This is a genomic window from Sphingopyxis sp. SCN 67-31 (assembly GCF_001725095.1).
This window is the reverse complement of the sequence record NZ_MEFH01000050.1, coordinates 1-108,316: the sequence shown is the minus strand read 5'-3', so window position 1 is coordinate 108,316 and position 108,316 is coordinate 1. Positions and strand designations below refer to the sequence as shown.

The 108,316-nt window shown below is 65.0% G+C and carries 104 protein-coding genes, 1 tRNA gene and 2 pseudogenes; 73 read left to right on the top strand and 34 right to left on the bottom strand.

Annotation, left to right across the window (positions count from 1 at the left end; genetic code table 11):
- Positions 1–136: 136 nt before the first annotated feature.
- The 8 genes from mnhG to ABS88_RS06665 all read right to left on the bottom strand — a co-directional run bounded on the left by mnhG (position 137) and on the right by ABS88_RS06665 (position 8,163).
- A complete protein-coding gene (gene mnhG / locus ABS88_RS06700) occupies positions 137–499 on the bottom strand; it encodes a monovalent cation/H(+) antiporter subunit G (protein ID WP_174521637.1) in 363 nt (120 codons plus the stop codon).
- The gene (locus ABS88_RS06695; protein WP_067106205.1) at positions 496–777 is read right to left on the bottom strand and encodes a K+/H+ antiporter subunit F; all 282 of its coding nucleotides are present in this window, start codon (positions 775–777) and stop codon (positions 496–498) included. Before ABS88_RS06695 ends, mnhG begins: the two co-directional genes overlap by 4 nt.
- Positions 774–1,256 carry a Na+/H+ antiporter subunit E gene (locus tag ABS88_RS06690; protein WP_067106207.1) on the bottom strand — a complete coding sequence of 161 codons (483 nt, stop codon included), beginning with the start codon at positions 1,254–1,256 and terminating at the stop codon, positions 774–776. The genes ABS88_RS06695 and ABS88_RS06690 overlap by 4 nt, the downstream gene beginning before the upstream one ends.
- Complete coding sequence (locus tag ABS88_RS06685; protein WP_076074707.1) at positions 1,253–2,872, bottom strand: monovalent cation/H+ antiporter subunit D; 1,620 nt, start codon at positions 2,870–2,872, stop codon at positions 1,253–1,255. The genes ABS88_RS06690 and ABS88_RS06685 overlap by 4 nt, the downstream gene beginning before the upstream one ends.
- On the bottom strand, positions 2,869–3,216 hold the full coding sequence (locus ABS88_RS06680; protein WP_067182485.1) for a Na+/H+ antiporter subunit C: 348 nt from the start codon (positions 3,214–3,216) through the stop codon (positions 2,869–2,871). The genes ABS88_RS06685 and ABS88_RS06680 overlap by 4 nt, the downstream gene beginning before the upstream one ends.
- The gene (locus tag ABS88_RS06675) at positions 3,216–6,146 is read right to left on the bottom strand and encodes a monovalent cation/H+ antiporter subunit A (protein ID WP_076074709.1); all 2,931 of its coding nucleotides are present in this window, start codon (positions 6,144–6,146) and stop codon (positions 3,216–3,218) included. Before ABS88_RS06675 ends, ABS88_RS06680 begins: the two co-directional genes overlap by 1 nt.
- A 138-nt stretch (positions 6,147–6,284) precedes the next feature.
- Positions 6,285–7,160, bottom strand: coding sequence for a universal stress protein (locus ABS88_RS06670; protein ID WP_067106216.1), 876 nt, complete (start codon positions 7,158–7,160; stop codon positions 6,285–6,287).
- A gap of 379 nt (positions 7,161–7,539) precedes the next feature.
- Positions 7,540–8,163 carry a helix-turn-helix domain-containing protein gene (locus ABS88_RS06665; RefSeq protein WP_067106306.1) on the bottom strand — a complete coding sequence of 208 codons (624 nt, stop codon included), beginning with the start codon at positions 8,161–8,163 and terminating at the stop codon, positions 7,540–7,542.
- A gap of 142 nt (positions 8,164–8,305) precedes the next feature.
- On the opposite strand from ABS88_RS06665, the gene ABS88_RS06660 reads away from it, so the two are divergent.
- The 8 genes from ABS88_RS06660 (at position 8,306) to ABS88_RS06625 (ending at position 19,644) form a co-directional block, all read left to right on the top strand.
- A complete protein-coding gene (locus ABS88_RS06660; RefSeq protein ID WP_076074712.1) occupies positions 8,306–10,282 on the top strand; it encodes a serine hydrolase domain-containing protein in 1,977 nt (658 codons plus the stop codon).
- Positions 10,282–11,289: a dipeptide epimerase gene (locus ABS88_RS06655; protein ID WP_286749457.1), complete on the top strand. Its 1,008-nt coding sequence runs from the start codon at positions 10,282–10,284 to the stop codon at positions 11,287–11,289. Before ABS88_RS06660 ends, ABS88_RS06655 begins: the two co-directional genes overlap by 1 nt.
- Before the next feature lie 82 nt (positions 11,290–11,371).
- A complete protein-coding gene (locus ABS88_RS06650) occupies positions 11,372–12,514 on the top strand; it encodes a dipeptidase (protein WP_104959468.1) in 1,143 nt (380 codons plus the stop codon).
- A 4-nt stretch (positions 12,515–12,518) separates the two neighbouring features.
- Positions 12,519–14,705, top strand: a complete 2,187-nt coding sequence (locus ABS88_RS06645) for a TonB-dependent receptor (RefSeq protein ID WP_083675052.1) — start codon at positions 12,519–12,521, stop codon at positions 14,703–14,705.
- A gap of 19 nt (positions 14,706–14,724) precedes the next feature.
- A complete protein-coding gene (locus ABS88_RS06640) occupies positions 14,725–15,765 on the top strand; it encodes an N-acetyltransferase DgcN family protein (protein WP_076074716.1) in 1,041 nt (346 codons plus the stop codon).
- Positions 15,762–16,895, top strand: a complete 1,134-nt coding sequence (locus tag ABS88_RS06635; protein WP_076074717.1) for a YkvI family membrane protein — start codon at positions 15,762–15,764, stop codon at positions 16,893–16,895. The genes ABS88_RS06640 and ABS88_RS06635 overlap by 4 nt, the downstream gene beginning before the upstream one ends.
- The gene (locus ABS88_RS06630) at positions 16,892–18,469 is read left to right on the top strand and encodes a serine hydrolase (RefSeq protein ID WP_076074719.1); all 1,578 of its coding nucleotides are present in this window, start codon (positions 16,892–16,894) and stop codon (positions 18,467–18,469) included. Before ABS88_RS06635 ends, ABS88_RS06630 begins: the two co-directional genes overlap by 4 nt.
- The gene (locus tag ABS88_RS06625) at positions 18,466–19,644 is read left to right on the top strand and encodes a dipeptidase (protein ID WP_076074720.1); all 1,179 of its coding nucleotides are present in this window, start codon (positions 18,466–18,468) and stop codon (positions 19,642–19,644) included. Before ABS88_RS06630 ends, ABS88_RS06625 begins: the two co-directional genes overlap by 4 nt.
- 10 nt (positions 19,645–19,654) lie before the next feature.
- Here ABS88_RS06625 and ABS88_RS06620 read toward each other — a convergent pair whose 3' ends face one another.
- Positions 19,655–20,053, bottom strand: coding sequence for a hypothetical protein (locus ABS88_RS06620; RefSeq protein WP_158682110.1), 399 nt, complete (start codon positions 20,051–20,053; stop codon positions 19,655–19,657).
- Here ABS88_RS06620 and ABS88_RS06615 point away from each other — a divergent pair.
- The 6 genes from ABS88_RS06615 (at position 20,042) to ABS88_RS06590 (ending at position 25,359) form a co-directional block, all read left to right on the top strand.
- Positions 20,042–20,392 carry a DUF2200 domain-containing protein gene (locus ABS88_RS06615; protein ID WP_076074722.1) on the top strand — a complete coding sequence of 117 codons (351 nt, stop codon included), beginning with the start codon at positions 20,042–20,044 and terminating at the stop codon, positions 20,390–20,392. The genes ABS88_RS06620 and ABS88_RS06615 overlap by 12 nt on opposite strands.
- A gap of 152 nt (positions 20,393–20,544) precedes the next feature.
- Positions 20,545–22,095: a catalase gene (locus ABS88_RS06610; protein ID WP_067106253.1), complete on the top strand. Its 1,551-nt coding sequence runs from the start codon at positions 20,545–20,547 to the stop codon at positions 22,093–22,095.
- A 263-nt stretch (positions 22,096–22,358) separates the two neighbouring features.
- Positions 22,359–23,012, top strand: coding sequence for a PepSY-associated TM helix domain-containing protein (locus ABS88_RS06605; RefSeq protein WP_067106256.1), 654 nt, complete (start codon positions 22,359–22,361; stop codon positions 23,010–23,012).
- A 13-nt stretch (positions 23,013–23,025) separates the two neighbouring features.
- Positions 23,026–23,550, top strand: a complete 525-nt coding sequence (locus ABS88_RS06600) for a DUF2271 domain-containing protein (protein WP_067106258.1) — start codon at positions 23,026–23,028, stop codon at positions 23,548–23,550.
- A gap of 16 nt (positions 23,551–23,566) precedes the next feature.
- Complete coding sequence (locus ABS88_RS06595; protein WP_067106260.1) at positions 23,567–24,400, top strand: DUF4198 domain-containing protein; 834 nt, start codon at positions 23,567–23,569, stop codon at positions 24,398–24,400.
- A 92-nt stretch (positions 24,401–24,492) separates the two neighbouring features.
- Entirely contained in the window at positions 24,493–25,359 is an 867-nt protein-coding gene (locus tag ABS88_RS06590) for an FAD:protein FMN transferase (protein WP_076074725.1), read from the top strand.
- 4 nt (positions 25,360–25,363) lie between these two features.
- Here ABS88_RS06590 and ABS88_RS06585 read toward each other — a convergent pair whose 3' ends face one another.
- The 3 genes from ABS88_RS06585 to ABS88_RS06575 all read right to left on the bottom strand — a co-directional run bounded on the left by ABS88_RS06585 (position 25,364) and on the right by ABS88_RS06575 (position 29,149).
- The gene (locus ABS88_RS06585) at positions 25,364–26,062 is read right to left on the bottom strand and encodes an energy transducer TonB (RefSeq protein ID WP_234002604.1); all 699 of its coding nucleotides are present in this window, start codon (positions 26,060–26,062) and stop codon (positions 25,364–25,366) included.
- 28 nt (positions 26,063–26,090) lie between these two features.
- Positions 26,091–26,768 carry a Fe2+-dependent dioxygenase gene (locus ABS88_RS06580; RefSeq protein ID WP_286749450.1) on the bottom strand — a complete coding sequence of 226 codons (678 nt, stop codon included), beginning with the start codon at positions 26,766–26,768 and terminating at the stop codon, positions 26,091–26,093.
- A gap of 74 nt (positions 26,769–26,842) precedes the next feature.
- Entirely contained in the window at positions 26,843–29,149 is a 2,307-nt protein-coding gene (locus ABS88_RS06575) for a catecholate siderophore receptor Fiu (protein ID WP_104959470.1), read from the bottom strand.
- A 32-nt stretch (positions 29,150–29,181) separates the two neighbouring features.
- On the opposite strand from ABS88_RS06575, the gene ABS88_RS06570 reads away from it, so the two are divergent.
- Entirely contained in the window at positions 29,182–29,319 is a 138-nt protein-coding gene (locus ABS88_RS06570; protein WP_286749449.1) for a hypothetical protein, read from the top strand.
- A gap of 29 nt (positions 29,320–29,348) precedes the next feature.
- Here the strand turns inward: ABS88_RS06570 and ABS88_RS06565 are convergent, their stop codons facing one another.
- The 4 genes from ABS88_RS06565 to serS all read right to left on the bottom strand — a co-directional run bounded on the left by ABS88_RS06565 (position 29,349) and on the right by serS (position 34,215).
- Positions 29,349–30,401: a potassium channel family protein gene (locus ABS88_RS06565; protein ID WP_067106266.1), complete on the bottom strand. Its 1,053-nt coding sequence runs from the start codon at positions 30,399–30,401 to the stop codon at positions 29,349–29,351.
- Positions 30,402–30,407: 6 nt separating this feature from the next.
- A complete protein-coding gene (locus ABS88_RS06560; protein ID WP_076074729.1) occupies positions 30,408–31,421 on the bottom strand; it encodes a M23 family metallopeptidase in 1,014 nt (337 codons plus the stop codon).
- A 695-nt stretch (positions 31,422–32,116) separates the two neighbouring features.
- Positions 32,117–32,881: a 5'/3'-nucleotidase SurE gene (gene surE / locus ABS88_RS06555; RefSeq protein WP_076074732.1), complete on the bottom strand. Its 765-nt coding sequence runs from the start codon at positions 32,879–32,881 to the stop codon at positions 32,117–32,119.
- Positions 32,882–32,934: 53 nt separating this feature from the next.
- Entirely contained in the window at positions 32,935–34,215 is a 1,281-nt protein-coding gene (gene serS / locus ABS88_RS06550; protein ID WP_076074735.1) for a serine--tRNA ligase, read from the bottom strand.
- 172 nt (positions 34,216–34,387) lie between these two features.
- On the opposite strand from serS, the gene ABS88_RS06545 reads away from it, so the two are divergent.
- The 3 genes from ABS88_RS06545 (at position 34,388) to ABS88_RS06535 (ending at position 37,108) form a co-directional block, all read left to right on the top strand.
- Positions 34,388–35,479 carry a hypothetical protein gene (locus ABS88_RS06545; protein ID WP_199775065.1) on the top strand — a complete coding sequence of 364 codons (1,092 nt, stop codon included), beginning with the start codon at positions 34,388–34,390 and terminating at the stop codon, positions 35,477–35,479.
- 680 nt (positions 35,480–36,159) lie between these two features.
- Complete coding sequence (gene dksA / locus ABS88_RS06540; RefSeq protein ID WP_067106274.1) at positions 36,160–36,621, top strand: RNA polymerase-binding protein DksA; 462 nt, start codon at positions 36,160–36,162, stop codon at positions 36,619–36,621.
- Between the two features lie 94 nt (positions 36,622–36,715).
- Positions 36,716–37,108, top strand: coding sequence for a PilZ domain-containing protein (locus ABS88_RS06535; protein ID WP_104959471.1), 393 nt, complete (start codon positions 36,716–36,718; stop codon positions 37,106–37,108).
- 50 nt (positions 37,109–37,158) lie between these two features.
- On the opposite strand, the gene ABS88_RS06530 is transcribed toward ABS88_RS06535, so the two are convergent.
- Positions 37,159–37,317, bottom strand: coding sequence for a YdcH family protein (locus tag ABS88_RS06530; protein ID WP_076074740.1), 159 nt, complete (start codon positions 37,315–37,317; stop codon positions 37,159–37,161).
- 125 nt (positions 37,318–37,442) lie between these two features.
- Here ABS88_RS06530 and ABS88_RS06525 point away from each other — a divergent pair, with 125 nt between their 5' ends.
- From ABS88_RS06525 to ABS88_RS06515, 3 genes are all read left to right on the top strand, one after another.
- Positions 37,443–37,640, top strand: a complete 198-nt coding sequence (locus ABS88_RS06525) for a YdcH family protein (RefSeq protein WP_076074743.1) — start codon at positions 37,443–37,445, stop codon at positions 37,638–37,640.
- A 73-nt stretch (positions 37,641–37,713) separates the two neighbouring features.
- Positions 37,714–38,175: a DUF1465 family protein gene (locus tag ABS88_RS06520; protein WP_237233945.1), complete on the top strand. Its 462-nt coding sequence runs from the start codon at positions 37,714–37,716 to the stop codon at positions 38,173–38,175.
- An 84-nt stretch (positions 38,176–38,259) separates the two neighbouring features.
- Positions 38,260–38,721 (top strand): hypothetical protein, encoded by a 462-nt coding sequence (locus ABS88_RS06515; protein ID WP_076074745.1) that lies wholly within the window; start codon positions 38,260–38,262, stop codon positions 38,719–38,721.
- Between the two features lie 21 nt (positions 38,722–38,742).
- On the opposite strand, the gene ABS88_RS06510 is transcribed toward ABS88_RS06515, so the two are convergent.
- Positions 38,743–39,822, bottom strand: a complete 1,080-nt coding sequence (locus ABS88_RS06510) for a DUF2332 domain-containing protein (protein WP_076074748.1) — start codon at positions 39,820–39,822, stop codon at positions 38,743–38,745.
- Positions 39,823–39,860: 38 nt separating this feature from the next.
- On the opposite strand from ABS88_RS06510, the gene hisG reads away from it, so the two are divergent.
- From hisG to ABS88_RS06485, 5 genes are all read left to right on the top strand, one after another.
- Positions 39,861–40,535: an ATP phosphoribosyltransferase gene (gene hisG, locus ABS88_RS06505; RefSeq protein WP_104960315.1), complete on the top strand. Its 675-nt coding sequence runs from the start codon at positions 39,861–39,863 to the stop codon at positions 40,533–40,535.
- Positions 40,536–41,840 carry a histidinol dehydrogenase gene (gene hisD / locus ABS88_RS06500; RefSeq protein ID WP_067182546.1) on the top strand — a complete coding sequence of 435 codons (1,305 nt, stop codon included), beginning with the start codon at positions 40,536–40,538 and terminating at the stop codon, positions 41,838–41,840.
- Entirely contained in the window at positions 41,837–42,289 is a 453-nt protein-coding gene (nusB, locus tag ABS88_RS06495) for a transcription antitermination factor NusB (RefSeq protein ID WP_076074750.1), read from the top strand. The genes hisD and nusB overlap by 4 nt, the downstream gene beginning before the upstream one ends.
- 111 nt (positions 42,290–42,400) lie before the next feature.
- Positions 42,401–43,333 carry a thiamine-phosphate kinase gene (thiL, locus tag ABS88_RS06490; protein WP_076074753.1) on the top strand — a complete coding sequence of 311 codons (933 nt, stop codon included), beginning with the start codon at positions 42,401–42,403 and terminating at the stop codon, positions 43,331–43,333.
- A 179-nt stretch (positions 43,334–43,512) separates the two neighbouring features.
- The gene (locus ABS88_RS06485) at positions 43,513–45,615 is read left to right on the top strand and encodes a sodium-translocating pyrophosphatase (protein ID WP_067106292.1); all 2,103 of its coding nucleotides are present in this window, start codon (positions 43,513–43,515) and stop codon (positions 45,613–45,615) included.
- Between the two features lie 162 nt (positions 45,616–45,777).
- Here ABS88_RS06485 and ABS88_RS06480 read toward each other — a convergent pair.
- A pseudogene (locus ABS88_RS06480) lies at positions 45,778–46,557 on the bottom strand (SDR family NAD(P)-dependent oxidoreductase); the annotation flags it as partial.
- A 349-nt stretch (positions 46,558–46,906) separates the two neighbouring features.
- Here ABS88_RS06480 and ABS88_RS06475 point away from each other — a divergent pair.
- The gene (locus ABS88_RS06475) at positions 46,907–47,437 is read left to right on the top strand and encodes a CarD family transcriptional regulator (RefSeq protein ID WP_067106297.1); all 531 of its coding nucleotides are present in this window, start codon (positions 46,907–46,909) and stop codon (positions 47,435–47,437) included.
- A gap of 84 nt (positions 47,438–47,521) precedes the next feature.
- Here ABS88_RS06475 and truA read toward each other — a convergent pair whose 3' ends face one another.
- Together truA and fmt are read right to left on the bottom strand one after the other, a co-directional pair.
- On the bottom strand, positions 47,522–48,262 hold the full coding sequence (gene truA, locus ABS88_RS06470; protein WP_076074759.1) for a tRNA pseudouridine(38-40) synthase TruA: 741 nt from the start codon (positions 48,260–48,262) through the stop codon (positions 47,522–47,524).
- A gap of 256 nt (positions 48,263–48,518) precedes the next feature.
- The gene (gene fmt / locus ABS88_RS06465; protein ID WP_076074763.1) at positions 48,519–49,439 is read right to left on the bottom strand and encodes a methionyl-tRNA formyltransferase; all 921 of its coding nucleotides are present in this window, start codon (positions 49,437–49,439) and stop codon (positions 48,519–48,521) included.
- Positions 49,440–49,594: 155 nt separating this feature from the next.
- On the opposite strand from fmt, the gene recR reads away from it, so the two are divergent.
- Both recR and def read left to right on the top strand, forming a co-directional pair.
- A complete protein-coding gene (gene recR, locus ABS88_RS06460) occupies positions 49,595–50,191 on the top strand; it encodes a recombination mediator RecR (RefSeq protein ID WP_076074766.1) in 597 nt (198 codons plus the stop codon).
- 31 nt (positions 50,192–50,222) lie between these two features.
- Positions 50,223–50,756, top strand: coding sequence for a peptide deformylase (gene def, locus ABS88_RS06455; RefSeq protein ID WP_067182555.1), 534 nt, complete (start codon positions 50,223–50,225; stop codon positions 50,754–50,756).
- Between the two features lie 163 nt (positions 50,757–50,919).
- Here def and grpE read toward each other — a convergent pair whose 3' ends face one another.
- Both grpE and hrcA read right to left on the bottom strand, forming a co-directional pair.
- Positions 50,920–51,471, bottom strand: coding sequence for a nucleotide exchange factor GrpE (gene grpE, locus ABS88_RS06450; RefSeq protein ID WP_076074771.1), 552 nt, complete (start codon positions 51,469–51,471; stop codon positions 50,920–50,922).
- A 4-nt stretch (positions 51,472–51,475) separates the two neighbouring features.
- Entirely contained in the window at positions 51,476–52,519 is a 1,044-nt protein-coding gene (gene hrcA, locus ABS88_RS06445) for a heat-inducible transcriptional repressor HrcA (RefSeq protein WP_076074773.1), read from the bottom strand.
- A gap of 107 nt (positions 52,520–52,626) precedes the next feature.
- Here hrcA and rph point away from each other — a divergent pair, with 107 nt between their 5' ends.
- From rph to ABS88_RS06420, 5 genes are read left to right on the top strand one after another with little or no spacing between them, the layout of a single operon-like run.
- Entirely contained in the window at positions 52,627–53,343 is a 717-nt protein-coding gene (gene rph, locus ABS88_RS06440; RefSeq protein WP_076074776.1) for a ribonuclease PH, read from the top strand.
- 1 nt (position 53,344) lies between these two features.
- Positions 53,345–53,986, top strand: a complete 642-nt coding sequence (gene rdgB / locus ABS88_RS06435; RefSeq protein ID WP_076074779.1) for an RdgB/HAM1 family non-canonical purine NTP pyrophosphatase — start codon at positions 53,345–53,347, stop codon at positions 53,984–53,986.
- Between the two features lie 58 nt (positions 53,987–54,044).
- Positions 54,045–54,560 carry a DUF2239 family protein gene (locus tag ABS88_RS06430; protein ID WP_083675057.1) on the top strand — a complete coding sequence of 172 codons (516 nt, stop codon included), beginning with the start codon at positions 54,045–54,047 and terminating at the stop codon, positions 54,558–54,560.
- 31 nt (positions 54,561–54,591) lie between these two features.
- Positions 54,592–55,737: a radical SAM family heme chaperone HemW gene (gene hemW, locus ABS88_RS06425; RefSeq protein WP_104959472.1), complete on the top strand. Its 1,146-nt coding sequence runs from the start codon at positions 54,592–54,594 to the stop codon at positions 55,735–55,737.
- Between the two features lie 42 nt (positions 55,738–55,779).
- Positions 55,780–56,670, top strand: coding sequence for a tyrosine recombinase XerC (locus ABS88_RS06420; protein WP_076074784.1), 891 nt, complete (start codon positions 55,780–55,782; stop codon positions 56,668–56,670).
- Between the two features lie 7 nt (positions 56,671–56,677).
- Here ABS88_RS06420 and ABS88_RS06415 read toward each other — a convergent pair whose 3' ends face one another.
- Genes ABS88_RS06415 through rsmI form a run of 4 tightly spaced genes read right to left on the bottom strand, consistent with a single transcriptional unit; the run spans position 56,678 to position 59,542 of the window.
- Positions 56,678–57,286: a DedA family protein gene (locus ABS88_RS06415; protein ID WP_076074786.1), complete on the bottom strand. Its 609-nt coding sequence runs from the start codon at positions 57,284–57,286 to the stop codon at positions 56,678–56,680.
- A 54-nt stretch (positions 57,287–57,340) separates the two neighbouring features.
- Positions 57,341–58,291, bottom strand: a complete 951-nt coding sequence (gene gshB, locus ABS88_RS06410) for a glutathione synthase (protein WP_076074788.1) — start codon at positions 58,289–58,291, stop codon at positions 57,341–57,343.
- 43 nt (positions 58,292–58,334) lie between these two features.
- On the bottom strand, positions 58,335–58,685 hold the full coding sequence (locus tag ABS88_RS06405) for a YraN family protein (protein WP_067108355.1): 351 nt from the start codon (positions 58,683–58,685) through the stop codon (positions 58,335–58,337).
- A complete protein-coding gene (rsmI, locus tag ABS88_RS06400) occupies positions 58,682–59,542 on the bottom strand; it encodes a 16S rRNA (cytidine(1402)-2'-O)-methyltransferase (RefSeq protein WP_212597478.1) in 861 nt (286 codons plus the stop codon). The genes ABS88_RS06405 and rsmI overlap by 4 nt, the downstream gene beginning before the upstream one ends.
- Before the next feature lie 73 nt (positions 59,543–59,615).
- On the opposite strand from rsmI, the gene ABS88_RS06395 reads away from it, so the two are divergent.
- Together ABS88_RS06395 and infC are read left to right on the top strand one after the other, a co-directional pair.
- Entirely contained in the window at positions 59,616–60,740 is a 1,125-nt protein-coding gene (locus ABS88_RS06395; RefSeq protein WP_234002661.1) for a penicillin-binding protein activator, read from the top strand.
- 180 nt (positions 60,741–60,920) lie between these two features.
- Positions 60,921–61,457, top strand: coding sequence for a translation initiation factor IF-3 (gene infC / locus ABS88_RS06390; protein WP_067108361.1), 537 nt, complete (start codon positions 60,921–60,923; stop codon positions 61,455–61,457).
- 15 nt (positions 61,458–61,472) lie between these two features.
- Here infC and ABS88_RS06385 read toward each other — a convergent pair whose 3' ends face one another.
- Positions 61,473–62,174, bottom strand: coding sequence for an NRDE family protein (locus tag ABS88_RS06385; protein WP_076077707.1), 702 nt, complete (start codon positions 62,172–62,174; stop codon positions 61,473–61,475).
- An 85-nt stretch (positions 62,175–62,259) separates the two neighbouring features.
- On the opposite strand from ABS88_RS06385, the gene ABS88_RS06380 reads away from it, so the two are divergent.
- On the top strand, positions 62,260–62,697 hold the full coding sequence (locus tag ABS88_RS06380; protein ID WP_076074793.1) for a hypothetical protein: 438 nt from the start codon (positions 62,260–62,262) through the stop codon (positions 62,695–62,697).
- Positions 62,698–62,737: 40 nt separating this feature from the next.
- Here the strand turns inward: ABS88_RS06380 and ABS88_RS06375 are convergent, their stop codons facing one another.
- The 4 genes from ABS88_RS06375 to uvrB form a co-directional block, all read right to left on the bottom strand.
- Positions 62,738–64,243, bottom strand: a complete 1,506-nt coding sequence (locus ABS88_RS06375) for a S10 family peptidase (protein WP_076074796.1) — start codon at positions 64,241–64,243, stop codon at positions 62,738–62,740.
- Positions 64,244–64,335: 92 nt separating this feature from the next.
- Positions 64,336–64,629, bottom strand: coding sequence for an addiction module antidote protein (locus ABS88_RS06370; protein WP_067108372.1), 294 nt, complete (start codon positions 64,627–64,629; stop codon positions 64,336–64,338).
- Entirely contained in the window at positions 64,604–64,951 is a 348-nt protein-coding gene (locus ABS88_RS06365; RefSeq protein WP_234002606.1) for a type II toxin-antitoxin system RelE/ParE family toxin, read from the bottom strand. Before ABS88_RS06365 ends, ABS88_RS06370 begins: the two co-directional genes overlap by 26 nt.
- A gap of 118 nt (positions 64,952–65,069) precedes the next feature.
- Complete coding sequence (uvrB, locus tag ABS88_RS06360; RefSeq protein ID WP_076074798.1) at positions 65,070–67,256, bottom strand: excinuclease ABC subunit UvrB; 2,187 nt, start codon at positions 67,254–67,256, stop codon at positions 65,070–65,072.
- A gap of 104 nt (positions 67,257–67,360) precedes the next feature.
- Here uvrB and ABS88_RS06355 point away from each other — a divergent pair, with 104 nt between their 5' ends.
- The 9 genes from ABS88_RS06355 (at position 67,361) to ABS88_RS06315 (ending at position 76,485) form a co-directional block, all read left to right on the top strand.
- Entirely contained in the window at positions 67,361–67,882 is a 522-nt protein-coding gene (locus ABS88_RS06355) for a DUF3617 domain-containing protein (RefSeq protein WP_158682112.1), read from the top strand.
- 586 nt (positions 67,883–68,468) lie between these two features.
- Positions 68,469–70,226: a tetratricopeptide repeat protein gene (locus tag ABS88_RS06350; RefSeq protein WP_286749435.1), complete on the top strand. Its 1,758-nt coding sequence runs from the start codon at positions 68,469–68,471 to the stop codon at positions 70,224–70,226.
- Positions 70,227–70,496: 270 nt separating this feature from the next.
- The gene (locus tag ABS88_RS06345; protein ID WP_003039428.1) at positions 70,497–70,733 is read left to right on the top strand and encodes an acyl carrier protein; all 237 of its coding nucleotides are present in this window, start codon (positions 70,497–70,499) and stop codon (positions 70,731–70,733) included.
- A gap of 169 nt (positions 70,734–70,902) precedes the next feature.
- Positions 70,903–72,165 (top strand): beta-ketoacyl-ACP synthase II, encoded by a 1,263-nt coding sequence (gene fabF, locus ABS88_RS06340; RefSeq protein WP_286749433.1) that lies wholly within the window; start codon positions 70,903–70,905, stop codon positions 72,163–72,165.
- Between the two features lie 165 nt (positions 72,166–72,330).
- Positions 72,331–73,269: an endolytic transglycosylase MltG gene (gene mltG / locus ABS88_RS06335; protein ID WP_104959473.1), complete on the top strand. Its 939-nt coding sequence runs from the start codon at positions 72,331–72,333 to the stop codon at positions 73,267–73,269.
- 98 nt (positions 73,270–73,367) lie between these two features.
- A complete protein-coding gene (locus tag ABS88_RS06330; protein WP_076074811.1) occupies positions 73,368–74,120 on the top strand; it encodes an alpha/beta fold hydrolase in 753 nt (250 codons plus the stop codon).
- Between the two features lie 155 nt (positions 74,121–74,275).
- Entirely contained in the window at positions 74,276–74,839 is a 564-nt protein-coding gene (locus tag ABS88_RS06325) for a 2'-5' RNA ligase family protein (RefSeq protein ID WP_286749432.1), read from the top strand.
- A gap of 53 nt (positions 74,840–74,892) precedes the next feature.
- Positions 74,893–74,969: transfer RNA gene (locus tag ABS88_RS06320), tRNA-Met, on the top strand.
- 145 nt (positions 74,970–75,114) lie between these two features.
- The gene (locus tag ABS88_RS06315; protein WP_286130816.1) at positions 75,115–76,485 is read left to right on the top strand and encodes a tyrosine-type recombinase/integrase; all 1,371 of its coding nucleotides are present in this window, start codon (positions 75,115–75,117) and stop codon (positions 76,483–76,485) included.
- 219 nt (positions 76,486–76,704) lie between these two features.
- Here ABS88_RS06315 and ABS88_RS06310 read toward each other — a convergent pair whose 3' ends face one another.
- On the bottom strand, positions 76,705–77,412 hold the full coding sequence (locus ABS88_RS06310; RefSeq protein WP_058454906.1) for a TetR/AcrR family transcriptional regulator: 708 nt from the start codon (positions 77,410–77,412) through the stop codon (positions 76,705–76,707).
- A gap of 122 nt (positions 77,413–77,534) precedes the next feature.
- On the opposite strand from ABS88_RS06310, the gene ABS88_RS06305 reads away from it, so the two are divergent.
- From ABS88_RS06305 to ABS88_RS06235, 15 genes are all read left to right on the top strand, one after another.
- Complete coding sequence (locus ABS88_RS06305; protein ID WP_058454905.1) at positions 77,535–78,953, top strand: amidohydrolase family protein; 1,419 nt, start codon at positions 77,535–77,537, stop codon at positions 78,951–78,953.
- A gap of 25 nt (positions 78,954–78,978) precedes the next feature.
- Positions 78,979–81,342, top strand: coding sequence for a TonB-dependent receptor (locus ABS88_RS06300; protein ID WP_231726127.1), 2,364 nt, complete (start codon positions 78,979–78,981; stop codon positions 81,340–81,342).
- Between the two features lie 16 nt (positions 81,343–81,358).
- Positions 81,359–82,150, top strand: coding sequence for a cyclase family protein (locus ABS88_RS06295; protein ID WP_011415055.1), 792 nt, complete (start codon positions 81,359–81,361; stop codon positions 82,148–82,150).
- Positions 82,151–82,163: 13 nt separating this feature from the next.
- The gene (kce, locus tag ABS88_RS06290; RefSeq protein ID WP_011415056.1) at positions 82,164–83,093 is read left to right on the top strand and encodes a 3,5-dioxohexanoate:acetyl-CoA acetone transferase; all 930 of its coding nucleotides are present in this window, start codon (positions 82,164–82,166) and stop codon (positions 83,091–83,093) included.
- A 541-nt stretch (positions 83,094–83,634) separates the two neighbouring features.
- A complete protein-coding gene (locus tag ABS88_RS06285) occupies positions 83,635–86,244 on the top strand; it encodes a TonB-dependent receptor (protein WP_286749430.1) in 2,610 nt (869 codons plus the stop codon).
- A gap of 85 nt (positions 86,245–86,329) precedes the next feature.
- Positions 86,330–86,473 carry a hypothetical protein gene (locus ABS88_RS06280; RefSeq protein ID WP_011415058.1) on the top strand — a complete coding sequence of 48 codons (144 nt, stop codon included), beginning with the start codon at positions 86,330–86,332 and terminating at the stop codon, positions 86,471–86,473.
- 1 nt (position 86,474) lies between these two features.
- Complete coding sequence (locus tag ABS88_RS06275) at positions 86,475–87,899, top strand: aldehyde dehydrogenase family protein (RefSeq protein WP_067678632.1); 1,425 nt, start codon at positions 86,475–86,477, stop codon at positions 87,897–87,899.
- 76 nt (positions 87,900–87,975) lie between these two features.
- Entirely contained in the window at positions 87,976–89,610 is a 1,635-nt protein-coding gene (locus tag ABS88_RS06270) for a GMC family oxidoreductase (protein ID WP_286749428.1), read from the top strand.
- A gap of 129 nt (positions 89,611–89,739) precedes the next feature.
- Positions 89,740–91,284, top strand: a complete 1,545-nt coding sequence (locus tag ABS88_RS06265; RefSeq protein ID WP_026108915.1) for a class I adenylate-forming enzyme family protein — start codon at positions 89,740–89,742, stop codon at positions 91,282–91,284.
- Between the two features lie 66 nt (positions 91,285–91,350).
- Entirely contained in the window at positions 91,351–92,145 is a 795-nt protein-coding gene (locus ABS88_RS06260; protein WP_054525391.1) for an enoyl-CoA hydratase/isomerase family protein, read from the top strand.
- A gap of 43 nt (positions 92,146–92,188) precedes the next feature.
- Positions 92,189–93,427, top strand: coding sequence for a thiolase family protein (locus tag ABS88_RS06255; RefSeq protein ID WP_011415063.1), 1,239 nt, complete (start codon positions 92,189–92,191; stop codon positions 93,425–93,427).
- A 37-nt stretch (positions 93,428–93,464) separates the two neighbouring features.
- A complete protein-coding gene (locus ABS88_RS06250; RefSeq protein WP_017499968.1) occupies positions 93,465–94,610 on the top strand; it encodes an acyl-CoA dehydrogenase family protein in 1,146 nt (381 codons plus the stop codon).
- A 105-nt stretch (positions 94,611–94,715) separates the two neighbouring features.
- Complete coding sequence (locus ABS88_RS06245; RefSeq protein ID WP_011415065.1) at positions 94,716–95,618, top strand: SDR family oxidoreductase; 903 nt, start codon at positions 94,716–94,718, stop codon at positions 95,616–95,618.
- Between the two features lie 197 nt (positions 95,619–95,815).
- On the top strand, positions 95,816–96,880 hold the full coding sequence (locus tag ABS88_RS06240) for a TonB-dependent receptor plug domain-containing protein (protein WP_231679520.1): 1,065 nt from the start codon (positions 95,816–95,818) through the stop codon (positions 96,878–96,880).
- Complete coding sequence (locus tag ABS88_RS06235; RefSeq protein WP_231679523.1) at positions 96,775–97,962, top strand: TonB-dependent receptor; 1,188 nt, start codon at positions 96,775–96,777, stop codon at positions 97,960–97,962. Before ABS88_RS06240 ends, ABS88_RS06235 begins: the two co-directional genes overlap by 106 nt.
- A gap of 164 nt (positions 97,963–98,126) precedes the next feature.
- On the opposite strand, the gene ABS88_RS06230 is transcribed toward ABS88_RS06235, so the two are convergent.
- Entirely contained in the window at positions 98,127–99,128 is a 1,002-nt protein-coding gene (locus ABS88_RS06230; protein WP_017499965.1) for a LysR family transcriptional regulator, read from the bottom strand.
- Between the two features lie 80 nt (positions 99,129–99,208).
- Between ABS88_RS06230 and ABS88_RS06225 the strand changes: the two genes are divergently transcribed.
- The 12 genes and pseudogenes from ABS88_RS06225 (at position 99,209) to ABS88_RS06170 (ending at position 108,262) form a co-directional block, all read left to right on the top strand.
- A complete protein-coding gene (locus ABS88_RS06225) occupies positions 99,209–100,354 on the top strand; it encodes a CaiB/BaiF CoA transferase family protein (protein ID WP_026108913.1) in 1,146 nt (381 codons plus the stop codon).
- A gap of 487 nt (positions 100,355–100,841) precedes the next feature.
- The gene (locus ABS88_RS06220; RefSeq protein ID WP_017499963.1) at positions 100,842–101,168 is read left to right on the top strand and encodes a helix-turn-helix domain-containing protein; all 327 of its coding nucleotides are present in this window, start codon (positions 100,842–100,844) and stop codon (positions 101,166–101,168) included.
- An 86-nt stretch (positions 101,169–101,254) separates the two neighbouring features.
- The gene (locus ABS88_RS06215) at positions 101,255–102,001 is read left to right on the top strand and encodes a LuxR family transcriptional regulator (RefSeq protein ID WP_017499962.1); all 747 of its coding nucleotides are present in this window, start codon (positions 101,255–101,257) and stop codon (positions 101,999–102,001) included.
- A gap of 92 nt (positions 102,002–102,093) precedes the next feature.
- Positions 102,094–102,708 (top strand): acyl-homoserine-lactone synthase, encoded by a 615-nt coding sequence (locus tag ABS88_RS06210; RefSeq protein ID WP_017499961.1) that lies wholly within the window; start codon positions 102,094–102,096, stop codon positions 102,706–102,708.
- Positions 102,709–102,713: 5 nt separating this feature from the next.
- Positions 102,714–103,595 (top strand): phytanoyl-CoA dioxygenase family protein, encoded by an 882-nt coding sequence (locus tag ABS88_RS06205; RefSeq protein ID WP_017499960.1) that lies wholly within the window; start codon positions 102,714–102,716, stop codon positions 103,593–103,595.
- A 30-nt stretch (positions 103,596–103,625) separates the two neighbouring features.
- A complete protein-coding gene (locus ABS88_RS06200; protein ID WP_081095412.1) occupies positions 103,626–103,937 on the top strand; it encodes a helix-turn-helix domain-containing protein in 312 nt (103 codons plus the stop codon).
- Positions 103,930–104,451 (top strand): S26 family signal peptidase, encoded by a 522-nt coding sequence (locus tag ABS88_RS06195; protein ID WP_017499958.1) that lies wholly within the window; start codon positions 103,930–103,932, stop codon positions 104,449–104,451. The genes ABS88_RS06200 and ABS88_RS06195 overlap by 8 nt, the downstream gene beginning before the upstream one ends.
- Entirely contained in the window at positions 104,439–105,080 is a 642-nt protein-coding gene (locus ABS88_RS06190) for a lytic transglycosylase domain-containing protein (RefSeq protein WP_017499957.1), read from the top strand. The genes ABS88_RS06195 and ABS88_RS06190 overlap by 13 nt, the downstream gene beginning before the upstream one ends.
- Positions 105,081–105,146: 66 nt before the next feature.
- Positions 105,147–105,590, top strand: a complete 444-nt coding sequence (locus ABS88_RS06185; protein WP_136175471.1) for a hypothetical protein — start codon at positions 105,147–105,149, stop codon at positions 105,588–105,590.
- Between the two features lie 515 nt (positions 105,591–106,105).
- Positions 106,106–107,077: pseudogene (locus ABS88_RS06180) on the top strand (ArdC family protein).
- Entirely contained in the window at positions 107,074–107,508 is a 435-nt protein-coding gene (locus ABS88_RS06175; protein WP_017499954.1) for a DUF2958 domain-containing protein, read from the top strand. The pseudogene ABS88_RS06180 and the gene ABS88_RS06175 overlap by 4 nt, the downstream one beginning before the upstream one ends.
- Positions 107,509–107,593: 85 nt before the next feature.
- A complete protein-coding gene (locus ABS88_RS06170) occupies positions 107,594–108,262 on the top strand; it encodes a ParB/RepB/Spo0J family partition protein (protein WP_502686140.1) in 669 nt (222 codons plus the stop codon).
- The last annotated feature ends 54 nt before the right edge of the window (positions 108,263–108,316 follow it).

Below are 108,316 nucleotides of genomic sequence, written 5' to 3'. Positions count from 1 at the left end.
CCGGGGACGAAGGAAGGCGATCATTTGCGTTAAATGGCGGCTCTAGGGTAGTAGAAGCGGCGATTCATATTCATCGCTTTCGTCCGCCTTGGGGCACCACAATCTCCATGATCGACGATTTGGTACGGCACGGACGTTATTCGGCGCGCTCCGGCTCGCTGCGGGTCGGAAGCTGCGGGAGCTTTTCGCTGCGATCGCGATAGATCGCCGCGCGGGCGAGCAGGATCAGCGTGACCGGCGTCGTCAGGGTGACGAACAGCGCGATCAATATCTCATGGACGACCGGCCGGCCCTGCGTGATCGAGAAGCACAGCATCGAGCCGAGCAGGATCGCCGCCATGCCCGCGGTCGCGCCCAGCGTCGTGGCGTGGACGCGCGCATAGAAGGTCTTCAGGCGTATCAGGCCGAACGCGCCCACCAGCGTGATGATCGCGCCGCCTAGGACCAGAAGGCCGACGATGATCGCGGCCCAGGTCGGCAGATCGGGTGCCTGCATCATTCGATGACTTCTCCCCGCATCAGGAACTTGCCGAGAGCGACGGTGCCGACGAATCCCAGCAGCGCGATGACCAGCGCCGCCTCGAAATAGAGGGTGCGGCCGGTCTGAATACCATAGGTGAGCAGCAGCAGCATCCCCGTCAGATAGAGCGTGTCGAGCCCGAGGACCCGATCCTGCGCGCGCGGACCGCGCAGCATGCGAAAGGCGGCGCATCCCATCGCGAGGCCCAGCACGATCTGCGCGGCGGTGATCACCAGCGCCAGGAACAGCGCGTTCATTCGAATATCTCCATCAGAAGCCGCTCGTAACGCTGCCGGATCTGCCGAACCCATTCGGCTTCGTCGACCAGATCGAGGATATGGATCAGGATGACGTGCCGGTTCGCGTCGTGCTGTACCCACAGCGACCCCGGCGTCGCTGTGATGATGAGTGCGAGCACGGCCAGTGCATAGGGGCTGCGCAGCTCGGTCGGCAGTTCGATGAAGTCCGAATGACGGTGCGGCGGGTTGAACAGGATGATCTTCCCCACCGCGATGTTGGAACGGACGATGTCCACCAGCACGATTCCGGCGAGCCGGACCATCGCCCATCCGACCCGCACGCGCGGCGGTTCGGGCTTGAGCGACAGCATCGACCGCGACACGATCAGCGCGACCAGAGCGCCGAGCAGGATGTGCCCGGGCGAGAAGCCGGTCAGCAGCGTCCACATTGCGAACAGCGCGAGCGCCAGCAGCGGGTAGGGGACGAGCCGCCTCATGGCTGCGCGCTCCCCGCCGGAGGCGCGCCGGCGACGGCGGAAAGATAGCCGGCCGGATCGTGCAGCGCGGCCGATGTCGCCTCGAGATAGGCCATGACCGGCCCGGCCCACAGCATCAGCGCCAGACAGACGGCGAGCAGCAGCGCGATGGGCGCGACCTCGACCAGGCTGAGGCGCGACGGGGCGTCCTCGCCCGGCGTCCACAGCAGGTCGATGCCGGCGCGGGTCATCACGATCATCGTCGCGAGGCCGGACACGATGAGCAGTCCGATCAGCGTCCAGTTCATCGGTCCGACCGCACCCGCGCGCAGCAGCGCATCGATGATGGCGAATTTGGCAATGAAGCCCGACAGCGGCGGCAATCCGGCGAGCAGCAGCGCGCAGAAGATGAAGCCGCCGCCGAGGATGGCGATCGTTCCGGGGATGACGACGCCCGTCTCGTCCTCCTCTTCCTCGATCGCGCCGACATATTCGTCGTCGAACACGGGCTCGGCGATGCCTTCGATCATGTCGTCCTCGTCGGCGTTGCGTTCGACGGGTTCGATGATGAGGTAGAGCGCGCTGATCGCGAGCGTCGAGCTGACGAGATAGAAGAGCAGCGCGGCGATGAGCGGCTGGCCGCCGATGCCGAGCCCGGCGAGCAGCGTGCCCGACGAAACCAGCACATAGTGCCCGACGACCCGCGTGAGCTGGCGGGCGGACAGGATGCCGATGACGCCAAAGGTCATGGTGGCGAGACCGCCATAGAGCAGTCCGTCGTTGGCGAAGCCGGCGACGTCGCCCGATGCTTCGCCGAACAGCAGGAAGGAGAGGCGGAGGATGACGTAGACGCCGACCTTGGTCATGATCGCGAACAGCGCGGCGACCGGCGGCGCTGCGGCGGCATAGGTGCGCGGGAGCCAGAAGCTCAGCGGCCAGACGCCCGCCTTGATCAGAAAGGCGACCCCCAGGATCGCCGCGCCGGCCTCCAGCAGCGCGATGTCGCCGGGATCGGTGCGGGCGACGCGGGTGGCGAGGTCGGCCATGTTGAGCGTACCTGTGACCGAATAGATCAGCGCCACACCGATCAGGAAGAGCAGCGAGGCCGCGATGTTGATGGTGATGTAATGCAGGCTAGCGCTGGTTCGCTCGGTCCCCGCGCCGTGCAGAATCAGGCCATAGGAGGCGGCGAGCAGCACTTCGAAGAAGACGAAGAGGTTGAAGATGTCGCCGGTCAGGAACGCGCCGTTCACACCCATCAGCAACAGCAGGAACAGCGCGTGGAAGCGCGGTCCCGACCGGTCCCAGCGCGCCAGCGCATAGAATAGCGAGGTGAAGCCGAGCACGTTGGCGAGCAGGAGCATCGTCGCCGACAGGCGGTCGACCACCAGCACGATTCCGAAGGGCGCCGCCCAGTTGCCGAGCAGATAGACATGGGGGCTGTCGGTGCCCGCATTGCCCGCGTCGCTGGTGAACCACAGCAGCGACGCGGCATTGGCGATCAGCAGCGCGGATGCGATCAGGCTCAGCCACCGTTTCAGGACGCGCCGCCGCTCGTCGAAGGCGAGCATCAGCGCGCTGGCCAGCAGCGGTAGCAGGATCGGCGTGATGATCAGGTGATGGAGCCAGCCGGTCATGCTTCGCCGTCCTCGCCATCGACATGGTCGGTGCCGGTCAGGCCGCGCGAGGCGAGCAGCACCACCAGCAGCAGCGCGGTCGTCGCGAACGAGATGACGATCGCCGTCAGCACCAGCGCCTGCGGCAGCGGATCGGCGTAGAGCGCGGGATCGGCGGACGCCGGATCCTTGCCGATGATCGGCGGCGCGTCGCTGCGCAGCCGACCGGCCGCCACGATGAACAGGTTGACCGCATAGGAAAGGAGCGACAGGCCGAGGATCACCTGAAAGGTGCGCGGCCGGAACAGCAGCCACAGGCCCGACGCCGTCAGCACCCCGATGGCGAGCGAAAGGAGGATTTCCATCAGGCGCTCCCCCCGGTGCCCGGCTCGGCCGCCGCGGGCTGAACCGGCTTGCGCGCGCGCGGCGAACGGATCGACTGGTGCGCGATGGCGATCAGCATCAGCAGCGTGGTGCCGACGACCACCGCGAACACGCCGATATCGAACAGCAACGCGCTCGCCAGCGGAATATCGCCGATCAGCGGCAGCGTCAGATAGCGCGAATGGCTGGTCAGGAAGGGGTAGCCGAACAACCAGGCGGCAAGGCCGGTCGCAACCGCGCAGACCAGTCCGGCGCTGATCCAGCGCACCGGCTGGACGCTCAGGCTCGCTTCGACCAGTCGCGTGCCGTTCGCCATGTAGAGGAGGAGGAAGGCGATCGACGTGGCGATGCCCGCGGCGAAGCCGCCGCCGGGCAGGTCGTGGCCGCGCATCAGCAGATAGAGGGCAAAGGTCAGGACGACCGGGAACAGCCATTGCATGATGATGCGCGGGACGAAGAGATAATGGACGAGCGTATCGCCCATCGCATGATCCTTGCTCGCTTCGTCGAACGCATTCTGCCGCCGCTGCTGGTCGGGTATCTCGATGCTTTCCGGCGCGGGACGGAACCGGCGCAGCAGGGTGAAGACGGTCAGCGCGACGATCGACAGGACGGTGATCTCTCCCAGCGTGTCGAACCCGCGGAAATCGACGAGGATGACGTTGACAACATTGGTTCCGCCGCCACCCGAATAGGCGTTCTCAACGAAATAGCGCGAGATGCTGTCCGGCATCGGGCGGGTCATCATCGCATAGGCAAGCGCGGCCGCGCCCGTCCCGCCGGCGATCGCGAGCAGCAGGTCGCCGCCGCGCCGGATCAGGACCATCGGCGGCTTGCGTTCTTCGGGCCATATGGCGGGGCGGCGCTGCGGCAGCCAGCGCAAGCTGAGCAGAAGCAGGACGAGGGTGACGATCTCGACGAGCAGTTGCGTCAGCCCGAGGTCGGGCGCCGACAGCCAGATGAAACTGATGCAGACGGCAAGCCCGGCGGCCCCAACCAGGACGAGCGCGACCAGCCGATGGAATTTCGCCTGCCACGCCGCCGCGATGGCGCAGGCGCCGCCGCACAGCCACAGCAGCCCGAAGACCGGATCGATCAGCGTATCCTGCAGCGGCCCCCGGCTATAGCCGAGCCGCAGGAAGGGAAGGGTGCCGAGCAGCAGCGCGGTGACGACGATCAACCGCAGCTGTACCTGCAGGCGCCGGGTGCCGAGCCGCTCGTGCAGGCCGCGCGCCGCATTGACGATCGCCGCGAGCACCGCCTCGAAGGTCCGGCGTCCCTTCAGCCGGCCGATCAGCGGCGATCGCTCGACGGCGTTCAGCCGCTCGCGGAACAGTATATAGAGCGCCGTACCGGCGATCAGCGCGATGAAGCTCATCGCCAGCGGCAGGGTGAACCCGTGCCATATCGCCAGGCTGTAGGTCGGCGTCTGGTCCCCCAGCACCGACTGGACGGCGCTGGCGAGAAACGGCCCGATGGTGAGCGCCGGGACGATCCCGACGAGCAGGCAAGCGAGCACCAGTATCTCGATCGGCAGGCGTATCCAGTGCGGCGCTTCGGCCGGTTGGTGCGGCAGGTCGACCGGCGGCGGTCCGAAGAAGGTCTGGTGGATGAAGCGCACCGAATAGAAGACGCTGAACGCGCTGGCCAGCGTCGCGAGATAGGGCAGCGCCACGTCGATGATCGTGCCGCTGTGCGCTTCGAGCGCTTCGGCGAGGAACATCTCCTTCGACAGGAAGCCGTTGAGCAGCGGTACGCCCGCCATCGCCGCCGCCGCGACCATCGCGAGCGTGGCGGTGATCGGCATGAAGCGGACGAGGCCGCTCAGCCGGCGCAGGTCGCGCGTTCCCGTTTCATGGTCGATGATCCCGGTGGCCATGAACAACGACGCCTTGAAGGTGGCGTGATTGACGGTGTGGAAGATCGCCGCCACCGCCGCGAGCGGACTGCCCAGACCCAGCAGCAGCGTGATGAGGCCGAGGTGGCTGATCGTCGAATAGGCGAGCAGGCCCTTCAGGTCCTGCTGGAAGATTGCCGCCCAGGCGCCGACCAGCAGCGTCGCGAGGCCGGTCGTGGTGACGATCAGATACCAGCTGTCGGTGCCCGAGAGGACCGGCCAGAGCAGGGTGAGCAGAAAGATGCCCGCCTTCACCATCGTCGCCGAATGCAGATAGGCGGATACGGGCGTCGGGGCGGCCATGGCATGCGGCAGCCAGAAGTGGAAAGGGACCTGTGCGCTCTTGGTGAACGCGCCGATCAGGATCAGGATCAGGGCGGGCAGATAAGCCTTGTCGGCATGGATGGCGTCGCGCGCGGCGAGCACCGCGTCGACGTCGTAGCTTCCCGCCATCCGCCCGAGCAGCAGCAGCCCGACGAGCAGGCACACGCCGCCCGCGCCGGTGACGATCAGCGCCATGCGCGCGCCGTCGCGCGCGCTTTGATTATGGTGCCAATATCCGATCAGCAGGAAGGAAAAGAGGCTGGTCAATTCCCAGAAGAAGGCGATCTGGATCAGGTTGCCCGACAGGACGATGCCGAGCATCGACCCCATGAACGCCTGGAGGAAGGCGAAGAAGCGCGGTACCGGATCGTCCGGCGACATGTAGTAGCGCGCATAGAGGATGACGAGCGCCCCGATGCCGAGGACGAGCGTCGCGAACAGCCAGGTGAAGCCGTCGAGCCGAAGTGTCAGGTTGAGCCCGAGCGTCGGCAGCCACGCCAGTTCGTGGCGCACGACCTCGCCGCGCTCAACGAGCGGATAATAGGCCGCGATGATCATGGCGCCGGCAAGCGCGATCACCCCCGCCAGCGTCGAGGCGAGGTTCCGGCCGCGGGCCGGCAGGAATGCCGCGATCGCGCTGCCCAGAAATGGAAGCGCGACGACGGCCAGGAGGAAGCGGGGGTCGTGCATAAGGTAGGGGGAAGATCTCCATCGCCTGGTGCGCTGCCCGAGGGCGTCCCCCCTTATGGTAGACGTTGGCGCGGCGGAGCAAGGCGTGAGTTGAGTTTTTTGCTGGGCAGGCGATCCGGCGCGGCGGCGCCGACGCGTCTATCCGGCCCCCGCCGCGCCCGGAACGATCAGGAGATCGCCTTCGAGCGTATCGAGCAGCCGCTTGTCCATGCTGCCGATGAACGCGTCGAACAGGATGCCGTGCCCCTGGCTTCCGACGACGGTCAGGTCGCCGTGATGGTCCTCGACATGGTCGCTGATCAGCATTTCGGGCGTGCCGCGTTCGACAACGACGTCCAGCCGTTCGAGCAGCGCGGCGTCGATGCGGCTCTCGGCTCGCAGCATCGCCCTGGCTTCGTCGGCCTTGGCTCGCGATTCCGACGTGAAGTCGCGGTCGGTGAGATAGCCGGTGTAGGGCACGTCATATCCATGAAAAAGGGTCAGCGCTGCTGCGGGAAAAAAGGCCGAGGCGACGAGCGTCGCCTGGAGCGCGGCTTCGGAAAAATCGGTGGCGATCACGATCCGGCGATAGGGTCCGGCCGGGCGGTCGCGCACGACCAGTACCGGCACCGCGGCCCGGCGCACGAGGCGGCTGACGGTGTTGCCCAGGATCATCCGCCCCAGCGTCTCGTCGCGCGCGATGCCGGTGACGATCAGGTCGCAATGCTCATGTTCGGCGATCTCGACCAGCTTCGTGGCGGGATCGCCGGTTTCGACCACCACGCCGATATCGTCCGCGACGCTGGCGACATCGCGCGCCAGGCGCCAGTGCATCCGCTCGGCGGGCGTCGCCTGCCGGCGCCAGGAGGAGGGGCGGGGGTCGAGAAGGTCCGCGGGTTCGGGTTCGATCACCGTCGCGGCGGTAAGCTCCGCGCCCCATTCGCCCGCCAACTGCACGGCGCGGTCCAGCGCGCGGTCGCAGCGACAGCTGAGGTCGGTGGCAAGGAGAATGTGGCGGGGCGTGGTGTCGGTCATGGTCATTCCCGGATTTGCAGTCGCGTCATTGCAACAGGAGACGGCCGTGGCGGCGCTGGGATCGCCCGGCGCCGAAAGGGACGGCATGGACGAACCATGTCTCCTTCATACGATAACGACCGGGATTTCAACCGAGAATCCGACACGCCTGTCGGCGGCTCATCGAGAGTCGCAGGGATTCAGCCTCGCTGCACGTTCGCTGATCTTCCGTCCCCCTGAACTTGTTTGGCGTATATGCTCTTCAGATACGTAAGAGCTTGTTCCCCGGCGAAAGCCGGGGTCAGATGGCATGGCGCTGTCCCGCGTGGACCCCGGCTTTCGCCGGGGAACGATGCCCCGTCGAAGAGGGAGAACCTCACCGGATTTGGAACGATCCGCCCTAGCCGTGCAGGCTCATCAGCGAGTCCATCAGCCCGTCGTCGGCGCTCGAGCAGACGCCGAGGACGAGCGCCTCCTCGCAACCTTCGCCGACGACATAGGCATGCCCCATCGTCGAATCGATATAAATGCCCTGACCCTGCTCGAGCGTGACCGGATCGTAGAATTCGCTGTGCACCTCGATCCGCCCCTCGATGACGAAGATGAATTCCTCCCCCTGATGGCGGACGAGTTCGCCGAACTCGCTGGCGCTGCGCGCGCGGATGCGGGTGATGATGGGGAGCATCCGCTTTTGCCGCAGATCGGTGCAAAGATAGTGATAATCGTAATTGTCGGTCGTGACGCGCACCGCCTTTTCCTTCGTGCCGATGCTGCGGCGGCCCGTGACGCGCGGCGCGCTCTCTTCCTCGCCCTCGGCGAAAAGATCCGACATGCGGATGTTGAGTCGCTGGCTGAGCTGCTGGAGCTTGTCGTAGCTCAGGGTCAGCCGGTCGTGCTCGACCTTCGACAGCGTCGACACGGGGATACCTGATTTCGCGCTCATTTCCTTGAGCGTCCAGCCGTTTCGCGAGCGAATTCCGCGCATCACCGCGCCGAGCGTCGGCGGGTTCGAACGGTCCGCCATCAGTTTTTCCATTCCATGTTTGACAATTTTCCAATCAGGATCATTATGTCCCCAATGGGCCAATAGGTGTTGGCTCCTTGGTAAGGGGTCGCGCGGCTCGCTGCAAGGTTTCAGAGGGCGCGCCAGAAAAAGGGGGAAAGCGATGCGTTTCATCCGAAAGGCCATGATCGGGCTCGCCGCGCTCGCCGCAGTGCCGCTCGCCGCACAGGGGCCGGTCCCGGCGCCGACCGTCAAGAAGGTCGAGGCGGCGCCGCTGCCGGCGGCGAAACCCGCTCAGGCGGCTACGCTCAGTTCGGCCGATCTCGAAGCCTTCCTCGACGGCTTCCTGCCCTACGCGCTCGAACGCGCGCGCATTCCAGGCGCGGTCGTCGTGGTCGTGCGCGGCGATCAGGTCGTGCTCGAAAAGGGCTATGGTTATGCCGACGTCGCCAAGCGCAAGCCCGTCCTGCCGGAGACCACGCTTTTCCGACCGGGATCGGTGTCGAAGCTCTTCACCTGGACCGCGGTGATGCAGCAGGTCGAGGCGGGCAAGCTCGACCTCGACAAGGATGTGAATGCCTATCTCGACTTCAAGATTCCGCCCTTCGAGGGCAAGCCGATCACGCTGCGCAACATCATGACGCATACGGCGGGCTTCGAGGAATCGGTCCGCCATCTGATCAGCAACGATCCGAAGGCGGTGATGACGCTCAAGCGGCAGATGCCGCTCGCGCTGCCGCAACGCGTCTTCGCGCCCGGCACGACGCCCGCCTATTCGAACTATGCCACCGCGCTCGCGGGCTATATCGTCGAGCGCGTCAGCGGCGAGCCGTTCGACGATTATATCGACAACCATATCTTCAGGCCGCTCGGCATGACGCATGCGACGTTCCGCCAGCCGCTTCCGAAGGCGCTCGCGCCCGACATGGCGGGCGGCTATCCCGACGTCACGCAAAAGGCGCGGCCGTTCGAGATGGTCATTCCGGCGCCGGCGGGCAGCCTGTCGGCGAGCGGCGCCGACATGGGCAAGTTCATGATCGCGCACCTCAATGACGGCGCGGGTCTGCTGAAGCCCGAAACCGCGAAGATGATGCACGATTTCAAGGCGCCCGGTGTCGGCCCGCTCAACAGCATGGCGCTCGGCTTCTACGAACAATGGGTCAACGGTCACCGTGCGATCGCGCATGGCGGCGATACCGTCTGGTTCCATTCCTATCTGTGGCTGTTCCCCGATGCCGACATCGGCGTCTTCATTTCGATGAACAGCCCGGGCAAGGAAGGCGCGGCGGGCGCGATCCGCAGCGCGCTGTTCCATAAATTCGCCGATCGCTACCTGCCGGGCGCGGAGAAGCCGGGGCAGGTCGACGCGAAGACCGCGCGGCAGCATGCCGAGATGATGGTCGGCCATTACGTCAGCAGCCGCGGTTCCTTCACCAATTTCATGAGCCTGTTCGGCCTGCTCGGCCAGCCCGCCGTGTCGCTGACCGAAGACGGCAAGATCACGGTACCGGGGCTCGAAGGCCTGAGCGCCGGGGCGCGCGACTGGGTCGAGGTCGAGCCTTTCGTGTGGCGCGACACGAACACGGGCGAACGTCTCGCCGCAGAGGTGAAGGACGGCCGCGTCGTGCGCTGGAGCCTTGATGCCGGATCGCCCTTCATGGTGTTCGAGCCCGCACCCGCCGGCGTCAACGCGGCATGGCTCAACCCGGCGCTCATCTTCGCGCTCGGCATCACGCTGCTTGCGGCGCTCGCCTGGCCGGTGCGCGCGTTGGTCCGGCGCAGCTTCGCTGCGAATTTCGTGCTCGAAGGCAAAGCGCTGCGCGCCTATCGCCTGTCGCGCGTCTTCGCGTGGCTGGTGCTGGCCGCGGTCATCGGCTGGGCGGGGCTCGTTGCCGTCTTCTCGGCCGATATCGGCAGCATCGGCGGCCCGCTCGACTGGTTGATCCACCTGCTGCGCATCCTGACGCCGGTCGCCGCCTTCGGCCTGCTGGCGGCGGCGGCGTGGCACCTGTGGCTCAGCATCCAGGGCAAGCGCCGCTGGACGATGAAGCTCGGCGCGGTGCTGCTGGTCCTCGCGGGGCTGGTCCTCGCCTGGGTGACGCTCGCCTTCCATCTCTATGGCTTCGGGATGGTCTATTGATGGCGACGCAGCCTGCACCCACCCTGGCGCTCGACCTGCGGGTCGAGCGCTTTCCCGATCACCAGCCGTTCCGCATTTCGGGCCATGTCTTCACCGAGACCGCGCTGCTCGTCGCCGAACTGTCGGACGGGACGCATGTCGGGCGCGGCGAGGGTGCCGGCGTCTATTATCTGGGCGACGACATCGATCATATGCTTGGCGAGGCGATGCGCGCGCGCGAGGCGATCGAGGGTGGCGCGACGCGCGGCGACCTGCAGCATCTCCTGCCGCCGGGCGGCGCGCGCAACGCGCTCGACTGCGCCTTCTGGGACCTGGAGACGAAGCAGCAGAGCCGGCCGGTCTGGGACCTCGCCGGCCTCGACCCGCCGAAGGCGCTGCGCTCGACCCTGACGCTCGGCGCCGACGATCCGGAGGTCATGGCAAAGGCGGCGCTGGCAATCGACGCGCAGGCGCCGGTGAAGGTCAAGCTGACCGGCGATCTGGCCGACGATATCGCGCGCGTCTCCGCGATCCGCGCCGCGCGTCCCGACGCCTGGATCGGTGTCGATGCGAACCAGGGCTATGACATCCGGACGCTCGCCGACCTGTTGCCGGTGCTTGTCGAGATGCGCGTCGCGCAGCTCGAACAGCCGCTGCCGCGCGGACGCGAGGCCGATCTCGACGGTGTCAAGCGGCCGCTCCCCTTCGTCGCCGACGAAAGCGCGCTGTCGCTCGCCGACACCGCGTCGCTCGTCGGGCGTTTCGACGTCGTGAACATCAAGCTCGACAAGTGCGGCGGGCTGACCGAAGGGCTCGCGATCGCGCGGCAGGCGCGGACGCTCGGCCTCGACGTGATGGTCGGCAACATGATGGGGACCAGCCTGTCGATGGCGCCCTCCTACCTCGTCGGGCAGCTTTGCGACATCGTCGACCTCGACGGGCCGACCTTCCTCGCGCGCGACCGCGATCCCGGCGTCGAATATCGCGGCGGCAGGATCCATTGTCCCGCCGGCATTTGGGGTGACTGACAAATTTATGTCCTAAACGGGTTGACAATTTTCTGATTAGGACAATAGTCTAGAAATCGAAATTTCCTGGGTGGAGGATGGAATGACGCGATCATTCCGGGTAACGCGCCGCGCGGCCATCGCGGGCGCGGTCGGTGCCGCTTTGTCCGCGCCGATGATCAACAGGGGCATCTATGCCTTCGCGGCCGATCCGGCGCACGCCTATTCGCGCCGTGCGGTCGACCTCGTCGCATCGTCGCTGGTCATCGACATGCTGGCACCGCTCAAGATCACGACGTCGCCCGCCTATGTCGCGCATCGCCTGACCGACGCCGAAGCCGCCGAATTCCGCGCCAGCGGCATCACCGGCTTTCACAACGCCTATGGCCTTGGCGGCCCCGGCGCGAAGGCGCAGGCGCTCGAATATATGGCCGGCTGGCAGGGTTTCGTCGGGCGCAACAGTCACGTCTTCACGCTCGTCGACACCGCCGACGATCTCGACCGGGCGAAGAGGGACGGCAAATGCGCCGTCATCATGGGCATCCAGAACGCCGACCAGTTCGAGGCGGTCGAGGATGTCGCGACCTTCCGCCGCCTCGGCCTGCGCTGCGCGCAGCTCACCTACAACAGCCAGAACATGATCGGGTCGGGCAGCACCGATCGCGTCGACGGCGGCGTCAGCGACTATGGCGCGGCGATCATCGCGGCGATGGAGGCGGAGCGCATGCTCGTCGACGTGTCGCATTGCGGCGACCGGACGACCCTCGACGCGATTGCGATCGCGCGGGGGCCGATCGCGATCACCCACAGCAATGCCCGCGCGATCGCCGGCCATCCGCGTGCCAAGGCCGACGAGGCGATCCGCGCGCTCGCGGCGAAGGGCGGGGTGATGGGAATCACCGGGGTGCGGATGTTCGTGCGCGCGACCGACCCGACCGACGTCGGGCATATGGCGGACCATGTCGACCATGTCGCGAAGCTGGTCGGGGTCGAGCATGTCGGCATCGGCTCGGACGCTGACCTCAACGGCTATGACGACATGAAGCCCGACGAATATGCGCTGCTGAAAGCGGGCTACAAGGGCAGCTACGCCTTTCGCGACAAGATCGACATCGATGGATTCGACCATCCGCGCAAGGTCTTCGACCTGACCGAGGAACTGATCCGCCGGGGCTATTCCAACGACAACATCGGGGCCGTGCTCGGGGGCAACTTCCGCCGCCTGCTCGCCCAAGTCTGGGGGTAAGACGATGAAAAAGAGGTATTTTGTTGCGGTCAGCCTGATCGCTCTGACGACCGCGGTCCCCGCGCAGGCGCAGGAGGCAGCGGCGACCGGAAGTAGCGGCGAGATCGTCGTCACCGCACAGAAGCGCGTGCAGAACGTGCAGGACGTGCCGATCGCGATCAGCGTCGTCGCGGGCGAGGAACTGCAGGAGCAGGGCTCGGCCTCGCTCGTCGACTATGCGGGCTATGTTCCCGGGATGAACGTCAGCAACAGCGGCACGCCCGGCCAGACGACGATCACCCTGCGCGGCGTCGCGCCGCTCAACGCGGGCCAGACCGTCGGCATCTATCTCGACGACGCGCCGGTCGGATCGAGCGCGCTCTACAACCGCGCCGGGCAGTTCACGATCGACCTGATGCCCTATGACCTCGAACGCATCGAGGTGCTCAAGGGGCCGCAGGGGACGCTCTACGGCGCGAGCTCGATCGGCGGGCTGGTCAAATATGTCACCGTCCAGCCGGACGCGCGGGCGTTCCGCGTGCGCGCCGGGATCGAAGGCTTTGGCATCAAGGGCGGCGACGGTCTCGGCTGGGGCGGGCAGGCGTTCGTCAACGTCCCGGTCGTCGAGGACCAGCTGGCGGTCACCGGCAGCTTCGCCTGGCGCAGCACCCCGGGATGGGTCGGCAGCGTCAACAATGCCGCGCTGAAGGACCAGAATGATTATGAGCAGCGCGGCGGCCGCGTCGCGCTGTTGTGGCAGCCGACGGCCGAACTCAGCGTGAAGCTGGCGGGCATCTGGCAATCGCTCGATTCCGACGGCAACGGGATTTATGCCGCCGACCTCACCGGCGTGCGGCTCGGCGACGGGCGCTCGTACAACAATTACGTCCCCGAATCCTACGACATCGACCTCGATTATTATTCGGCGACGATCGATTATGATTTCGGCGCCGCGACGCTGACCTCGGCGACGACCTACAGCAAGACGCAGAGCCGCCAGCTTCAGGACGCGAGCTATGCCTTCGGCGTGCTCTTCCCGTTCATCACCGATCCGCCGATCGACGCCGGCATCACGCCCTTCCATCTCGACCTCGGGCTCCGCAAATGGACCCAGGAACTGCGGCTCGCCTCGCCGAGCGGTGGCCGCTTCGAATGGATGATCGGCGGCTTCTACACCGACGAGAAAACCAGCAATGCGCAGCTCGTGCATTCCTATGACATGGACGGCAATCTGATCGCTTCGCTCGATCCGCTCGCGACCGTGGGCCTGCCCGCGACCTACAAGGAATATGCGGTCTTCGGGAACGGCACCTTCAAGTTCAGCGACCGGTTCGAAATCACCGCCGGGTTGCGCTGGGCGCGCAACGAGCAGACCTTCCGCCAGATCAGTTCGGGCGCGATTGTCCCGTCCGCCGACGATCCGGGCACCTCGGCCGAGAGCGTGTGGACCTTCTCGGTCAGCCCGCAGTTCCACATCACCCCGGATGCGATGCTCTATGCGCGCGTCGCGACCGGCTATCGCCCCGGCGGCCCGAACGTCATCGTCCCCAACGTCCCGCCGAGCGTCGATGCCGACCGCATGACCAATTACGAGGTCGGGCTGAAGGCCGACCTAGCCGACCGGGCGGTGACGATCGACGTCGCGGGGTTCTGGATGGACTGGACCGACATCCAGGTCACGCGCGCCTTCGGCGGCGTGTCGGGCGGCGCGAACGGCGGCAAGGCGACCAGCAAGGGTTTCGAAGGCAATATCGCGTTCCGTCCCGTGCCGGGGCTGACGATCACCGCGACGGGCAGCTACACCGACGCCGGGCTCAGCGAGGATGTGCCCGAGATCAGCGGCGTCGACGGCGACCGCCTGCCCGCGGTACCCAGGTTCAGCGGCGCGCTGCGCGCCGACTATGAATTCGGGCTCGGCGGCGGCACGCGGGGCAGCTTCGGCGCGGGCATCCGCCATGCGAGCAGCCGGCTCTCGCTGGTCGAGAGCGACCCGCTCGTCGCGCGTGCCAGACCCTATACGTCGGTCGATCTCAACGCGTCGCTGGTGTTCGACGACCACTGGACGCTGCGGGCCTATGCGCGCAATCTGCTCGACAACAAGGGCGAGATGGCGCGCACGACGATGGCCGACGGACTCAACCGGCCGAGTTTCCTCGCCATCTCGCCGTTGCAGCCCCGGACGATCGGCGTCGCGCTCGACATGGCCTTTTGACGCGAACGGAGTGAAAAAGATGAATGCCCCCCTCGGCAGGCTGGCCGACAGCCTGACACTGCCGCAACCCTATCTCCTGTTCCTCGGCGATACGACCGAGGCGGGCTATGCCAAGACCGCCTTCGGCCTCGCCGACTGGGCCGCGGACCGCTGCGTCGGCGAATGGTCGGCGCCCGGCTGCACGGTCAGCACCGGCCTGCCGCGCCTGTCGCCCGCCGATGCCCGCGCGGCCGGGGCCCGGTCGCTGGTGATCGGCGTTGCGAACCAGGGGGGCGTCATCGGCGATACGTGGGTGGCGGTGCTGGTCGAGGCGATGGAGGCCGGGCTCGACATCGTCAGCGGCCTGCACACCAGGCTGACGAGCGTTCCCGCGCTCGTCGAGGCCGCCCGGCGGACCGGGCGGCGGCTGATCGACGTCCGCACCCCGCCGCCGACGATCCCCATCGGCAACGGGCGCAAGCGCAGCGGCAAGCGGCTGCTCACCGTCGGCACCGATTGCGCGCTCGGCAAGAAATATACCGCGCTGGCGCTGCACCGGGCCTTTCGCGAACGCGGCATCGACGCCGACTTTCGCGCCACCGGCCAGACCGGCATCATGATCGCCGGCGGCGGCGTGCCGATGGACGCGGTGGTTTCGGATTTCGAGGCCGGGGCGGCGGAAATGCTCAGCCCCGACGCGCCCGACGACCATTGGGACCTGATCGAGGGGCAGGGATCGATCTTCAACCCCGCCTATGCCGCGGTGTCGCTCGGCCTGCTGCACGGCAGCCAGCCCGACGTGTTCGTCGTCTGCCACGACCCGACCCGCAAGGTGATCCTGGGAATGGAGAATTTCGCCCTGCCGAGCATCGAGGAGGTGATCGACCTGACAGTCCGGCTCGGCAGCCGCACCAATCCCGCGATCCGCTGCGGCGGTGTCAGCCTCAACACCTCGATCTTCGACGCCGACGGCGCCGAAGCGCTGATGGCGGCCGAGCGCAACCGGCTCGGCCTGCCGGTCGCCGACCCGATCCGCGGCGGTCCGGGCTTCGCCGCGCTCGTGGACGCCATTCTCGCATGACGGCGGGCGCGGCGAACCCCAACTGGTTCCAGCGCTTCCTGCTCCCTGGCTTCGCGCTGAAAGCCGTCATCATCGGCGGCGGCTATGCGACGGGGCGCGAGCTTGCCGAATATTTCGTGCCCTCGGGGCCGTGGGGCGGGCTCGCCGCGATGCTGCTCGCGACCGGCATCTGGAGCGTCATCGCCGCGCTGACCTTCGCGCTCGCGCGCCAACTCGGCGCATATGATTATCGCGCCTTCTTCAAGGGGCTTCTCGGCCCCGCCTGGGTCGCGTTCGAGGCGGCCTATATCGTCTTCGTCATCTTGATCCTCGCAGTGTTCGGCGCGGCGGCGGCGGCGATCGGCGCCGCCACCTTCGGCTGGCCCGAATGGGCGGGATCGGCGCTGCTGGCGGTGGCGATCGTCGCGGTCACCGCCTGGGGGACGGGCGCCGTCGAGCAGATGTTCAAATATGTCTCGATCCTTCTCTATACCGTCTACGGCCTGTTCCTGATCCTTGCGCTCGCCAGCTTCGGCGGGCTGATCGGGCAGGGGTTCGCCGCCGCGCCGCCGCCATCGGCAGGCTGGATGGCGGGGGGCATCACCTATGCGAGCTACAATATCGTCGGCGCGGTGGTTATCCTGCCGGTGCTGCGACATCTGACCAGCCAGCGCGACGCGGTCGTCGCGGGGCTGATCGCGGGGCCGCTGTCGATGCTGCCGGCGATCCTCTTCTTCGTCGCGATGATCGCCTTCTATCCCGCGATCGGGGCAGAGACCCTGCCGTCCGATTTCCTGCTGCGCCAGATGAAGGTGCCGGGCTTTCACATCCTGTTCCAGATGATGATCCTCGCGGCGCTGCTCGAAAGTGGCGCGGGCGCGGTGCACGCGATCAACGAGCGTATCTCGGGCGCGGTCGAGAGCCGGGGTCGGCCTGCGCTCGGCGCCGGCGCGCGGGCGCTGATCGGCGCGGTGATCCTGACCGGCTGCATGTTCGTCGCGGGCGAGATCGGCCTCGTCGAGCTCATCGCCAGCGGATACCGCTTCCTCGCCTGGCTGTTTCTCGCCGTCTTTGTCGTGCCGCTCATCACTCTCGGCACCTGGCGCCTGCTGCGTCCGTCGTCTGCTCCTCGAAGGGAGGTCTTGCCATGAAACCCGTTCGCCTGCTTGCCCTGTCGCTGCTGCTGTCGGCGGCCGCGCCCGTCTGGGCCGACCCGCCCGCCGACATTGGCGAAAGCGTCGAGGTGCTGCGGCAGAAGGTCGGCGCGCCCGGCGTCTCGATCGCGATCGTCGAGGACGGCAGGACCACGCTCGCGCGCGGCTGGGGCGTTCGCAAGCTCGGCGAGAGCGCGCCCATCGACGGTCAGACGATCTTCCAGACCGGATCGACCGGCAAGGCGATGACCGCCGCGGCGCTCGCGGTGCTCGTCGACGAAGGTCGGATCGGGTGGGACGACCCGGTGATCGAGCATATGCCGTGGTTCCGGATGTACGACCCGTGGGTAACGCGCGAGATCACGATCCGCGACCTGCTCGTCCACCGCAGCGGACTGGGACTGGGGCAGGGCGACCTGATGTTCGTGCCGCGCACCAGCCTGACCCGCAGGCAGACCGCCGAACGCGTCGCGTTCCTCAAGCCCCGGACGAGCTTCCGTTCGGCCTATGCCTATGACAATATCCTCTATGCGGTCGCGGGGCAGTTGATCGAGGAGGTCACTGGTCAGACCTGGGAGGATTTCACCCGCGAGCGCGTGCTGCGCGCGGGCGGCATGAAGAATGCGACGAGCGACAGCGAAGACCGCTTCCGCATCGCGAACCGGAGCTGGCCGCACGCGCGCCTGTCGGGCGTGCTGCGCGGGATCGGGCCGCAGCAGGCGCTCGACGAGCGCGACGAGCTCGGCCGCAACGGCGCGCCCGCGGGCGGCCTCGCGCTCAGCGCCGAAGATATGGCGGCGTGGCTCAATATCCAGCTCGCGCACGGCGCGCTCCCCGACGGCAAGCGATTGTTCAGCGAGAAGCAGGCGGCCGAGATGTGGGCGCCGGTGACACCGATGCCGATCACCCCGCTGCCCGATACGCTGAAACCCGCGCAGCCGACGCAGCAGGCCTATGCGCTCGGCTGGCAGGTGCAGGACTATCGCGGCCACCGCATCATCCAGCATAGCGGCGGCGTTTTCGGGTCGATCACCCGCGTCGTGATGATCCCCGACAAGAATGTCGGTTTCGCGATCATGATGAACAGCGAGGACAGCGGCATGCTGCTCGGCCTGACCTACGAACTGCTAGACCATTATCTGGACCAGCCCGACTATGGCTGGACCCGGAAATGGGAGGATTGGTATCAGGCGCGGCTCGCGGGTGGGGTCGAATATCTCAAGCAGGCGAAGGCGTCGCCCGCCAAATCGGGCCCGTCGCTGCCGCTCGCGGGCTATGCGGGGCGCTACCGCGATCCCTGGTATGGCGACGTCGTGATCGGGGCGGGCGCGAAGGGGCTGAGCATCGACTTCACCTCGACGCCGCGGATGGCGGGGCGCCTCAAGCATTGGCAGTATGACAGCTTTGTCACCGATTTCGACGATCCGGCGATAGAGCCCGCCTATGTCACCTTCGCGCTCGATGCCGGGGGCAAGGTGACCGGGGTGACGATGAAAGCGGTCAGCCAGATCGCCGATTTCAGTTGGGACTATCACGACCTCGACCTGAAGCCTGTGGAGGACAAGAAGTGAAACGCATCGCCATTCTGCTCGGCGCGACCGCGCTCGCCGCCTGTTCGACCGGCGGCGACAAGCCGAAGGCCGCCGAGGCACCGCTGCACAGCCGGATGCTCGTGCTCGACACCCACCTCGACACGCCGCTCCATTTCGATCGGCAGGGATGGAATTTCGCCGACCGCCACATCCTCGCGACCGACCTGTCGCAACTCGACATCCCGCGGATGAAGGACGGCAATCTCGATGGCGGCTTCTTCGCCATCTACACCGATCAGGGACCGCTGACCGCGGCGGGCTATGCCGCCGCGCTCGCGCACGCTCGCAAGCGTTCGGACAGCATCGACCGGATGATCGCCGCCAACAGCGGCGCCATCGGCGCGGCGCGCACCGCCGACGATGCGCGGCGGCTCGACAGGGAAGGCAAGCTGATCGCCTTCAAGTCGATAGAGAACAGCTATCCGCTGGGCGAGGACCTGTCGCTGCTCAGCGAGTTCTACGACAAGGGCGTGCGTCTCGCGGGGCCGGTGCACGGGCTCAACAACCAGTTCGCCGACAGCGCGACCGACAAGCCGCGCTGGAACGGCCTCAGCCCGCTCGGCGAAAAGTGGGTGGCCGAGATGAACCGGCTCGGTATCGTCATCGACGCGAGCCATTCGTCCGATGCAACCTTCGATCAACTGCTCGCGCTGTCGAAATATCCGATCCTGCTTTCGCATTCGAGCCTGCGTTCGGCGCATAATCACCCGCGCAACCTCGACGAGGGGCGGCTGAAGGCGCTTGCGGCGAAGGGCGGCGCGATGTGCATCTCGACCATCTACATGTCGGAGATGAAGATGTCGCCGCCGCGCGCGAAGCTGTTCGCCGACTATGAGCGGATCGGCGAACTGGCCCCCGAAGCGCAGGCCGAACTGACGCGCCAGTGGCGCGAACTCGACAAGACCGAAACGATGTGGGCGGCGGACTTCGAGGATTATATGAAGATGGTGCTGCGCGCGATCGAGGTCGGCGGCGTCGATCATGTCTGCTTCGGAGCTGACTGGGACGGCGGCGGCGGGCTGAAGGGGATCGAGGATATTTCGGCGCTGCCGAAGGTCACCGAACGGCTGAAGCAGGCAGGCTATTCGGACGCCGATATCGAGAAGATGTGGAGCGGCAACATCCTGCGCGTCCTGGCCACACAGGGGAAGTAGCCGCCGGCGGTTATTTTTCGGGCCGTGGTCGCGGTTGCTTGAACAGCGCCGACGCCAGCGCGATCTTGCCCGTCCAGGTCTTGCCATAAGTCGGCGGGCGCGGCGCGGAGATGCGGTGATCCGGTTTGCCGGCATGCCCGTGACCTATGGCGTCAACATGAGTTTCAAGTTCCGATAGGCGCCCGCATTTGGCGCGGCGGCAGCCGTGCGCCATTCCCGCTTCGTGGCCGGACGCGGACGAAGCCCGCTTCCGGCCATTCGACCGTTCTCCGTCCGGTAAGGCGATGTCGAGATCGACATAGAGCAGGCCGAGTTCACCATAGCGGTCAAACCTCCCTCTCATGCTATGATCGGTCGGCGCAGCCGGCGCGCGGCTCATGGCGACGGAGGAGGACGCATGGCGAAGCATCGCATCTATTCGGTCAGCGTCGCGAGCGTTTATCCCCACTATATCGCCAAGGCGGAGAAAAAGGGGCGCACCAGGGCCGAGGTGGACGAGATCATCCGTTGGCTGACGGGATACAGCCAGAAGGCGCTGGACGATCGACTGGCGAAGCAGACGAGCTTCGAGGATTTCTTCGCCCAGGCGCCTCGAATGAATCCCTTGCGATCGCTGGTTACGGGCGTGATTTGCGGCGTTCGTCTCGAAGAGATTCAGGAGTCGACGATGCGGGAGATCCGTTATCTCGACAAGCTCGTCGACGAACTGGCCCGCGGGAAGGCCATGGCGAAAATCCTGCGCGGATAGTTCGAAGGAACTGCCCGGGTTCATCAGCCTTACCTTGCGTTGCGATCAATCTTGATCGACTTTTTCGATGAGAATGACGATTTTTATGAAGCTGATGAATTGAGCTTGCCGGTCTAACAGGGGGTATCGCCATTTCGAGAGGAGGAACTGCCATGACCAAGACGCATCCCGACGCCGGCCAGTGCCCGGTTTCCCATCTGACGACGGCATTCGGCGCGCCCGTGCCCGACAATCAGGACAGCCTGACCGCCGGCCCGCGCGGCCCGTTGCTCGCCCAGGACGTGTGGCTCAACGAGAAACTCGCCAATTTCGTGCGTGAGGTGATCCCGGAGCGGCGCATGCACGCCAAGGGTTCGGGCGCCTTCGGCACCTTCACCGTGACTCACGACATCAGCCGCTACACCCGCGCGAAAATCTTCAGCGAAGTGGGCAAGAAGACCGAGATGTTCGCGCGCTTCACCACCGTCGCGGGCGAGCGCGGCGCGGCCGACGCCGAGCGCGACATCCGCGGCTTCGCGCTGAAATTCTACACCGAGGAAGGCAATTGGGACATGGTGGGGAACAACACCCCGGTCTTCTTCCTGCGCGACCCGCGCAAATTCCCCGACCTCAACAAGGCGGTGAAGCGCGACCCGCGCACCAACATGCGCAGCGCCACCAACAACTGGGATTTCTGGACGCTGCTGCCCGAGGCGTTCCACCAGGTGACCGTCGTGATGTCCGACCGCGGCATCCCGAAAAGCTATCGCCACATGCACGGTTTCGGCAGCCACACCTACAGCTTCTGGAACGAGGCGGGCGAGCGCTTCTGGGTCAAGTTCCACTTCAGGACCCAGCAGGGCATCGCGAACCTGACCGATGCGGAGGCGGCGGCGCTGGTCGGCGGCGACCGCGAATCGCACCAGCGCGACCTGTACGAGGCGATCGAGCGCGGCGATTTCCCGAAATGGACGATGTATGTCCAGATCATGCCGGAGGCCGATGCCGAGACCTATCGCTTCCACCCCTTCGACCTGACCAAAGTGTGGTACAAGGCGGACTATCCGCTGATCGAGGTCGGTGAGTTCGAACTCAACCGCAATCCGGACAATTTCTTCGCCGATGTCGAACAGAGCGCTTTCGCGCCGTCAAACCTGGTGCCGGGAATCGGCGTGTCGCCCGACCGGATGCTGCAGGCGCGCCTGTTCAACTATGCCGATGCCCAGCGTTACCGGCTCGGGGTCAACTATCACCAGATTCCGGTCAACGCCGCGCGCTGCCCGGTGATGAGCAACCAGCGCGACGGCGCGGGACGGGTCGACGGCAATTACGGCAGCCGCCCGCATTACGAGCCGAACAGCTTCGGCCAGTGGCAGCAGCAGCCCGACTATGGCGAACCGCCGCTGCGCATCAGCGGCGACGCGGCGCACTGGAATTTCCGCGACGACGACGATGATTATTTCACCCAGCCGCGCAAGCTGTTCCAGCAGATGCGCCCGGAGCAACAGCAGGTGCTGTTCGACAATACGGCGCGGGCGATGGGCGATGCGCCGGCCTTCATCAAGCAGCGGCACATCGACAATTGCACCCGCTGCGACCCCGCCTATGGGGCCGGCGTCGCCGCGGCGCTGGGGATGACCGTCCGGCCTGCGGCCGAATTGCCGGCCGAGCCCGAAACGCCGCCGCAGAATTCGCGGCGTCAGGCTGCAACGATCGGGGGCTGACCGAAGCCGTCCTCCGACGCCGGCCGGGCAAGCGATCTCCGGCCATCGGCAAGGCAAGCCGATGGCTGGAGGTCGCTCCGACGCCTACGGCTCCTCACAAAGACGGTGATCCTTCCGGCCGCCAGCAGCGGACAGCTATCGAAGTTGACCGGCCTCATTTCGCGGAATTTGAGAGGATTTGCGACAATCTCTCTGTTGCTATTGAGAATCGTTCTGGATAGGGCGACTGCCATCGCGCTGTGCAACGGAACCTTTCGCCTATCATGTCCCGATCATCGTCACGTCAAGCCGGTCCGAAGCGCGGGCGCAAGGCTTTTTGGCTGAAACAGCTTCACACGTGGCACTGGATGAGCTCGGCGATCTGTCTGATCGGGCTGCTGCTGTTCGCGGTCACCGGCTTCACGCTGAACCATGCCGCCGATATCGAGGCGGCGCCGCAGGTGTCGGCGCGGACGGCGCAATTGCCCCCCCCGCTGCTCGATCAGCTCGCCAGGGCGGCCCCCGCCGGCGAGGCGGATGAAAAGGCGCCGCTGCCCCCGTCCGTCGCCGCGTGGGTCGAGGCGCATTTCCCCGTCAAGGTGTCGGCCGATGCCGAATGGTCGGACGGCGAAGTCTATCTGCCCGCGCCGCGTCCGGGCGGCGACGCCTGGGTCGCGATCGACCGCGCCACCGGTGCTGTCAGCGCGGAGATTACCGACCGCGGCTGGATCTCCTACCTCAACGACCTGCACAAGGGGCGCAATTCGGGCGGCGCGTGGAGCCTGTTCATCGACATCTTCGCCTTCGCCTGCCTGGTCTTCGCGATCACCGGGCTGTTCCTGCTTCAGCTTCACGCGGCCAAGCGCAGATCGACCTGGCCGATCGTCGCGGCCGGGCTTGCGATCCCCGCCGCAATCGCCATCGTCTCTATTCACTAGGAGGGCAACAGCCATGACTTCACCCATGCGGACGATCCTGATCGGCGGAACGCTGTCAGCCGTACTCGCGGCCCCGGCGCTGGCCGCCGCGCCGGGCACGATGGACGTGACCGTCACCATCCCGCGGCTCAAGGTCGCCGAATATCATCGGCCCTATGTCGCCATCTGGGTGGAGAAGGAGGGGGCCCCGGCCAAGACGGTCGCGGTCTGGTACGATTACGACATGAAGAATGGCGAGGGCACGAAATGGCTCCGCGACGTTCGCCAGTGGTGGCGCGTGTCGGGCCGCTCGATGACCTTTCCCGCGAACGGCGTCACTGGCGCGACGCGTGCACCCGGGACGCACAAGGTCAGCTTTTCGCGCGCGCAGCTCGGCGCGACGGTGCCGGGGCAATATACGCTGGTCATAGAGGCGGCGCGCGAGGTCGGGGGGCGCGAGCTGCTGCGCATCCCCTTCACCTGGCCGGCGAAGGCGGGCGCGGGCGGCCGCGCCGCGGGCACCAGCGAGCTGGGCGCCGTCTCCATCTCATTCCGTTGATACGAAAGGGCGAACGATGAAGAAGCGAATCCTGGGACTGGCGGCGACGATCGCCTTGTCGGCGCTGGCCGTGACGCCGGCAAGCGCGCATCGGCAGTGGATGATGCCGTCGGCGACCGTGCTGTCGGGCGATGACGTCTGGGTCACGGTCGATGCGGCGGTGTCGAACGACCTCTTCTATTTCGAGCACCAGCCGCTGCGGCTCGACGGGATCAAGGCCTGGGCGCCCGACGGCAGCGAGGCGCAGATCGAGCATGGTTCGACCGGCCGCTATCGCAGCACGTTCGACGTCCATCTGACGCAGAAGGGGACGTGGAAGATCGGAACCGCGTCGGACGCGCTGATGGGCAGCTATGACCTGAACGGCAAGACCGAGCGCCTGCCGCGCGGCACCACCACCGCCAACCTTGCCGAGCGGCTGCCCGCCGGCGCGACCAATGTGCGGACGGCGGAATCGAACAACCGCAACGAGATTTTCGTCACCGTCGGCGAACCGACGACGACGGTGTTCCAGACGACCGGCAAGGGGATCGAACTGGTCCCGGTGACGCATCCGAACGACCTTTATGCGGGCGAGGCGGCGACCTTCCAGTTCCTGCTCGACGGCAAGCCCGCGGCGGGCCTGACGGTGACCGTGATCCCCGGCGGCATCCGCTATCGCGACCAGCTCGGCCAGATCGACCTGACGACCGGTGCCGACGGCCGCGTCACGGTGACGTGGCCCGAGGCGGGCCTCTATTGGGTCAACGTCACCACGCCGCGTGCCGAGCAGGGCGAAGAGGGCGCGGCGCCGGCCCAGCCGCAGCGCCGGGCGAGCTATGTCACGACGCTCGAGGTGATGGCGCCCTGAACGACCGCGTCCTCATCCCGCGGGCGCTGACCCCCGCCGCCTTTGCGAAGCGCGATGCGCCGGCGGGGATCGAGCGCTTTTCGGGAACCAGCATGGGGACCGACTGGAGCCTGCAGGCCGTCGCGCCGCCGCGCGATGCGGCGGCCGTCGTCCAGCGCGCGCTCGATCTCGTCGTCGCGCAGATGAGCCAGTGGGAGCCGGACTCCGACCTGTCGCGCTTCAACCGCGCCCCGGCCGGGGCGTGGCAGGCGGTCCCTTCCGAACTGCTACAGGTCGTCGAGGCGGCGCTCGCCATCGCCGACGCCAGCGGCGGCGCTTTCGATCCGGGACTGGGGCGCCTGACCGAGGCGTGGGGTTTCGGCAGCGCGGGGCCGGTGGCGGCGCGCCCGGACCCCTCGATCGCCGCGCCGCGCGGCGGCATCGCCTTCGACCGGCAGGCCGGGAAGCTGCGCCGCGAGGAGGGCGCATCGCTCGATTTGTCAGGCATCGCCAAGGGCTATGGCGTCGACCTCGCGGCCGAGCGGCTGCGCGACGCCGGCGTACGCCATTTCCTGATCGAGGTGGGGGGCGAACTGCGGGGCGAGGGGATCAGGCCCAACGGTCATCCATGGTGGGTCGATGTCGAGCCGCCGCCCGGTTGGAACGGGCTGCCCTGGCGCATTGCGCTGCACGACCTGTCGGTGGCGACGTCGGGTGATTATCGGCGTGGTCTGGAGATAGAGGGCCGCCGCTACTCGCACAGCTTCGATCCGCGCACCGGTCTGCCGATCCGCAACGGCATAACGTCGGCGACGGTGATCCATCGCAGTTGCATGATGGCCGATGGCTGGGCGACCGCGCTGACCGTCGCCGGGCCGGCGGCGGCGCTCGACATGGCCGACGCCCACGGGCTCGCTGCCTGCCTGATCGCGGACGAGCGCGAATATGTGTCGCGCGCGTGGCGCGCGATGCTCGATTGATACCCTATCCGCGCAGGATGAAGGGGATTTCGACGACGCCCTTGACGCGCACGGCTTCGCCGTTGCGGATGGTCGGCGCCCAGCGCCATTTCCGCACCGCGCGCAGCGCGGCTTCGTCCAGGCGCTGAAAGCCGCTGGTTCGCGCAACGCTGATCGCCGCGACGGATCCGTCGACGCCCAGCGTCACCGACAGAAGCACCGTTCCCTGCTCGCGGTGGCGGCGACTTTCGGTCGGATAGCGCGGCGGAGGCCCCGACAGCATGCGCGTCGCAAGGTCGTCGGCCTGGATCGTCGACGGCGGTGCCGGCGGAGCGGGCGGCGCCGGGGGAGCGGCCGGAACGGAAACCGCGATCGGCGCGGCCGGTTCGGGGTCGGGAACCGCAATCTGCAACGGCCGGGGATTGGGCAGCACGACCAGCGGCTGCGGCATGGTGGCGCGCGGCTGCGGCGGCGGCGGCGTCTCGGCGGGTGCGGGCGGTGGCGGCGGCGGCGCCATCGACAGGTTGACCACCGCCAGCCTGGTCGCCTTCGTGTGCGCGTGGCGAATCCCGCTGTGGACGAGCGCGGCGATCAGCACCGCGGTCAGCAACAGCGCCAGTCCGGCGGCGATCGGGTTGGGGCGCGATGCCTCGCCATAGCGATGCACGGCGCCGCCGGGCCCTCCGGCCGCCTCGACCGGGCGGACGGACCGGGGCAGGGGCACGGCGGCGAAGCGCTCTCGGGCCTCGCGTTCAGGTTTCCGACCAGCGTCGCAGCAGGTTGTGGTAGACGCAGGTGAGTTGAAGGACAGCATCATTATCGGCCCCATCGGGGGTGAGTTTCTGGATCGCCGTATCCAGTTCGAGAAGCATTCGCCGCAGGCTTTCGTCCCGCACCAGGCTTTGAATCCAGAAAAAGGATGCGATGCGCGCGCCGCGTGTCACCGGTTCGACGCGGTGCAGGCTGCTCGAAGGATAGAGAATGGCGTCCCCCGCTGGCAGCGCGACGCGATGCTCGCCATAAGTATCGCTGATGACCAGCGCGCCGCCCTCATAGTCGGTCGGATCGTTGAGGAAGAGGGTGCAGGACAGGTCCGACCGCAGATGTTCGCCCTCTCCCAGACGCATCACCGCACCGTCGACGTGGAAACCATATTCGCCGCCGCCCGCATAGCGGTTGAAGCGCGGCGGCAGGATCTTGCGCGGCAGCGCGGCGGCGAAGAACAGCGGCGATCGCTGCAGCGCGGCGAGCACCGTGGCTCCCAGTTCGGCCTTCAGCGGCAGGTTATCGGGCAATTGCTCGTTGCGCTTGACGCGGGCACCCTGCGCTCCGACCGTCTCGCGCCCGTCGGTCCACTCGGCGTCGTCGAGCCGGGCGCGGACCGCCGCCACCTCCTCGGCCGACAGGATGTTCGGAATATGCAGCAACATGCCGATCCAGATCCTTTCAAACGGCGAAGGCGGGGGCGCGCCACGTCCCCCGCCCAGGCCCGTTCCGCGCCGACCTAGAAACGGAAGTCGGCGCTGAACAGGAAGGTTTGCGGCTGCCCCGGCGTGTAGCGATAGCCGCTCTTGTTGATCGCCGCGACATAATGTTTGTCGAACAGGTTATAGGCATTCACCCGCAGCGTGACATTGTCGTTGACCGCATAGCCCAGCAGCGCGTCGACGACCGTGTAGCCCTGGGTGCGGGGCGGCGTGCCGGCCGCGCCGTCGGTTCCGCGCCGCATTCCGCTGGTGTAGCGGACGCCGCCGGCAATCTCGAGCCCGAAGGGCGCGCGATAGCTGGTCCATGACGAGAAGCTGTCGTCGGGGGCGTAGGTCAGGCCGGTGCTGCCGTCGACGGCGACCGCGCCGCCGTTCGTGACCTTGGTCTTCTGATGCCCGTATCCGGCGGAGATCGACCAGTCGTCGGTGATGTTGCCCACGACCGACAGTTCGAAGCCCCGCACGCGCTTCGATCCGCTCTGGATGTCGGACGGGTCGGCGGCGTTGACCTCGTTCAGCACCTTGGTCTGGAACACCGCCGCGTTGAAGGCGAGTGCGCCGTCCAGTGCGTCCAGCTTGACGCCGGCCTCGATCGTCTTGGCCTTTTGGGGAGCGAAGTCCGGGTTGTTGGCGCTGTTGCCAGTGGCCAGGGTGAAGTTGTCGCCGCCCGGGGGCTGCTGCGACAGCGCATAGTTCACATAGAGGCTGACGGGCTCGCTGGGCTTCAGCACCGCTCCCAGCTTCCAGTTGAACAGCGTGTCCTTGGCCGTCAGGTCGGCGGTGGTCACGATCGAGCCTACGGGCGCGGTACCGCAGGGCACGGCGCCGCGGCCGGTTCCGTTGTTGCAGACGGCCGTGCTGACATAGGTCGTCTTGTAATGATCGAGGCGAATGCCGCCGGTCACCAGCAAGAGCCCGTCGAAGAATTTCGCGGTGTCGAAGGCATAGAAGGCCAGCGTATTCGTCTTGCCCCGCGAAGCGGTGCCGTTGCGCGAATGGGTGTAGTTGCTCGTGTCGTTCCAGTCGGGATCGTAGAGATTGGCGACCGGCAGGGTGCCCGAGGAACTGTGGCCGTAGGTGATCTGCTTTTCGCTGGTGATCTCGGCACCGACGCTCAGATTATGCTCGATCGCCCCGGTCGCGAAATCGGCCCGCAGGTTGAGCTGGTCGGTCAGGATGCGGTTTCGCGCATCGCGGATCGTGGGGTTGCCGCGCGTCATCGTATAGGCGGACAGGTCGTTGGGATTCGCAGGATCGCCGACGATGTTGGCGTTCGTCGACATGAATGCGGTCAGCAGATAATCCTGCCTGGTCTCGCCCCAGCGCGCGACGTTGGACAGCCGCACATTGTCGGAGAAATCATGTTCGACGATGAATGTCGCCATCTGCGCCCTGACGTCGTCATGATCCTTGCGCGTGCCGTAGAAATTCCTTGAATCGACGGGATGGCCGGCCAGCGCTTCCTGTCCGGACTGGGGCTGCCATCCGGGGAGGGCGATCGTCGGGACATAGCCGTCGGGAATATTGTCCTGATCGACATAGAGCAGATTGAGCCAGGCGCGGGTCGCGGTTTCGAGACCGAAGCCGAGCGAGGCGGCGAGACCGAGCCGCTGGTTCTCGACATGATCGCGGCCGGGAACATCGCTGTCCTGCCACAGGACATTCAGCCGCAACGCGCTGTTGCTCTGGTCGCCCAGCGTCTGGTTGACGTCGGCCGTCACGCGCTTCTGCCCGTCGACGCCGACCGAAAGCGTGCCCGACAGCGCGCTTTCGAGCGACGCCCGCTTCGACACCATGTTGATCGCGCCCGTCGGTGCGGTGCGGCCATTGTCGGTGCCCGCCGGTCCTTTCTGAACCTCGACCGCTTCGGTGTTGAAGATGTCGCGCGAGATCGAGCCCAGATCGCGGATGCCGTCGACGAAGATGCTGTTCGACGTGTCGAAGCCGCGCATGCGGATCGCGTCGCCGCTCGTCGTATTGCCGTTCTCGCCGGCATAGAAGGTACCGACGCCGGGGCTGTTGCGCAGCACCTCGGTCAGCGTCGTCGCCCCCTGTTCGTTGAACAGCTGCTTGTCGATCACCTGGATCGTCTGGGGCGTGTCGCGCAGCGGCTGCGTGAATTTCGGCGAGGACGGACGGTCGACCTTATAGCCTTCGTCGTCGATCGCGGTGTCGGTCACGGTGACCCCACCGAGCCGCGGCGCCTTCGCTTCCGATCCGTTGTCCTGGGCGGCCGCGGGCGAAACGGCGAGGCCGAAGCAACCCAGAGCCAGATAGGCCGGCGCCGCTGCCGCCAGTGATTCACGCAAACGCAAGAATGACATTCATGCCCCCTTTTTGATCCATGATGGAAATAATGGCGCGCTATTGCGAGTCATTCGCGAGAAAAGCAAGCGCCTTTTTACATTCCGTCGGCATTTTGCGCGCCAAGGCGCCGTTGCAGGCGGTTCATGGGCTTTCCGCCATGCGGCAAATTGAAACCGCGACGCAGTAGTATACGGGGATTGTCGCGCGTCGGGCGGGCTACGCCTGCGCTTCGCTGTCCTTGCAGGGGACGACCTCGACCACCAGGTCGCCCGCCTGCAGCGCCTGGGCTTCGGGTTCCCAGAAGCCGTAGGGCTTGCCGCCGCGATAGAGGCGCAGGCCGCGCCCGCCGCTGGCGAGCGTGTCGAGGCCGCGGCCGATCTCCTCGGGGCTGACCCGGCGCTCGCTCAGCTGCACCCGGCCGCCGGCAGCCGCGAGGTCGGCCATATAGTCGGCAACATGCGCGCCCTCGGCCGACCCCGCGAGCAGCAGGCCGGTGAAGCTGACCGGGTTGATGACGTTGTTGGCGCCCGCCTGCCGCGCGAGCAATTCATTGTCCTGGGTGCGGATGACGACGCTGATCGGAACGTGCGGCGCGAGATGGCGCACGGTGAGCACGATCAGGATCGATGTGTCGTCGCGCCCGGCGGAAACGAGCACGCTCTTCGCTTCGTTGATGCGGATGTGCAGCAGCGTGTCGTCGTTCGACGCGTCGCCCTCCATCACGTTGCAGCCCATGTGCTCGGCGGCGGCGACGCGCCCGCGCGCCGGGTCGATGACGACGATCTTCGACGGATCGGTGCCGCGCACGATCAGTTCCTTGACGGCTTCGCTGCCGCTGACGCCGAAGCCGAGAACGACGATATGGTTGGTGAGCTTTGCCTGGATGCGGGCCATGCGCCATTTTTCCCATGTGCGTTTGAGGACGAATTGATAGGCGGTGCCGACGAAGATGAAGAGCACGGCGATGCGGATCGGCGTGACCACCACCGCCTCGACCAGCCGCGCCCGGTCGGACACCGGGGTGATGTCGCCGAAGCCGGTGGTGGTGACCGAGATCATCGTGAAATAGACGACATCGAGGAAGCTGATGGCACCGTCCTCGTGATCGACCAGCCCGTCGCGCCCGACCCAGTGGATCGCCACCGCGATCCCGATCAGCAGGAAGGCGACACCCAGCCGCGTGACCAAGTCGGCCCAGATCGGCCAGCGGGTCGCGCGGCGCAGGACGTCGAACTGGCGCTGGACGCTCCGGGGTAGTCGTCTGGCCATCGGCGGCTATCGGGGCGGCAACTGCTTCATCGGATCGACAGGTAACCGATTCTTCCTGAGCTGGAAATGGAGTTGCGGCGACTGGACCTGGCCGCTCGCGCCGGCGCGGCCGATCACGGTGCCGGCCTTCACCGCCTGCCCACGCTGCACCGCGATTTCGCCTGCGTGGCCATAGGCGCTCATCCAGCCGCCGCCGTGGTCGATCAGGATCAGGCCGCCATAGACGGCGATCTCGTCGCCGGCATAGGCGACGACGCCGTCCGCCGCGGCGTGGATCGGCGTCCCCTGCGCCGCGGCGATGTTGATGCCATCGTTGACCTTGCCGGGCGCCAGCGGACCGAAGCGGGCGATGACCGGACCGGCGAGCGGCCAACGGAAGCGGCCGGAAAAGGCGGCCGGCGCCGCGATTGCCGTCGTCACCGGGTGTTTTGGCACCGCGCTGGCCGCTGCAGGGCGCCCGCTTTCGGCGAGCGCGGGCTGGCTGCCCGTCGCGATGTCGTCGATGTCGAGCGTGAAGGATGCCGCGCGTGCCGCCACGTCGACGGCACGCGGCGATTGGGCCCGTGCCTCGGCCGGCAAGCGCAGCCGCTGGCCGACGCGCAGGATATAGGGTTCGCCGAGCGCGTTGATCGTGACGACCTCCCCCCAGTCGACACCGTAGGCCTGTGCGATGCCGATGCCCGTCTCCCCCGCCGCGACGCGATGATAGAGGCCCGCGGGAACGCGGAGCGTCTGGCCGGGATGCAGCGTGTAGGGCGGCGCGAGGTCGTTCTCCATCGCGATCGCCTCCGAACCCGCGCCCGTCATCGCGCCGATCGCGCGCAGCGTATCGCCCGGCCGCACGGTATAGGTGCCGGCCGTGACCGCGCGCGCGTCGGCGGTGACGGGTTTCAGCGTCCAGGTCTGCCGCGCGTCGCCGCCAACGACCTCGCCCAGCGAGCGCCGTTCGAAATCGTCACGCGCGGTAGACGGCGCCGACGCGCTGGCTACCGGTGCGGTCGCGCGCGGCGTCGGCGACATGGCCGCTGGAATACAGCCGCCCAGCAATGCCGCGCCCACAAGCGGCCCGATACGGTGAATAAGCGCCCCCACACCGCTTCCTTGCCAAAGCCAGGCAGCGAACACCAGCCATCTGTTTCATTTCGGAACAGAAACTGAGCGATCGGAGGGCATGGGACGCCCGTTTCAGCGAAGCGGATCGCGAAAATACTCGTGTGCTCCCGCGGAGGCGGGAGCCCAGCGCAAAGCAAAGCCGGCGTCGGCGTCAAGACGCTCTATGGTCTATGGGGAGTCGGCGTTCGGCGCGCTGCCTCGTCCGTCATACTGAACTCGTTCAGCATTCATGGCCGAACCTTCCCTTCTGTGCCGACTTTCAGGCGAGGGGGGACCATGGACCCTCTGATCGGGTCCGGGGCAGGCTCTGAAACAAGTTGGCGCATATGTCCTTCAGGCAAATCAGGAACTGTTCCCCGGCAAAAGCCGGGGTCCATGCGAGGCGGCGCTGCCCCACCTGGACCCCGGCTTTCGCCGGGGAACGGTGACTTGTCGAAAAGGGATCATTGCCAAACAAGGTCAGGGCGGCGGAAGGGAAAACCGTGCCGAAACCCGAATCCCCACAGCCATAGGCCCCCGCCTGCGCGGGGACACGATGTGTTATATTCAAGAGCGATCGTGCCAATGTATCAAGCGTCGGATCGGCATCGCCTCTCTTCCGCTCAGCCCTGGTAGGCGCTCCGCAACGCAGCGAGCGAGGCGTCGTGGGTCAGGTCGAGTTGCAGCGGCGTCACCGAAATATAGCCGGCGTCGATCGCCTCGAGGTCGCTGTCGGCGCCCAGCGAATGCTCGATGCCGTGCAGCCCGAACCAGTAGTAGGTGTAGCCGCGCGGATCGACGCCCTCGACGATCGAGCCGCGGCTATAGTCGTGGAAGCCCTGCCGGACGACGCGGATCCCGCGCACCGCGTCGGCGGGGACGGCCGGGAAGTTGACGTTGATCAGCGTCCGCGGCGCCATCCGCATCGCGAGCAGGGGCGCCAGAACCTTCGCCCCCCACGCCTCGGCCGCGCCGAAGGGAACGGTGTCGCCCATGCCTTCGCGCGCATAGACCTGGCTCAGCGCGATCGCCGGGATGCCGGCCAGCGCCCCCTCGATTGCCGCCGACACCGTGCCCGAATAGGTGATGTCGTCGCCCAGATTGGCGCCGCGGTTGACCCCCGACAGGATCAGGTCGGGCTTTTCGGGCATCAGCTTGCCGATCGCGATCATCACCGAATCGGTCGGGGTGCCGGTGCACGACCAGCGCCGCTCGCCATGCTGGCGGACGCGCACCGGATAGGACAGCGTCAGCGAATGGCCGGCGCCCGACTGCTCCTCCGACGGGGCGCAGACCCAGATATCGTCCGAAAGCTGCCGTGCGATCGCTTCGAGCACCGCCATGCCGGGGGCATGATAACCGTCGTCGTTGGTGAGGAGGATGCGCACCTTGGTTTCTTTCTCTTTTCGTCACCCGGCCCAAGGCCGGGTGACGAGGGTAGTCAGGTGATGGGTGTCAGCCGCGTGACCCCACCCATGTAAGGCAACAGCGCCGCGGGAATATCGACGCTGCCGTCCTCCAGCTGATAATTTTCGAGGATCGCGACCAGCGTGCGCCCGACCGCCAGCCCCGAGCCGTTGAGCGTGTGGACGAACTCGTTGCCCTTCGCGCCCTCGCGGCGAAAGCGGGTGTTCATGCGCCGCGCCTGGAAATCGCCGCAGTTGGAGCAGCTCGAAATCTCGCGGTAGGCGCCCTGGCCGGGCAGCCACACTTCGAGGTCATAGGTCTTGCGCGCCGAAAAGCCCATGTCGCCCGCGCACAGCAGCATCCGGCGATAGGGCAGCTCGAGCGCCTCGAGGATCGCCTCGGCGGCGCGCGTCTTGCGTTCGAGTTCGGCGTCGCTGTCCTCCGGGCGGGTGACCGACACCAGCTCGACCTTCCAGAACTGGTGCTGGCGGATATAGCCGCGCGTGTCGCGCCCCGCCGCGCCCGCCTCGGACCGGAAGCAGGGGGTGAGGGCGGTCATGCGCAGCGGCAGGTCGGCCTCGGGCAATATCTCCTCGCGCACCGCGTTCGTCAGGCTCATCTCCGACGTCGAGATCAGCCAGCGGCCGTCGGTGGTCTGGAACAGGTCCTCGCGGAACTTGGGAAGCTGCGCGGTGCCGAATGCCGCCTCGTCGCGCACCAGCAGCGGCGTCGCGCATTCGCGATAGCCCGCCTCGCCGGTCTGCCGGTCGAGCATATACTGGCCGAGCGCGCGTTCGAGCCGCGCCATCGACCCTTTCAGAAAGGCGAAGCGGGCACCCGACATCCGCGCCGCGGTCTCGAAATCGAGGCCGAGCGCGGGGGCGAAATCGGCATGCTCGCGCGGCGTGAAGGCGAAGGTACGCGGGGTGCCCCACCGCGAAATCTCGACATTGCCTTCCTCGTCCTCGCCGTCGGGAACGTCGGCGGCGGGCAGGTTGGGGAGCGCGGCGAGGCTGTCCTGCAATGCGGCAAGCTGCGCGCGCTCGGCGGCTTCCTGTTCGGGGAGCGACTGCTTCAGCGCCGCGACCTCTGCCTTCAGCGTTTCGGCGGTGGCCGTGTCGCCCTGCGCCATCGCCTGGCCGATCGCCTTCGACGCCTCGTTGCGGCGCGCGAGCGCGGCCTGCATGTCGGTCTGCAACGCGCGCAGCGCGGCGTCGGCGGCCAGGATGATTTCGGACAGGGGGGCAAGGCCGCGGCGCGCGAGGCCCGCGTCGAACGCGGCGGGGTCGTCCCGGATCAGGCGGATATCGTGCATGGCCGCGCTATGGCGGCGCGGAGCGGGCGGTGCAAGCCTGTGTTCGCCCCTCCGCTCGCAATGATGACGCAGGGCGATCCCGGGGCCGAAATCATGACCGCCACGAAAAAGGGGGCCGCCCCAAGGGACGGCCCCCATCATTCGGCATCCGGCGCGAGGCCGTCTGCCGCCAGTGGCCCGTTACGCCGCTTCGCTGTCGTCGCCGTCGCGGTTGGCCGCACGGCGGCGCATCACCAGCGCCGCGGCGGCGGCGCCGAACAGCAGCATCATCGGCGGTGCCGGCACCGGGGTCGGATCGCCCGACGACCCGCTGCTCGTGCTGCCGCCCGAACTCGACGATGACGAGGAGCTCGAAGAAGAGGAACTGCTCGACGACGACGAGGAGCTGCTGCTCGACGAGGATGACGAGCTGCCCGTCGATCCGCCGAAGCTGCTGCTGCCGCCCGTCGCGCCCGACGAGGTCGCGCCGCTCGACGAACTGCTGCTCGACGAGGACGACGAGGAGGAAGAACTGCTCGACGACGAGGATGCGCCGCCGGTCGAGGTCGACGCGCCGCTCGAACCGCTCGACGACGAGGAAGACGACGAAGAGGAAGAACTGCTGCTCGACGAGCTGCTGCCCGAACCGCCCGATCCGCCCGACGAGCCGCCCCAGCCCGAGCTGCCGTGCGAGCTTCCGCCCTTCGACGAGCTTCCATGCGACGATCCGCCGTGGGACGAACTGCCATGCGAGCTGCCGCCGCGTGACGACCCGCCGTGCGAGCTTCCGCCCTTCGACGAGCTGCCGCCGCCCGACGAGGAGGAACTCGACGACGAGGAGGACGAACTGCTGCTCGACGAAGAGGAACTGCTGCTGCTCGAAGAGGAGGAACTGACGTTGCCCGACGAGGTCGAAACGCCGCCGGTCGAAGTGCTGACCCCGCCCGTCGAGGTCGACACGCCACCCGTCGAGGTTGAGACGCCGCCCGTCGAAGTCGAAACGCCGCCGGTCGACGTGCTGACGCCACCCGTCGAGGTCGAGGTGCTGACCCCGCCGGTCGAAGTGGAAACCCCGCCCGAGGTGCTGCTGGTGGTCGAGCTGAGACCGCCCGTGGTTGTCGAGGTAATGACGACGCTGCCGCTGCTCCCGCCGCCGCTGCTGCCGCCGAAGAAACCCCCGAAGAAGCCGCCGCCGAAACCGCCGCCGAAGCCGCCGCCGATCACGGTGACTCCACCGCCGCCGCCGCCGCCTTCGAAGCCGCCGCGCTGCGGGAAGGGCGCATAGGGGATGGGGGGCAGCGGAACCGTCTGCGTCACCACCTGCGTCTGCGGGGTGGCGGTGCGGATGATCCGCTTCGTCGTGACCACGCGGCGGACGCGCTTCACCGGCTTGCGCGCCACGTGCCGCTTGCGCACCACTTTCTTGGTGCAGCAGTTCTGCACCGTCTGCGCCTTCGCTCGCGGCACGTCGGCGACCTGCATCGCGCCGGTGCCGATGATCGCGCCGCCGCATGTGCAGGCACAAAGCTTTGCGAGGGCCATTCGGACAGACATAGGTTTCTCTCTCTTTTCCCGTTGCAGGTGCCCCCAGCGCTGCCGCCGGCACCGATTGCGCCTTTCACTAAGAGCAAAAGGCCAATGCTTTGTGAACACGGCAATTGCGTTAACCGCGTTTGCCTGTCCGAGAGCGGGAAAATGGGATCGAAATCAACTCTAAAGCGCTACTTTGTCCCAAAACAGCACGATTTTTACCGAATCATGTCCATTGGTAAACGGCCGGGCGATCGAATGGGTGGGCGCGGTGGGCTTGTGGAGAGCGTCGGACCGGTTCAGCGGCGCTTCACCCGGGGCTGCCTATCGGTCCTTGGCGCTTGTGTCCCAACCTGCGGCTGGTTATAGGCGCGGCGCATTCCTTGGACCGCCATTTCGGCGGCAAGGCGACAGGAAAGGACGCGAGAGCCCCTTATGCCGACCAAGATTGCCGATGTTGGCGCCGACGCCCTCCGCGAAGCCAGGTCCAATCTCGATTCGGATTATGTCCCCAACGAGGACGAGCCGTTCATGAACGAACGGCAGCAGGATTATTTCCGCGGCCTCCTGCTCGCCTGGAAGAAGTCGATCCTTTCCGAAGCCGAATCGACGCTGGCGCATCTGCAGGACGGTCCGCTGCGCGAGCCCGATCTTGCCGACCGCGCGTCGAGCGAGACCGACTGGGCGATCGAACTGCGGACCCGCGACCGCCAGCGCAAGCTGATCGCCAAGATCGACGCCGCGATCCGCCGCATCGACGAAGGCGAATATGGCTATTGCGCGGTCACCGGCGAACCCATCTCGCTCGCGCGGCTTCAGGCGCGCCCGATCGCGACGATGACGCTGGAAGCGCAGGAGCGCCACGAGCGCAACGAGCGCATTTCGCGCGAGGATTGATTGCGGCGGGGCCGAAAGGCGTCGGCGCCATTTACAATATCGCAAGGGCTGCTGCCTAGATTCATCCCCTGAATCAAACGGGGGAACGGGTCGCATGGAATCCCACGAACACACATCGGTCGACGAGGAAGTGGCGGCGCTGTCGCGAAGCGCCGACCGCGACAGCCTGTTCATGCAGGCGCGGCTGCAATTCGCGGGGGCGTCCGATACGGTGCTCGTCCGCGTCCGCAACCTGTCGGCGGGCGGCATGCTCGCCGAGGTGCAGGGCCGGATCAGGGGGCTTGAACAGGGCGGGGCGGTCGAAGTCGATCTGCGCAACATCGGCCCGGTGCCGGGGCGGATCGTCTGGATCGGCGACGGCAAGTTCGGCGTCGCGTTCGACCGGCCGGTCGATCCGCAGGCGGTGCGCCGTCAGGTGGTTCGCAAAATGGAGGTTCCCCCGCACATTTCAGCGCTCAACCGGGGGCCTTTCTACCGCCCGCGCTGACGCGCTTCGCGATGGAAGGCATCAGCCGGCGGTAGCAGTCGGGGGCTCGCTCAATCGAACGCGAGCATCTCTTCCTTGATTTTCAGCTTCTGCTTTTTCATCTGCGCCAGCAGGGCCGCATCGGGCGATGGGCGCCGTTCTTCATTCGCAATTTTCGCGTCGAGGTCCGCGTGACGGGACTTCAGGGCAGAAAGGTGCGATGTGCTCATGAGGCCTTCTCCTTTTCGAATCGGGTGGGCAGGGCCGAGTAAAACATGAATTGCCCCGAAAGTCGTGACGATTCGGCCGGCCGGTCCCCGTTGCGGACCAGCGGTGGCCGTGGCAGGAGACGGGCGTGAATCCGGAAGACATCGCCCAGCGCCTCGAACGGCTTCGAACCGAGCATCGCGACCTCGATGCGGCGATCATCGCGCTCGCCGCGGCGGCGGTTCCCGACCAGCTCCAGCTCGCCCGGATGAAGAAGCACAAGCTGCGGCTGCGGGACGAGATCGCATGGTGCGAGGATCAGCTTCTGCCCGACATCATCGCCTGATCCGTCCGGTCGCGCGCCGGAAAGATGGTTAGCGGCGTTGCGGTGCGCGCCGCGACCGTGGCATGGCCGCGCGATGGACGAGCGGCAGTCGGGCATGCGCGGAATCGGCCGGCCGGTTCATCGCGCGCAGGTCGAAAATCTCTATGTCGAAGCGATGCTGCTCGCCGACGAGGCGCATGCGGCCTTTGCAGCGATGCGCGATCCGGGCGGCGATGGCCTGCTTCAAGTCGGGCTCGCCTGCGAATCGCTCAAGACGACGGCGCGGCTGATGCATATCATCGCCTGGCTGCTCCACCGCCGCGCGATGATCGCCGGCGATCCGGGGGCCGGACCCGACGACAGCGCCGCGCGTATCGGCGATCCCGTCCTGGCCGATTGGTCTGTCTGCGCCCGCTTCGATGCCCCGGTCGCCCGCGTCGTCATGGCGAGCGAGCGGCTGTTCGAACGCGTTGCCGCGCTCGAGGCGGGCTGGGATGCGCCCGCCGCGCCGACGCCTGTGCACGACATGCTGGCGGAGATCGCCGCGCGCCTCTGACGCGTGCGCATCATCCCGGTGCGCATAACGCTTGCCTTAAAACCCGCATTTGAAATACTCCTTTGAAAAAAGGAGAGGTTGGAGATGGACCGTGCGCAAAAACTGGAATTGCTCGATCGCAGCCTGACGCGAGCGGCCGACGCGATCGGCGACATCACGCCGGTGGTGATGGCGCGCTATTATGCGCGGCACCCCGACGCCGCGGCCAGTTTCGAGCGGCACGGAATGGGGCGGACCTCGGCGCTGGAGCACGAGATGGTCGACAACTGCCTCTATTGCCTGATGTATTGCCTCGAACGCCCAACCGAGATCGAAATATTGCTCGAAAATTCGGTTCCGCATCATCAGTTCACGCTCCAGGTATCGTTCGACTGGTATCGCGGGCTGGTCGATGCGACGATCGACGTGATAGCCGAAAGCGTTCCCGCCGATGCCGCCGACGAGCGGCAGGTATGGGACGAGATTCGCAGCGTGCTGGGCGGCGTCTTCACCGAATGCCGAAGCTTGCTGGCCGGGGCGAATCCGATCGCGGCGGCGAGCGCCTGAAAACCGTTCGCGCGTTTCCGATTATCCGGTCCACTCGATCCACGCGCCATGCGGGTGCGAGCGCGCGAGCAGGCGGCCCGCTTCGCCGCCGGGCCAATGGCGCACGACCAGTTCGTGATGATGCACGGTGCGGTTGGCTTCGAGCGCGATCCAGGCGAGCGGGCGGTCGGGCGTCGCTTCGGCGCCGGCTTCCTCCATCGCGGTCGTCACGCGCATCTGCTGGTTCTCGGGCACATATTGCCAGACGATCGAGTGCATTAGCACGCGCGTCGTGCCCGCGGCCTGCGGCTTCTTCAGTTCGGCCTCGACGAAATCGGCGGCGGTGGCGCGGACGAGATCCGGTGTCCTTTCGCGCGCGGCAGCGATCGCCGCTTCCATGCGTGCGAAGCGCACCGCATGCTCGGGCCAGATATAGGCCTTGAGCTGCAGCGCCTGCGCGGGATCGGTCAGGTCGACCGGTGCGACGTCGCATCCCTTCAGGGCCGCGATCTCGATCGGCAGCTGCGGCGGATGGTTTCCCTGCCATTCGGGGGTGAAGGCCATGGCGCCGGGTCGAGGTCCGACATGCACGCCGCCCAGATCGTAATGATAACGGTCGATCATCAGGTTGATCCCCGCGCTCGACCCGATTTCGAGGCAGTCGAAGCGCGGCGGCAGGCCTTGCTCGGCGAGCCACAGCATCGCTGCGATGAAGTTCGACGACCGCCCCGCCTCGTTGGTTTGCGGCGGACCGTCGAGCCACGGCAGCAGCGCCGCCTCTTGCCGCTGGACGACTCCGGCGACGATCGCGGCGTCGTTGATGTCGTCGGCATCGGCATAGATGGGTGCAAGCTCGGGCGCGGCGCCCGACAAGTGCAGCGCATGCAGCCCGCCCGCGGCGCGCAGCGGCAGCGCGTCGGCAAGCGGCGCGCCCTGCCATTCCGCCATGCGCCGGGCGAATCCGGTCGCGGGCGCGTCGATCAGCGTCGCGAGCGCCGCGACGATCCGCGCCGTCACGGGGGCGTCGGCGGCGCGGCAATAGGCGACCTGGTTCCTGAAGGCGGTGCGCACCGCATCGGCGCCGGTCGCGCCGATGTCGATGAACTCGTAGCGCTCGCTCATTGCCCTTTCTCCCGTCGCCGCTTATGGGCGCGGTGCTTATGCCCGAACCGATCATCTTTGCCATCCCCAAGGGACGCATCCTCGACGAGGCGCTGCCGCTGCTCGCGCGCGTCGGCATCGAGCCCGCGGCGGATTTCTTCGACAAGAAGAGCCGCGCGCTGGTGTTCGGGACGAACCAGCCGCATGTCTCGCTGATCCGCGTGCGCGCGTTCGACGTCGCGACCTTCGTCGCGCACGGCGCGGCACAACTCGGCATCGTCGGGTCCGACGTGATCGACGAGTTCGATTATTCGGAACTTTACGCGCCCGTCGATCTCGGCATCGGCCACTGCCGCCTGTCGCTCGCCGGGCCGGCGGGCAGTACGCCGCCGGGCGCCGCCGACTTCGGGGGCGCCAGCCATATCCGCGTCGCGACCAAATATCCCGCGACGACGCGCCGCTGGTTCGAGGGGCAGGGCATCCAGGCCGAATGCATCAAGCTCAACGGCGCGATGGAAATCGCGCCGAAGCTGGGACTCGCGTCGCATATCGTCGACCTCGTCTCGACGGGGCGCACGCTGGTCGAGAACGCACTCGCCGAACAGACGGTGATCAGCGAGGTGTCGGCGCGGCTGATCGTCAACCGCGCGGCGTTCAAGCTGCGCTCGGCCGAGGTGCCGGCGCTGGTCGAACGGTTCCGCGAGGCCGTGTCGAGTCCCGCCGGAGGAAATTGAGTGCGACGGCTCGACGCCTCCGCTCCTGGTTTTCGTGCCGCCTTCGACGCGCTGGTCGACGACCGGCGCGAAAGCGATTCGGGCGTCTCGGCCGACGTGGCCGCGATCATCGCGCGGGTGAAGGCGGAAGGCGACGCGGCGCTGGCCGACTATACGCGCCGCTTCGACCGCTTCGACCTCGACGCGAGCGGCTGGAGCATCTCGAAGCAGCAATGCGCCGCCGCCTATGACGCGCTCGCGCCCGGCCTGCGCGCGGCGCTCGACCTCGCAGCGGAGCGCATCCGCGCCTATCACGCAGCGCAGCGTCCGGCGGACCGCGACTATCGCGACGCGGCGGGCGCGCGGCTCGGCGCGCGCTGGCGCGCGGTCGATGCGGCGGGGGTCTATGTTCCCGGCGGACGCGCCGCCTATCCCTCGTCGGTGCTGATGAACATCCTTCCCGCCAAGGTCGCAGGGGTCGAGCGCATCGTGATGGTCACGCCGACACCCGACGGCACGATCAATCCCGTCGTCATGGCGGCGGCGCATATCGGCGGCGTCGACGAGATATGGCGCGTCGGCGGCGCGCAGGCGGTCGCCGCGCTTGCCTATGGCACCGATCGGATCGCGCCCGTCGATGTCGTCACCGGCCCCGGCAACGCCTGGGTCGCCGAGGCGAAGCGCCAGCTTTACGGTGTCGTCGGCATCGACATGGTCGCGGGTCCGAGCGAGATCGTCGTCGTCGCCGACGCCCGGAACGACCCGCATGTCATCGCCGCCGACCTGCTCAGCCAGGCCGAGCACGACCCGACGAGCCAGTCGATCCTCTTCACCGATGATAATGCTTTCGCCGATGCGGTAGCGGCGGCGGTCGCCACAGTCATCCCGACGCTCGCCACCGCGGGGACGATGGCCGCGAGCTGGGATGCCAATGGCGCGATCGTTATCGTGCCGACGCTGGCCGACGCGATCCCCTTGTGCGACCGGCTCGCGCCCGAGCATCTCGAACTCGCGGTCGATGCGGCCGAAGCCGACGCGCTCTTCGCCAAGGTGCGCCACGCCGGCTCGGTCTTCCTCGGCCGCCAGACGCCCGAAGCGATCGGCGATTATGTCGCCGGCCCCAATCATGTCCTCCCCACCGGCCGCCGTGCGCGCTTTTCGAGCGGGCTGTCGGTCGCCGACTTCATGAAGCGCACCAGCTTCCTCGCACTCGACGAGGGCGCGCTGGCGGCGATCGGTCCGGCCGCGGTCGCGCTCGCCGAGGCCGAGGGGCTTCCCGCCCATGCGCTCAGCGTCCAGAACAGACTCGAACAGGCAAAGCCATGAACAAACGCGCCCAGTCCCGCTCCGCCGCACGGCTCGCCGCCGTGCAGGCGCTGTATCAGCATGAGATGGAGGGCACGCCTACGGCACAGCTGCTCCATGAATTCCACCAGCATCGCATCGGCGCCATCATCGAGGATGCCGAATATGTGGAGGCCGACGTCCCCTTCTTCGACGACATCGTGAAGGGCGCGCTCGCGCGCCAGGCCGAGGTCGACGCCGCGATCGCCGCGCGGCTGGCGAGCGGCTGGACGCTCGACCGCCTCGACCGCACGATGAAAGCGATCTTGCGCGCCGGCGCCTACGAACTGATCGCGCGCGGCGATGTGCCGGTCGGCGCGGTGGTCAGCGAATATGTCGATGTCGCAAAGGCTTTCTTCGACGGGCGCGAGGCAGGGTTCGCCAACGGTCTGCTCGATGCGATCGGCAAGGATGTGCGGGCGAAGGGGTGAACCGTTCTTTCAGCCGTTCGGGCTGAGCTTGTCGAAGCCCCGTCCTTCTTTTAGCGACGTCAAGGGAAAGGGCGGCCCTTCGACAAGCTCAGGGCGAACGGGGTTTGTGTTGTGACCGAAGCCGATTTCATCGCCCGCCTGCGCGGCATCGCGACCGATCCCGCTGCGCGCGGGCTCGCTGACGACGCCGCCGTGCTGGGCGATCTCGTCCTCACCCACGACATGATCGTCGAGGGCGTGCATTTCCTCCCCGACGAGCGCCCACAGGACGTCGCATGGAAGCTCGTCGCGGTGAACCTTTCCGACCTGGCTGCGAAGGGCGCGACGCCGGTCGGGGTGCTGCTCGGCTATAGTCTGGCGGGCGATGCGGCCTGGGACGCCGCCTTTGCCGACGGACTCGACATCGTGCTGCGCCGCTACGGCCTGCCCCTGCTTGGAGGCGATACCGTCGGCGTTCCGGCGGGGGCACCGCGCAGCTTCGGTCTGACGGCCATCGGCCGGGCGCCGGCCGAGGGTGCGCCGTCGCGCAACGGCATGAAGCCCGGCGACCGGCTCTGGGTCAGCGGGACGATCGGCAACGCCGGGGCCGGCCTCGCGATGCGACTTGGGGAGATCGACGCCAACGAGACGTGTCTCGCCGCCTATAGCCGCCCGCAGCCGCAGCTCACACTGGGGCAGGCGCTCGCGCCGCATGTCCGCGCCATGATGGACGTGTCCGACGGGTTGCTGATCGACGCGCAGCGGATGGCGACGGCGAGCGGTTGCCGGATCACGCTGCGGCTCGATGCGGTGCCGCTGTCGGCGGCGCTGCTCGCCGTGCGCCCCGACGTGCTCGACACGCGGCTGGCGGCGACCACGGCGGGGGACGATTATCAGCTATTGTTCGCCGCCGATCCCGATGCCGGCGCCGTCATCCGTGCAACGGCGGAGGCGCTCAATATCGCCGTGACCCCGATCGGCCACGCCGGGGTCGGCGAAGGGATCGTGGTGATCGACGGAGCGCAGCGCGTCGCACTGCCCGACCGGCTCGGTTTCATGCACTGATCCGGGACGAGGCGGAGGCGCCGAAAAACCAGGCTTGCCCTTGGCCGCCTTTCTTCCCATAACCCCGCCACCAATTGGGGCGGTCGCATCAGGGGAAAGAGCGAACCGGCATCGACAAGTCGGACGTCTCGACTGCCAGCCTGTGTCCGCCTCCTTCAATGGGGAAGGAACAGACACGCATGAATCCGGTTTTGATCGCGATAGCGTGCGGCCTTTTGGCCGTGCTCTATGGATTCATTACCTCCCGCCAGGTGCTCGGCGCCTCGGCCGGTAATGAAAAGATGCAGCAAATCGCAGGCGCCATCCAGGAAGGGGCGCAGGCCTATCTGAAGCGCCAGTACAGCACCATCGCCATCGTCGGCGTCGTCGTCGCGGCGATCGTCCTCTGGGCGCTCGGTCCCATTTCGGCTTCGGGCTTCGCCATCGGTGCGATCCTGTCCGGCGTTGCCGGGTTCATCGGCATGAACATCTCGGTCCGCTCGAACGTCCGCACCGCCGCGGCGGCGCAGAAGGGGCTGCAGGCGGGTCTGACGCTGGCGTTCCGCGCCGGTGCGATCACCGGCCTGCTGGTGGCCGGGCTCGCGCTGCTCGCGATCGCGGTCTTCTACTGGGTGCTGACGGTCCAGATGGGCCGGACGGTCGGCGGCGACGACCGCACGGTCGTCGACGGCCTCGTCGCGCTCGCCTTCGGCGCCTCGCTGATCTCGATCTTCGCGCGTCTCGGCGGCGGCATCTTCACCAAGGCCGCCGACGTCGGCGCCGACCTCGTCGGCAAGGTCGAGGCCGGCATTCCGGAGGACGATCCGCGCAACCCCGCGGTGATCGCCGACAATGTTGGCGACAATGTCGGCGACTGCGCGGGCATGGCCGCCGACCTCTTCGAAACCTATGTCGTCACCGTCGGCGCCACCATGGTGCTGACCGCGCTGCTGCTCAAGGGCGCGGGCGACCTGCTGCCGGGCCTGATGGCGCTGCCGCTGCTGATCGGCGGCGTGTGCATCATCACCTCGATCATCGGCACCTATTTCGTCCGCCTCGGCGGGTCGAACAACGTCATGGGCGCGATGTACAAGGGCTTCCTCGTCTCGGCGATCCTGGCGGTTCCGGCGATCTGGATTTCGACCGGCTATGTCCTCGGCGACATGAACGCGACGATTGCGGGCACCGAATTCACCGGCCGCGCGCTCTTCTATTGCTCGCTGCTCGGTCTCGTCATCACCGGCCTGATCATCTGGATCACCGAATATTACACCGGCACCAATTTCCGTCCGGTGCGCTCGATCGCCAAGGCTTCGGAAACGGGCCACGGCACCAACGTGATCCAGGGCCTCGCGATCAGCCTCGAAGCCACCGCGCTGCCGACGCTCGTCATCGTCGCGGGGATCATCATCGCCTATCAGCTCGCGGGCCTGATCGGCATCGCCTATGGCGCGACCGCGATGCTCGCGCTCGCCGGCATGGTCGTCGCGCTCGACGCCTATGGTCCGGTGACCGACAACGCCGGCGGGATCGCCGAAATGGCGGGCCTCGACGATTCGGTCCGTGAAAAGACCGACCTGCTCGACGCCGTCGGCAACACGACCAAGGCGGTGACGAAGGGCTATGCGATCGGTTCGGCGGGGCTTGCTGCACTGGTTCTCTTCGCGGCCTATACGACCGACCTTCGGGAATTCTTCCCCGATCTAACGGTCAATTTCAGCCTCGAAAATCCGTACGTCATCGTGGGGCTGCTGCTGGGCGCGCTGCTGCCCTATCTGTTCGGCGCGATGGGGATGACCGCCGTCGGCCGCGCGGCGGGCGACGTGGTCAAGGACGTGCGCGAACAGTTCGCAGGCGATCCCGGTATCATGGCGGGCACCTCGAAGCCCGACTATGCGCGCACGGTCGACCTCGTCACCAAGGCAGCGATCAAGGAGATGATCATTCCTTCGCTGCTGCCGGTGCTGGCGCCGATCGTCGTCTATTACGTCATCTCGGCGGTTGCGGGGCAGGCTAACGGCTTTGCCGCGCTCGGCGCCCTGCTGCTCGGCGTGATCGTCGGCGGGCTGTTCGTCGCCCTGTCGATGACCTCGGGCGGCGGCGCGTGGGACAATGCCAAGAAATATATCGAGGACGGCAACCACGGCGGCAAGGGCAGCGAAGCCCACAAGGCCGCGGTGACCGGCGACACCGTCGGCGATCCCTACAAGGATACCGCGGGTCCGGCCGTCAACCCGATGATAAAGATCACCAACATCGTCGCGCTGCTGCTGCTCGCGGCGTTGGCGGGACACGCGATGTAATCGCTTCCCGTCCCGGGTGAAAGAAAGCCCCGCCGGAGTGATCCGGCGGGGCTTTTTCTTTGTTTCGTCATTGCGAGGAGCCGAAGGCGACGCGGCAATCCAGAGCTTGCGTAAACCGCTCTGGATTGCTTCGCTCCGCTCGTAATGACGATAGGGGTCGACTTAGCGCTCGGCCTTCATCTGTTTCGCATAGCCGGCCTGGACCATCGCGCTCATCCGATCGAACAGCGCGTCGGGATCGCTGCGGCGCAGCGCGGCGATCTGTGCCTCCGGGCCCTCCGCGACGACGATCTCGCGTTTGCCCTGCGCGACGGCGTCCAGAATCTGCGCGGCCGCGGTTTCGGGCGACAGGCCGTTGTCGATCGCGGCGTCGCTTTCCCCGCGCACGCTGCCGTCGGCGTTGAGCGCGTTGCGGCTGACGTTGGTCGCGACCGATCCCGGCGCGACCACCAGTACTTTGAGCCCCAGATGCTCGTTTTCGGCGCGCACGCTATCGTGATAGCCGATCAGCCCGTGCTTCGCGGCGCAATAGGCGCTGCGCAGCGGCACGCCCGCGATCCCCGCGACGCTCGAAATCGCGACGATCTGGCCGCCGCCCGCACCCATCATGCGCGGCAGGAGTTGCTGGGTAAGGGCGATCGGTGCCAGCAGGTCGACCGCGATGATCTTTTCATAGACCGAAAAATCGGTGTCGATCGCCAGGCTGCGCTGCGAGATGCCGGCGTTGTTCACCAGCCCGTCGATACGGCCGCACCAGCCCCACGCCTCTTCGACGAGTCGCGGCAGCGCGTCGAAATCGGTCGCCTCGAACGGCAGGACCATCGTGCCCGCGCCGCAATCCTTCGCCACTTCCTCGAGCGCCGCGACATTGCGTCCCGACAGGATCAGCCTTGCGCCGCGCGTGAACAGGCCGCGCGCCAGCGCCGCACCGATCCCCGACGAGGCGCCCGTAACTCACCATATTTGCTCTTTCATGCCGGCATCCCTATCTGTGATTCAGTCTCAACCTGAAACGCGTCGATCCGGTCGTCAAGGCGCCCAACCGCGGATTTCCGTGCGGGGCTGGCAATTTTGTTGCGACTCTGTTATACTATCTATCATCACGCCGACAGTTTGCCTCTTCCCGCCGCTGGGCCGGGGGCGCTTTCGTCGTTTCCGATGGAGCCTATCCCTTGTCGTCATAGACTGGCGAGCGCCGCCCGAACTGCTTCGTTCCCCCTCGCTGCGAGGGCGGAGGCACCCGGCTTTTGGCGCTTTTCCCGTCTCGGCAAGGCCACAGAAAGGAACTTGCATGTCCGCAAACACGCTCGTCTTTGAAGTCGGTGACTATGTCGTTTATCCGAAACATGGCGTGGGGCGCGTCATCGAACTGCAGAAGTCCGAAATCGCGGGCATGCAGCTCGAACTCTATGTCCTGCGCTTCGAAAAGGAAAAGATGACCCTGCGCGTCCCGACCAACAAGGCGGAAGGCGTCGGCATGCGCAAGCTGTCGTCGGACAAGACGCTGAAGGAAGCGCTGCAGGTGCTCACCACCAAGCCGAAGGTGAAGCGCACCATGTGGTCGCGCCGCGCGCAGGAATATGAAGCGAAGATCAACTCGGGCGACCTCGTGTCGATCGCCGAGGTGACGCGCGACCTGTTCCGCGCCGACGATCAGCCCGAGCAGAGCTATTCGGAGCGCCAGATCTTCGAAGCGGCGTCGAGCCGACTCGCGCGCGAACTCGCCGCGATGGAGGAAAGCGACGAAAAGACCGCGCAGGCGAAGATCCTCCAGATTCTCAACGAGCATGCGCCGAAATATTATGTGGAGAAGGTGGGCTAAACCCGCCGCATTCCGACAAGCGAAAAGGGCGGTCCCGCGGGGCCGCCCTTTTTTCATGCGTCGCCTTCGCGGAGGCGACCTTTGTTACGGATATTTCGCTTCCACGAAATAAAGCCCATCCGGCGGCGCGTTGAGCCCGAGCGCGCTGCGGTCCGCCGCGTCGAGCGCGGCTTTCAGGTCGCGCGCCGACCATTTTCCCTGCCCAACGAGAACGAGGCATCCGACCATCGAGCGCACCTGGTGATGCAGGAAGCTGCGCGCCGCCGCCTCGACGATCACCTCGTCGCCGTGCCGGCTGACGCTCAGTCGGTCGAGCGTCTTCACCGCGCTTTCGGCCTGGCAGTGCACCGACCGGAAGGTGGTGAAATCATGCCGTCCGACCAGCGCCCGCGCCGCGCCGTGCATGGCCTGCGCGTCGAGCGGTTTGGCGAACTGCCACGCCAGCCCCTTGTCCCAGGTCAGCGGCGCGCGGCGGTTGACGATGCGATATTCATAGGCGCGCCCCAGGCACGAAAAGCGCGCGTGCCAATCGTCGGCGACCGCTTCGCACGCCAGCACCGCGACGGGGGCGGGGCGAAGCTGCGCGTTCAGCGCCTCCATCAGGCGAAAGGGAGTAAACGGCTTGGCGATGTCGACATGCGCGCGCATCGCGATCGCGTGGACCCCGGCGTCGGTGCGCCCCGCGCCATGGACCGTCGCCGCCTCGCCCGTGATGCGCGCGGCCGCCTCCTCCAGCGCCTGCTGGACGCTGGGGCCGTGCGATTGCCGCTGCCAGCCCATGAAGGGGCGGCCGTCATATTCGATGGTGAGAGCGAAGCGGGTCATCGGACGCGCCTAACCTTCTTGCCGTTACCCCGGACTTGATCGGCACTTATCCCTTTTCGACAAGTCACTGTTCCCCGGCGAAAGCCGGGGTCCAGATGGCACGGCGCTGCCTCGCATGAACCCCGGCTTTCGCCGGGGAACAGCTCACCACTTGCCTGAGGGATATATATGCCGACTTGATCCGGGGTCCCGCTATGCGCCGCCCGGCAGCGGGATCCCGGATCAGGTCCGGGGTGGTGAGGGAGTGAGGTCGCTTTCATGCCAGCCGCACCCCCTTCGCGATCGGGCGCCCGCGCAGCAATTCGGCGGCGTCCATCGCCGGCTTGCCCGCGCGCTGCACTCGCGTCGCGCGGATCGCGCCGGGGTTGCAGGCGATCGTCAGCGCATCATCGAGCGTGATGCCCGGCGTCGCGCCCGCGACCGTGTCGGCCGGATGCACGACCTCGGCGGCGAGCAGCTTGTACCGTTCGTCGTCGAGTTCGAAAAAGGCGCCGGGGACGGGGTTGAACGCGCGAATCTGCCGTTCGACCTGCACCGCGCTGGTCAGGAAATCGAGCCGCGCTTCGCTCTTGTCGATCTTCGCGGCGTAGGTCGCGCCCGCGTCGGGTTGCGGTTCGGGCGCAAAAGCATCGAGGTCGCTTAGTACCTTCACCATCAGCCGGGCGCCCATCGCCGCCAGCTCGTCGGTCAGTTCGCCCGCCGTCTTCCCATCGACCGGCGTGCGTCCGATCAGCCGCATCGCACCGGTGTCGAGCCCGGCGTCCATCTGCATGATCGTCACCCCGGTCTCGGCATCGCCCGCCAGGATCGCGCGCTGCACCGGCGCCGCGCCGCGCCAGCGCGGCAGGATCGAGCCATGGACGTTGAGGCACCCGGCGCGCGGCGCATCGAGCACCGCCTGCGGCAGGATCAGGCCATAGGCGGCGACCACCGCGACATCGAGGTCGAGCGCCGCAAACGCCGCCTGCTCCTCGGCGCCCTTCAGGCTTTTCGGCGTGCGCACGGGCAGGCCGTGCGCCTCGGCCCAGTCGTGCACGGCGCTGCGCTGCACTTTCTTCCCGCGCCGCGCGGGGCGCGGCGGCTGGGTATAGACCGCCACAACCTCGTGCCCCGCCGCGTGCAGAGCGGCGAGCGTCGGCACCGCGAAGGGCGGCGTTCCCATGAAGGCGATGCGCATGGTTGCGGGCCCATCCTTTTCGTTCGCCCTGAGCTTGTCGAAGGGCCGTTCTTCCCTTTGCCGTCGTCCGAATAAGGACGGGGCTTCGACAAGCTCAGCCCGAACGGGTGGGGAGGTGATTGTTATTTCCAGCGCGCCGCTTAAGACCATCCGTCATGGCATCGCAAGAGATTGAAGCCCTCGTCCAGCAACTCGCCCGGCTTCCCGGCCTCGGGCCGCGGTCGGCGCGGCGCGCGGTGCTGCACCTGATGAAGAAACGCGAAAGCGCCTTCGCGCCGCTGCTCGCCGCGCTCCAGACCGTGTCCGAACGGCTCGTCACCTGCACCGTCTGCGGCAATGTCGATACGCACGATCCCTGCGCGATCTGCGCCGACCCGCGCCGCGACGCACGCAGCCTGTGCGTGGTCGAGGAGGTGTCGGACCTATGGGCGCTCGACAAGGCGCGGCTCTTCCCCGGCAAATATCATGTCCTCGGCGGCCGTCTGTCGGCGCTCGAAGGCGTGCGGCCGCAGGATCTGAGCATCGACGCACTCGTCGCCCGCGTCGCGGCGGGCGGCATCGACGAGGTGGTGTTGGCGATGAACGCGACGCTGGAGGGGCAGACGACCGCGCATTATCTCGCCGAACGTCTCGAATCATTTCCGGTGCGCCTGACCCAGCTCGCGCACGGCCTGCCGGTCGGCGGCGAGCTCGATTATCTCGACGAAGGGACGCTCGCGCAGGCTCTTCGCGCGCGGCGGCCGGTGGGTTGACGGCGGGCCCGCGAGTTCATACCTCCCGCCCATGGCCCTGCTACCCATCATAGAGACCCCCGATCCGCGGCTGCGCGTCATTTCGAAGCCCGTCGAGACGTTCGACGCCGAACTGAAGACGCTGGTCGCCGACATGTTCGAGACGATGTACGACGCCCCCGGCATCGGGCTGGCCGCGATCCAGGTCGGCGTGCCGAAGCGCATCCTGGTGATCGATCTTCAGGAACCCGATCCCGAGGATGAAGAGGGGAAGCGGGTGATTCGCGACCCCCGCGTCTTCATCAACCCGGTCTTCTCCGACTTTTCGGAGGAGCACAGCGTCTATCAGGAAGGCTGCCTGTCGGTCCCCGAGCAATATGCCGAGGTGACGCGCCCCGCCGAGGTGACGGTCGAATGGCAGGACGCCGACGGCCAGCCGCACAAGGAACGCATGACCGGCCTGATGGCGACGTGCATCCAGCACGAGCACGACCATCTGGAGGGCATTCTCTTCATCGACCATCTGTCGCGGCTGAAGCGCGAGATGGTGCTGAAGAAGCTCGCGAAGATGCGCAAGGCGGCATAATTCCTCTCTCCCCTTGGGGAGAGGGCAGCAGACTTGCGAACTTGTTCGCTAGTCGCAGCGGGGGAGAGCTATTGCGCCAGCGCCTGAACCCTCACCCAGCTTCGCCCAGGCAACGAGTTGCCAAGGCTGCGCATCCCTCTTCCCCAAAGGGAGAGCGTTTTCGTCAATCCGCCTTCTTCGCCACGCCGACCATCGCGGGGCGCAGCAGGCGATCCTTCATCATGTAGCCCGCCTGCATTTCCTGCACGATCGTGCCCGGCTCCTTGTCGCTCGGCACTTCGAGCATCGCTTGATGCTGGTTCGGATCGAGCGGCAGGCCGATCGCGGCGATGCGAGTGATGCCGTGGCGTTCGAAGACGCCCATCAACTCACGCTCGGTCGCTTCCAGACCGGCGACGAACGCCTTGAACGTCTCGTCCTCGCGCTGTTGCGGGCTGACCGCGGCCAGCGCGCGACCCAGATTGTCGGCGACCGACAATATGTCGCGCGCGAACTTGGTCGCGGCATAGGCGTGCGCGTCGGCGACCTCCTTTTCGGCGCGGCGGCGCACATTCTGCGTTTCGGCGCGCGCATAGAGCAGGTCCTGCTGCACCGCGGCAAGCTGTTCGGCGAGCTTTGCCGTCTCGTCCTGCGGCTCTGCGGCCGGGGTTTCGATGGCGGCGGAGTCTTCGGTCTGGCCGTCTTCGACTGGCGTATCGTTTTCGATGTTCGTCATAACCCTATCGTATCAGTCTGGAGAGCGATTGTGCGGTAAAGTCCACCATGGGTACGATGCGCGCATAGTTCAAGCGTGTCGGACCGATTACTCCAACGACGCCGACGACGCGTCCGTCGCTGCCATGATAGGGCGCGGCGATAACCGACGAACCCGACAGCGAAAAGAGCTTGTTCTCCGACCCGATGAAAATACGCGTCGCGCTGCCCTCGCGCGCGCTGTCGAGCAGATGCGCGATGTCCTGCTTCGTCTCCAGTTCGTCGAGCAGCAGGCGCACGCGGTCGAGGTCGCCGACCGCGCTTTCGTCGAGCAGATTCGCCTGACCGCGCACGATCAGCACCGGCCGGTCGGTGCCGTCGACCGACCAGATGGCCAGCCCGCGCGACACCAGGTCGGCGGCGGCGCGGTCGATCGCGATGCGTTCGGCCTCCAGTTCGCGCCGCACGCGGGCCTGCGCCTCGGCCAGCGTCAGGCCGGCAAGCATCGCCGACACATAATTGCCCGCCTCGACCAGCGTCGAGGGCTGGAGGCCCGGCGGGATCGCGATGACGCGATTCTCCACCGTCCCGTCGGCCGCGACGAGGACGACGAGCGCCTGCTCGTCGGACATGGGGACGAAGGCGACCTGCTTCAGCACCCGCTCGTGCTTCGGAACCAGCACCAGCCCAGCACAGGCCGACAGGCCCGACAGCGCGGCGGTCGCGTGCGCGAGCGCGCTTTCGATCGGCCCGCCCTCGGCCAGGCTCGCCTCGATCTGCGCGCGATCCTCGGCTGACGGTTCGGCGACCTGCATCATCCCGTCGACGAACAGGCGCAGCCCCTGCTCGGTGGGCAGGCGCCCGGCGCTGGTGTGCGGGCTGGCGAGCAGGCCGAGTTCCTCGAGGTCCTGCATCACGTTGCGGATCGAGGCGGGCGACAGGTTGAGCGTCGCGAGTTTCGACAGCGTGCGCGATCCGACCGGCTGGCCGGTCTCCAGATAGGCATCGACCACCAGCCGGAACACGTCGCGCGCGCGCGTGGTCAGTTCGATGATCGGCGGCGTGGTCATGGAAGCAGATTTAGGGATGGGGCGGGGCGGGGGCAAGCATTGCAGGGGTGGCGCCGGAACGCCAACGCCGCTAAGCGCCGGCACAGCTTCACGAGGAGACATACGACATGCGCCCTTCCGGCCGCGCGCCCGACCAGATGCGCCCCATCGCGATCGAAACCGACTTCACCATTCACGCCGAGGGCAGCGTCCTGGTCGCCTTCGGCAACACCAAGGTGCTGGTGACCGCCAGCGTCGAGGAAAAGGTGCCGCCCTTCCTGCGCGGCAAGGGGCAGGGGTGGGTGACCGCCGAATATGGCATGCTTCCCCGCGCCACCCACACGCGCGGCAGCCGCGAGGCGGCGAAGGGCAAGCAGTCGGGCCGCACGCAGGAAATTCAGCGGCTTATCGGGCGCAGCCTGCGCGCCGTCGTCGATATGAAGAAGCTCGGTGAGCGGCAGATCGTACTCGACTGCGACGTGATCCAGGCCGATGGCGGGACGCGCACCGCGGCGATCAGCGGCGCGTGGGTCGCGCTGCGCCTCGCGGTCGACAAGCTTCTCGCCGCCAAGGCGATCGCCGAGGATCCGATCGAAGACAAGGTCGCCGCCGTCTCGTGCGGCATCCACAACGGCACCGCGGTGCTCGACCTCGACTATGACGAGGATTCGACCGCGGGGGCCGACGGCAATTTCGTGCTCACCGGCAAGGGGCAGATCGTCGAGGTGCAGGCGAGCGCCGAGGGCGCGACCTATGACGAGGAAGGCCTGCTGCGCCTGTTGCGCCTCGCCCGCATCGGCTGCACCGAGATTTTCACCGCGCAGGCGAAGGCGGTGGGGCGTTGACGTGACCCGCAAACTCGCTCCCGGCAAACTCGTCATCGCCAGCCATAATGCGGGCAAGGTGCGCGAAATCCGGGCGTTGCTCGCACCTTATGGCATCGATTCGGTGTCGGCGGGCGACCTCGGCCTGCCAGAGCCGGCCGAGACGGGCACGACCTTCGTCGAGAATGCATTGCTCAAGGCGCACGCCAGCGCCTCCGCCGCGGGCCTGCCGGCGCTTGCCGACGACAGCGGACTCGAGGTCGCGGCGCTCGGCGGGCGTCCGGGCGTCTACACCGCCGACTGGGCCGAACGCCAATGGTTCGAGGGCGAGCCGGGAAAAGATTGGGCCGGCCGCGACTGGTATATGGCGATGGGCAAGGTCGAGGGACTGCTCGCCGAACAGGGACCGGGGGTCGACCGCAGCGCCTGCTTCGTCTGCACCCTCGCGCTCGCCTGGCCCGACGGTCATGCCGAGGTTTTTGAGGGGCGCGCGCAGGGCAGCCTGACCTGGCCGCCGCGCGGCACGCTGGGCTTTGGTTATGACCCGGTCTTCGTTCCGTCCGGCAAGCCACAGACCTATGCGGAAATAGACCCGACCGAGAAGCACGCGATCAGCCACCGCGCCGATGCGTTTGCGAAGCTGGTGGCGGGTGTTTTCGGCTGATCGCTTATTTTACCCGGATATTATTGACCCCAATTTTATCCGGGTGTAATCGGCCGGCATGCAACAAGATATTCAAACCGTAACCGCCTTCCTTGGCGCCACATCACTCGTATCGGGGTCGCGCATGATCGTCCGGCAACGGCTGGAGGAGCGCTATCCGGGCGACCTCGGCGCGATCCTCGTTTTCGACGATGCGACCGGCAAGCCGGTCGACCTCGACTATTGGGACGCCGCGACGACCGCGCCGGCACCGTCGGTGGGTCGCCCGAGACTCGGCGTCAAGGCGCGCGAGGTGACGCTGCTGCCGCGGCATTGGGACTGGCTGGCGGAGCAGCCCGGCGGCGCCTCCGCCGCGCTGCGCCGACTGGTCGAGGCTGCGAGCCGGGCGCCCGGTGACGGTCGCAAGCGCAAGGATGCCGCCTATCATTTCATGAGCCATATGTGCGGCAACCTGCCGGGCTATGAAGAGGCGCTGCGCGCGCTGTACCGCGACGATAGCGCGGCGTTCGACGGTCTGATCGCGGAGTGGCCGGACGATGTGCGCGATCATATCCGGCGCCTGATCGCCGGCTGACATTCGCGCGCCGCGCCCTATATCGCTCCCCATGGCCGAACCGCTCGCCCTTTACGTCCACTGGCCGTTCTGCGTGTCGAAATGCCCCTATTGCGACTTCAACAGCCATGTTCGCGAGCGCGTCGATCAAGTGGCATGGCGCGACGCGTTGCTCGCCGACCTGCGGCACGAGGCGGCGCTGCTGCCGGGTCGCAAGGTTTCGTCGATCTTCTTCGGCGGCGGCACCCCTAGCCTGATGCCGCCGCAGACGGTCGCGGCGGTGATCGCGGCGGCGGACGCGGCGTGGGGGCTGACCGACGATTGCGAGATCACGCTGGAGGCGAACCCCAATTCGGTCGAAGTCGCCAATTTCGCCGCGCTCGCCGCTGCCGGGGTCAATCGCGTATCGATAGGGGTTCAAAGCTTCGACCCGCAAATCCTTGAATTTCTGGGCCGGGCGCATAGCGGCGACGAGGCGCGGCGGGCGATCGCCGCGGCGCAGGCGTATTTCGCGCGCGTCAGTTTCGACCTCATCTATGCGCGTCCCGGCCAGTCGCTCGCCGCGTGGGAGGCGGAGCTTGCCGAGGCGCTGGCGTTCGGCACCGGCCATCTGTCGCTCTATCAGCTGACGATCGAGCCGGGGACGCGCTTCGCCACCCTCGCGGCGAAGGGCGATCTCGTCATCCCCGACGGCGATGCTGCCGCCGATCTGTTCGACGCGACGCAGGCGGCGACGCGCGCGGCCGACCTGCCGCGCTACGAAGTGTCGAACCACGCGCGCCGCGGCGAGGAGAGCCGGCACAACCTGACCTATTGGCGCTATGGCGATTATGCCGGCATCGGCCCCGGCGCGCACGGGCGGCGACTCGCGCAGGCGACCGAGCGGCACCGCAAGCCCGAGAATTTCCTGTCCGCCGTCGCGCGCAACGGCCACGGTCTGAAGGTCGAAACCGACCTGCCGCCGCACGAGCGCGCGACCGAGGCGATGCTGATGGGCCTGCGCCTGATCGAGGGCGTCGACCTGACGCGCGTCGAAGTGCGCAGCGGGTTGGCACGCGATGCCTTCATCGATGCGGGGGCGGTGGCGCGACTGGCGAGACAGGGGCTCATGGGGCAGGAGGGCGACCGGCTGGCGGTCACCGACGCCGGGATATTGCTGCTCGACTCGATTCTTTCGGAAGTGGTGCGGACCGGCTAGACTCGCCCTCCGAAGCCCTTTCAGCCCGAACGGAATCCGGATTTGCCGCAGGACATCATCCGCGACTGGCACGCCCATCTGGCGCACGAAAGGCGCCGGTCGGAGCATACGCGCCGCGCCTATGTCGCGACGGCCGAGCGTTTCTGCGCCTTCCTGATGGAGCATCGCGGCGGTGCGGTCGATGCGGCGATGCTGCGGTCGCTCTCCGCCGGCGACCTGCGCGCCTATCTGGCCGCGCGCCGCGCCGGGGGGCTTGGCAACGCGTCGGCCGCGCGCGAACTCTCCGCAATCCGCACCTTCCTGCGCTTCGTCGGCGGTTCGAATGCCAGCGTACCGCAGATGCGCGGGCCGCGCGTCCGCAAGGGGCTGCCGCGCCCCGTCGCGCCCGACCAGGCGCTCGATCTTGCACACGAGGTCGAGGACAATGCCCGGCAGGGCTGGACGGGCGCGCGCGATTTCGCGCTACTGCTGCTGCTCTATGGCGCCGGGCTGCGCATCGGCGAAGCGCTGTCGCTGACCGGCGCCGCGCTCCCGTTCGGCGAGACGCTGCGTGTCACCGGCAAGCGCGGCAAGACGCGGATCGTGCCGATCCTGCCCGCGGTTGCCGCCGCGGTAGCGCGTTACGTCGAGGCCTGCCCATGGCCGATCGCGAAAGAGGCGCCGCTGTTTCTCGGCGCGCGCGGCGGCCCGCTCCAGCCCGGCGTCGTGCGCGCGAGCGTGCGGTCGGCGCGCCGCGCCCTTGGGCTTCCGGAGCGCACGACACCGCACGCGCTGCGCCACAGCTTCGCGACGCATCTGCTCGCCGGCGGTGCCGACCTGCGGTCGTTACAGGAACTGCTCGGCCACGCGAGCCTCGCTTCGACGCAGGTCTATACTGCGGTTGACGCCGCGCACCTGCTCGACATCTACCGCAACGCGCACCCGCGCGCCTGACCGGCGTTCAGTCGCCGGGCCGCTGCGGCTTCCAGGTGACGACGCGCCACAGGTAGAACAGGATCAATGTTCCGATCGCGATCAGCGCGAGCGGCCCGACCAGCTGCTCGATCGCGGCGAAGCGCTTGCCGAACCATTGCCCGGCGCCCGCCAGCGCGGCGATCCAGATCGTCGATCCGGCGGCGGTCCACAGCAGGAATTTCGCCTGGTTCATCCGCACCATGCCCGCGGGCAGCGACACCATCGTCCGCGCGACGGGCATGAAGCGCGCCGCGAAGACGATGCCGGGACCATATTTCAGGAAACCGGCGTGCAGCCGCTCGACCTCGCGCCAGTCGAGTGTCAGCCAGCGGCCGTGGCGGTCGATGAAGGGCTTCAGCCGCTCATAGCCGATCCAGCGGCCGATCGCGTACCATACCCAGTTGCCCGCGGTCGTCCCCGCGACGGCGACCGCGACGAGCGTCCAGAAATCGAAGCGCCCCTGCGCGGCCGCGACGCCGCCCAGCCCCATGATCACCTCGGACGGGATCGGCGGAAAGACGTTTTCGAGGAGCATCAGGACGAAGATGCCGAAATAGCCCCACGCCTGGATCAGATCGAGAATGAAATCGGTCATGCGGGGCTTAACGCGAGGGGAGGGCGGTTCGATCCGCGTCTGTCATCGAACCCGTCACCCGACCCGCCGCTCGATCGCGTCCCAGATCATCCCCACGGTGTCGCTGTTGTTGAACTTGTCGATCGCGACGATGCCGGTGGGCGAGGTGACGTTGATCTCGGTCAGCCATTCGCCGCCGATCACGTCGATGCCGACGAAGATCAGCCCGCGTTCCCGGAGCGCGGGAGCGAGCGCGGCGCAGATTTCCTCTTCGCGCGGGGTCAGCGCCGCCGCTTCGGCATAGCCGCCGACCGCCAGGTTGGCGCGGAACTCGCCTTCGCCCGCCTTGCGGTTGATCGCGCCCGCGACCTCGCCGTCGATCAGGACGATGCGCTTGTCGCCCTCGCTGACGCTCGGCAGGAACTGCTGCACCATGAAGGGTTCGGGCCAGACCTGTCCGAACAGTTCGACCAGCGCGCCCAGATTGGTGCCCGCCTCGTCGATGCGGAACACCGCCTTGCCGCCGTTGCCGTGCAGCGGCTTGATCACCAGCGCGCCGTGCCGCGCGTGGAAATCCTTCACCGCGTTCAGGTCGCGCGTGACCATCGTCGGCGGCATGAACTGCGGAAAGTCGAGCACGAACACCTTTTCGGGCGCGTTGCGAACCGACACCGGATCATTGACCACCAGCGTCTCGTCCCGAATGCGCTCGAGCAGCCAGGTGCCGGTCAGATAGCCGAGGTCGAACGGCGGGTCCTGCCGCATCAGCACGACATCGACATCGCGGCCGAGGTCGAGGGTGACGGGGTCGCCGAACCGGTAATGGTCGCCCTTCACGCGCTTCACCTCCAGCACCGGATGCGCCGGAGTGGTCAGCCGTCCCGCTTCCCATGTCAGGCCACGCACGTCGTAATGATAGAGGGTGTGGCCGCGTTCGAGTGCCTTCAGCATCAGCGCAAAGCTGCTGTCCCCGGCAATATTGATGCCGTCCATCGGGTCCATTTGCACTGCGGCGCGCAGGGTCATCTCATTCTCCTTCCGGGGCGACCGAATTTCCAGGCGAGCCGCGTCAGGGCTGCCAGACGTGGACCAGATGGCGAGGCAAACGCCGCGGCGCAAGCAGCATCACGTCGATACGGATGGCGTCGCCCGGCCGCGAGAAGCGCGGGGCGAGCATTTCCGCCGCCGCCGCGACGCGGCGTAGCCGCCAGGCGTCGATCGCGAAGTCGAGGTCGGCGGCGCGGTCGCGCCACTTGACCTCGACGAAGGCGACCGTCCGCCCGCGCCGCGCGACCAGATCAACCTCGCCGACGCGAACGCGCAGCCGCCGGGCCAATATCCGCCAACCGTGCAGCCGCAGCCACCACGCGGCGCGATTTTCGGCGCGGCGGCCGCGCGCTTCGGCGACCGCGCGGTTCACGCCTCGTCCTTCAGCGCCAGCGCGCGGGCATAAATGGTGTGACGGTCGAGCCGATAGCGTTTGGCGACCGCCTTCGCCGCCTTGGCGACCGGCTGATCGGCAAGCGCGGTGCGCAGCGCATCGTCGACCGCCGCGTCGTCGGCCTCTTCGACGGCGTCGTCGGCGGGCGGCGCGACCATGACGACGATCTCGCCCTTCGGCGGCGCGTCGGCATAGCGTGCGGCCAGTTCGCCGAGCGAGCCGGTGATGCATTCCTCGTATAATTTGCTGATCTCGCGCGCGACGGCCGCGGCGCGGTTGCCGAGTCCCTCGGCCAGCGCGGCGAGCGTCGCGGCGAGGCGCGGCCCGCTTTCATAGAAGACCAAAGTCGCGCGCAGCCCGGCGAGTTCGGCGATGGCCTCGCCGCGCGCCTTGGCCTTGGACGGCAGGAAGCCGGCGAACAGGAAGCGGTCGCTCGGCAGGCCCGACAGGGTGATCGCCGCGATCGCGGCGCAGGGGCCGGGCAGGGTGGTGACGCGCCGCCCCGCCGCGCGCGCATCGCGCACCAGTTTATACCCCGGATCGGAGATCAGCGGCGTGCCCGCGTCCGACACCAGCGCCACCACATCGGTTTCCATGCGCGCAACCAGCGCGGCGCGCGCGCGTTCGTCGCTATGGTCGTGATAGGGGGTCATCGGAACGCGCAAACCCAGGTGCGACAGCAGCTTCGCCGTCACGCGCGTGTCTTCGGCGGCGATCACGTCGGCGCGGGCAAGCAACGCCGCAGCGCGCGGCGTGATGTCGCCGAGGTTGCCGATGGGGGTCGCCACGATATAGAGACCGGGCAAGGGAGATTGAGAAATGGTCGAATCCGGCATGTCGCCGAAAATGGCAGAAAGCGTCGTCAAGCGCCAAGACAATGCGTTGCGGCGGCGCCGGTTGCTGCGTGGAATGGCGACGCTGGCGCTCGGCGGCTTGCTCGCGGCCTGCCAGGTCGTGCCCAAATCGGGCGGTCCCGCGGCGCCGCCGCCGCCCGAAAACCCCGACGAGACCGTGGGCCCTGGCCTGCCGACCGACACCGATCGCCACCGCGTCGCGCTGCTCGTGCCGCAGACGGGGGCGAATGCCGACGTCGGCACCGCGATCGCCAATGCGACGACGCTGGCGCTGCTCGACACGCGCGCCGACAAGGTTCGCATCACCACCTACGACACGGCGCTCGGCGCCGCGGCGGCGGCGCGGCAGGCGGTCGCCGATGGCAATCGCCTGATCCTGGGTCCGCTGCTCAGCGAGGATGTCGCGGCGGTCGCGCCGATCGCGCGCGCGGCAAAGGTGCCCGTGCTCAGCTTCTCGAACGACAGCGGGGTCGCGGGCAACGGCGTCTTCATCCTGGGCTTCGTGCCGGGCCAGTCGGTCGAGCGCGTCGTCGCCTTCGCGCGCGGCAAGGGGCATCAGCGCTTCGGCGCGCTGGTGCCCAAGAATGTCTATGGCGACCGCGCGGCGGCCGCGTTCCGCGACGCGGTGCGCGAAGCCGGGGGGACGCTGGTCGCGGTCGAAACCTATGATCGCACCGCGACGGCGCTGACCGGCGCGGCGCGGCGGCTCGCCAATGGTGGTGCGATGGACGCGGTGCTGATCGCCGATGTCGGCGGCAATGCGATCCGCGCCGTGCCGATCGTCAAGGGCGCGGGCAGCAAGCAGATATTGGGTACCGAATTGTGGAATACCGACGCCTCGCTCGGCAGCAACGCCGCGATGCGCGGCGCGTGGTTCGCCAGCGTTTCCGACGGTCTCTACGGCCAGCTCGCGACCAAATATCGTGCCCGCTACGGCAAGGCGCCCTATCGGCTCGCCAGCCTCGGTTATGATTCGGTGCTGCTGACCGTGCGCATCGCGCGCGACTGGAAACCCGGCACCGCCTTTCCGGTGAACCGGCTGCTCGCGGCCGACGGTTTCGGCGGTATCGACGGCATCTTCCGATTCAACAATCGCGGCATCGCGGTTCGCGCGCTTGAGGTCAGCGAGGTGGGCGCCGGCGGTTTCCGCGTCGTCGATCCCGCCCCGGCCAAATGGTGACGCGCCGGGGCGTGGCATAGGCGCCACAGTCGGGCGGAAAGTGTCGCCCGATCGGCACGCGCGGCCTTTACGGCGCGCGCCCGTTCACTATATGGACAGTGCGCGCATCCGCCCATGTTTCGCATGGGCGCCCGCGTGCCTGTCGAAATGATGTGAGGAGATACAGCTATACGCCCGCCCATGACCCGCCGCCCGCTGGCGCCTATGCCGCCGAAGAACGGCCCGCGATACAATGAGTTCATCGCCTCTCCCAAGGTCCGCGTGATCGACGAGGAAGGCGAAAATCTGGGCGTAATGCTGACTGCCGAAGCCATCGAACAGGCGGCCGAGGTCGGCCTCGACCTGGTCGAGGTTTCCCCCAACGCCGACCCGCCGGTGTGCAAGTTCCTCGACGTGGGCAAGTTCAAGTACGAAGCCCAGAAAAAGGCCAATGCCGCCCGCAAGACGCAGAAGACGCAGGAGATCAAGGAGATCAAGATGCGTCCGAACATCGACGACCACGACTTCGAAGTGAAGATGAAGAAGGTGTTCGACTTCCTGGGCGAGGGCGACAAGGTCAAGATGACGATGCGCTTCCGCGGCCGCGAGATGAGCCACACCCAGCTCGGCCTCGCCGTGCTGCAGAAGGTGGCCGAAATGACCGCCGAGATCGCGAAGGTCGAGGCGCATCCGCGCACCGAGGGCCGCCAGATGCTGATGGTGCTCGCGCCGAAGTAGGCCGACGCCGCGGCTTCAGAAACCGGTACGAAAATCGAGGGCGGTCGTTCCGATGGGGCGGCCGCCCGCTTCGTATCGGCGCTCGACCATATGTGCGCGTCCGTCCGCCGCGATGGCGACGAGGGTCGAACAGCGCGTGCCATAGGCTTCGCCGTGCAGGAACAGCGCCGGGGCGTCGTCCGCGACGAGCATGTCGAGCAAGGTTTCGGGATCGGCCGCCGCCGCGGTTGCTGACGCCAGCGCCGCGCGCAGGCGTGTCGCCCGCGCACATGGGCTGTCGGTCGGCTCGTTCGCCAGCGCATGGATTCCCGTCGTCAGCCTTTCGACGCGCGGTTCCGGCCGGTTGGTCAGCAGCCGCGCGCCGCCCCGGTCGACCGTCAGCAGGTTGAAGGCGTTGAAGCGGTCGAGGTCGGCGCACTGCGGGTCGGCGAAGTGCCCGTCACCACGCAGCAGGTCGGCGACCAGTTCGCCGCGCGATTCACGGCCGGGATCGGGCGGGGCGCCGCGGACGTTGGTGACGACGACGACGCGCCCGCTTGCGGGATGCACCCCCAGCCAGGTTCCGCCCGCCTGCAGGTCGCGTCCGGCGATGATGCCGCTGCCGTCGCCCCATTCCGCGAGCGGCGCGGCGGCCCGCGCATGAAACTCGTCGCGGTTGCCGACAAGGATCAGCGGCCAGTCGGGATGGACGTGGCGGGCGAGGGCGACGACGCACATGCCGGCCATATCGTGCTTGGGTGATGATTTGCCAAGCGGGACATGATAGATATCGCTCCGTCTTTTCCGGGGGAGGGAGGAAGATATGAGCGAAATGGGCAAGGCGCCGTTCCATCTGTGGATCGTCGGCATTCTCACCCTGTTGTGGAACGCCATCGGTGCGTTCGACTATACGATGACCAAGCTGCGCAACGCCGATTATCTGAGCGCTTTCACGCCCGAGCAGCAGGCCTATTTCCACGGCTTTCCGCTATGGGCCAGCGCCGGCTGGGCGCTCGGCGTCTGGGGCGCGGTGCTGGGGTCGATCCTGTTGCTCGCGCGCAGCCGGCATGCGGTGACGGCGTTCGCCGCCTCGCTGGTCGGGCTTGCGGTCAGCAGCTTCTATCAGTTCGGGTTGCATTATGGCGATCTGGAGCGCCTGTTCGGGACGTTCCCCATGGTCTTCTATGCTGGCGTCTGGATCATCGCGATCGCGCTCTTCATCTACGCGCGGCGACAGGCGGCAGCGGGCGTTCTGCGCTGAACGGAAAAGGGGCGCCGATCAAGCGCCCCTGTCCATTTCCTTACCGCGCGCGGATGAAGGCGCGGATGTCGGACGCCAGCTTGTGGCGGTCCTCGTCGCGGATATACATCATGTGTCCCGCGGCATAATATTGATATTCGACGCGGTCCTGCGGGATGCCGGTGCGCGACAGCGAATATTCGGCGGCGAAGAAGGGCGTCGCGAAGTCGTAATAGCCCTGTCCGACGAACACGCGCAGTCCGCTGTTCTCGCGCAGCGCCTGCCCGATATAGGGCGCGACGTTCAGATAGGCGTTGGTGTCGCGCCCGCCGATGCGCCAGTCCCACAGCCGCCCGATGCCGCCGATCGACTGATATTCGCGGTCGGTCTTGAACCCCAGCGTTTCGCGCGACCAGCTGTTGATCGCGGCGGTATAGCTCGCGTCGATGCCATAGAAGCTGGGATCGTTGTCGGGCTCTTCGCCGGCATTGTCGTAGTCACGGCCGGTATAACGGCTGTCGAGCCGTCCGACGGTCAGCCCGCGATCGCGCAGCAATTCCTTGTAGAAACGGCCCGGCGTCACGCGCAGGTCGGCATTTTCCAGAAAGGTTTCGGACAGGCCGGTGAAGCGCGAAAGCTCGCGGCGGATCTGCGCGCGCTCGTCGCCCTGCAGCTTCTGCCCCTTCAGCAGCGCCGCGGCATAGGGGCCGATCGCCCATTGCCGCGCTTCCTCGACGAACTGCTCGACCGACGATGCGCTCGCCTTGCCGTGATAGAGCGCGGTTGCGGCCATCGAGGGCAGGTTGGTGATGAAGCCCAGCTCGTTGCCCGGCGCGTCGGACCCGGCCGCAAAGTCGAGCACGGTCGAGATCAGGATGATGCCGTTGAGGCCGACGTCATTGTAGGTGACGTTCATCAACTGGTTGGCGACCGCCGCCGAACGCGTCGTGCCATAGCTTTCGCCGCCCAGGAACTTGGGGCTGTTCCAGCGGCCATTGTCGTTCAGCCAGCGGCGGATCACTTCGGCGACCGCCTTCGCATCCTGCGTCACGCCGTAATAATCCTCGGGCTTGGCATTGCCGATCAGATGCGAAAAGCCGGTGCCCGGGGGATCGATGAATACGATGTCGGTGACGTCGAGCAGTGAATCGGGATTATCGACGATCGGATAGGGCGGAGCGCCGTCGTCGCGCGCGTCGCTGGGGATCGCCACGCGCTTCGGACCGAAGGCGCCCATCATCAGCCACACGGTACCCGAACCGGGGCCGCCGTTGAACAGGAAGGTCACCGGGCGGCTGGGATCGCGCGGTTCCCTGACATAGGATGTGGTGACGATCGCGGCCTCGGGCACGCCGTCCTTGTTCTTGAGGATCGTTTCGCCGATCGTCGCGGCATAGGCGACGCGCTGCCCCCCGAACGTGCCCGACAGCTTCGTCGTGCGAACCTGCGGCTCATAGTCGGTGGATTTTTCCGCCTTTACCTTGTCAGCGGGGGCATCCTCGGCATGCAGCATGGCGGGCGTTGCGAAGGCAAGCGCCAAGGCGATCAGCGACAGACCAGATTTCATCTCATTCTCCCCAGTTGCGCGCGGACCCTAGGCAGCGCACGGGAGGGGAGCAAGGGCGCTCGTCGGCGGGGATCGTCCTTTTGTCGAAGCGGTCAGGCGGCCTTTTTGGGTTGCACCGACAATTGCAGGCCGAGCGCGTCCAGCACGGCGGTCAGCGTTTCCAGTGTCGGGTTGCCGTTTTCCGACAACGCATTGTAAAGCGCCTGCCGGCCAAGGCCCGTTTTGCGAGCGATTTCGCTCATGCCTTTGGAACGGGCGACATCGCCGATGGCGCAGGCGATATGCTTGGGGTCGTTCCCTTCCATCGCTGCTTCGAGGTAGAAACGGATATCCTCGGCCGTTTCGATATAGTCGGCCGGGTCAAAGCGCGTCGTCTTCAATCCCATTGTCTGCTTTCCTTGCCAGTTCCTTGGCCTTCGCAATATCGCGCGCCTGACTATCCTTGTCGCCACCGATCAGCAGAAGTACCAGCGTGCTATCGCGCCACATATAATAGATTCGATATCCCGGCCCGAATGCGAGCCTCAACTCGTACACACTATCGCCGACCGGCTTCGTGTCGCCCGCATGGCCGGATGCAAAGCGCCTCAGCCTGTCGGCAATCCGCAACAGGGACCGACGATCCCGTAAAGCGCGGAGCCATTTATCGAACTGACGCGTTCGCCGAACTTCGATCACTTGTCCTTTATACGAGACATTATCGCTCATGTCAACCCAATCCTGATCCGCTGCCGTCCTTGGCCGCCGCTCATTCATAGTTTCGGATCGGATCGTGACGGGTGTCCGCTAGCGGACACCCATGCGCCAGGCGCGGCAATTCAATCGCCTACCGCCCCCACTTCGTCTTGCTCTGCTTCCCGAAGCGTCCCTTGCGCGTTCCCGGCTTGCCTTCGTTCGAGCGTCCCACGCGCGGTGCGACCTGTTCGTCCGGGGGCAGGCCCAGTTCGTCGGCTTCCAGCCGGCGGATCTCGTCGCGCAGGCGGCCGGCTTCCTCGAACTCCAGGTCGGCGGCGGCGTCGCGCATCTTCTTTTCGAGCTCGGCGATATAGGCGCGCAGATTGTGGCCGACCATATGGTCGGGCTTGTTGTCGCCCAGGTCGATCGTGACCTGATCCTTCGACGCAACATGCGCGATGATGTCACCGATATTGCGCTTGATCGTGGTCGGCGTGATACCGTGTTCGGTATTATACGCCTGCTGCTTTTCGCGGCGACGGTCGGTCTCGCGCATCGCGCGCTCCATGCTGCCGGTGATGCGGTCGGCATAGAGGATGACGCGCCCGTCGACGTTGCGCGCCGCGCGGCCGATCGTCTGAACGAGGCTGGTTTCGCTGCGCAGGAAGCCCTCCTTGTCGGCATCGAGGATCGCGACCAGCCCGCATTCGGGAATGTCGAGCCCCTCGCGCAGCAGGTTGATACCGACGAGCACGTCGAACACGCCCAGCCGCAGGTCGCGGATGATCTCGATACGCTCCAGCGTCTCGACGTCCGAATGCATGTAGCGGACCTTCAGCCCCGCCTCGTGCAGATATTCGGTCAGGTCTTCGGCCATCCGCTTGGTCAGCGTGGTGACGAGCGTGCGATACCCCTGCGCCGCGGTCGCCTTGGCCTCGGCGATCAGGTCGTCGACCTGCTCCTCGACCGGGCGGATGATCACCGGCGGGTCGATCAGCCCGGTCGGGCGGATCACCTGTTCGGCGAAGACGCCCTGCGTACGGTCCATTTCCCACGTGCCGGGAGTGGCCGAGACGCTGACCGTCTGCGGCCGCATCGCATCCCATTCGGCGAAGCGCAGCGGCCGGTTGTCGATGCAGGAGGGGAGGCGGAAGCCATATTCGGCCAGCGTGATCTTGCGGCGGTGGTCGCCCTTCGACATCGCGCCGATCTGCGGGATCGTCTGATGGCTCTCGTCGACGAACAGCAGCGCGTTGTCGGGCAGATATTCGAACAGGGTCGGCGGCGGCTCGCCCGGCAGGCGGCCGGTCAGGAAGCGGCTGTAATTCTCGATTCCCGCGCAGCTTCCGGTCGCCGCGATCATCTCGAGGTCGAAATTGGTGCGCTGTTCCAGCCGTTGCGCCTCGAGCAGCCGTCCTTCGGTTTCCAGTTCCTTCAGCCGTTCGGCCAGTTCGTGCCGGATCGCCTCGCTCGCCTGTTTCAGGGTCGGACCGGGGGTCACATAGTGCGAATTGGCGAAGACGCGGACATAATTCAGGTTGGCGATCTTCTTTCCGGTCAGCGGGTCGAACTCGGTGATTTCCTCGATCTCGTCGCCGAAGAAGCTGACGCGCCACGCCATATCCTCATAGTGCGAGGGAAAGATTTCCAGGCTGTCGCCGCGGACGCGGAAATTGCCGCGCGAAAAGGCCTGATCGTTGCGCTTGTATTGCAGCGCCACCAGCTTGCGGATGATCTCTCCGCTGTCGACGACCTGTCCCTTCTTGAGGTCGAAGATCATCGCCGAATAGGTTTCGACCGACCCGATGCCGTAAAGGCACGATACAGAGGCGACGATGATCACGTCGTCGCGTTCGAGCAGCGCGCGCGTCGCCGAGTGGCGCATGCGGTCGATCGCCTCGTTCACGCTCGACTCCTTCTCGATGTAGGTGTCGGAGCGGGGGACATAGGCTTCGGGCTGGTAATAGTCGTAATAGCTGACGAAATATTCGACCGCATTGTTCGGGAAGAAGCTCTTGAACTCGCCATAGAGCTGCGCCGCGAGGATCTTGTTCGGCGCGAGGATCAGCGCGGGGCGCTGCAATTCCTCGATCACCTTGGCCATGGTGAAGGTCTTGCCCGATCCGGTGACGCCCAGCAGCACCTGGTCGCGCTCGCCCGCGCGCGCGGTGTCGACCAGTTCGCGGATCGCGGTCGGCTGGTCGCCGGCGGGCTGATAGTCGCTGACCAGTTCGAAGCGCTTGCCGCCCTCGACCTTGTCGGGACGTGCGGGGCGGTGCGGGACATAATCGCCGCTGGTGTCGATTTCGTCGAGCGAGGTGCGAATCTGGATTGCCATCACGAGGAATATGGTATCGTTTGCCTGCCACGACAACGTGGCGTGACGGCAACCAAATGGATCGCATCGGGGTTATCGCCCAATCCAGCAGAAGGATGGAATATATGAGGAAATTTGTGACGATCGCGGCCCTTGGCGTTGCCATGGCGGTGACGGGATGCAGCAAGTCGGCAAACAGCGACGGCCCGGTGAAGCGCGAGGCAGGCAACTGGAAGACCGAGGTCAAGCTGGTCAAGTTCGAGGTCCCCGGCATGCCCGACGAGATGAAGGCCGGCATGAAGCAGATGGTCGAAGGCGCGAGCGGCATGGACCAGTGCTTCACGCAGGAACAGGTCGACAAGGAGGATATCGCGGCCGAACTCGCCAAGGAAGGTTCGGGCAACGGCGGCGAATGCAAATGGTCGAAGAAGGATGTCGCTGGCGGCAAGATCGACGTCGCGGGCACCTGCACCGCCAACGGCCAGACGATGGACATGGCGATGGCCGGAACGATGGAAGCGAAGAAGAGCGACGTGACCATCACGACCAAGGGCAAGATCCCGACCGGCGGCGACATGGAAATGGTGATGCAGGTGGTCAGCACGCACACCGGCCCGTGTCAGGCCGGCGCCGCGACGAAAAGCTAAAGCTGAGCCGAAGCGTTTCGGCAGCACCATGGGCGTCGGCACGAGCCGGCGCCCTTTCATCGCACGACGGATTGGCGCCGACGCCCGATATTGCGGGATACGGCGCGGACCGGACAAGTCCGGACACGCTTCTGATCGTGGTGATGAGGGGGGAGAGCGGACCTGCCGGAGGGGGCACAGGTGGGGCTATGTCCCCTCCGGCAAAGTCTCAGTGTATGAAGCCGACAGGTGTTGCGAAGAATGCCAGGGACCAGCTCGCATTCTTCAACCCACCGGCTTCAATTCGTCGAACTGAGAACATGTCTCAGACCAGACCACGGTGTTGTGGGGGGCACCGCGACGATTGAAAGGTGGCAGCGGTGACGGGGAAATGATAGTTACATGGGGTCACGTAGCGGGTTGTCGCTACTTGATAACCAAATGCTAAGATTGTTTCACCGGATTTTGGCCGGATTGGCGGGAACCAATTTTCAGCATGGCGCGTTCCGGCCTATCTGTTACCGTTACATGGCCGTAACGGTGTCTGGTCGTGCTCCGGGATTGGCGTATCTACCGCAGCAGCTCGTCGGGGAGCATCGAGGGTAGAATGAATCATACAGGAACGAACGAGTCGGAGAGCAGCGACGCCGGCGACCGGATCGTCGAACAGGAGCTGCGCCGCCTGCTCGAATCACCGCTGTTCGTTCGCTCGCCGGTGTTGTCGCGATTGCTGCAATATCTGGCCGATCACCGGCTGCGCGGCGCGCGGAGCGCGCCCAAGGCCTATGAGATCGCGACCGAGGCGCTGGGGCGCAGCCACGATTTCGATCCCTCGCTCGACAGCTATCCCCGCGTCATGGTCGGGCGCCTGCGCAACCTGCTCGACCGCTATTATGCCGATACGCCTTGGGTGCACCGCCTGCGCGTTCCGCAGGGCAGTTATGAAATCGTCGTCCAGCATCGTGCCGCGCCGCCGCCGGCCCGCTCCGCCGAAAATGCTGCGGAAGCGTCCGCCGCGGCATCGGTCGACCCGGTCGCGACGCCTTCGCACGAAGCCGCCGCGTTGCCCCCGGCGCGTTTGCGGCGCGGACGCCGCACTGTCCTGCTCGCCGTGCTCGTTCTGGCGGGGCTCGCGGCGCTCGCGGGATGGTGGGCCTGGCGCGGGCAGCAGGCGGTATTCCAGGGCAATATCGACCCGATGCCGCTGGTCGAGATCAGCGCCCCCGAAGCGGGGGAGAGCGCGGTTTCGCGGGCGCTGGCGCGCGCGCTCGACGGCAAGCTGCGCGACGGTATCCGCCGCTTCGAGTTCGTCGACCTGCTGAGCGCGCGGAGCCGCGAGGACGACCGGCGCGACCGCGCGGATTACCGACTCGACAGTTCGGTGGTGCGGACGGTCGAGGGGCCGGTCGATGTAACGCTGGTGCTCAATCGCGTCGCCGACCAGCGGGCCATCTGGTCGACGCAGGTGCGGGTGAATGACGGCGACGTGCCCGAATTCGGTCAGCTCGAGCCCGCGATCGCCCAGATCGCCGGCGATTACGGGGTGATCGTTCGCGACCAGCTCCGCCGTCAGCCCGACGATTACGCTCCCGGCTACCCCTGTCTGGCCCAGTTCAGCCGGATGCGGCAGAATCGCACCGCGGAAGGGGCGCGTAGGGTCGGCGACTGCCTGCGCGCGTCGGTCGAGCGCGCGCCGCGCGACCCGGTGCTGCTCAATGCGCTGTCCTGGCTTCGGTTCGGTGACTGGGGGCCGCAGCGGGGGACGCCGCAGGGCAAGGCGATCTTCGCCGAGGCGCGCGGGCTGGCCGAGCGCGCCTATGAAAACGGTCCGAACACGCCGGCCGGCCTGTTCGCGATCACGCGCGCCCATTTCTATGCCGGCGATTGCGCCGCGGGGGAGGCGATGGGCAATGCCGCGGTCCGGCTCAATCCCTATGATCCCGACATGGCCGGCTTCATCGGGCTGTTCAAGCTGACGTGCAGCGTCGGCGACAATGGAGAGGCGCTGCTGCGCCGGTCGCTCGCGCTCGACGCCAGCTATGCGGGGGTTCCGGCGGTCACGCTTGCGTTCGTGCTGTCGCAGCGCGGCGAAGTCGATGAGGCGCGCGCCATCCTCGACGGCATGCCGTCGCCCAGCAACATGGAGCCGCAATATCTGGTCGTGCGGTCGATCGTCCTGGCGCGGCAGGGCCGGCTGGCCGAAGCGCGCCAGCTCTGGCAGCGCCTGCTGACCTATACGCGGCAGCCGGAAGACACAGCGCCCGAAAAGGTGCTCGGCCAGTTCATGATTACGCCCGCCGTGGTCAGGCACGCCGCGGCGGCGCTGCGCGATTCGGGCGTGGTGCTGGCCACCCCGCGCGGTTGACCGGAATACGGCCCGCGCCGCTTTCCGGGGGCATGATCATCGCGATCGGCCGTGGGTTCGTCCTTGAAGCCGGCGGCTCTACCCCCTATTTCCGGGGACAGGTGGCCGAACAGCAGAAAGGGGGCGACGGTCGGCCTGCGCCTTGTCCGGGGGCGGTGTGTCGATGCGGCGCCTGGCCGCGGTCGCGACGCCAGCCTCTTGCCAGCCCCGCTGACGGACACTAGGGCAAATTCCAACATTCACGAGACAGTCAGAAAAAAGGAACTGTGCATGAGCGATTCGGCCGAAAAGGTTAAGAAGATCGTCGTCGAGCATCTGGGCGTCGAAGCCGACAAAGTCACCGAGGAAGCGAGCTTCATCGACGATCTGGGCGCCGACAGCCTCGATATCGTCGAACTGGTGATGGCGTTCGAAGAAGAATTCGGCGTCGAGATTCCCGACGATGCGGCGGAAAAGATCGCCACCGTCAAGGATGCGATCGACTATATCGAAGCGAACAAGGGCTAGGCCCGTTCGGTCCGGCGCGGCCGGACGCGGCGGCGACGCCGCCCACGCGTTTCCGGCTTCCCGGCTCCCAGCGCTTGCGCGCCATGGCCGGGAAGCCTTTTTTTTGGGCATGCCCCGACAAAGATGATGCCGCGCCCCGAAGAGGCGAGGCCCGACGAAAGGAATGACTATGCGCCGGGTTGTGGTGACGGGTTTGGGTTTGGTGACGCCGCTGGGCGGCGACGTCGAAACGAGCTGGGCCAATCTGATCGCCGGAAAGTCGGGCGCGGGGACGATCACCCGCTTCGACGCGTCGGACCAGAAATGCACGATCGCGTGCGAGGTGAAGCCGGCGGATCACGAATATGGCTTCGACCCGATGAAGCGCGTCGATCACAAGGTGCAGCGCCAGGTCGACCCTTTCATCATTTATGGCATCGACGCCGCCGGGCAGGCGATCGAGGACGCCGGCCTGACCGAGATGACCGACGAGCAGAAGCTGCGCGCGGGCTGTTCGATCGGGTCGGGGATCGGCGGCCTGCCGGGCATCGAGAGCGAGAGCCTGTTGCTCGCCGAAAAGGGCCCCGGCCGCGTCAGCCCGCACTTCGTCCACGGCCGCCTGATCAATCTGATCTCGGGTCAGGTCAGCATCAAATACGGGCTGATGGGCCCCAACCATGCCGTCGTTACCGCCTGCTCGACCGGCGCGCATTCGATCGGCGACGCGGCGCGGATGATCAAGGACGGCGACGCCGACATCATGCTCGCGGGCGGCGCCGAGTCGACGATCTGCCCGATCGGCATCGCCGGCTTCGCGCAGGCGCGCGCGCTCAACATGAGCTATAACGACCGCCCCGAACAGGCGAGCCGCCCCTATGACAAGGATCGCGACGGCTTCGTGATGGGCGAGGGCGCGGGCGTCGTCGTGCTCGAGGAATATGAGCATGCGAAGGCGCACGGCGCGAAAATCTATGCCGAGGTGGTCGGCTACGGCCTGTCGGGCGACGCCTATCACGTCACCGCGCCGCACCCCGACGGCTTCGGCGCCTATCGCTCGATGGAGATGGCGCTGAAGAAGGCGGGCATGACCCCGGACGACATCGACTATATCAACGCGCACGGCACCTCGACGATGGCCGACACGATCGAACTCGGCGCGGTCAAGCGCCTGTTCGGCGACGCGATCAGCGACGTGTCGATGAGCTCGACCAAGTCGGCGATCGGCCACCTGCTCGGCGGCGCCGGCGCGGTCGAGACGATCTTCTGCATCCTCGCGATCCGCGACCAGATCGTCCCCCCGACGCTCAACCTGGACAACCCCGACGAGGGGACCGAGGGCGTCGATCTCGTCCCGCACGAGGCCAGGAAGCGCCCGGTGCGCGCCGCACTCAACAACAGCTTCGGCTTCGGCGGCACCAACGCCAGCCTGATCGTCAAGGCGGTCGAGGAGTAGCTCGAGCCGGACTGAAACCTCTTTCCTACATTGCGCCGCCATGCTTTAGCAGGCGCGTGCGCTCGACCGGGCCCGGCTTAAAGCCGCAAAGGACACAAAAGCATGCTGCACAAGCGAGGCTTTTGTGGCTTTAGGCCGCCGGGCAAGGACTGACGGGAGACTTGGGTGCGTCCGTTTCGCTGGCTGACGATTGCGATCTTCGCGCTGCTGCTCGCCGCCTGCTCGGGCGGCGCGCCGCGCGATACGGTGGTCGTCATCCCGCCGGGCGCGAGCATCGCGAAGGCGGGCGAGATCCTCGAGAAGGCTGGCGTCGCGTCGGCGTCCGCCTTCCGCAACCGGGCGCGCTTCCTCGGCTCTGACAAGCCGATCAAACCCGGCGAATATGAAGTGAAGAAGGGCATGGGCGCCGGCGATATCCTCGCGCTGCTGCAGTCGGGCAAGACCGTGCAGCGCTTCGTGATGATTCCCGAAGGCATGCCCTCGATCATGGTGTGGGAGCGATTGATGGCCGAACCGCGCCTGACGGGCGAGGTGGCGGTGCCCGCGGAGGGCAGCGTGCTGCCCGATACCTATGCCTTCACCACCGGCGAAAGCCGTGCCGCGGTGCTGAAGCGGATGCAGGCGGCGATGGACAAGGCCTTTGCCGAGCTTTGGGCGAAACGCACCCCGCGCACCGCGGCGAAGGACCGGGGCGAGGCGATCACGCTCGCCTCGATCGTCGAGAAGGAAACCGGCGTCCCCGCCGAGCGTCGCACCGTCGCGGGCGTCTATACCAACCGGCTCGCGGTCGGCATGAAGCTGCAGGCCGATCCGACGATCATCTATCCGATCACCAGGGGTAAGCCGCTCGGCCGTCGTATCCTGCGGTCCGAAATCCAGGCGGTGAACGGCTACAACACCTATGCGATGGTCGGTCTGCCGAAGGGGCCGATCGCCAATCCCGGCAAGGCGTCGATCGCGGCGGTTCTCGACCCTGAACCCAACGACTATCTCTTCTTCGTCGCCAAGGGCGACGGCGGCCATATCTTTGCGCGCACGCTGTCCGAGCATAATGCCAATGTGCAGAAATGGTATGAGATCCGGCGCGAGCGCGGGGAGATGTAGGACAAGCGCCGTCGCGGCGAAAGCCGGGACGGCTGGCAGCCTTGCGCCGTACGGATAGGGCCGCGCGTTCGGAAGGGCGAAGGAAAGGCGAAGCGACGATGGCGACCGCGAAACTCTTCCTCCACGGCGTTCCCGACAGCCCTGCGGTCTGGCGCCCGCTACTCGACGCGCTCGACCTCGGCGATGCGCCGGTCGCGGCGCCCGCACTGCCCGGCTTCACGGCCCCGCTGCCCGCGTATTTCCCCGCGACGAAAGAGGCCTATGCCGACTGGGCGGTGGGGGAGGCGGCGGCGCTGGCGCGCGCGCATGGCCCGATCGACATCGTCGGCCACGACTGGGGCGCCCTGATCGCGCAGCGCGTCGCGATGTTGCGCCCCGACCTCATCCGAAGCTGGGCGGTGTCGAACGCCGTGATCGACCCCGATTATCGCGGCCACCGCATCGCGCGGATCTGGAACACGCCGCTGCTCGGCGAACTGTTCATGGCGCTGAGCCGGCCGGCAGCGCTGGCGAAGGGACTCGCCGCGCAGGGGCTTCCCGCCGCCATAGCGGAGGAAGAGGCGCGGCAATGGGCGGGCAGGGACAAGCGCCGCGCGATCCTGCGCCTCTACCGCTCGGCGAAGGGGCTCAGCTTCCGGCACGACTGGGCGCGCGACCTTCCGGACCTTCCCGCGCGGGGCGCGCTGATCTGGGGCGCGAACGATCCCTATGTCGCTCTGGCGGTGGCGCAGCGCTATGCCGCCCGCACTGGCACGCCGCTGACGGTCATCGAGGATGCGGGGCATTGGGCGATCGCCGAACGCCCGCAAGCGGTCGCGGCGGCGCTGCATCGCTTCTGGAACAGTTTGTAACGGGGCGCTTTTTCGCTCTCATCGGCGCAGGCGATCATTGTGACCCAGGAAATCGATTGGATTGCCGCAAAGGATTGGCCGAAAGCGCCCGACATCGAGAAAGGGCGTCCCATGGACGATGGCCATCCCCCCTCCCGCCGCGCCCATCCCTTCTCGTGACTGGCGACCCGGGCAATCCCCCTCCCGTCCGGGCCTCTGGCGCCGCGCCCGTCGTCGTTACCGCAACGACGGGCGCGGCCGACCAGCGCTTCTTCGACGCGCTGCGGACCGCCCATTATCCGCCCAGCCGCAATCGCGTGGCGGCGCATATCACGCTGTTCCATCATCTGCCGCCATCGGTCCTCGACGAACTCGCCCGGCTGATCCGCGCCATCGTCGCCGACACGCCGCCGCCGGTGGCACGTGTTTCGGACATCTACCTGCTCGATCGCGGCGTCGCATTTCGCGTCGAAAGCCCCACCCTGCTGGAGATCCGGGCGCGCATCGCGGACCGTTTCGTGGGCCTGCTCGCCGCGCAGGACCGCGGCACGCCGCGCCTGCACATCACGGTCCAGAACAAGGCCGATCCAGCAGCGGCGCGCAAGCTGCTCGCCGAACTGCGGCGCGATTTCCGGGCCCGGCCGCTGACGATCGCGGGCCTCGCCGCCCACCATTACCGCGACGGACTGTGGGAAACGGCGTTTGAAAGGAATTTTCGCGGCATGCGCGGACGATATTGACCGGCGCAGACCGCCTGCTTATAGGCGCGGCTCGCCCACGGGCGGTCTTTCGGGGCGGAGTAGCTCAGCCGGTTAGAGCAGCGGAATCATAATCCGCGTGTCGGGGGTTCGAGTCCCTCCTCCGCTACCATCCCGGATTGTCCACCGGTGGCCCACTGAGGCCACTGGCAGACATTTTTCGAGGAAAATCAAATATTTTTCGCGTCCCGTTGCGTACGCCGGCGTCCCGGTGCGACCCGCTGCGGCCACCCACGGCGATTTGGATTGGGGGTATTTTGGGGGTATTTTTCGGCTGTCCCCAAAACAGGCGATACCCCCAGATGGCTTTGAAAGAACTTGAGGTCAAATACGCCACCAAGCGGCAGCGCCCCTACAAGCTGTCCGATGGAGAAGGCCTGCACCTGCTCGTCCAGCCGAACGGATCGAAGCTCTGGCGCCTGAAATACCGCTTCGACGGCAAGGAAAAACTGCTGAGCTTCGGCAAATATCCGACCGTCACGCTGGCGATCGCCCGCGAGAAGCGGACCGAAGCCAAGCGGCTGCTCGATCAGGGTGAGGACCCCGCCGAGGCCAGGAAGCGGGCGAAGAAGCAGAGGGCCGCGCTCAAGCTGTTCGAAGAGATTGCGCGGGCCTGGCACGCCAATCGTATTGAAGGGCTGGACTCGGCCCATGCCCTGCGCGTCATCAACCGGATGGAGCGCGACGTCTTTCCGGTCATCGGGAAGCGTCCGATCACGGAAATCGACCCGCCCGAGATTCTCGAGATGATCCGCGCGGTCGAAGCGCGCGGCGCCCTCGATATCGCCCGTCGCCTCAAGCAGAACGTCAGCCAGATCTATCGCTTCGCGATCGCGAGCGGCTGGGCGACCATCGATCCGACGCTCGGCCTCAACGATGCGCTCAAGCCCAAGCCGCCCGTCAGGCACATGGCGCGCGTGCCGCTCGCGGAGTTTCCGAAGCTGGTGCGGGCGATCTTCGCCTATGACGGCGAGGACACGCCGCGCCGCCGCGAGATCACCCGTGACGCGCTGCTGTTCACCTTGCTCACATGGGTCCGAACCAGCGAAACCCGCTTCGCGGCCAGGGACGAGTTCGAGGATCTCTATGGACCGAACCCGCTATGGCGTCTGTCGCCGGAGCGCATGAAGATGGAACGTGAGCATCTTGTTCCGCTGTCCCGCCAGGCCGCAATGATCGTTCAGCGCCGCTTGCAGGCGACGAACGATGCGTTCCTCTTTCCCGGAGCCAAGCCTGGAAAGCCTATTTCCGAGAACACCATGATCTATGCCTGCTACCGCATGGGCTATCTTGGCCGGCAGACGGTGCATGGGTTTCGGGGGCTCGGCTCGACCTGGGCGAACGAAGCCGAACGCTACAAGCCCGACTGGATCGAGATGGCGCTCGCCCACGAGGATGAGGACGAAGTGCGCGGCGCCTATAACAGCGCGCTCTATCTCACCCCGCGAAGGCGGATGCTGCAAGATTGGGCCGACGTGATCGACGCGGCAACCGCAGTGTCGGATGTCGAGAAGGATCCTATCGAGTTCTCACAGCTCACGGGCTGTTCTGCGCCCATCCAGCGCTTGCCGCCGAGCGACCGGAGACAGCCGTATTGGCAGCGCCCTCGTTGGGCGGCTTCGCGATAAGCGTCACGGCTCGGAACCGCTGATTAAGAGCGCGGCTTTCCACCATAATTATTATAAACGTCAGTTACTTAGATGCATCCGTGAATAGTGGGACTGAACAATAAGAAGCAGTATCGTATCATATCCTACCATGCCCTACGTCACAAATTCACCTACGTCGGAAGAGCGCCCTCATGGCGGACATTCGTTCAATCAAGCAGGCAATCACGGTGAGCGGCATCAACCATCGAGCTTGCCAATGCCCTGTACCCTAAGACACGATAACAATCCCCCCACGCAAAAGTCCTCCATGGCCTTCAGGGTCACCGAGATGTTCCGTGAAGAAAGTCGCCCACCCGACATGTGATCGATCCGGCGATTGTCGGCGAATGTGTACAGCGTACAGCTCAGAATAAACTGATAGGCCTGCAAGGCATCATCGCGCGATGACTTTGGTTTGATAGATATCATCGCCTCGACATATCGGCGAGATATTTCATCAAATAGCGGTGCAACTATTTCGTCCATCCAGAGTTGCACGCCTGCTATCTGTGAGATGAGGCGACAATAATTCATCCACCCCGGCTCACCGGATTCAAAACGGCTCAAGAGGGGGCCGTAAAATGCGCGGATGAGAAGTCGAGCCGATGCTTCCGGGCGATCTGGATCGAGGTCCAGCTCCGCAAGCCTTCGCAGCCGCTCTTCGTTCAACCACGCGCTGCGGCGTTCTATGACTTCCGTGAACAGCGCTTCCTTGGTTCCAAAATGATAATTCACAGCGGCGAGCCGTGTGGACGCTGCATCCGTTATTTCTCGCACCGAAACGCCGAAATAGCCCCGGTCCGCGAACAGCGACTCGGCGGCGTCCAGGATCTGCTCGCGCAGATCCGGTCGTTCCGTTTGCGGCTTGGAGATTGCCTTTTTTGGCTTAATATCTGGTAATTTCAATCATCTTCTCCCCCAAAAGCGCCCCGAATTGACATGTGAGTGGAACGTTCGTATCACTCGATCAAGGACGCGCAGCCTACGCTGGCTTCCGTCACAAAAATAGATGGTAGGGGAACGAAACTGTGAGACCGATCCTGATCCGTAACGGCTATGTCATCACCGGCGATCCTGCGATCGGCGACGTGCCCAGTGGGGATGTTTTGATCGTGAACGGACGCATCGCTGAGATCGGTCAAAACCTTCACCATGATGAGGCAGAGGAGATCGACGCGACCGGCACGATTGTAATGCCAGGCATGGTCGATACGCATCGGCATACTTGGCAGACTCAGCTACGCGCGATTTGCGCCGACATGAGCCTCATGCAGTATATGCGCTGCATCCGCTTCAACATCTCGCCCGTCTATACGCCAGAAGATGTCTATGTGGGCAATTATATCGGCGCCCTAGAAGCTCTGAACGCCGGGATCACGACGCTCTATGACTTCTCACATACGTCGCACAGTCCGGAACATGCCGATGAGGCCATCCGCGGCCTGCGGGACGCCCGGATTGCTGGCCTCTATGCCTACGGCTTCTATCCAGCACCGGTCGACCGGCCTTATTTTACGAGCGTCGACCAACGCATCGCCGATGCGGAACGGATAAGGACGCAGCATTTTTCGTCGGACGATCAGCGGCTGGGCATGGCGGTCGCGATCACCGAGGTCGGGATGTATCCGTTCGATTCGACGCGTAAGGAGATCATGACAGGCCGCCGACTTGGCGTGCAGCAAACAATTCACACGAACTGTTTCTGGGGCTCCGCTTTTTGCAGCGGTATAGAGGAACTCGCGGCGGCCGGACTCCTTGGACCCGACCAGGTCCATGTGCATTGCAATTCCGTGACAGACAACGAACTTCGCCTGCTCGCCGATAATGGCGCCAAGGTTTCATGCACGCCCGATACGGAACTGCAGATGGGCATGGGCCACCCCTTGATCGGCCGCGCCCACGATGTCGGCATCAAGCCTACACTTGGGGCCGACGTTATCTCCTGCAACGGTGGCGACCTACTCACGCAGGCACGCCTCGGTCTTCAAGACGCGCGCGTCCTGGCCAACGATCCGGTCAATGCGCAAGGTCGGATGCCTGAGGATATCCCATTCAAGGTACGTGACGCGATCGCGTGGATGACGATCAACGGCGCGGAAGCGATGGGTCTTGATCATCGCACGGGATCGCTCACGCCGGGCAAGGATGGCGATATCGTTCTCATCGCGCCCAACGACTTCAACCTCATGCCGCTGAACGACATGGTGGGCGCGGTCGTGCTGCAGGCTAACGTTTCCAACATCGATACGGTGGTCCTGCGCGGCGAGGTCGTGAAGCGCCACGGTCGCTTGACTGGCGTCGACTTCAAGCAGTTGCTCCGCATGGCGGAGGGCTCGCGCGAGCGGATCATGGAGCAGGCCCTGCGTCGCGGTCCGCTCGTTCCGCCGCCCAACACCACGGCAATGGCAGAGATGGAGGAGACCGCGCGCCAGAACCTGGCCGCATAGCGGGGTAGGAAACCAAAGGCGCCGCATGAACCGCGTCGGCGTCCAACGAGGAGGGGATTACGAAATGGATAAGCTTTGGCCGCGCGCCGCGCGGATCGGACTTCTTTTGCCTGCGGTCGTTGGCACAAGCGCTTACGCACAGACTGAGCCGGCTTCATCGGCTGCGAGCACTCCGCAGCCGGAGGCCGTATCGACGCCCGCCGCACAGGATCAGGGCGCCGGTCTTCAGGACATCATCGTGACTGCGCAGAAGCGCAGCGAGTCGGTGCAGAAAATTCCTCTCGCGGTGACGGCCCTATCCGGCAATGACCTCGCGAAGGCGGGCATCAACAGCATCGAGGGTCTGCAGGCCGCCGTCCCCAATCTCAACCTCGGCCAGCAGCTCGGCGTCGCGAGAATCTCGCTGCGCGGCATCGGCCTCGACAACCTCAGCACCGGCGCCGAGGGAAGTATCGCTTTCCACCTCAACAGCGCGTTCATTTCGCGCGGCGCCGCAGCGCTCAGCGCATTCTACGACGTCGATCGCGTGGAAGTTCTGCGCGGGCCACAGGGCACGCTCTATGGCCGCAACGCGACCGGCGGCTCAATCAACCTCATAACGCGCCAGCCCACCGACACGTTTTCGGGTTATGGCGATGTCACGGTCGGCAACTATGGTCGTTTGGCGTTCGACGGCGCCGTCAGCGGCCCGATTGTCTCTGATAAAGTGCTCGCGCGGATCGCTTTCTCGACGGACGACCGCAACGGCTATGGCCGAAACATCACGACCGGCACTAGGATCGACGACACCAATGCCCGTTCGATCCGTGGTACGCTGAAGCTTTTACCCGCCGACGATCTCACCATCACTCTGATCGCCGACTATCATCGAGAAAATGACAACGCGAACGGCTATCATTATTTCGGACCCGCGGGCCAGACTGCCAGCGGCCAGACAATCACACCTTTCGGCATTCAGTTCGGCGGCGTCACCGCAAGCAATCCGCGCGATATCGCAAACGAAGCCGATCCGTTCAACCGGCGCACGATCTGGGGTGTCAGCAGCGAGATTGCATATCGATTCGGCGGCGTCACAGCCAAGTCGATCACGGCCTATCGCAGCACGAAATACATTACCGGATCGGACCTCGATTCCACCAGTTTTCGTCTCGCGCCGATCTTCCAGAACGAAGACGACAAACAGTTCAGCCAGGAGTTTCAGCTCTCGTCCGAATCCGACCGGTTCCGATGGCTGCTGGGGGCATTTTATTTCCACGAAAATGACGCCGGCGCGATCATCATTCCCTACAATGATATTGGCTTCGGCGGTCCCGGCGTCATCCGCCAGGGCTATTATGCCGGCGGGCGTCTCGAGACTGATGCCGGCGCCATCTTCGGGCAAGCGACCTACAATCTGACCCCGGAGATTCACCTCGTCGTCGGTGGCCGTTACAGCATCGAGCGAAAAGGCATTTCCGAACAGCTTCAGTTCGACCTCGCGCGACCCTATTCGCCCGCCAATCCCGTCGCGCCGCTCGCCCAGTGCGGAGCCGATATCCCATCGGTCCCGACCTGCCAACCGCACAAGACCTTCCGATCCTTCACGCCGAAAGTGGCGCTCGAGTATCAAATCACGCCCGACGCTTTGCTCTACGCCTCGGTTTCGCGAGGCTTCAAAAGCGGCACCTACAATGTCGGCGGCGTGCAGCCGCCCGTGAAGCCGGAGAAGGTCACGGCCTATGAAGGGGGCCTGAAATCGGAATTCCTCGATCGGCGGCTCCGCATAAATCTTGCCGGCTTTTATTATGATTACAAGGATCTCCAGGTCGGCAAGGTGGTCAACGCGTCACTCGCGCTGGAGAATGCGGCGACAGCGACGATCTACGGTGCCGAGCTCGAGTTGCGCGCGCGCCCCACGCCCGACTTAGAACTGGGTCTGACCGGCTCCTATCTCAACGCCAAGTTCGACAGTTTCATCAGTATCGATCCCGCGCGACCCGGAGGTGACGGGCGCACCGTCGACCCGGCGACCGGCGCACCGGCTTTCAACAACGCCGGCAACCGCCTGCCGCAAGCCCCCAAATGGACGGTCGACGCCATGGCACAATATACCGTGCGCTCGGACCATGGATCCTTTGCCCTTCGCGGAGAGGTCTTGTGGGTCGATAAGGTCTATTTCAGTGCCTTCAACGTTCCGCAGGTGTCGCAGCCGGCAAAGACCAAGCTCAATGCCTCGCTGATCTACACCGATCCGGGCGATCGCTGGAGCGTGACCGTCTACGGCAAGAATCTCGCCAACAAGACGTACATCTCAAACGCCTTTGTCAGCTCCAGCATCGTGGGATTTGGCGTCAACGGCTTCCTCGAGGAGCCGCGAACCTATGGCGTGACCATCGGGTATAAGTTCTAGCCGGGAATATATTCTCATGATCACGATTCCCACCGCCGAGTCCATCATCGACATTTCGATGCCCATCGAGAATGATATCGTATCGGATCCGGCGGCCTTTCGTCCACGGGTCCGATATTTCGGGCACGATGATACACGAGAACAGATGCTGGCCTTCTTCCCCGGAATGACGGCCAGCGACCTGCCCGATGGCGAGGCCTGGGCGATCGAGCATGTCGAGCTGATCACGCACAACGGCACGCATCTCGACGCACCTTACCATTTTCATTCGACGATGGATGGGGGCAAGCGGGCGATCACGATCGACGAGGTTCCGCTCCACTGGTGCTGCCAACCAGGCGTCAAGCTCGATTTCCGGCATTTCCCCGATGGCTATGTGGTGACCGCCGAGGATGTTCGGGCTGAACTCGATCGGATCGGCGTCAAGCTCAGCCCGCTGACCATCGTGGTCATCAACACGCGGGCCGGTTCGGCCTACGGCACGGATGACTATGTCAACGCGGGGTGTGGAATGGGCCGCGAAGCCACGCTTCACCTGCTTGAGCGCGGTGTCCGGGTGACAGGGACCGATGCATGGTCATGGGACGCGCCGTTCACTTACACGGCGCAGAAATATGCCGAAACCGGGAATGCCGACCTGATCTGGGAGGGGCACAAAGCGGGTCGGGAAATCGGCTATTGCCATCTGGAGAAGCTGCATAATCTCGAAGCGCTTCCATCCTCCGGATTCACCGTGATGTGTTTCCCGACCAAGATCAAAGGCGCTTCGGCAGGCTGGACCCGCGCGGTCGCCGTCCTCGACGATTGAATGGAGTCTGGCCATGAGCAACAAGGTCATCATCAGCTGCGCGGTGACGGGATCGGCGCACACGCCGACGATGTCGGACGCGCTCCCGGTCACGCCCGAGGAGATCGCCGAGCAGTCGATCGCCGCCGCCGAAGCGGGCGCGGCGATCCTGCATCTCCATGCCCGCATCCCCGAGGACGGTAGGCCGACCGGCGATCCCGAGGTCTATGCCCGCTTCCTGCCCGTGATCCGGCAGCGCACCGACGCCGTCATCAACATCACGACGGGCGGTGCGGCCACCATGCCGGTCGCCGAGCGCCTCGCCGCCTCTGCGCGTTTCAAGCCCGAGCTTTGCTCGCTCAACATGGGCTCGCTCAATTTCGCCTTCTTCCCCGCCGCGAAGCGCATCGCCGACTGGAAATACGCGTGGGAGAAGGACTATGTCACCGGCTCCGACGACTATATCTTCCGCAACACCTTCCGCGATATCGAGACGATCCTCACGACGATGGCGGAGGCGGGTACCAAATTTGAGCATGAATGCTATGACGTCGGCCATCTCTACAATCTCGCCCATTTCGTCGATCGCGGCCTGGTGAAGCCACCCTTCTTCGTCCAGATGATCTTCGGCATATTGGGCGGCATCGGTGCCGATCTCGAAAATCTTCATTATATGAAGGAAACCGCCGATCGCCTCTTCGGACGCGGCAATTACCGCTGGTCGGTGCTCGCCGCGGGTAGGCACCAGATGCCCTTTCTGACGCAGGCGGCGTTGCTCGGCGGCTATGTCCGCGTCGGGCTCGAGGACAGCCTTTTCATCGAACGCGGCGTCCTTGCGGCTTCGAATGCCCAGCAGGTCGAGAAGATCAAGCGCATCCTCGCCGAAATGGGTCACGAACCCGCGAGCCCCGCCGAAGCGAGGGAAATCCTCGGTCTCAAGGGCAGTGACCGCGTCGCCTTCTGAGCCGTGCACAGGAAGCAAGCGAATGAGGGCTTCGGTCATCGACCGATTCGGCCGTCCAGACACGGCCCTTTGGCGTGCCTGAGAATCCGTATCGCCAGATGAATTCGTACCTCATCTTCATGATCCAACAACGGCACAATGCACAGCCCGTATACGCGGATGTCGACGGGGCTGCTTTCAAGGCGCGCTGTCGCCGCTCACGGCGACAGAGATGGTGCATTCACGGTCACCCGAATAGCTGATTTCCTTTGCTACTCGGCAAGGGAAAACCGTTGGCACCGCCGATTACACCGATACACCGTTTGGAAAAGCTGGATTGGAACGCCTCGCGCGCGCGCATCCGTCCCGCTGGGCGCGCTCAGCGTGACTATTCCAATGAAGTGTATGGGGTCATTTGCTCCGCCACGAGACGTCGCCGGTGCAGGCTCAACAATCCTCAATCAATGAGTGGAAGGAATAGTTCGCCAACAAATTGAATTGGACGATGAGCCCAAGGCGCGGCAAATGGCGCCAAATCACAAATGCCGTGGGGAGGACAGTCATGGTCACAGCCTTTAGGACAAATTTGCTTTGTGCCACCGCGCTATCGATCGCGTGTGCGCTTGCAGTGCCGGCACATGCCCAGGACGCTGCATCGCAGGGCGAAAAGCCCGAGGCGCAGGAAGGTGGCCTTGAGACAATCGTCGTCACGGCGCAGAAGCGCGAACAGAATTTGCAGGATGTTCCGGCCGCCGTTTCCGCCATAGGCGGCGAGACGCTGCGCACGCGCGGCATCACGGAGACCTCAGACTTGATGGGCGCGATCCCCAGCCTGCAAGTCACCACTCCCTATGGTCGCACCCAACCGAATTTCTCGCTGCGCGGGATTTCAGTGGCGAACGAATTTTCCGCCTCCACTGCGTCGCCGGTTGGCGTCTATGTCGATGAAGTCTATCAGAGCTTCCGGGCGAGCCATGGCCTGCAACTCTATGACATCGACCGGGTCGAGGTACTGCGCGGACCGCAAGGAACACTCTACGGTCGCAACACCACGGGTGGCGCGATCAGCTTCTTCACGCGCAAGCCGGATCTGGGAGAGGCCAATGGCTATCTGACCGCCGGCTATGCCAATTACGACACTTTCACGGTGCAGGGCGCCGCTGAAGCGACGCTGGTTCCCGACATCTTGGGCGTCCGCGTCGCCGGTACTTTTGCAAAAGGGGATGGTTGGCAGCGCAATGTACTGCCTGGGAATGAGCGCGACCTAGGGACCACCGATACGATCGGCGGTCGCATCTCGATCCGCTTCCGGCCCGATCCCGATCTCGACATCAATTTGAAGCTCTATGCCGCGAAGGACGATCCATGGGGCACCGCGCCCTATGCAGGTGGTCAACTCGCGGGCGGGCAGGATGCGCTCGGCTATTCGCGTTACGATCCGCAACCTTTCCTAGGCGGGCGGTTGCTGCGTGACAATGAGGTCGCAGTTGATCGGGTAGGTAAGAACATCAGCAAGTCGAAAGGGATAGCCCTCAACATCAAATGGGATGTCAGCGACCAATTCTCCGTCACCTCGATTACCGGCTACGACACCGGCGACTATATCAACAATCCTGATGATTGCGATGGCGGCCCAGCCGATCTCTGCTCGATCGGCCTCACGTCGACGAGCAAGAATTTCAACCAGGATCTGCGTTTCAGCTATTCGAACGACCGCCTCGATATCATTGCCGGCCTTTATTATGGCAGGGACAAGGTCAAGACGGTCAACTACCCGGACTTTTTCGGGGCGCTGAGGCCGCTGCTGCTTGGCGCCGGTCTTCCGGGCAGCTACAATAACGCCGCAATCGGAACGCCCGACGCGATCCGCTATATCCCAGCCTTTGCCGCCAATCCGGCGTTGGGGCCTGGCGATGCCGGATTCTGCGACGCGATCGAGATCAATCCCAACGGCTTCCTTGATGCACGCTCGCTGATTGCACTCCAGACCGACATCGCGATCAATAATACGGGCAATGGCGGCATGGGGGGTAGCTTTTCGGCGGGCTGCGCCGGGGCAGGCGCGCCTCCGTTCACCCCGATCCTCGGCGAACAGCGTTTTGACGTGTCGCGCCCCTCGAAGGCGATCTACGGCGACGTAACCTGGAAAACGACCGAGCGGCTGACCGTGGCGGTGGGTGCACGCTACACCCAGGATAAGGTCAATTACCTTAACGGCAGCACTTTCCTCTATGCGCTCGACGGTACGACGCCGGTTGTCAACCTGATCCCCTACAGCAATCCATACAACCCCAATCTCGCGCCGCTTGAGCAGCGCGAAAAGGCAAACAGGCTAACCGGCCGTATCAATGTCAGCTATGAGTTCGCCGATGATATCATGGGCTATCTCCAGTACAGTCGCGGTTACCGCAGCGGCAGCTTCAACGGGCTTGCCTATCAGGGCGTCAATCAAGTCTATTATATCCAGCCTGAAAAGCTGAATGCATATGAGGCGGGGCTCAAAACCCGGCTGTTCGATCGCCGCGTCCAACTTAACCTCGCGGGCTTCTACTACGAGTATTCGAATCACCAAGTAACGCAGGTGGTTGGCGCTACAACCTTCACGCGCAGCGCCAATGGTCGCCTGTTCGGTGGCGAGGCCGAACTCGCCTGGCAGGTGGCCGATACGTTGCGTTTCGATGCTTCGCTGGGCTATCTCAACAGCAAGTACAAAGGCAATGTGATCGATCCGGCAAACCCGGCAAGCCCGACATTGAACGTCAACGGCAATCCCTTCCCGAACGCGCCGGAGGTTACGTTCCAGGCCGGATTCGACTGGGATATGATCGATGACGGCACCAACAAGCTGACCTTGCGCGGTGATGCGTCCTACATGGGCAAGTACTATTTTGATCCGTTCAAGAATTATGGGCAGACACCGTGCGATACACCCCCAGCGGGATCGAACATAACGCTCGCGGGTAAGGCGATTACATGCGCAAATCCGGGCTACTGGCTCGCCAATGCGCGATTAACCTATGCGCACGACAATATGTCGGTTAGCTTGTGGGCGAAGAATCTGTTCGACAAATATTACTACACCTACGGCCTCAACATGAACGTGTTCGGCTACGATTATCTGAACCGCGGCATGCCGCGCACTTATGGCGTCGAAGCGACAGTCAAGTTCTGATCGCTGCTGCGACGGGGGCGGCGGGCATCCTCTCCCGCCCGCTGCCCCCGATTTTTCGACCTGACTTTCAGACCGAGGAGTATCCATGATGCGTTCCACCGGCAACGGTCCCTCATTCATCGGCACGGCGTACAGAATCGAGCGCGCTGCGATCACTGAGATCGGCGCAGCTGAAAGCACCGCCCAGGCGAGCAGCGCCGAGCGGCCGGCGCGCCTCCGGACGATTTAACGTGGATGCGTCTTGGAACAGAACTGAGCTGGAACGAATTTTCGCGACCCAACGCGAAGGGACGCGTGAGCAGGTTTCGCGCAGCTACGAAGAACGCATGGACCTGCTCGGGCGCCTTGGCCGGATATTTGAGCAGCACAGAGACGAATTGGTCGATGCCGTTGCCGCCGATTTCGGCATTCGATCCCGCTACGAGACTATCCTGCTCGACCTGATGCTTGGCATATCGGAAATTAAATTTGCGCGCCGCAATCTGAAGACGTGGCTGAGGCCGCGGCGGGTGAAGACTGACATCTTCGGCCTTCCCGGTTCATCGCGCCTGGTCCCCCAGCCCCTAGGTGTGGTGGGCGTTCTCGGCACGTGGAACTATCCGCTCGGCACCATATTCGTTGGCGCGGCCGGTGCATTGGCGGCCGGCAACCGCGTGATCGCAAAGCCGAGCGAAGTTTCCGCCAACGCCGCCGAAGCCAGCGAGCGGCTTGTGCGCCGGTATTTCGCCGAAGAGGAATTCGCGATTGTCCAGGGCGGGCCCGACATGGCACAGGCGATGACGGCCCTACCTTTCGACCATATTCTCTTCACCGGTTCACCCGCGGTTGGCCGCAAAGTCTATGAAGCGGCGGCTGCCAACCTTACACCTGTTACTCTGGAACTTGGCGGCAAATGCCCTGCCATCGTGGGCAAGGGTGCATCGCTTGCACAAGTCTGTGAAAGCTTAGTGTTCGGCAAGCTGCTCAACGCCGGCCAGACCTGCATCGCCGCTGACTATGCCTTCGTCCATGTCGATCAGATGGAAAGCTTCGTCGCCGCACTCCGCGCTCAGGTTGCCAAATGCTACCCCAACGCGGCAAGCAACCCCGATTTCACCAGTATCATCAATGACCGACAGTTCGCGCGGCTCCAAGGTTTGCTCGATGATGCCGAAGCCAAGGGCGCGACGGTGCTCAACCTCTCGGACAACGGCGATGGAACGCTTCCTGAACGGCATCGGATCGTGCCGTTGGCGGTTCTCGACGTTACCGATGACATGGCGATGATGCAGGAGGAGATTTTCGGACCGATCCTGCCGATCATGCCATATCGCTCCGAAGACGATCTCATTCGCTACGTAAACCGGCATGAGCGCCCGCTGGCGCTCTATTATTTTGGCGACGAAAGTGAGGAACGGCGCAAGATCATTTCCGAAACGCACGCTGGCGGCGTGACTCTCAACGGCACGGTCATGCACGTCTTCCAGCGCCGGCTGCCTTTCGGTGGCATCGGACAGAGCGGCATCGGTGCCTATACCGGCGTCGCCAGTTTCGAGCGCTTCACTCATTACAAGCCGGTGTTCTCTCAGCCGAAACTCAGCCTGCTTGGTCAACTTCTGCCACCCTATTCGAGCAAGACCGAAGGACTACTCAACATCTTCGAAAAGATCCTCTGACGTGGCTGCGGCGGTTGATGCTGGCATGTTGCATGACGCCGGGTCGCCAGCATGGGTCGAATGACAAGGGAAGCAAATGGCTGACTATGTAATTATTGGAGGTGGGTCGTCGGGCGGCGTTATCGCCAGCCGGTTGTCCGAGGACCCCGATGTCACCGTTTGCCTGCTCGAGGCAGGCGGCCCAGGCACCTCGCCGCTTGTGTCCACGCCCGGCGCTTTTGCGGCGCTGATCCAAGACTATCGGATCAATACGCTCAACTGGCGGTTCAACACCGACCCTTCAAAGGCGCTCAACGACCGCCGCCTCTACAATCCGCGCGGGAAGATGCTGGGTGGATCGAGCGGTATGAACGGGATGGTCTATATCCGCGGCGACCGGTCGGATTTCGACCACTGGGCCGAACTCGGCAACGACGGCTGGGGTTACAACGATGTCCTGTCCTATTTCCGCAAGGCTGAGAATAATGAGCGCGGTGAGGATGAGTTTCACGGCTCGTCGGGACCGCTTCACGTATCCAACGGCAAGCGCGAATTCGATGTCTATGATGCTTTCATCGAGGCGGCGACTGGACTGGACCATCAAGCCAATCCGGACTTCAATGGGGCCAGCCAGGAAGGTGTCGGCATCTATCAGTTTACCGTGAAGGACGGGAAGCGCGCCAGCGTGAAGGCGTGTTACCTTGATCCGGTGATGGGCAGGCGCGGCAACCTCCGCGTCGAAGTACATGCCCGCGTCCATCGTATCAGGTTTGAGGGCAACCGCGCGGTGGCAGTCGAGTATTCCCAGGACGGGCAGTTGAAGACGATCCCGTGCGAAAAGGAAGTCATTGTCAGCGGCGGCGCCTATAATTCGCCCCAACTGTTGATGCTTTCCGGTATCGGACCGCGTGATGAGTTGGAGAAGCATGGAATCGAAGTGATTCATGATATTCCCGGTGTCGGCCAGAATCTTCACGACCATCCTGACCTGATGCTGAGCTACCAGTCGAAGAAGCGGCTCGGGATCGCACTCAATGTCGTTGGCGCGATCAAGACCGTGCGAGACCTATTCCAGTATCTCACGCAAAGGAAAAGCTGGCTGGCATCGCCGCCCACGGCTGCAGGCGGTTTCTTGCGATCCGCGCCGGGGCAGAACCGGGCGGATTGCCAGGTCCATGTCGTGCCGCTCGCCTATCGCGACCATGCGCGCGACTACAAGCTGATGACGAAATGGGGCTATACGATCATTCTCAATATTGGGCGCCCAAAGAGCCGCGGCTGGGTTGCCTTACATGACTCAAACCCCGAATCCGATCCCAAGATCGACCTCAATCTCTTGAGTCATCCCGACGACCTCAAGACGTTGCGCAATGCCTTCCGTGTCGTGCAGGAGATCATGCATTCGGATCGCATGAAGGCGATGATGAAACGGCCTCTCTATCCTGACCGCTACCTTGAAACTGATGAAGAGATCGACGCCTATATCCGGGCAGAAGCCAATCATGCTTATCATCCGGTGGGAACATGCAAGATGGGCACCGACGAGATGGCGGTGGTCGACAACCGCCTGCGCGTTCACGGCCTCGCAAATATCCGCGTGGCCGATGCCTCGATCATGCCATCAATCGTCAACGGCAACACCAATGCAACCTGCATCATGATCGGCGAGAAAGCCGCCGACATGATCCGGCACGATAATATGAGCAGCAAGAATAGCATCGCAGAATATTGAATTGGACGATTGGATCAATGCTGCAGACACAGATGCTTACGAAAAGAAGTCCGGAGAGGCCTATCGCATGTCAGTTTATTATGTGTCGACTGCGCCATTGTGGGCGAGCGCCTTAGAGGAGCGCGGCTGATGGACGTCCGTACGCAAATACGTCGCGCCGCACGTTATTTCGCCCAGCAAGAGGCTCTCGTTCACGGCCACAGGCGGTTGACTTTCTCGGAAGCCTGGTTGCGCGGCGTGAAGCTCGCAAATGCTCTTGCGGAGTGCGGCCTTCAACCGGGTGACCGGATTGCTACGCTGGAGAAGAACTCCATCGAGGCCGCCGACATCATACTGGCGGCTGCCATTGGAAACTATACGCGTGTTCCTCTCTATGCGCGCAACCGATGTGAAGCGCACGCCCATATGATCGCGAGTACCGGATCTCGGTTGGCGCTGGTCGATGAGGCATTGGCTTCGGAGTTGGCGGGGCTGGATGCCCAAGCTCCGACGCTTGAGCGGATCATTATCCGCGATCACAACTATGAGAATTGGTTGGCGACAGCCTCGGACCGGGATCCCGATCCCGTCGTCGCGCCGGAGGACTATTGTGTCATCCGCCACACCGGCGGCACGACGGGCAAACCCAAGGGCGTTGCCTATCGGCACCGTTCATGGATGACGATCTCCGCCGCATTTTTCAGCATCGGCCCCCAAGTGGCTCCAGGGGATGCCATTCTGCATGTCGGCCCGTTGTCCCATGCATCGGGCTTCCTGTTCGTGCCGGCCTGGTATTGCGGCGCCCGCAACGTGATGATGGACGGCTTCGATCCAGCGTCCTTTCTTGACACTCTCGAGCAGGAACGGATCAGCCATGCCTTTGTAGCCCCCACCATGCTCAATGCCATAGTGCATCACGACGGGGCATATGGCCGCCACTTTCCGAATTTGAAGTTTCTGCTGAGTGCTTCAGCGCCGATCTCCGAGCCGACGCTTCGCAAGTCGTGCCAGATATTCGGGAATCATGTTCTTCATTCGGGCTATGGACAGACCGAAATCCTGCCCATCGCGTCTATGGGGCCCAACGAGTGGTTCGGCGAATTTGAAGGTTCTGCCCCAATTCGGGCGGTCGGACGTCCCATGAGCGGCGCCGATATCGAAATCCGTAACGAGGACGGAAAGGTGCTGGGACCAAACGAGCCCGGCGAGATCGTCGCACGGTTCGAAAATGGCCAGATGGAGGAATTCTGGAACGATCCGGAGGAAACCGCCCGGCGCATGGAAGATGGCTGGGTCAAAACCGGCGATGTCGGCATGATCGACACAAACGGATTTTTGTATCTGCTCGATCGCAACAACGACATGATCGTGTCAGGCGGCTTCAATATCTATCCCACCGAAATCGAAAACGTAATTGCCGACCATCCCGGTGTACTCGAGGTCGCGGTCTTTGGCGTGCCCCATGAAAAATGGGGTGAAACGCCGCTTGCAATGGTGCGTGTCAAGCCCGGAGCACAAATCACGGAGACCGAGATAATAGATTTGGTGCGCCAGCGTCTGGGCTCCGCAAAAAAGCCAAGCAAGGTCGTTTTTACCGCCGAGCCACTGCCGTTGAGCAATGTCGGAAAGGTGCTTCGTTCAAAGCTTCGAGAGCCCTATTGGGCGGGCCAGGACCGGCGCATTTCGGGGGCATGACCGACGCAGCCATCCTAGCCACATCCTCTATTCCGGTGACCGCCTGCCGGCGCGCGGGAGACTGCAATGGATTATGAATACATCCTGGTTGAGCAACGCGGCCCAGCGCTTTGGGTGACCCTCAACCGGCCGGCAGCGTTGAACAGTCTGTCGTTGGCTTTGGCCGAGGAACTAGCCGCAGCGATCGAGGCAGCGGAAGCAGATGCGACGGTGCGCGCTTGCATTCTTACCGGCGCCGGACGGGCGTTTTGCGCTGGCGCGGATCTGCTCGCAATTGGCGATGGAACAGGCGGACAAACTCTCGCCGAACGCTTAAATCTGTTTCTGCCGCGGCTCGGTCAGGCTTTTAACAGGATCGAGACGTCGCGCCTTCCGATAATTGCGGCGGTCAACGGCCTTACGCTCGCCGGCGGCTTGGAACTGGTGTTGTGCTGTGATCTCGTCATTGCCGCGCACCCGGCCAGATTTGGCGACGCCCATGCAAATTACGGCCTGTTGCCCGGCGGTGGAGGGTCGGTTCGACTCCCTAGGAAGATCGGCGAAGCGCGTGCGAAACATCTGATGATGACCGGCGGGACCATCTCGGCTGCCGAGATGAAGGAAGCCGGACTCGTGACCCAACTGGTTGCTCCCGAGGATCTCATTGCGGCAGCGCAAGCGCTGGTAGAATCTCTTGCAGAAAAGAGCCGGCCAGGGCTCGCCTACATGAAGCAGCTAGTCCGCGCTGCGCAGGATAGCTCGCTCGAAGTCGGGCTGCGTCAGGAACTCGAAGCCATGGCTGCTTACGCCTTGTCCAACGACATTGTCGAAGGACTGGCGGCATTCCGGGAGAAGCGGAAGCCCGATTTTTCCGACCGGTGAGACCTGATCGGATGCGGAACACATTGGAAGAATGGATCAACGAATGACCGACATATTCGTCATGGGGGTTGGGATGACCCCGTTCGGAAAACAGTTCGACAAGAGCCTGAAAATGCTCTGCGCCGAAGCTTCGTCGCAGGCCTTTTCCGACGCAGGATGCACCGCCGGCGATGTCGAAGCCATCTTCTTCGGCAATTGCGTCCAGGGGCATATGGAGGGCCAGGACATGATCCGCGGCGAAATCGTGGCGCGAGCGATGGGCATCTCAAGCGTTCCCGTGGTGAATGTCGAAAACGCATGTGCGACGGCTTCCACGGCCTTGCACATGGCCGCCGCCTATGTTCGATCGGGGGCAGCGGATGTCGTACTCGCGCTCGGCGCGGAGAAGATGTACTCGCCCGACAAGGCGCTCATGTTCAGTGCATTCGATGGCGCTTGGGACGTGCATGAAACCGAGTCGGGCCGCGCGCAGCTGCTGGCCATGGGCAATGGCGTCGATGTTCCGGAAGGAACGACATCGAGTCAGCCTTACAGCGTTTTCATGGATGTATACGCCGCGATGGCACGCGCGCACATGAAGACCTACGGCTCGACGCAAGCGCAAATCGCGGCCGTCTCGGCGAAAAATCACATGCATTCGACGCGCAATCTGCTTGCCCAGTATCGCCTCCCATATACCGTCGAAAGTGTACTCGCTGCGCCTCCGATCGTTTACCCGTTCACACTGCCGATGTGCTCTCCGATCAGCGACGGCGCCGCCGCTGCGATCATCTGCAGCGAAGCCGGTCGGCGCAAACTGTCGGCAGCCCCGGACAGGGCGCTAAGAATCCTGGCGTCTGTGCTGCAAACCGGCGCCGCGCGCGATCCCTTTGATTATGACCACCATGTCAGCCGCCTTGCGGCGAACCGGGCCTATGCGATGGCCGGCGTGGGGCCAGAAGATATTGGCGTCGCGGAGGTGCATGACGCCACGGCGGTTGGCGAGATCATTGAAATCGAGGCGCTCGGCCTGACGCCGCCTGGCGAGGGCGGACTCGCGGCAGAGCGCGGTGAGACGGCGCTGGGTGGGCGTATTCCGGTAAACACGTCGGGCGGGCTTGAATGCAAGGGACATCCGATCGGCGCCACCGGGCTCGGCCAAATCTACGAGCTTGCGCTGCAATTGCGCGGCGAGGCGGAAGATCGACAGGTTCCGAATGCCCGGTTCGCGATCGCGCAGAACGGCGGAGGTGTCATCGGGGTGGAAGAGGCGGTGGTCGCCGTCACGATCCTGGGCCGGTAGTTGTCAGAGCGCGCCTAGGGAAACACGGGGTCACGATATGAACTTTGAGCTGTCCGATGAACAACGCATGGCGGTGGAAACCGTCCGCCGCTTTCTCGACAACAAGCTTGAGCCGGAAATCCGCCGGCATGGGGAGCGATTCATCCCCAAACCGCTCATGAAGGAATGGACTCAAGCACTGACCGGCTATGGCCATATTACCGCACCGCATCAGGAGCAATGGGGCGGGCTTGATATGGGATGGCTCACTCATCTGCTCATTTTCGAGGAGATCGCCTATTCCTCGCTCGATGTGGCCATACCCGGCTTCATCAACGCGGTTGGCGCAGAACTCATCCGCCGCTTCGCCCCGGAGACGATCAAGCAACGCTATCTTGCCGACCTCGTCGCGGCCGAGAAGTTCGTTTCGCTCGGCATCTCGGAGCCCGATGTCGGCTCGGACGTCGCCGCCATCAAGACACGCGCCGTACGAGACGGCGATTTCTGGGTCATCAATGGCGAAAAGACCTGGATCACCAACGGAGCCTACTCGGACATCTTCATCTGTACGTGCAAGACTGGCGAAAATGAAGTCACTCACATCCTGGTCGATCGTGACGAGAGTGAGTATGAGGTGCGCGATATCCAGAAGATGGCGCTCAACGGCCAATCGACTGCACAGATATTCCTGTCCGATTGCCGCGTACCGGTGGCAAACACGATCGGCCGGGTCGGCGATGGATTGCGCAATACGTTGCAAGTGTTCGAGATTGCCCGCTGCCATATGGCGATGTGGAGTATCGGCATCGCACGGCGAGCAATGGATGAGGCGATCGCGTACGCTCGCGATCGCGCGCAGCATGGCAAGAAGATCGCCGGCCATCAGCTGATCGCCGACAAGATCGCCATCATGGCGACCAAGATCGACGCAGCCCGTCTGTTGACGCACCGGGCAATATCCCTCGTCCAGGCGGGCACGCGCGCAGAGACGGAATGCTCGATGGCCAAGTGGTACGCCACCGAAATGGCGATCGAAGCGACGCGCGATGCGCTTCAGATCCATGGCGGCAACGGCGTCACCCGCGAATTCATCGTTGAGCGGCTGGTGCGTGAGGCGATCATTTGCCCCATCCCCGATGGCACGACGGAGATTCAAAAGCTTGTTGTTTCGCGCGCCCTGACCGGCATTCAAGCCTTTCGGTAAGGCTCAGACGAAAACGACAGCGTCGACGGAAATGGAGCCGCGTGCCTGACTCGCACAGGATCAAATGCGCAGATGCGTCGCTCAGGTAAAAGAGGCAGACAAGCGATGGACGAAGAGCTTCGTTTCGATGGCAGGGTAGTGGTTGTGACCGGAGCCGGAGGCGGACTTGGGCGCCAGTACGCGCTGATGTTTGGCGGGCGCGGAGCCAAGGTGGTGGTGAATGATCTGGGTGGCGACGAGAAAGGGAGCGGCAGCTGCTCCACAGCCGCTGACAATGTGGTCGACGAAATTCGAGCCACGGGCGGTCAGGCGGTGGCAAATTATGCGTCGGTCGAGGAGGGCGCGCTGATCATCCAAGCCGCGGTTGACAACTTCGGAACCGTTGACGTCGTCATCAACAATGCCGGCATCCTGCGCGATGTGAGCTTCCACAAAATGACCGACGAAGACTGGACACTGCTTCAGCGGGTCCATCTGAATGGGACGCGGGCAGTGACGCAGGCAGCATGGCCGATACTGCGCGACAAGGGCTATGGCCGCATCGTCATGACCACGTCTGCAGCCGCAATCTACGGCAACTTCGGTCAGGCCAACTATGCCGCAGCCAAGCTCGGAATATTGGGGCTTGCGAACGCGCTGGCGGAGGAGGGGCGGTCCAGAAACATCCAGGTTAATACGATCGCCCCAATCGCCGCATCGCGTATGACCGCGACTGCCTTTCCACAAGAGTTTCTCGCCAATCTCAGAGCGGAAGCGATCAGTCCATTGGTCGGTTGGCTTGCGCACGAGAATTGCAGCGAAACCAAAGGGCTTTTTGAAGTTGGAGCCGGCTATATCGCCAAGCTTAGGTGGGAGCGCGCGCTTGGGCACGCCTTCGGAGCGGACAGGGCGTTCACGCTCGATGATGTCGCCCGGCACTGGGGTAGAATTGTCGACTTCACGGATGCCGAGCACCCGCTCGGGCTGAATGACAGCCTTGAGGCGGTAGAACGGGCGCTGAGAGCGTAATCAACCCGATGAATTACCATGATATTTTTGAGCGGCCGTCGGGCTGCCGATGGCGTCGTGCTGCCGCCAGATATCGATGAGCAGCAGGAATAGTTCTGCAGCGAATTGAATTGGACGACGGCCCTCAAATGCCGCCAAACGGCATGAACTACACAATATCTCCTGGGAAGAGAGGATCAGCCATGAGAGGATGTCTATTGGCTTCTGCCGCGTTGTTGTGCTCGGGAACAGCATTTGCCCAGGAAGCAACGCCCCAGGCGAACGACCAAACCGGGAGCGCCACGGAAGCGCTGGCTGAGGACATTGTCGTTACCGCCACCAAAAAGGGCTATGGCGAAAGCGTGCAGAAAGTACCGATGGCGGTCACGGCTTTTGGTGAAGCGCAGCTGGATGCCAAGTTCGTCCAGAATCTTCAAAGTCTGAGCTACGACGTTCCCAACGTCCAGCTCGAGGATGTGGGTACGGCACCGGGCTATGCCAATTTCACTATCCGGGGCCTCGGCATCAACAGCACGATCCCATCGATCGACCCCACCGTAGGCGTTTTCACTGACGGTATTTACCTCGGCATCAACGCTGGTGTCGTGCTGGACAACTTCGACCTTGAGGGGATCGAAGTTCTGCGTGGACCGCAAGGCTTGCTTTTCGGTCGCAACGTTACCGGCGGTGCCGTGGTTGTGCGGACCACGCGGCCCAGCTTCGATTTTGGAGCCAAAGCCAAGCTATCCATTGAAACGGGACTGAAAAAGACCGTAAGCGGCACGGTTACCGGACCTATCGTCGATGACGTTTTGGCTGCCAAATTGGCCGTCTACTACAGCGACGACAATGGCTGGTTTCGCAACCGCTTCGACAATCGCAGCTTCGGTAAATCACATGACCTTATCATTCGCCCGGCACTTTCGCTCAAGGGTGGCGACCGCTTCCGAATGGATCTCCGCTATGAGCATGGCGATGTCGAAAGCGATGGAGCCCCTGTCCAGAGTCACGCGCTGTTTCCCGCGACAGCTTCAGGTTTTCGATCAATTTCCCAGGTTTCTATGATGCCAAATGGGACCAGGCGATCGTGGAAACCAACATCGATGTCGGTCTGGGCGAAGGCGTCTTCACCAACATCGCTGGCTATCGGAAATTCCGATCCTCCGCGGGCGCTGATATCGATGGAACACCACAGTCCTTCTTTCATGCCTTTTTCGAAATCGACCAGGATCAACTCAGCGACGAACTTCGTTATGCCGGAAGGTTCGGTGACGTCGAATTGACAACCGGTCTATACTATTTTTCCCAGGATCTTCGTTACGCCGAGCTGCGGAATCTTTTGGGCGGTGCTCGGATCGTTTCCGGTGGGGGTACGCAAGACCAGACAACATGGGGCATTTTTGCTTCGACCGACTGGCATTTCACCGATACGCTGACCTTGAATCTCGGCGCGCGGTATAGTTGGGAACGCAAAGCCGTTCGGGTCTCGGCCTTACGCGCAAATGGTTGCAATCTAGACACGCTGATCTGTGCAACCAATTTCGCCGACGCGGCAAAATGGCGAGGGTTTACGCCGAAAATCGGCCTTCAGTGGAAGCCGGATGACGACACGCAGATTTATGGCCTTTACACGCGCGGGTTCCGCAGCGGCGGATATAATTTGCGCAACACCGATCCCGCTGTGCCGCCGGGGCCATTCAATCAAGAGACCCAGGACAGTTTCGAACTCGGCGCCAAGAAGCAATTCGGGCGCCACCGGATCAACCTGGCGGCCTTCTACAATCGCATGAAGGACCTGCAGCGCGAGATCAACCTGCCCGGACCGCTTGGCGTCAGCCAGGTCATACGGAACACCGCCGACGCCACAATCAAAGGCGTCGAGGCCGAGGGGCAGTTTTTTCTTTTGTCCAACCTCGTGATTTCGGGTCAGCTCGGCTACGTGAATGGCCAGTATCGCAACGTCCAGTTCGACCTCAGCGGTGATGGCGTCATCAACGATGTGGATCGTGCGCTCAAATTGCCAAGGCTGTCGCCATGGACCTATGGCGTGGGGCTGACTTATGATCAGCAGCTTGGCGAATTGGGGACAGCAACGGCGCGTGTCAGCTTCACGCATCGCGACAAGGCGGCATTCACCGACAACAACGTCGGCTTCCTTCAGGGCGCCGATATGCTCGATGCGAGCCTCACATTGGCGACCGACAACAAGCACTGGCGCTTCTCCATCTATGGCCGAAACCTCCTGAATGAGGTGACGATTGGCGGCGATACACCTTTGCCGGCGGCCTTCGGGGGCACGGGTGCAAGCCTTTCACCGCTAAACAGGGGGCGCGTCATCGGCGGAGAAGTGGCGATTAGCTTCTAGGCCATTTTCGAGGCGAGTGGAATCACCCGCCAACTCGGAAAATGCCCAAGATCAATTTGCTAGAGCATTTCCTGCCGGAAAGCCGGTTCCCACTTCTGCGCGAAATGCTCTAGCTGATCGCGACGGATGCAGCGGATTTCCGATCGCACCCCGCCCCCTTGCCGTTAATCCGATGATGCGGTGCGCCATGCCTGACGAACAAGGCTGACGAGCGCACGGCCAGCCGGTTTTACCTGCCAGCGGCTACGCACAGCATAACAAAGCGTCAATGGATCGAATAAACCGATTCCCTCCAAGGCCACGAAATTGGCGCGAAACCATGAGTTCTCGGTGAACTGTTTTGCAACCATCCCGATAGCATCGGATGTGGCAACGATCCGTCGAACCAATTGAAAATAGTCTGTCATGTGGATCCAGTCAGCGGGACGCTTACCGCTTTTTTCGTACATCTGCTGAATGATCGATGTGTAGGGTTCGGAAGATGAGGGCACTACGAATTCGAACTGGACCAGCGGCTCCTTGCTGGTCGGGTTTATCCCCAGAATGGGATGATTGTTCCGCACAAAAGGCAGTATTTCGATCGAGGCGACCCGCTCGCACTTGAATTCCGGCCAGCGTGCAAAGGCCGCTTCAAGTCCAAAGGCGACATCGATATCGCCGCGCGACAGGAGTCGCACGCCCCTTTCGCTGTTGCCCGAAACGACTTCGACGCGCACTGCCGGATGGCGCCGCAGCAAAGAAACCAGAGGTTGGGTGAGCAACCAGTCGATTGACCCTGGGAACAGTCCGATTCGAAGCGGGCCCGCATAGGCGTCGGCGCGGCGGGCTGTATCTCCGAGTAGTTCAGCTGCGTCGGCAAGCAAGCGCGCTGCGCGATCAATAAATTCGCGTCCCTCCTCTGTCGGCATCGCGCCCCGTGAGGTCCGATGGAAAAGGGAATAGCCAAGATGCCGTTCGAGTTCAGCGACACTCTTGGTCACCGCCGACTGCGTGACACCAACCGCATCCGCTGCCCTGGAGAAGGAACGAAGCTGACCAACCGCGACGGCATGCTTGAGGCGAGAATCGAGCATGGACATGCCCCACAGGAATAATTGCTCCAGAGAATGAATTAGGCGAATCAAGGTCATTTTGCCAATCTTACTTTCGACACTGCCGCCCAGCACGACTGCAACCCGTCTCGAAATCTGGAGCGGCGAAACGGCCTGGATCAAAGCGCCAAGGTCTCAGACGCAGGTATGCCTGAATGACGAAAACTGGTCCGCTTGCAGGCCTCAAAATACTCGAAATTGCGGGCATCGGCCCGGCGCCGTTTTGCGGAATGCTGTTGGCCGACCTTGGCGCCGATGTCGTCGTCATTGAACGCGTAAGCCCTAACTCCGAAAATATCGATCTTGGCAGCGGCGCCATTGTGAACCGCGGGAAACGTGTAATTGCCTTGGATCTGAAGTCCCCCGAAGGCGTCGCGCATGTCCTGGATCTCGTCCAAAGGGGCGATGTACTGATCGAAGGCATGCGGCCTGGGGTGATGGAGAGGCTCGGCCTTGGTCCCGAGGTTTGCCTAGCGCGTAACCCCCGCCTTGTATTCGGTCGCATGACGGGTTGGGGGCAGCAGGGACCTCTCGCCCAAGCGGCCGGCCATGACATCAACTATATCGCGCTGTCAGGAGCCCTTTGGTATGCTGGGCATCCCGGTGAACCGCCAATGGCGCCGCCAAGCCTGGTAGGCGATATTGGGGGTGGAGCGCTCTATTTGGCCATCGGCGTCCTCGCAGCGGCAATGCACGCGCGGGATACCGGGAATGGGCAAGTGGTTGACGCCGCGATCGTCGATGGGAGCGCTCACATGATGAACTTGCTCCTGAGCCTGAAGGCCGCCGGCCAGGTTGCCAGCATACGCGGCTGCAGCATCCTTGACGGCCCTCACTGGTACTCGACCTATCGGTGCGCCGACGGGAATTTCATCTCAGTCGGATCACTCGAGCCCAAGTTCTATGCGCTGCTTTGCAAAAAGCTGGGGTTGGCCGGCGATAGCAGTTTTGACGACGGCTATGATCGTGATGCCTGGCCCGAGCTCAAGCAGCGTTTTAGCGAGATATTCGCCATGCGGACACGGGAAGAATGGCGCACACTGCTGGAAGGCAGCGATGCCTGCTTTGCCCCCGTGCTTGATCCGGACGAAGCGGCGCGCCATCCTCATATGGCAGCGCGAGGCGTCTATCGGGAGATCGACAATATCCTCCAGGCAATGCCGGCGCCACGTTTTTCGGGCTCGTCACTACCGATCCCCGGACCGATCCCGCTGCATCATGAAGATCCGAGTACAATTCGGCGGGGCTGGAGCAAACCGGACCGCTGCGGGATTACCGCCAGAACCGACTGTTGCGAGTAGTCGGTTGGCATGGTGGGCGGCCAGCGGCCCGACACGAACGGTGATTTCATAACTATGAACCAATGCGACGCTCCGCTTCGCTGCGCTGCATTCAAATCAAAGGAGACAACGACACACAGGCACGTCAAACTATCCGATGATTCCTGTACGCCACGCCGGAACGGCGATTGCGGACGTGTCCACGGGACGTTGTTCGCATCGTGATTCGCTCGGCGCTTGAAATCAATGCTCGCCCCGGATGTGACGACGCCGATGGGATTTCCACTGCGGCGTCCACGGCCAATGTCCTGGCGTGAGGGCTTCGGTCATCGACCGATTCGACCGTCCGAATGCGGTCTTTTGGCGCGCCTGAGAATCCGCATCAGAGTTGAGTGCGCGTTGTTCGGGAATCTCATTTAAATATTTGTAAAAACGTAATAATATAGATAATAACTCCAACCTGTATCCAGTGTGGAGTAATGGTCGCAGGGCGTGAACTTACGCCCTTATGGATGCGTCGAAGTCCTTCAGTTTGAATCTCAGGAAATTGCGGCTTGCGATGCGCATCACGCAAGAAGCGCTCGCCCATGATGCGGGCACGAGCAGCTCTTATCTGAGTGCGATCGAAAATGGCCGGTCGAGCCCGACGCTGAAAGCAATGGAGCGGCTCGCGAAGGCACTCGGCGTTAATGCCGTCTATCTCTTGTCCGGCCGGATATCGATCTCGATCGTTTCGGACGACGAACTGGAAATCGGCGCGATACTGGCGCGCCCGGCGGTGACGCTCCGGCGCCATCCGCACAAGCCGACGGGGCGGCCGAGCAAGACCAAGTAAATCATCGGGGGCTGCACGCGCGTGGGCTGGAACCACGCGCCCGATAGACGCGCCCGCAACGCGCGCGTCGAAAGGAGTGCCCCTCGGTGCCGTTTCGCGACCTCGATGCCTATATTAAGCAGGCCAGGCGCGCGAACAGTGATCGCGAGCTGTTCAGTTGCAGCGAGGCCGCCGCACGCCAGCTCGGCCTCCCATGGCTCGCGATCGTCCAGAGCATGGCCTTCTTTCAGCCCGGTGGGCGATATTTCCGCATGGACAATTTCCAGAGCTGGGGCGACGTTTTCGTCGCCGAAGGCTATTACCGCGACGATCCCGCCTTGCTCGCGGCGCGCTCGACAAGCCGGGCGTTCTGCTGGCACGAAATGGAGCGACTGCTGGGCGGCTTCACGCGGCGACAGGCGCGCATCGTGCGCGAAGCCGCGCGTCATGGCCTGCGCAACGGCCTCACCGTTCCGATTGGCGTCGCCGGCGAGCCGCCCGGATGCTGTACGTTCGCAACGCGCGACGGGCAATTGCCGCCATCGCATATCTGCCGGATCGCGACGCTGATGGCGAGCGAGGCGTTTACCGAGGCGCGGCGCTTGCACGGCTTTCCGGCGCGCCCGCTGAAATTACCCCATCTCAGCCCAAAGCGGCTCGAATGCTTTCGCTTGGCGGCGATGGGCAAGAGCGACGTCGAGATCGGGATCATGATGAACATCGCCCCGACGACAGTGCGCACCTACATGCGTGACCTGCGCGAACATTTCGGAATCTATTCCCGCGCGCAGCTCCCGGCGATCGCGCTCGCCTGCGGAATCGTCTGCATCGAGGAGATCGTCCCGCGGTTCTGAGCGGGATCGCCGCATCCTCAATATTGACGACTGTTTGAGCCCTTCATCTCTGCTCCCTTCGCGACTGTTCAATTTGAACGGGAGCTACTGCCATGATCCATATTGTCAAAGGGTGCTCGCTTACCGATGCGCGCGCCGCCTCGATGTTCGAGGACCGCAAGACCCTGTTCGTCGATCTGCTGGGCTGGGATGTTCCGGTCGTCGGCGGCCGCTATGAAATCGACAGCTATGACGGCGACAAGGCGGTCTATCTGATCGCCACCGACGATGGCTGCATTCACCAGGGGTCGATGCGGCTGCTATCGACAGAGGGCGCACATCTTCTCGCCGATCGTTTCGCGTCGCTCTGCGAGTGCGATGCGCCCCGGGGGGAGCAGGTTCGCGAGATTACGCGACTTTGCCTGCCGCAACGATTGGGCGCCCCCGGACGCCTGCGTGTCCGCAACCGGCTCATCTCGGCGATGGTCGATCATGCGCTCGGCAGCGGAATCACCATGCTAACCGGCGTCGTGACCGCTGCTTTTCGCGAGGAGGTTTTGGCGATGGGCTGGCGCGCAGCGCCGCTCGGCCCCGCGCGCCGCATCGATGGCGCGTTCCTTGGAGCGTTCCGCATCGAGATCTGCGCCGGTACGCCTGCGCTGCTGGCGTCGAACGGCATCTATGTACCGGGTGCGATCACTCCCGATGCGGCGGCAAGAGCCGCGTGAAGGGAATGGCGATGCACGACCCCGCCCGCCTCGCCGCGATGCTGCTCGCCGACGGTTATGTCATTGTCGATAACGCCGTGCCGACCGAGCTAATCACCGCGCTCGAAGCCGAACTCGCACCGCGCTTCGTCGCCACGCCCTTTTGCGAAGGCGGATTCTACGGAGCCCGCACCAAGCGCTTTGGCGCGTTGTTGCGGCGTTCACGGCATATCGCCGGCCTTGTGCTGCACCCGATCATCCGCGGTATCGCCGAAACGGTGCTCGGGGAATGGTGCGATCGTATCGTTCTCAACCTCACCCAGGCGATCGAAATCCATCCCGGCGCGCTCGCGCAGGTGCCGCACCGCGACCAGGATCTCTGGGGCGGCGTCAAGACCGGGATGCACTATCAGATCAACGTCATCTGGCCGATCGATCCGTTCACGCTGGAGAGTGGCGCGACGCTGGTCTGGCCGGGCAGCCATCACGATGCGGCATCGCAACCGGGCGATGCACGTCCGGTCGCCGCCGAAATGCCACCCGGCTCCGCGCTGCTGTTCCTCGGATCGATCCTGCATGGTGCCGGCGCTAACCAGTCCGATCATGTGCGCCGCGCGGTCATCACCTCCTATTGCCTCGGATGGCTGCGGACGTTCGAGAATCAGTATCTCGTCTATCCGCCCGCCATCGCTCGAGCGTTCGATCCCGATCTGGCCGCGCTCATCGGCTATGCCCAGCATCGCCCCAATCTCGGCAATGTCGAAGGCCAGTGCCCGTCCGTGCTGCTTCACCGGGACGATATCGACGGCCTCCCTGCGATCGACGCGCTGCTCCCCGGCCAGGCCGACATGCTGGATGCCTATGTCGCCGAACAGGAAGCCGCGCGTGCGGGCCTGATCGGCGGGTAACGCGGGTTCGTCGGACCGGGCGCTGCACTCATGACACACGATCCAAACCCCGAAGCAGGCGGCGGCGCGCGAACACGGATCGAGGCGGATTCATCCGCTGTGGACGGTGGAGCCACGGCGTCGTCGGCCGCGGAGCGCGCTCGGCGGGCACGCGAGCATTGCCCGTTTCTGACAACCAAGCAGGCCGCGTTCCATCTCGGTCTCGCGGGGGACACGCTCAAGAAGATGCGCCGGGAGCGGCGCGGCCCGCCGTGCCGAAAGCATGGCACCGTCTGGCGCTACCATATCGACGATATCGAGGCCTGGTCGCGCGCGAACATGCGGGAGGGAGGCAATGGCTAGGCTGCTACCCTCCCGTCTGCCGGCTAAACCCACCGCGCTGATCGGTCTCGGCGCGGCCGCGCTGGCGACCACGATCGCGCTGCCGCCAACGCCGTGGCTGGTCTGGAACGCATCGGCCAGCGCGCCGATCGGTCTCTATGCCGTCAGCGGACGGCAGGACATCGCATCGGGCGACATGGTGCTGGTCCGGGTGCCCGACCGCTGGCGCCGGCTCGCCGCCGAGCGGCGCTACATTCCGATCAATATCCCGCTGGTCAAGCGCGTCGCGGCCGCGCCCGGCGATCGCGTCTGTGCGCGCGGGCGGGAGATCTATGTCAACGGCCACCCGGTGGCCGAACGCCGCGAAGCCGATGGCCGCGACCGTCCGATGCCGTGGTGGAATGGCTGCGTGATGTTGCGTTCGGGCGCATTGTTCCTGCTGATGGACAGCCCGGATTCGTTCGATGGGCGTTATTTCGGACCGACATCGCGCGGCGACGTCATCGGCGAGGTGCGACTGCTGTGGCTGGGCTGAGGGTCGCCATCACCGCCCTGGCGCTGCTGGCGGCGGCACCGGCTGACGCGCAGTCGGTCGTTCACTGGCGGCCCTATATCGAGGCAGCCTCGGCGCGTTTCGGCGTGCCGGTAGAATGGATCGAGCGCGTCATGCGCGCCGAGAGCGGCGGGCGCACGGTGCTGGACGGGCGCCCGATTACCAGCCACGCCGGCGCGATGGGACTGATGCAGCTCATGCCCGGCACCTGGTCCGAAATGCGCGCGCGGCTCGGGCTCGGACGTGATCCCCATAGCCCGCGCGACAACATATTGGCGGGGACGCTCTATCTTCGTCTGATGTATGACCGCTTCGGTTATCCCGGACTGTTCGCAGCCTATAACGCGGGACCGGCACGCTATGCCGAGCACGTGCGGACCGGCCGCGCGCTGCCCGGTGAGACCCGCGCCTATCTCGCGAGCGTCGCCGGAGTGCCCGTCAATTCCCGGTCGGCTGTCACGGCCGCCAGTGCAACGCCGCGTACCGTCAATGCCATCTTCTTCGCGATCGGCGACCGGCCCCCTGCCGGCCGGAGCGAAGCCGGTGCGGCCACGCTGTTCGTCGCGCTGCGATCGACGTCGCCCGAGAAGAACGCGCCAGACCGCCCATAGTGCGAGCCGATCGGGGCTTCATGCCGAATCGTGTTTCTGCTATGTTCCGAGCCTATGGAGTTGGTCGTGATGTTGCTCGGTCTGATCCTGTCCGCCACCGGCATCGTCCTCTTCGCCTGGGCGATGTTCCGGCTCGCCGTCTTCGCACTCCCGGTCGGGCTCGGTGCGGCCGCATTTCTGTGGGCGGGGGGTGGCGAACTGGGGCCGTTGCTCGGTCTGCTTCTCGGCCTCGTCGTCGGCGTCGCGGTCTTGCTGATCGGACGCATGCTCATCGCGTCGCGGTTGCCCGTTCCGCTTCGCGGAGCGATCGCGCTTCTCTTCGCCGTGCCCGCCGGGATCGCCGGCGGCAGTGTCGTCTCCAGCCTGATGCAGCTCGGCGGTGCGGGGCCGACCGCGACCGGCATCGCCGCGGCGGTCGGCGCGATCATCATCGCCGGTGCCGCCATGATGAGCCTGTTGCCCGCGATGACCGCTTGCACCGGTTCGAACGGATCCCCGCTGCACGGTTGATCTGTTGGGGCCAGTGGGCCGAGTGCTCGCTCCTCGTGTCACCGCGCGCATGGCGACCACGACGAGAGTGCTTCAAGACGGCAGGGTCTGACCTGACGCATCCGGGTTTTCAGGCGCCTCGCGCCTGCGGCGCGACCGCCGCTCTATTCCGCTAGGCTCACATCCGTTCGCCAAGCTCCACCGGGCCACGCTTCGCGCGTCCCGGCCAAAGGTGACGATCGGACTGGCGGGATGCCGGAGCCTTGCTCCGGCCTGTCGTCGCCGCGCCTGACCGGCGCGGCGGCATTTTTCGTTGGGCCTTCCCCTCGTCGCGCGGGTGGGCGGCGCTCCCTTCTGGGCCCGGCCCGGCGTCCCGCAAGCCGGCCTTCGACTGCGCTCGGGTCCGGCTCCTCCATTGCATTTCGGCCCTGCGGGTGCGGACCGCCTCCTGGCCGCGCCCGGCAGGTCGCAATTCGCCGCCCACCCCCGCTCCGGGGGAGGCCCTGGGGTTTTTGGGGCGGCATTGGAGGATAGCCATGCACCAGACCGGCAGCCAACGCGCGCGCGCAGGGGGCAGCAAACGCCAGCCCCCGGCGGAGCGCGCCAATCTTTACGACGAGGTGACGGGCCGCATTGTTTCCGAACTTGAGGCGGGCCGCTTCCCTTGGGTCCAGCCTTGGGGCCGCCCCAATGGTCAAGGCTTCTCCGCCGCCCCCGGCCTCCCGCGCAACGGGCTCACCAGCCGCAATTACAGCGGCGTCAATGTCCTGATCCTGTGGGGAGCAGTGATCGAGAACGGCTATCCGTCGCAATCGTGGCTGACCTTCCGCCAAGCCTTGGAGGCGGGCGGCAATGTCAGGAAAGGCGAGCGCGGGACAAGGGTTGTCTATGCCGACCGCTTCACCCCCGAAGCCGAGAAGGAACGCGCGCGCCAGACCGGCGGCGAAGCCCGCGCGGTGCCGTTCCTCAAACGCTTCACCGTGTTCAACGTCGCATAGTGCGAAGGCTTGCGCCCCGGCCTTGCCACCGACCCCGCACCGCTTCCCGAACGCCAAGTCGTGCCGATCGCCGAAGCGGTCATTGCGGCATCGGGCGTCGATTTCCGCATCGGTGGGGACAAGGCCTACTATGTCCCGAGCGCCGACTATGTGCAGGTGCCCCCGCAACCGGCCTTCCACGAACAGATCAATTTCTACCGGACGGCGCTGCACGAACTCTGTCATGCCAGCGGCCACCCGTCGCGCCTCAATCGCAATCTGCGCAATGCGTTCGGCAGCAAGGACTATGCGCGCGAAGAATTGATCGCCGAGATGGGATCGGCCTTCCTTTGCGCCGCGCTCGGCATCGTGCCGACCGTTCGTCACGCCGATTATCTGGCATCATGGCTCGACGTGCTGCGCGAGGACAATCGCGCGATCTTTCGCGCGGCCAGTCAGGCGAGCAAGGCCGCCGATTGGCTGCTTGCCCGCTACGCCGAGACGCAGGACGAAGGGAGGGAAGCGGCATGATTACGCTCCCCCATGCGATCCTTTCGGCGCTGCGCGCGAATGCGCGCGCCAGCCGCCTCCACGAGCAGCGCGACGAACGGTTCGACCCGTTCCCGGTGGTCAAATTCTTCAATCCGGTCGGCGCGGCGACGTGGATCGCCACCGAGCTTTACGACGATGGAGACACGCTGTTCGGCCTCGCCGACTTGGGGTTCGGATGCCCGGAAATGGGCGTGTTCTCGCTTACCGAGATTGCGGGCGTCCGCTTGCCCTTCGGCCTGTTCATCGAGCGCGACGAGCATTTCGAGCCGCTGGCCCCGCTTTCGCTATGGTCCGATACCGCGCGGCGCATGGGTGCAATCGTTCTGGCCGAAGCCGAACTTCGCCGCATCACCGATAGCCGGAACGGCAACGAGCTTCCGCCGCCTCTTGATGATCGAGGGGCCGGATGACGCGCGGCGCGTTTCGCCGCATTGAGTGCCGGTCCCGCCCATCCAGCAAGACAAACGGGACCGGCGCTCCAGAAGGAGCAGACCAATGAAACTCGACTTTATCGACCATAGCAAGCTGGTTCCGTCCAAGGTGAACATGCGGCACGGACCCAAGCCCCCGGACGTGGGCGACATTCTGCCCTCGATCCGCAAGCGCGGTGTCATCGTGCCGCTGATCGTGCGCCCGCAGGCGGGCAACGATAATGGCGTCCACGAAATCGTCGCCGGGCGGCGGCGCTGGACGGCGAACGCCATCGCGCTTGTCGAGGGCATCGACCACGGCCCGCTTCCCGTCGCCATCCTCGACGCCGGGGACGACGCCGACGCCATCGAGGCATCGCTTCTCGAGAACACCCGGCTCGATCCCGACGAGGTGACGCGATGGGAAACCTTCGCACGGCTGGTCAAGGAGGGCCGCGACATTGCGGATATCTCCGCGACGTTCGGCATTCCCGAGCTTGGCGTGAAGCGTATCCTAGCGCTCGGCAACCTGCTTCCGCGCATCCGCGATCTTTACCGCAAGGAGAAGATCAACGCGGCGACCGTCCGGCATCTGACGCTGGCGAGCAAGCAGCAGCAGAAGGCATGGCTGGCGCTCTACGACGATGACGACGCCTATTGCCCGACCGGCCAGCAATTGAAGGCATGGCTGTTATGCCGAGCTCGGCATAACAGCCATTATGCCGACCGCGTAATTATGCCGAGCACACTGTAGCGAAGCGCCGTTTTCCGTCGATCTGACGGCAGCATGCTCGGGGTAATTCTGTCC

Coding starts and splice junctions, on each gene's coding strand:
- mnhG (WP_174521637.1), bottom strand. CDS start 499: ATGATGCAGGCACCCGATCTGCCGACCTGGGCCGCGATCATCGTCGGC.
- ABS88_RS06695 (WP_067106205.1), bottom strand. CDS start 777: ATGAACGCGCTGTTCCTGGCGCTGGTGATCACCGCCGCGCAGATCGTG.
- ABS88_RS06690 (WP_067106207.1), bottom strand. CDS start 1,256: ATGAGGCGGCTCGTCCCCTACCCGCTGCTGGCGCTCGCGCTGTTCGCA.
- ABS88_RS06685 (WP_076074707.1), bottom strand. CDS start 2,872: ATGACCGGCTGGCTCCATCACCTGATCATCACGCCGATCCTGCTACCG.
- ABS88_RS06680 (WP_067182485.1), bottom strand. CDS start 3,216: ATGGAAATCCTCCTTTCGCTCGCCATCGGGGTGCTGACGGCGTCGGGC.
- ABS88_RS06675 (WP_076074709.1), bottom strand. CDS start 6,146: ATGCACGACCCCCGCTTCCTCCTGGCCGTCGTCGCGCTTCCATTTCTG.
- ABS88_RS06670 (WP_067106216.1), bottom strand. CDS start 7,160: ATGACCGACACCACGCCCCGCCACATTCTCCTTGCCACCGACCTCAGC.
- ABS88_RS06665 (WP_067106306.1), bottom strand. CDS start 8,163: ATGGCGGACCGTTCGAACCCGCCGACGCTCGGCGCGGTGATGCGCGGA.
- ABS88_RS06660 (WP_076074712.1), top strand. CDS start 8,306: ATGCGTTTCATCCGAAAGGCCATGATCGGGCTCGCCGCGCTCGCCGCA.
- ABS88_RS06655 (WP_286749457.1), top strand. CDS start 10,282: ATGGCGACGCAGCCTGCACCCACCCTGGCGCTCGACCTGCGGGTCGAG.
- ABS88_RS06650 (WP_104959468.1), top strand. CDS start 11,372: ATGACGCGATCATTCCGGGTAACGCGCCGCGCGGCCATCGCGGGCGCG.
- ABS88_RS06645 (WP_083675052.1), top strand. CDS start 12,519: ATGAAAAAGAGGTATTTTGTTGCGGTCAGCCTGATCGCTCTGACGACC.
- ABS88_RS06640 (WP_076074716.1), top strand. CDS start 14,725: ATGAATGCCCCCCTCGGCAGGCTGGCCGACAGCCTGACACTGCCGCAA.
- ABS88_RS06635 (WP_076074717.1), top strand. CDS start 15,762: ATGACGGCGGGCGCGGCGAACCCCAACTGGTTCCAGCGCTTCCTGCTC.
- ABS88_RS06630 (WP_076074719.1), top strand. CDS start 16,892: ATGAAACCCGTTCGCCTGCTTGCCCTGTCGCTGCTGCTGTCGGCGGCC.
- ABS88_RS06615 (WP_076074722.1), top strand. CDS start 20,042: ATGGCGAAGCATCGCATCTATTCGGTCAGCGTCGCGAGCGTTTATCCC.
- ABS88_RS06620 (WP_158682110.1), bottom strand. CDS start 20,053: ATGCTTCGCCATGCGTCCTCCTCCGTCGCCATGAGCCGCGCGCCGGCT.
- ABS88_RS06610 (WP_067106253.1), top strand. CDS start 20,545: ATGACCAAGACGCATCCCGACGCCGGCCAGTGCCCGGTTTCCCATCTG.
- ABS88_RS06605 (WP_067106256.1), top strand. CDS start 22,359: ATGTCCCGATCATCGTCACGTCAAGCCGGTCCGAAGCGCGGGCGCAAG.
- ABS88_RS06600 (WP_067106258.1), top strand. CDS start 23,026: ATGACTTCACCCATGCGGACGATCCTGATCGGCGGAACGCTGTCAGCC.
- ABS88_RS06595 (WP_067106260.1), top strand. CDS start 23,567: ATGAAGAAGCGAATCCTGGGACTGGCGGCGACGATCGCCTTGTCGGCG.
- ABS88_RS06590 (WP_076074725.1), top strand. CDS start 24,493: ATGGGGACCGACTGGAGCCTGCAGGCCGTCGCGCCGCCGCGCGATGCG.
- ABS88_RS06580 (WP_286749450.1), bottom strand. CDS start 26,768: ATGTTGCTGCATATTCCGAACATCCTGTCGGCCGAGGAGGTGGCGGCG.
- ABS88_RS06575 (WP_104959470.1), bottom strand. CDS start 29,149: ATGTCATTCTTGCGTTTGCGTGAATCACTGGCGGCAGCGGCGCCGGCC.
- ABS88_RS06570 (WP_286749449.1), top strand. CDS start 29,182: ATGGCGCGCTATTGCGAGTCATTCGCGAGAAAAGCAAGCGCCTTTTTA.
- ABS88_RS06565 (WP_067106266.1), bottom strand. CDS start 30,401: ATGGCCAGACGACTACCCCGGAGCGTCCAGCGCCAGTTCGACGTCCTG.
- ABS88_RS06560 (WP_076074729.1), bottom strand. CDS start 31,421: ATGTCGCCGACGCCGCGCGCGACCGCACCGGTAGCCAGCGCGTCGGCG.
- serS (WP_076074735.1), bottom strand. CDS start 34,215: ATGCACGATATCCGCCTGATCCGGGACGACCCCGCCGCGTTCGACGCG.
- dksA (WP_067106274.1), top strand. CDS start 36,160: ATGCCGACCAAGATTGCCGATGTTGGCGCCGACGCCCTCCGCGAAGCC.
- ABS88_RS06535 (WP_104959471.1), top strand. CDS start 36,716: ATGGAATCCCACGAACACACATCGGTCGACGAGGAAGTGGCGGCGCTG.
- ABS88_RS06530 (WP_076074740.1), bottom strand. CDS start 37,317: ATGAGCACATCGCACCTTTCTGCCCTGAAGTCCCGTCACGCGGACCTC.
- ABS88_RS06520 (WP_237233945.1), top strand. CDS start 37,714: ATGGACGAGCGGCAGTCGGGCATGCGCGGAATCGGCCGGCCGGTTCAT.
- ABS88_RS06515 (WP_076074745.1), top strand. CDS start 38,260: ATGGACCGTGCGCAAAAACTGGAATTGCTCGATCGCAGCCTGACGCGA.
- ABS88_RS06510 (WP_076074748.1), bottom strand. CDS start 39,822: ATGAGCGAGCGCTACGAGTTCATCGACATCGGCGCGACCGGCGCCGAT.
- hisG (WP_104960315.1), top strand. CDS start 39,861: ATGCCCGAACCGATCATCTTTGCCATCCCCAAGGGACGCATCCTCGAC.
- nusB (WP_076074750.1), top strand. CDS start 41,837: ATGAACAAACGCGCCCAGTCCCGCTCCGCCGCACGGCTCGCCGCCGTG.
- ABS88_RS06485 (WP_067106292.1), top strand. CDS start 43,513: ATGAATCCGGTTTTGATCGCGATAGCGTGCGGCCTTTTGGCCGTGCTC.
- ABS88_RS06475 (WP_067106297.1), top strand. CDS start 46,907: ATGTCCGCAAACACGCTCGTCTTTGAAGTCGGTGACTATGTCGTTTAT.
- truA (WP_076074759.1), bottom strand. CDS start 48,262: ATGACCCGCTTCGCTCTCACCATCGAATATGACGGCCGCCCCTTCATG.
- fmt (WP_076074763.1), bottom strand. CDS start 49,439: ATGCGCATCGCCTTCATGGGAACGCCGCCCTTCGCGGTGCCGACGCTC.
- recR (WP_076074766.1), top strand. CDS start 49,595: ATGGCATCGCAAGAGATTGAAGCCCTCGTCCAGCAACTCGCCCGGCTT.
- def (WP_067182555.1), top strand. CDS start 50,223: ATGGCCCTGCTACCCATCATAGAGACCCCCGATCCGCGGCTGCGCGTC.
- grpE (WP_076074771.1), bottom strand. CDS start 51,471: ATGACGAACATCGAAAACGATACGCCAGTCGAAGACGGCCAGACCGAA.
- hrcA (WP_076074773.1), bottom strand. CDS start 52,519: ATGACCACGCCGCCGATCATCGAACTGACCACGCGCGCGCGCGACGTG.
- rph (WP_076074776.1), top strand. CDS start 52,627: ATGCGCCCTTCCGGCCGCGCGCCCGACCAGATGCGCCCCATCGCGATC.
- ABS88_RS06430 (WP_083675057.1), top strand. CDS start 54,045: ATGCAACAAGATATTCAAACCGTAACCGCCTTCCTTGGCGCCACATCA.
- hemW (WP_104959472.1), top strand. CDS start 54,592: ATGGCCGAACCGCTCGCCCTTTACGTCCACTGGCCGTTCTGCGTGTCG.
- ABS88_RS06415 (WP_076074786.1), bottom strand. CDS start 57,286: ATGACCGATTTCATTCTCGATCTGATCCAGGCGTGGGGCTATTTCGGC.
- gshB (WP_076074788.1), bottom strand. CDS start 58,291: ATGACCCTGCGCGCCGCAGTGCAAATGGACCCGATGGACGGCATCAAT.
- rsmI (WP_212597478.1), bottom strand. CDS start 59,542: ATGCCGGATTCGACCATTTCTCAATCTCCCTTGCCCGGTCTCTATATC.
- ABS88_RS06395 (WP_234002661.1), top strand. CDS start 59,616: ATGGCGACGCTGGCGCTCGGCGGCTTGCTCGCGGCCTGCCAGGTCGTG.
- infC (WP_067108361.1), top strand. CDS start 60,921: ATGACCCGCCGCCCGCTGGCGCCTATGCCGCCGAAGAACGGCCCGCGA.
- ABS88_RS06385 (WP_076077707.1), bottom strand. CDS start 62,174: ATGTGCGTCGTCGCCCTCGCCCGCCACGTCCATCCCGACTGGCCGCTG.
- ABS88_RS06380 (WP_076074793.1), top strand. CDS start 62,260: ATGAGCGAAATGGGCAAGGCGCCGTTCCATCTGTGGATCGTCGGCATT.
- ABS88_RS06375 (WP_076074796.1), bottom strand. CDS start 64,243: ATGAAATCTGGTCTGTCGCTGATCGCCTTGGCGCTTGCCTTCGCAACG.
- ABS88_RS06370 (WP_067108372.1), bottom strand. CDS start 64,629: ATGGGATTGAAGACGACGCGCTTTGACCCGGCCGACTATATCGAAACG.
- ABS88_RS06365 (WP_234002606.1), bottom strand. CDS start 64,951: ATGAGCGATAATGTCTCGTATAAAGGACAAGTGATCGAAGTTCGGCGA.
- uvrB (WP_076074798.1), bottom strand. CDS start 67,256: ATGGCAATCCAGATTCGCACCTCGCTCGACGAAATCGACACCAGCGGC.
- ABS88_RS06355 (WP_158682112.1), top strand. CDS start 67,361: ATGAGGAAATTTGTGACGATCGCGGCCCTTGGCGTTGCCATGGCGGTG.
- ABS88_RS06350 (WP_286749435.1), top strand. CDS start 68,469: ATGAATCATACAGGAACGAACGAGTCGGAGAGCAGCGACGCCGGCGAC.
- ABS88_RS06345 (WP_003039428.1), top strand. CDS start 70,497: ATGAGCGATTCGGCCGAAAAGGTTAAGAAGATCGTCGTCGAGCATCTG.
- fabF (WP_286749433.1), top strand. CDS start 70,903: ATGCGCCGGGTTGTGGTGACGGGTTTGGGTTTGGTGACGCCGCTGGGC.
- ABS88_RS06330 (WP_076074811.1), top strand. CDS start 73,368: ATGGCGACCGCGAAACTCTTCCTCCACGGCGTTCCCGACAGCCCTGCG.
- ABS88_RS06300 (WP_231726127.1), top strand. CDS start 78,979: ATGAACCGCGTCGGCGTCCAACGAGGAGGGGATTACGAAATGGATAAG.
- ABS88_RS06295 (WP_011415055.1), top strand. CDS start 81,359: ATGATCACGATTCCCACCGCCGAGTCCATCATCGACATTTCGATGCCC.
- kce (WP_011415056.1), top strand. CDS start 82,164: ATGAGCAACAAGGTCATCATCAGCTGCGCGGTGACGGGATCGGCGCAC.
- ABS88_RS06285 (WP_286749430.1), top strand. CDS start 83,635: ATGGTCACAGCCTTTAGGACAAATTTGCTTTGTGCCACCGCGCTATCG.
- ABS88_RS06280 (WP_011415058.1), top strand. CDS start 86,330: ATGATGCGTTCCACCGGCAACGGTCCCTCATTCATCGGCACGGCGTAC.
- ABS88_RS06270 (WP_286749428.1), top strand. CDS start 87,976: ATGGCTGACTATGTAATTATTGGAGGTGGGTCGTCGGGCGGCGTTATC.
- ABS88_RS06265 (WP_026108915.1), top strand. CDS start 89,740: ATGGACGTCCGTACGCAAATACGTCGCGCCGCACGTTATTTCGCCCAG.
- ABS88_RS06260 (WP_054525391.1), top strand. CDS start 91,351: ATGGATTATGAATACATCCTGGTTGAGCAACGCGGCCCAGCGCTTTGG.
- ABS88_RS06255 (WP_011415063.1), top strand. CDS start 92,189: ATGACCGACATATTCGTCATGGGGGTTGGGATGACCCCGTTCGGAAAA.
- ABS88_RS06250 (WP_017499968.1), top strand. CDS start 93,465: ATGAACTTTGAGCTGTCCGATGAACAACGCATGGCGGTGGAAACCGTC.
- ABS88_RS06245 (WP_011415065.1), top strand. CDS start 94,716: ATGGACGAAGAGCTTCGTTTCGATGGCAGGGTAGTGGTTGTGACCGGA.
- ABS88_RS06225 (WP_026108913.1), top strand. CDS start 99,209: ATGACGAAAACTGGTCCGCTTGCAGGCCTCAAAATACTCGAAATTGCG.
- ABS88_RS06220 (WP_017499963.1), top strand. CDS start 100,842: ATGGATGCGTCGAAGTCCTTCAGTTTGAATCTCAGGAAATTGCGGCTT.
- ABS88_RS06210 (WP_017499961.1), top strand. CDS start 102,094: ATGATCCATATTGTCAAAGGGTGCTCGCTTACCGATGCGCGCGCCGCC.
- ABS88_RS06205 (WP_017499960.1), top strand. CDS start 102,714: ATGGCGATGCACGACCCCGCCCGCCTCGCCGCGATGCTGCTCGCCGAC.
- ABS88_RS06200 (WP_081095412.1), top strand. CDS start 103,626: ATGACACACGATCCAAACCCCGAAGCAGGCGGCGGCGCGCGAACACGG.
- ABS88_RS06195 (WP_017499958.1), top strand. CDS start 103,930: ATGGCTAGGCTGCTACCCTCCCGTCTGCCGGCTAAACCCACCGCGCTG.
- ABS88_RS06175 (WP_017499954.1), top strand. CDS start 107,074: ATGATTACGCTCCCCCATGCGATCCTTTCGGCGCTGCGCGCGAATGCG.
- ABS88_RS06170 (WP_502686140.1), top strand. CDS start 107,594: ATGAAACTCGACTTTATCGACCATAGCAAGCTGGTTCCGTCCAAGGTG.